This is a genomic window from Ruegeria sp. ABD4_443 (assembly GCF_056160865.1).
On sequence record NZ_JBSWYA010000007.1, the window covers coordinates 1 to 110,014 of the forward strand.

Sequence of the window (110,014 nt, forward strand, 5' to 3'; positions counted from 1 at the left end):
TCCCCGCAACCAAATCCCAAAAAAACCGTTCGATCTACAAACAGTACACTGAACTGTTTGCTTAACGATCAAACCTCAGCAGGCTCATAACACTATGGCCACTGCGCCAAAACATCCGGCAAAAAACATCGGCTCGGAACGCCCGCCGGACCCCCCAGAGTTTCGCAAGGAGATGAGGGCTGCCCCCTTTGGCCCAAGCGCCGAGGTCAGACATTCGTCAGGTGTCAGGCCGTGCGTCGTTGCACAGGCCGGTGCGGTGGCAACAGCCAAGCTGCAGTAAAGAACTCGCTGAACCTGAACAAAATACGCCCGCCAGTAAACTGCCGGGCGTATCAGTTGTTTCGCGTGGGTTATTTAGAATGTCGCGGTTACAAACAGGCTGATGTTACGGCCGGCGGCCGGGATTTGGTCATTGGCGCGATAGGACTTGTCCAGAATATTGTTCAGTTCCAGGTTCAACTTTGCATTCTCGGTCAGGTCCATGCTGCCGCGGAAGTTGAGCGTGGTCCAGCCCGATGTCGGGTTGAGGCCGGTCGAGGTGCCAGTATCCACCACATCGCCGGTCTCATCCACAAGGCGCGAGGAGCTTTCGCCGCGCAGGAACACATCCCATGTGCCGCCGTAATTGGCCGTTTGCCAGTCGGACCGCACACCCAGCGTTCCGGTCCATTCGGGTGTTCCGCTGTCTTTGGTTGAGAACCCGTTTGCGTAAGTAAGCTCGCGCGTGACATTCGAGAGGATCACATAGGGGCGCACGCCGCCCCAACCCGGATCAAACTCGGCCGCAATTTCAAAGCCCCAACTGTCTGCGTTGTCGACGTTGTCGTAGATCAGCTGCCCCGGGTTCGAAGGGTCTGCAACCGTGGTGATATAGTCCTTGGCCTCGGTATAGAAAATTGCCGCATCCAGAACGACGTTTCCACCGTCAAAGCGCCCACCGATCTCGTAGTTCGTGGCTGTTTCCGGCTTCAGGTCCGGATTGCCATTGACTGTCTGACCCCCGGCGGTCGTTGTCAGGAACAGCTCGGACAGCGACGGATAGGTATAGCCCTGCGAGATATTGGCGCGCAGGATGGCCTGTTCCGACAGGTTGTACACCAGACCTGCCGAGCCCAACCAGCGGCCGTCGCTGTTGGCCTGGGTCGGCTGGCTGACGCCGTCGACCGTAAATTCATCAAGGTCGCTGTCCACGCTGTAATAGCGCGCGCCCACCGTAGCCGTGAAATCACCAAGGCTTGCCTCGTGCTGGCCATAGACGCTGTAGGTCCTGATCGATGCGTCCACGTATCTCAGCGTTGTCTGCGCCGGCACAAATGGGCTGGCAAAAGACGTGATACTGGTCTTGTCAGTTTCAAGCCGGTCGTCCTCATACTCAAAACCCAGAACCGAGCGATGCCCCGGCGCGAATTCGAAATTCGCTGTTGCGAGAAACCCTTTGGTGGTTTGATCGTCATCCGACAGCGCCACGACGTTATTCGGCGCGAATGGTGACGGCGCCACGATGTCGAACGAGCTTTCGAACTCGCGATCCACCTTTTGCTGATAGGCGCTGAATTTCAGCATCGACATCCACGGGGTCAGATCTTCGCCCTCGTAAAACGCGCTGTATTTGCGCAGGTCGCGCTTGGGCAGGTTGATGCGCGCGCTTGGGTCGCCGGTATACACTTCGGTAGAGGCGTCATAATCCTGCACGCGGAAGCCCACGTAACTCTGGCCGAAATCATATCCCACAAACCCAAGCAGGCCACGGTCATCACTGCTTGAAGGCACAAGATCACCATCAGGGGTTTCACGATCCCCAAGATCGGATTCCGAATAAGACAACCGGTAGTCAAAATTTTCGTAAGTACCCGCCGCGCTGAGCGCCGCGCGATATCCGTTGTTGGCGCCGATGTACCCCACGGTTCCCGAAACTTCGAGCGGCTTGTCGGCACCGCGTTTCGTGATGATGTTCACCACCCCGCCAATGGCGCGGTTGCCCGAAACGACCGAAGACGGGCCACGCACGATTTCGATCCGTTCAATCTCGGTCGGTGAGATCAGCAATGGCGTGCCATAGCGGTTGTGATCCGACAGGCGCTGGCCATCCAGCAGGATAGCGACACGTTGCGAATCCTCACCCCGGATGCGGATACGGTTCAGGTCGTTCTCGGATACCTGGATGCCCGGGACATCCGACAGCAGATTGGCAACCGAGGTCGGGGGGATTTCGCTGATCTGTTCTGCATCAACCACAGTGACCGAGCCGGGGCTTTGGAACACCTCAGTTGGAATGCCGGTGCCGGTGACGATGACATCACCCAAATGGATAGCGTCGTCATCCGCCTCCTGTGCCAGCAAGGGCGTTGCGACGCAGAGCGCGCCGACTAAGGCGGTAGACCGCTTGAGCATTGATTTCATTGAAACCCCCAGAAGATTTTTGGATGCACCTAACGCTGCACCGCGCCCGATTTGAGCGTTGACTGTTTGCTACCTTGCTGTCTGCTGGGTTTGGTGTTGGCCGTTATACACTGAGTTATGACAACATGCCGATGCCTTCGGTCCTTATTGGACCTGACTCTCAAATACCACAGTATTTTTGTCGGAAAATGAATGCGTGCTCTTGATGCCACAGGCCCAAGCCTGTAGGCCCGGAGTACATGCAAATTTAGATTGTGCATAGCCAGGCCGGTTTCAGCCCCAGCAAGTTGCGCGCTTTGACAGCTGAGTTGGAGACGACCATGGCACACCCGACCCCTTCCGAAATCCGTGCGGCCCAGCAGGATAACCCAAAGATGCGTCCGCGCGATCTGGCTGACAAGCTGGGTATTTCCGAGGCGCAGTTGGTCGCGGCCAATGTCGGCGCGGATGTGGTGCGCATCACAGCCGTTATGGACGACTTGATGCCGCTGGTGACCCGCCTGGGCGAGGTGATGGCCCTGACCCGGAATGAAAGCTGCGTGATTGAAAAGGTTGGTATCTACGATGACTATCGTGGCGGCCCCCATGCCGCGCTTGTCGTCAATCATGAAATCGATCTTCGGATGTTCCCGAAACACTGGGTGCACGCTTTCGCGGTTGCCAAAAAGACTGAGGATGGCACCAAGCGCCTGTCGATCCAGGTATTCGACGCCGCAGGAGATGCCGTGCACAAGATTTTCTTGCGGGAGTCTTCGGTGATCGAAGAATGGGACCGTTTGGTCGAGACCCTGAAGCTGCCCGACCAGTCCGAAACTGTATCTGTCGAACCCCGGGCCGCAGTTGAACCGGCAAAGACCGACCCCGCCAAGTTGGACACCCTGCGTGCCGGTTGGGACGAGATCACCGACACGCACCAGTTCCTGCAGATGGTGCGCAAGCTGAAACTGAACCGGCTGGGGGCCTATCGCATGGCCGGTGCGCCTTATGTGCGGCCTCTGGCGGTGTCGGCGGTGGATACGATCCTTCACCGCGCAGCAGAATCCAGCCTGCCGATCATGGTGTTCGTGGGCAATCAGGGGTGTATCGAGATTCACACCGGCCCGGCCAAAAAGATCAAGCAGATGGGACCGTGGCTGAATGTTTTTGATCCCGGTTTCAATCTGCATCTGCGCTCTGATCACATTGCCGAGGTCTGGCAGGCCACCAAGGCCACCCGCCGGGGCGATGCAATTTCAGTCGAGGCCTTTGATGCGCAGGGGGCCCTGATCCTGCAAATCTTTGGTGTTCTGGCCGAGCCGGAAGCGGCGGCAAAATGGAATGACCTGGTTTGGTCGCTCGACGACCTGCCAGCCGAGGTTTCGGCATGAAACGACTGCTCGTGATATTCGGCCTTGCGGTGCTGGCTGGCGCATCATTGAGCGCGGAGCCAGCGCAACGGATCGTTTCGGTTGGTGGCTCGATTACCGAAATCGTCTATGCGCTGGGGCAGGAACACCGTCTGGTGGCACGCGACAGCACGTCGAACCATCCGGCCGCCGTCAACGAATTGCCCAACGTGGGATATGTGCGTCGCTTGTCCGCCGAGGGGCTTTTGTCGGTCAATCCCGATATGATTCTGGCCGAACAGGGGGCAGGCCCGCCGGAAACGCTTGAGGTTCTGGCCGAAACGCAGATTCCGCTGATCAACATCCCGATGGGTCATGACCGCGATGCGGTCGTCGCCAAGATCCGCGCCGTTGCAGCCGCGCTTGAAGTGCCGGAGCAGGGTGAGGAACTGGCCGCCCAGGTGGCTTCTGCCATCGACGCCGCCACGTCGCAAAGTGGTCTGGCCAACAGGCGCGTACTGTTTATCCTGTCGCTTCAGGGCGGGCGCGTTCTGGCGGGTGGCGCGAACACTGCGGCGCAGGGCATGATCGAAATGGCCGGGGCCACCAACGCGGTCGGGGGCTTTGAGGGATACAAACTGCTTGGCGACGAGGCGGTCATCACCGCAGCCCCCGATGTCATCCTGATGATGGAGGTCGGGCGCGCAGTCTCTGTGACGGATCAAGAGGTCCTGTCGCATCCCGCTATCGCCGCCACGCCCGCCGGGCAGAACCGGGACATTCTGCGCATGGACGGAATGCTGTTGCTGGGTTTCTCGGTGCGCACGGGACAGGCGATCACTGATCTGGCCGCCGGGTTGCGCGGTGCCAATGGGTGATCAGATTGCGGGCGTCGTCGTGGATGGTGACCGCAGCGTCACGGCCCGGCGGCTGACATGGGTTCTGCTGATCCTGCTTGGCGCATCGGCGATTGCCGGGCTGGCCATCGGGGCGGCCGGTACGTCCTTATGGCAAGCCCTTTCGGACCTGCTGAACGGCAAAGCGTTGAGCCTGCGCGACCGCGTTGTGCTGCTGGATATCCGCGCGCCGCGCGTGGTCATGGGATGTCTGGTGGGCGCGGCATTGGCGGTGTCCGGCGCAGTGCTGCAGGGCCTGTTTCGCAATCCGCTGGCCGATCCGGGTATTGTCGGGGTCAGCGCCGGGGCCAGTCTGGGTGCGGTCTGTGCGATTGTTCTGGGTGGTGCGCTGTCATTCGCCGCTGCGTTCGCCACATGGCTGGTTCCCGTTGCAGCGTTTGTTGGCGCATGGATCACGACGATCCTGCTTTACCGGGTTGCAACGCGGCGCGGACGAACCTCTGTCGCGACCATGCTGCTGGCCGGGATTGCATTGACGGCGCTGGCGATGGCGCTGACCGGCATTCTTGTCTACATGGCGGACGATGCACAGCTGCGCGATTTCACCTTCTGGTCGATGGGCTCTTTGGCTGGCAGCAGTTGGGGCAAGATCACCATCGCCGGACCCATCATTGTCGTCCCGTTGCTGATGTCCCCGCTGCTGGCCCTTGGCCTGAACGGGCTATCGCTGGGAGAGGCCGCAGCCGGGCATATCGGCATTCCGGTCCAGCGTCTCAAGGCCAGCGCCGTGCTGATTGTCGCCGCGGCAACCGGAGCTGCAGTGGCCGTCAGCGGCGGCATCGGCTTTGTCGGCATTGTCGTGCCGCATCTGTTGCGGCTGGCGTCCGGGCCGGACCATCGTTACCTACTGATCAATTCCGCGCTGCTGGGTGCCGCGCTTCTGGTGCTGGCCGATTTGATTGGCAGGGTGATCATCGCGCCGTCCGAGCTACCTATCGGGATCGTCACCGCCGTGATCGGTGCGCCATTTTTCCTGTGGATTTTGCTGCGCCAGCGCGGGATCGTGGATCTATAAGATGATGCTGGCCGCCAACCACCTCTCGGTCCGATTGGGGCGTCGCTCGATCCTGCGTGATCTGTCATTGCGGGCCATGGCCGGGCAGGTGACTGCCATTGTCGGACCGTCTGGCGCAGGCAAATCCACGCTGCTGGCGGCGCTGACTGGCGATATCGATTATTCAGGATCCGTAACGTTGGACAAACGCGATCTGGCACAGGCCAGCGTGGCCGAGCTTGCTGATCTGCGTGCCGTATTACCCCAGGCCACACCGATGAGTTTTCCCTTTACGGTTTTGGAAGTGGTCCGCATGGGGCGTCTGCGCCGGGCAAATGATGACCGGGTCGCGGCCCGAGCGTTGGAACGGGTCGGGCTGACCGGGTTTGAAGGCCGCTTTTACCAGGAACTGTCGGGCGGTGAGCAGCAACGCGTGCAACTGGCCCGCGTCCTTTTGCAGGTGTGGGAGCCGGTTGGACCACAAGGCCCGCGCTGGCTGTTTTTGGATGAACCTGTCTCGAGTCTCGATATCGGCCATCAGTTGCAGGTCATGCAGATCATCCGACAGTTTGCAGCCCAGGGTGGTGGCGTGGTGATGGTGATGCACGATCTGAACTTGACCTCAATGTGCGCCGACAACGTTATCCTGATGGCAGATGGCGGGCTGCTGCATCAGGGCGCGCCGCAAGAAACCCTGCGGGACGATCTGCTTAGCCGTGCCTATGGTTGCCGGATTGCGGTCAATCGTACCCCCGAGACCGGCGTCTACCTGCTGCCGCAGGTCGCAATGGCCGCGAATTGACCGCCCATACAGACGTGAAGTCTCAAAGTGACATTAGCAATCATGTTTCAAGATCAAAGACCCCTTGACTCCGCATGCAAATAGCCGACTAAAAGGATCGGAATAAAATTTCCGATTATTTCTATCGGATATCAGAGGAGTCCCCATGCCGAAGTCCAAGCTCAAACTCACCACAGCACTTGTTGTCGCGTCCTTTTTGGGGGGCGCAGCGGTTGCTGAGCAGGCCTATGGCCCATTCCCGGTGACCGTCAAAGGCTATGAAGGCGACAAAACCGATTCCGTTTCTTACTCGGGTCAGATCGCGCGTCACGTTCTGCATGACAGCCTGAAAAAGGCAGCAGGCAAAGGCGACGGGGGCAACAACGCCGCGGATGTCGAGGCGCTGATGCTGGCCTATTTCAACGGGTCCGAAGAAGACCTTGCCATCATCGCCCCGGTCTCGAAAGACGGCTTTCCGGTCAAGCAGTCGACTGTGAACGAAATTTCCAAGGGCAAGAATATATCGGGTAAGTTCTATAACGGCGCCATGCCTGCTTGGCCGGGCAACCAATCCGGTGTCGATGTTGCATTGCAGATGATCAAACTCGCTGCTGCATCTGAGCAGGGTTATGATCCCGTCAACGGTATGGACTGGGGTCAGCTGATCTCGAAATTCACGCTGGGCGCGATGGCGTATAACCAGGCGGTCGACAACTATCTCGACGAGAAACTGGAAGCCGACAACAAGCCCAATGACAAGCCCTATTCCGAGGGCGCGCATTACACAGGCAAAGAGCACAGCTGGGACGAGGCGTTCGGTTACTTTGGTGCCGCGGCACATTCGGCCAGCCTGTCGCCCGAGCAGAACTACGCTGTATCCAAGCAGAAGGATCTGGCTGCTGCGGATGCGAATGGTGACGGTGTGATCGACCTGAAGACCGAGTTTGTCTTTGGTCCGGCCTACTATGCCGCTGGTGCTGACAAAGGTGGCAACAAGAACACCCAGTACATGACCACCATCTTCAACGCCTTCCGCGACGGACGTGCGCTGATCGCGTCGGCCAATGGCGAGGCGCTGACCGACGCGCAGCGTGCCGAGCTGAAGAACTATGCCGACATCATTGAAACCAACTGGGAAAAGACGCTGGCCGAAGCCACGTTTAAATATGCCGGTTCGGTCTACAAGGATATCGACAAGGTCAAATCCGGCGAAGACACTGACAAGGCGCTGCGCAACTATGCAAAGCACTGGGGTGAGCTCAAGGGATTCTCGATGGCTCTGCAGTCGGGCAAGAACAACCTGGGTGCGACCGCAATCGACATGAACTGGCTTATCGGCTTTGGTCCGGCGATGCCCGATGGTCTGATGGTTTCGGATATCGACGCGGATGGCAACTTTGTCCGGGGTCGTGAGATGACGTTGGATGACTATCAGGTCAACATGTTGAAGGTTCAAAAGCTGCTGATCGACACGTTCGGCATCGAAAGCCGCGCGAATGATGCGACGGCAGATCTGGCGGCATTGGCTGACAAGCTGGGAACAAACGAATCCGCCGAAAGCGACTGATTTTGGTTCGTGCCTGGAACCCGGCGGTGCCCTATCGCGTCGCCGGGTTGTTCGAAAGCTGAGACTTGGAATTTCTGGACCAAATAAACGCAGTCTTTGCCGACTTTTCCAACCCGAAGAAGCGCATCTTCGTCGGGTACCTGTTCTTGACGGTCCTGATTGCGCTGGTTTGGGTGGTTGCGGTCCGCCGGTCTTCGATCCGGACCGCACTGCACGAGGTTTTTGACCGCAAGGTGTTGTTCTCGGCCTCCGCGAAAGCGGATTACAAGATTTTCGTGATCAACCGCGTGTTCACGATGTTCATCTCGCCGCTGCTGGTATCCCAACTGGTGATCGCGACGGCGCTGTACTATGCGCTTCACGATATCGAGTTTCTGCAGCGTGGCCTGCTTGCAGACATGCCACAGGGTGTGATCGTGGCGCTTTTCACGGTGTCGATCTTCATGGTGGATGATTTCACCAAATATCTGGTGCATCGCTGGATGCATCGCTGGCCGCTGCTTTGGGCCATCCACAAAGTCCACCATTCTGCCGAGACAATGACGCCGATCACCGTCTATCGCGTTCATCCACTCGAAGGTATTCTTTATGGTCTGCGAGCCGCCGTGGCTCAGGGCACGACGATGGCAGCATTCCTGTTTTTCTTCGGCAATGCGGTCGATCTCTATACGGTGATCGGCGTCAACATCCTGTCCTTTGTGTTCCATGTCACCGGATCGAACCTGCGCCACTCGCATATCTCGATCCGTTACTGGCCGTGGTTAGAGCATCTGCTGATCTCTCCGGCGCAACATCAGGTGCATCATTCGATCGCACATGAGCATCACGACAAGAACTTTGGTGTCGCCTTTGCCGTCTGGGACTGGCTTTTCGGCTCGCTGCACCTGTCCGAGGCCGACCGGGATCTGACCTTTGGCCTGCCCCCATCACAGGCACATCCGTCGCGATTGCTCGATATCTATTTTCGGCCGTTTGCAGATATGGGGCGTTACCTCCGACGCCGTGCGCACCGGCTGCGCGGCATGGTGCTGAATTCACCTCGCCAGCCAGATGCGGACGGCAAAGCTGGTTTTTCGAAGCAACGCTTGTGAGGGATAAGACCGTGACAGCCGTACTCAGCGATCATGAGCAGGTGCAGATTCTGACCCACCTTGCGGCGTTCTACCCGGCTGCGACAGGTATTCCGGCCTCATTCGGGGAAGAGATCAATCTGGTATTTTCCAACACATTGGCGGCGCTGAAAGAACGGGGATTGGTCGATTATGAAGCCAACGGCACGGCCGCGCTGCCCGTAGCCGTCGCCATCACCAGCACCGGCATGGCGTTTCTGAACCGAAATACCTCAGAGCCCGAACTTCGTCATCTCGACAACCCCGGCTAACTCGGCCATAGCCTGCATAGGAAACCAGCCGCAGACCCCGGTCGCGCCAGCGAGTTTGAAGACATGAGCAAGAAAGTCCCGTCGCCCTGTATTGATGTGTGCAAGTTCCGTCGCGAGGGGCACTGTATCGGCTGTTCGATGACCAAGAGCCAGAAGAAGCTGTTCAAATCCATCAAGCGACCGGACCACCAAGAGGCGTTTGTCACCATGCTGATGGGTCAGCAGTCGGCGATGGGCCGGTACACGCATTGGGCACCGGCCTATCTCAAAAAGCTCAAGAAAAAGAAGGCCAAGGTGAAATTCACCCTGCCGGGTTAACTCAGCCCAGGTGAGAGCGCAGGAACCAGGCGAATTTCTCGTGCGTCTGGCCGCGGCTGATGCACAGATCTTCGGTAAGTGTATCGCCATGGCTGGCGGCCAGTTCGCCAGCGCCTGCCAGCGTCGAGGCCAGCGTCTCTTGCGCATCCAGCATCATCTTGATCATTTCCTTGTCCGACGCGGTGCCGTCAAACTCATTGACCTTCGAACGCTTCAGCATCCCCGCCAGCGTTCCCTCGGCGTGGGCGTCCAGCGCCTTTACGCGTTCGGCCAGATCGTCTTGCGCAACAAAATGATCCTCATAGATTTTTTGGAACAGGTCATGCAGCGGCCCAAAGGCCATGCCGGTCACATTCCAATGAAAATTCTGTGCCAGCATTGTCGTTACTGCTGTTTCGGCAACGGATTGGTTCAGGGCGTCCGCGATTGCGGCGCGGGAATCGGTTGTCAGATCAATAGCTGTTTGGGTCATAGATTCACCTTGGTTAACAAGTTCTCGCCTGCGTCAAAACAGGGGCATGGTCCATATTTAGCGGATCAACCGCGCTTGCCAAGAGGTTTTTAGAATAATTCTAAACCCAATGAAATTCCTCGGAAATTGAACGGATTAGAAAGGTCAGATTCCGCTGGGTATAGCGCGGCACCCGCGACTGAATAAGAAAGCGAAAACTGTCATCGTCTTCGCGCTCGATCGCTTCGAAAAGACGGCCCAGCCATGCCTCGTCAAAGGACAACTCAACCGTGCCGGGGCGGAAAAACACGGGCCGTTTGTCGACCGCTTGTCTGAAGCCGCGCATCAAAGTCTCGACATGTCGCATCTGCGCATCTGCCGGGTCGGCCAGAAGCAGCGCGCAGGCCTGATCCAGATCCACCCGCGCCGCCGACCGACAGTGCAATGCCACCAGCCGCAGATGGTTGATGATCCAAATCGACCGTTCCGAAACCTGCGGAAGAATGGGCGCGACAGGGCGCTGGGAATGAAGTTTTCTGACTGCCTGCATAGGGGACCCGATCAATGCTCTTGGGCAACGACATAGGCACCCAGATTAAAGTTGACAATAGTAGTAAGGTAATTGTGAGGCAAGTCAGGAAAGCGTCGCTGCGACCGAGTGGCGCGCGGCGATTTTCGGTTTGATTTTGACGACCTTGCGCCTGATTGCGTGACACTGGCCTTGCGCGGTCAGGCGCGGATTTACGCGAATTTAATCTGCTCTTTCCTTTATCGCTTTTGAGGCTGGGGCCCTGTGATTACCCAAGTGCAGCAGAGTGTCCGCCTTTGCCGCGGTGATGTTCGTCGCGGACGCAGCACCGCATGATTGTGCCTCGTGCAAGGTTCGGGATGCCCGGTTTTTTCCCGCTGCGCGTGGATGTTGTATCAATAGCACCGCGCTTGTGGCAGTCTGTGTCACACTTGAGGGAATTTGAGAAATCGGAGGGGCACATGGAGATTCGAACCACGAGTGGGCGCGGTCGTCTGTACGACAGCGTCTTGGATACGGTCGGCGACACGCCGTGCATTCGTATCAATAACATCGCGCCAGCCGGGGTGACGGTTTACGTCAAGTTTGAAGCCTTCAATCCCGCTGGCTCAGTTAAGGATCGTCTTGCACTGAACATCATCGAAGCTGCCGAAAGAGATGGGCGGCTGAAGCCCGGGCAAACGGTTGTCGAGGCGACCTCGGGCAATACCGGGATTGGTCTGGCTATGGTCTGCGCGGCAAAGGGCTATCCTCTGGTGGTCACAATGGCCGACAGCTTCTCGGTCGAGCGCCGCCGATTGATGCGTTTCCTGGGGGCCAAGGTGGTACTCACCCCTCGTGCTCTCAAAGGTTTCGGGATGTACTCCAAGGCAAAGGAACTGGCCGAAGCAAATGGTTGGTTTCTGGCAAGCCAGTTCGAGACAAGCGCCAATGCCGACATCCACGAAGCCACCACGGCGCGGGAAATACTGAGCGATTTCGAAGGAGAGCGATTGGATTACTGGGTCACCGGTTATGGAACGGGCGGCACGGTTTCGGGCGTGTCGCGTGTGCTGAAACGGGATCGCCGTGACACCAAGATCATCCTGACCGAACCCGCAAACGCAGCGATTGTTGGGTCTGGTTACGTGAATACCCGCAATGAGGCCAATCAGCCCACTGAAAGCCACCCGACCTTCGAACCGCATCCCATTCAAGGCTGGACGCCGGACTTTATCCCTTATGTGCTCCAGGAAACTCTGGACAATGCGTATTATGACGAATTGCTTCCTGTTGCCGGTGCAGAAGGGATCGCGTGGTCCAAACGTCTTGCAGCAGAAGAGGGGATATTCACCGGGATTTCCGGGGGGTCCACCTTTGCGGTCGCCATGCAAGTTGCCGAAAGCGCCCCGGATGGATCGGTTATGCTCGTGATGCTACCTGATACAGGCGAGCGCTATCTTTCGACCCCGCTGTTCGAGGGCATTGCCGAGGATATGACAGACGAGGAACGCGCGATTTCCATGTCGACGCCAACCGCGCAAATGGCAGGCGAATGAGCCCGCTTTGATTGCATCACCGATGCATGTTTGCCAGCGCTTGAGTTGCGGCCAAGACGCGGCCCGGAACATGGTGTCAAGCAGGTGGTCAATAGTCTGTGGCCGGATTTCCTTGGGATCCGGTTGCAGCAATTGGTCCTTGAAACCCGCGGGCGCACGGGCTTCGAAAACTTCCCGCGGTGTGATCAGACGGGGTCTTTTGAACGCTGTCGTCATCATTCTGGCAATTGGTCTGGCGGCGTCCAAGGCCCGTTCGGACGAGGTGACGGCAAATGCGCAGGCACCGGCGACACAAGCAGTGATAAGCGGCTGGGCGGATGCAAAAGACATCTTGGATCGTCGCTGTGTCGTGTGCCACAGCTGTTATGACGCGCCTTGCCAATTAAAGTTGACGTCGCCCGCCGGCGTGCTGCGCGGGGCAAGCAAACAGGTGGTTTACCATACCCAGCGGTTGCACGATGCGCCCCCGACCAGGTTGGGCGTTGACGCCACGACCGTGCCGGAATGGCGTGGCTTGGGTTTCTTTTCCGTCTTGCGCGACCCGGCGCAATCTGAGGCCTCCCCCGGTTTGCTTGAAAGCTATCTGACATTGGGGCGCGGGACTGTCCTGCCAGAGGGTCAGCCTGTCCCGCGGAACCTGGCGCTTGGAACTGACCATGCGTTGGCCTGCCCGACACCGGCCGAGTTCGGCGGGGTTGGCAAAAGCAACCCAAAGGCGGGTATGCCTTATGCAACCGCGCCGCTGACCGATGGCGAATACGAGGTTCTGATGTCCTGGGCGAAAAAGGCCGGTGCCACGGTGCCAGCCGCCCCGGCGCTGCCAGCCGCCCCGGCGCTGCCAGCCACCGTGGCGGCACAGGTCGATGCCTGGGAGGCCTATCTGAACAGATCATCGTCGCGGCACCAGCTGGTCAGCCGGTATCTATATGAACATCTGTTCCTGGCCCGGTTTCATTTTGACGGCGATGATCCGCGCCGCTTTTTCCGGCTGGTCCGATCCAGGACCCCGCCGCGCCAGCCGGTCGAAATCATCGCCACCCGGCGGCCATTTGATGACCCTGGCGGGACCCCGTTCTATTATCGCCTGCAACCCGTTAACGAAACCATTGTTCACAAAGAGCACTTGGTCTACCCGCTGGGACCCGACCGTATGGCGCGGTTCAACGCGGTGTTTTTCGAACCCGGCTGGTCGGTTTCCGAACTTCCGCCATATGGAACGTCCGAAGGGGGCAACCCGTTCAGCACCTTTGCGGCGATACCCGCCAGAAGCCGCTATCAGTTCTTGCTGGATGACGCGTTGTTCTTTGTTCGAAGCTTTATCCGGGGGCCGGTCTGTCACGGGGAAACGGCGGTCGATGTGATCGAAGATCGGTTCTGGGTCAGCTTTCTGGACCCGGACGCCGATCTTTCGGTCACGAATCCGGATTTTCTTGCCCAAGCGGCCGTTTATCTGGACCTTCCGGTTTCGGTCAGCGATGCCGGGTTGAGCGGGGATCTTCAGACGTTTGCACACAAGAACCAGGCGCGGTACCTGGCGTTCCGCGACGAGATGTATCGCAACAGCCCTGCGCACCGCACCGGCTTGGGCTATGATGCCATTTGGGATGGCGGCGGAACCAACGACAATGCGCTGATCACGGTTTTCCGGCATTTCGACAACGCCTCGGCCATGACCGGATTTCACGGGGGTGTCCCTGAAACCGCATGGGTCATCGACTTTCCGGTGTTCGAGCGGATCTATTATGATCTGGTTGCGGGATATGACGTTTTCGGGCGTGTCGAGCATCAATTGTCGACGCGCCTCTATATGGACGAGTTGCGCATGGAGGCTGAGGATATCTTTTTGACCTTCATGCCGCAGGATATTCGTGGGCGGATGCATCAAGGCTGGTACCGGGGCGTTCTGGCCGAGTTGCATACCTATTGGCATCGCCGGAGGGTCGACGACACGTTTCCTGCGGGGATCGCGTTTGAAACGACCAACCCCAAACAGGAATTCCTGCTGGCGCTTTTGCAACGCGGCAAGGGGCTGTGGGCAACCGACGATCCGATCAACCGATGTGCCGCCGCAGCCTGTGCGCAGGATCGCGTCGGGTCTGCGGTGACCGCTTTGCGGGATATCGCCGACAAAAGCGGCGATTGGGTCAGGTTCCTGCCCGATCTCTCGCTTTTGTTGGTCGAGACGGACGATGGCCCTGACATCTTTACCCTTGTCCATGACAAGGCGCACAGCAATGTCGCGTTCCTGTTCGACGAAACAGCGCGTCGCGAACCCGAGGCGGATGTTCTGACAATTGTTCCGGGCCTGATCGGCAGTTACCCGAACTTTTTCTTTGTGGTCCAGAACGCACGCGTACACGCCTTTGTGCAGGCGGTAACGGATGTCGGGTCGCAGGATGACTTTGTTGCGTTGGTGGCCGAATTCGGGGTGCGACGCACCAGTGCGGATTTCTGGGCGACAAGCGACCGCGTTCGCGAAGCGTTCTTGCAGCAAGACCCGATTCAGGCCGGTGTTCTGGACCTTAACCGGTACAAGGATCCCAAGCCGGGCGACCGGCCTGAATGACGTGACGCGCCAGCGCCGGACGCAGCGATCGGCCCGTCAGGCTTGCCGCGTGCCCGGCGTGTGCCTAGATTTCAAGGATGTGGTCATTTGCACATATCCGCCCGGCCTACAGCCGGGCCGAACGGGTCAGCGACGGGGCCGTGCATGTCCTGGGCATCACAATGGCGCTGTTTGCGGTTCCCGCATTGATCGTGTCCACGGCGGTCTATCACCCTGGGTCCGGTGCCGTGCTGGGCGCGTCGGTCTATGGCGTGACCCTGGTGCTGATGCTGACGTTTTCAGCCCTCTACAACATGGTGGACAGCGACCGCTGGACGGCGCATCTGCGGCGGCTGGACCATTCCGGTATCTATGTAAAGATTGCCGGAACCTATACGCCTTTTCTGCTGGTTCCGGGCACGCAGGCGCCGGGGCTGCTGGTGGGGCTTTGGTCATCGGCAACCCTTGGCGTGGTGCTAAAGACAATCGACCCCGACCGGTTCCGGTGGCTGGGGCTGGTGCTGTACCTGATGATGGGGTGGGCCGTGGTTTGGGCGGGTCAGCCCATGCTGGCCGAGCTGTCCCGGACGGTCGTGATCCTGATGATCGCGGGTGGGGTCGTTTATACGGCAGGCGTCGCCTTTTACCTTCTTGAATGGCTACCCTTTCACAACACCATCTGGCATGTTTTCGTGCTGGCAGGGACAGTTTTGTTCTTTTTCGCAGTCTCGACACACATCATGGGGCTGCCGGCAGACCCCGCCTGAGCGCTGCCTGATAATCCCGGCCCGTGCTTGCCCGCGGGGTTACAGAACCTTGCGGATACGAGAGATCGCTTCCAGGATGTTCTCGGTCGAATTGGCATAGGAAAAGCGGACGTAACCTTCGCCGAAGGCGCCAAAGGACGTGCCCGCAACGGTGGCGACCCCGGCCTGGTCAAGGAACAGGTTCTGGACCTCCGCTGAGCTCATCCCGGTGCCGGAAATGTTTGGGAACGCATAGAATGCGCCCGCCGCATCGGTGCAGGTGACGCCGGGCAGGCTGTTCAGTTCGCGCACGATCACCTGACGGCGTGCGTCGAATTCCTGGACCATGTCGCGGACCGCGTCCTGCGGACCTTCGAGCGCCGCGATCCCCGCAAATTGCGTGGCGGCGTTGACGCAGGAATGGTCGTTGATGCACAGCCGGGTCACATGTTCCACCGCATCATCGGGCCACACGGCATAGCCCAGCCGCCAACCTGTCATCGCATAAGTCTTGGACCAGCCATCAAGCATGATCAAACGGTCCCGGATTTCAGGGTATTGCAACAACGAGACATGCTCGCGCCCGCCATACAGCATGTTCGAATAGATCTCGTCCGACATCAGCGCCACATGCGGGTGATCCTGCAACCCGGCCACCAGCTTGTCGATTTCGGCGCGGGGCGTGACGCCGCCGGTCGGGTTCGCGGGCGAGTTGATTATGATCAGGCGCGTGGCAGGCGTGATCTGCGCCAGTACCTCGTCGGCAGAAAAGGCAAAATCGTTTTCTTCTTTCAGCGAAATCGGGACCGGCGTTGCCCCCGAATAGCGGATAACGGATTCATAGATCGGAAAGCCGGGATTGGGGTACATGATCTCGACCCCCGGCTGTCCGAAAAGCAAAACGGCAAAGAACATCGTCGGCTTGCCGCCGGGCACAACCACCACGTTGTCTGGGTTGACCTCGACCCCGTGGCGCCGGTGCAGATCCGCTGCCACGGCCTCGCGCAGGGCAGGGATACCGTTGGCAGGCGTGTATCCGTGATGCCCATCGCGCAGTGCCCTGATCCCGGCTTCGACGATGTGTTCGGGGGTTTGGAAATCGGGCTGCCCGATGCCAAGGTTGATGATGTCCCGACCTTCGGCGGCCAGCGCCTGTGCGCGGGCCAGAATGGTAAATGCCGACTCGGTTCCCAGGCGTGAAAGGCTGTCGGCAAAAATCAATCCGGACATGTTCGTGATTTCCCTGATTTGGCAGTTTGAAACGGCGGGGTTTTTGGTATACCAAAACAGCAATAGTGAATCCGCGCGGAAATGCAAAGCCGTTTGCGCGTGTTTTGTCCCCAGCAGCTGGCCTTGACGCAGGCCAAAGGTCCGGGCGCGCGGTCCGGGAATACCAATTGCCAACGAGCGGAGTAACCAACATGAGCGCCACCTTGATGATCGGCACCTTCAGCGAAACGGACAGCGCAGCCCTGCAAGACACGTTTGACCCGGTTGCGGTTGCATCTCCGTCCGAGATTGCCGGTCTGGACGCCGCCATACGCGACGGCATCAGCGCTGTTGCCTTCAAGGGGCATTCGGCATTCGGGGCGGCGGAAATGGACATGCTGCCCGGTCTGGGCCTGATCGCGAATTACGGCGTGGGCTATGATGCAATCGACGTCGAGGCCGCGACGGCGCGCAATATCCGGGTGACGAACACGCCGGATGTCCTGAACGATGATGTGGCGGACCTTGCCGTGGCGATGTTGCTGGCAACCGGGCGCGAGATGGAGCATGCAAGCGCATGGGCGCGGACCGGCAAGTGGAAAGCGCAAGGCGAATACCCTCTGAACCGCAAGGTTTCGGGCGGCAAGGTCGGCATCGTCGGGCTGGGGCGGATCGGGCGTGAAATCGCGGACCGGCTGGCCGGTTTCAAGATGGATATCCATTATTTCGCGCGGTCCGAGAAAGAAACACCGGGCTGGAGCTATCATTCCGACCCGGTTTCGTTGGCGAGGGCCGTGGACTATCTTGTCGTGGCGCTTGTCGGCGGAAAAGAGACCGAGAATTTCATCTCGGGCGCGGTGATCAATGCGCTTGGCCCGCAGGGGATCGTGGTCAATATCTCGCGCGGGACGACCATTGATGAAGGCGCGTTGCTGGACGCTCTGGAAACCGGCGGTATTGCCGGTGCGGGGCTGGACGTTTTCCTGAACGAGCCCGACATAGATCCCCGCTTTTACGCGCTTGAAAATGTGGTGATCCAACCTCATCAGGGGTCGGGAACCCATGAAACCCGCGCTGCGATGGCGGCCCTGCAACGTGACAACATTGCCGCGTTCCGGCAGGGTGCCGCGCTGAAAACGCCGGTCAACTAGGGCAGGCCGCCTGACCGGCGCGTTGGGGGTTCAGCCCGCCGGTTTGTCATCCTCCAGGTAGTACCGGATGTTGTCTTCAAAGCTGTCATCGGCGGTCAACCCCAGCTTCAGCGCCTTTTCGGGGCGCAGGTCAAAACGCCAGCCCTTGACGATGCGTTGAATCTCGGGCTGCTCCTCCCAGCGGATCAGCTGCGTCGGGGCGGGTCCGGCCACGGCGGTCATCGCGTCGATCAACTGCCGGATGGTCCACATACGCCCCGGCATCATCATACAGCGGTTCTGACCCAGGTCCTGGGCGTCGATTTCCGCCCCTTTGACCAGGTTTTCCACGCATTTGCGCGGCGACAGGTAGTAATGTGGAAAGTCCTCGTCGACCGGACAGATGGCCTCTTGCCCGTTGAGCGGTTCGCGCAGGATCGACGACATGAAGCTTGACGCGGCCCTGTTCGGTTTGCCGGGCCGGACCGAAATGGTCGGCAGGCGGAACCCGCGCCCGTCAACATACCCTTTGCGGGAAAAATCATTCAACAACAGTTCGCCAATGGCCTTTTGCGCCCCATACGATGTTTGCGGATTCAGAAAGCTGTGATCGGTGATCGGGTCGGGGACCTCGCCTCCGTAGACGGCGATTGAAGACGAAAACACGATGACCGGCTTGGTGCCCAGCTGCCTTGCATGCTGAAACACGTTCAGGGTGCCCATCATGTTGATCGTCATGCCTGCATCGAAATCCTCTTCGGCGTGGGCTGAAACGATCGCGGCCAGCAGATAGACCACGTCGGTGTCTTTGGTCAGGCAAGCGGCGACCGAGGCCGGGTCAGTGATGTTGCAAGTCACACAATTCACAGGAACCCCGGCGTCCGGGATCGGGGCCGGGTTGACGATATCGGCCAGGATGATCCGACTGATCTGCTGCCCGCGCAAGGTGCCGCGCGCCGCCAGTGACCGGCCAAGTTTCTGACCGATGACGCCGCCGCCTCCGATGATCAGTATGTTCATACCTTCGCTCCGTTTGATGTGGTGGCTTCGAAAATGCCCCGAGCCAGGGCGCCGTGTTCCTGAATGACCTGCGCGGCCAGCGACATCGCCCCGGCGGCCGCTTCGTCCGGGCGTTTGCCCAGGGCAAGGCCCGACACGAACCCTGCGCCAAAGCTGTCTCCGGCCGCTGTTGTGTCGACCGGTTGCGCGACCCTTTCCGCTGGGACGGTCCGCGCCCCACCCTGGGCGTCCCAAAGCATCAGGTCCCCGCCCGAGTTCTTGACGGCCACCACCTTTGCGCCGCGGCCCCGGTACCGGTCGACGGTGTCTTCGGGTGTGGTGTCGCCGAACAATGTGACCTCTTCATCGAAGGATGGCAGAACGATATCGGCCGATGCGGCCCCAAGGCGCATACCCGCCTGCATTTGCGCCTGGCTTTCCCAAAGGCGCGGGCGCAGGTTGGTGTCAAAGGCGACGGTTGCGCCTTGCGACCGTGCTTCCTGCAGTAGGTCGCACAAAAGGCTACGGTGTTCCGGTGGCAGGATCGCCAGTGTTATGCCCGAGAAATAAAGCACACTGTCTTGGGGTTGATCCAGGATCGCGGCCCGCAGCCATTGCGCATCATCGGCCAGCTTCCGGGCCGCGGATGCGTCGCGCCAGTACGAGAAACTGCGTTCGCCGTCTTCTACCGAGATCATGTAAAGCCCAACGGTCCGATCCGGGACCGGTCTCAGGTATCGGGTGTCGATCCCCTCGGCGCTGATAAAGCTGGCCATTTCCTGCGATACTGAATCGGTGCCGATGGCGCTGAGATACCCGACCGTCCAGCCCTGCGGCAGCAGGCGGCGGGCATACCACGCCGTGTTGAACGTGTCGCCGGCAAAGCCTCGGCGGTACAGGTTATCTCCTGCCTGCGCGAGCTCGACCATGCATTCACCGATGGGAAGAAACCGTTTCATTGTGCCACTTTCAGTTCAGGCGCGGGGTTCTGGGGCAGAACCTTGCCGGGGTTGAGTATGTTGTTGGGGTCAAAACTGGCCTTGAGGATGCGCATATAGCTTAGCGCGGCCCCATGTTCAGCGGCCATGAATTTCTGCTTGCCCAGACCCACGCCATGTTCGCCGGACACGGTTCCGCCAAGACGCAGGGCCGTTTCGGCCAGGGCCGTGGTAAAGGCCTCGGCGCGGCGCATCTCGTCGGGGTCTTCGGGGTTCACGCTGACGCCTGCGTGGAAGTTTCCGTCGCCGACATGGCCGACGATTGTCGAGGTCAGGCCAAGCCGCCTGGCCTCGTTTTGGGCCTGAAGGACCGCCTCGGCCAGGCGCGAGATCGGAACGCAGACATCGGTCGGCCAGATATGCCCGCTTTGCCCAAGCGCGGCCGAGGCATAATGCGCCGAATGACGCATGAGCCACAGCGCATTGCGGTCTTCCTGCCGCTGGGCGGTCTGCCAGCCTAGGGCACCGAACCCGTCAGCGATATCGGCAAACGAGCGCGCCTGTTCGGCCACGCCGTCGGGGGTGCCGTGAAATTCCAGGAACAAATGCGGGACCGGGGGCAGGTCGGATTTGGAATAGATGTTGAACCCCCGGACCATCATCTCGTCCAGCAACTCGATCCGGGCCATGGGCAGGCCCGATTGTATGGTCAGGATCACGCAATTCACCGCGTCTTCGACGGTGGGAAACCGACAGGTGGCGGCCGTGATCGCCTCGGGGGTGCCATGCAGGCGCAAGGTCAGTTCGGTAATGATGCCCAGCGTCCCTTCGGACCCGATCAGCAGATGTGTCAAATCATATCCGGTTGCGGATTTGCGCGCCTGGCTGCCGGTGCGCATGACCGTGCCGTCGGCCATGACCGCCTCAAGCGCCAGAACATTCTCGCGCATTGTGCCATAGCGGACCGCGGTGGTGCCCGAGGCACGGGTGGCGGCCATTCCGCCAATGCTGGCATCGGCGCCGGGATCGACCGGGAAAAACAGCCCCGTGGCGCGCAAATCCTCGTTCAGGCGCTTGCGCGAAATGCCCGGCTGCACAACGGCGTTAAGGTCTTCGGAATTGACCGAAAGAACCCGGTTCATGTCGCGCAGGTCCAGGCTGATCCCGCCGCTGACGGCCAGGTGTTGCCCTTCAAGAGAGCTGGCCGCGCCATAGGCCGTGACCGGGCACAGCTCTTCGTTGCAGATGCGCAGGATCGCCGACACATCCTGGGTGCAATCCGGATAGGCAACCGCGTCGGGCGGCGTCACCGGAAAATATGTCTCGTTCTGTCCGTGCAGGTCGCGATCGGCCTGCGACAGCGACAGCTTGGGGCCCAGCAGCTGTGCAAGCCTGGAAATGGCGCGTTCGATGCTCATCCCCGCCCCCAGCGCAGCGCCAACGGGTCACGTGGCCGCAACAGCTCAGGCAGCATGGCCCGTGTGTCGGGGTGCAGCGGAGGGATAGGGTCGCGGCAGAAATCCGACGCGATGACGCCACCTTTGACCATCGCGGCCTGACGGCGACCGGCCAGGAAAACCCGGACAACCGGCCCGATCAGGTCCGGGATCATCGCCGATGTCATCGTTCCGGTTGCGCCCGCATCCAGGTCTGCCAGCAAGGTGATCGCTTCTTCGCCGTCAAAGGGGCCGTCGATATCCGCGCCGCCCTGATCGATCACGCAATCCAGAACGCGCTGCATTCCCGGGAAATCAACCGTGCCGTCCGGGTCGAACGGGGTGGGGGCAACCGGCCGGATGCCGGAATAGTGTGTCTGGGTCATTTCATGTCCTGGTACGTGGGTTCAATGGGTGCAGCAAGGGCACGCCGGGGCGGCCGCGGTCTGGGTCCGCGCCATTCATGGCGAGCCACGCGCCGCAGACCACAGGGCAAGTGCGACGACGCCAAGCATGGACAGGGCCATCAGGATGTTGATCCTGCGCTGCGTCCGGTCGGGCAGGTTCAGCCGGTGCAGGGACACGCCCGCCCAGAGCCACCCCAGATGTATCGGAATCCAGATCGCGTTCATGATCGCTGCCTTCGTGATCATTTCGAAGGCAAAATTGCTCGGGGCAAAGCTGAACCCCGTGATCAGCGATGTATTGACCGCATAGGCCTTGGGGTTGATGGCCTGCAACAGGATGCCGCCGGTGACGCCCGGCGGTGTCTTGGCTTCCATGAAGGCCACCTTTGCCCCGGCAAAGGCGATACGCATGGCAAGGTAAAGCAGATAGGCGACGGACCCGGCCATCAGCACGTTGCGCAGCCACGGAACCGACAGGATCACCGCGGCAAGCCCCGTGATCACGGCCAGCATCACAAGGTTCGTTCCGATGAACAGACCCAGGACATACCGAAGGGACGGACGAAACCCATACGCGGCGCCGAACCCTGCGGTTGTCATCACACCGGGGCCGGGGGTGATGATCAGAAAGCAAACGGCTGCGGCATAGGTGAGCATTGCCCAAACTCCAATTGCACCTTCATGGCGCGGCTGCGGTCCGATGCGACATCAAAAGCGCGTGCAAAGTGGGTCAGCGGAAAGCTGTGGGTGACAAGCTGGTCGACAACGATCAGCCCTTTGCGCATCAGGGATACCGCAACCGCAAATTCCTCGTGAAAACGGAACGATCCTGCCAGCGAGATTTCCTTTGCCGTGATCTGCATCATCGGCAGGGACATGTCACCGGACAGGCCCAGCTGGACAATTCTGGCCTTGGGGCGCAGGGCCGGGATTGCCGCGCGCAGGGCGGCCTCGGCCCCGGAACATTCGAACAGGATGTCCATACATCCCTTGTCATCGGTATAGGGCGCCAATGCCTCGGGGTTGGAGGCGGTATCCAGTGTGACATCCGCCCCGGCGATATGGGCAAATTTCAATACGTTCGGCGCAATGTCGGTAGCAACGATTTCGCCCGCCCCGGCCCGGCGCGCGGCCAGGATCGTCAGGATGCCGATCGGGCCGCACCCCGTGACCAGCACACGGCGCCCCAACATCTGGCCTGCCTGCCGCACCGCATGCAGGGCAACCGCAAGCGGTTCGGCCATCGCGGCCTGTGCCGGGTCAAGCCCCTGCGCCGAAACACATTGGCTGACACTGACCACCAGTTCCTCGCGAAAGGCGCCCTGGATATGCGGAAACGGCATGGCGGACCCATAAAACCGCATCTCAAGGCAGTGATTGGGCAGGCCGCGCAGGCATTCGGCGCAGGCACCACAGGGTCGCGACGGGGAAACCGCAACCAATTCGCCGGGGCTCAGCCCGGTGACACCGGGCCCTATGGCGGAAACATGGCCCGCGACCTCGTGGCCAAGGATCATGGGCTCGCGCAAGCGGACTGACCCGAACCCGCCATGCAGGTAATAATGCAGGTCCGATCCGCAGATGCCGCCGCGCGCCAGCGTTACGGACACCTCGCCGGGGCCGGGCGGTCGGGGGGCGTGCTCGCCCAGGCGCAAGTCCCGCGCCGCATGTGCAAATAGCGCCTTCAAGCTGGTTCCTCCTGCCGCGTCCGGGGTTTCCCTTGCATCCACCCTGAAATGGTATACCATTTTTATCAAGTCGCGTTTGGTCGGGAATGTCAACTCCCGCGGACCTTGCAAGTGGGAGGAGAGATGGAGCTCTTTGATTTGAGTGGCCGCCGGGCATTGGTGACCGGTTCGTCGATGGGAATTGGCTTTGCGCTGGCGCGTGGGCTGGCACGGGCGCAGGCCAGCGTTGTATTGAATGCCCGTAACGCCGAGCGGCTGGAAGCCGCAGCCGAGCAGCTGCGCGCCGAGGGGGCGCAGGTTGAAACCCTGGCCTTTGACGTGACCGACCCCGAAGCGGCGCGTGCGGCAATCGACAGTCTGGAAGACCGGGGCGTGGCCGTTGATATCCTTGTCAACAACGCCGGTATGCAGCACCGTGAGCCGCTTGAAGATTACCCCCCCGAGATCTTTGATCGCCTGATGCGGACCAATGTCAATTCGGCGTTTTACGTTGGCCAGGCCGCCGCGCGGCACATGATCGGGCGGGGCAAGGGAAAGATCATCAATATTGCAAGCGTCCAAAGCGCGCTGGCGCGGCCCGGCATCGCCCCCTACACCACGTCGAAAGGGGCAATTACCAACCTGACCAAGGGCATGGCCACGGATTGGGCCGGCAAGGGGCTGAACTGCAATGCGATTGCGCCGGGGTATTTTGATACACCCCTCAACGCCGCATTGGTCAGTGACCCCGAGTTTTCGGCCTGGCTGGAAAAGCGGACACCGCAAGGACGGTGGGGCCAGATTGATGAACTGGTCGGTGCATGCGTTTTCCTGGCGTCCGATGCCGCCAGTTTTGTCAACGGCCACACATTGTTCGTGGATGGCGGTATCACTGCAAGCCTGTGAAGCGGAGGAAAAGTCATGAGCAATAAACCCGTTGTCGGATTTATCGGTGTTGGCCTGATGGGGCATGGCATGGCCAAGAACATCCTCTTGGGTGGTTATGAGCTGTGGGTGAAAGGCAATGTCAACCGCACCCCGGTGGACAGCTTGCTGGCCAAAGGCGCAAACGAGGCTGCAACCCCTCGGGAAATGGCGGAAAAATGCGATGTCATTCACATCTGCCTGTCGAACAGCCCCCAGGTCGAAGCCGTGTTCAACGGACCGGACGGCATCCTGGCCGGTGCCCGCAACGGGTTGATCGTTGTGGACACGACCACCGCCGACCCGACCTCGACCCTTGCTTTGGCCCGGGCGCTTGCAGACCGGGGCGGCGCGCTGGTTGACGCCCCGCTTGGGCGCACGCCGAAAGAGGCTGAAGAGGGCGCGCTGGACGCCATGGTCGGTGCCGAGCCAGAGGTTCTGGAAAAGGTGCGCCCGGTGCTGGATTGCTGGGCCGGGACGGTTACGCATATGGGGCCGGTCGGAAACGGCCATAAAATGAAGCTGCTGATGAACTTCATCTCGATGAGCTATGGCGCCCTGTATTCCGAGGCCACCGTTCTGGCCGCCAAGATCGGGATTTCTCCGGCCCAATTGCGCGAGGTTATCGCGCCCAGTCGCATGGGATGCGGGTTCTTTGACACGTTTATGAACTATGTCGTCGATCGAAATCGTGACGCGCATAAATTCGCAATTGCGAACGCGGCGAAAGACCTCAGATACGTGAACGCCATGGCGACGGATGCCGGTGCCATGAATGTCATGGCCTCGGCTGCGCGGCACTATTATGCCCATGCCGAAGCCATTGGCGCGGGGCAGGATTATGTTCCGATGCTGTCGGATCACGTCGGGCGGCTGAACGGGCTGGACATGGACAAGGAAACCGGATCATGACCGCGCAAACGGTTTTGTGATTTCCGGGGCCCGACCTGCCGCGTGACCGAAACGAGTGTCGGGCCGCATGCGGAATGCACTTGCATTTGGTATACCAAATGGGAATGGTGTCGAAATAGCCAAAAAACCGGGACGCGTCCCGGCTGCCAATTGAGGGGGAGGAAAAAATGTCCGACACGCGCGCGCACAAGAGGTTCCGTTCGCAGGAATGGTTCGACAACCCCAACAATCCCGGAATGACCGCCCTTTATGTCGAGCGTTACCAGAACCAGGAATTCACGCGCGACGAATTGCAGGGGGGCAAGCCGATCATCGGCATCGCGCAGACGGGCAGCGACCTGGCGCCTTGCAACAAGATCCATGTTTTCCTGATGGACCGGATCAAGGCAGGGATACGTGAGGCAGGCGGAATTCCGATGGAGTTTCCGGTGCACCCGATCCAGGAAACCGGCAAACGGCCAACGGCCGCTCTGGACCGGAACCTTGCCTATCTCGGGCTGGTCGAAGTGCTGCATGGCTATCCGATTGACGGGGTGGTGCTGACGACCGGTTGCGACAAGACCACGCCGGCAATGCTTATGGGCGCGGCCACCGTGGACCTGCCCGCGATTGCCCTGAATGGCGGCCCGATGCTTGACGGGTGGTGGAAAGGCCAGCGGGCCGGGTCGGGCATGATCGTCTGGGAAAGCCGTCGTCTTCTGGCTGCGGGCGAGATCGACTATGATGAATTCATGAGCCGGGTGTGTTCCTCGGCGCCGTCGCTGGGTCATTGCAACACGATGGGCACCGCAAGCACGATGAACGCCATGGCCGAAGCGCTTGGGATGAGCCTGACGGGCAATTCGGCCATTCCAGCCCCGTTTCGCGAACGCATGGCGATGGCCTATGAGACTGGAAAGCGCATCGTGCAAATGGTGCATGACGATCTCAAACCGTCGGACATCCTGACGCGCGAAGCGTTCGAGAATGCGATTGTCGTGAATGCCGCAATCGGCGGGTCGACCAACGCTCCGCCGCATCTGCAGGCCGTGGCGCGCCATATCGGCGTTGAACTGAATGTTCGCGATTGGGAAGAAATCGGCTTTGATGTCCCTCTGATGGTCAATATGCAACCCGCAGGCGCATACCTGGGCGAAAGCTTCTTTCGCGCGGGGGGCGTGCCAGCCGTGATGGGTGAGCTCAGAAAGGCGGGCCGTCTGCACGATGGGGCGATGACCGCAACCGGCGACACCATGGGTGCGAACCTGGAGGGCTGGCAAAGCCAGGACCTGGATGTCATCACGACCTACGATGCGCCGCTGCGGGACAATGCCGGGTTCAAAGTGCTGTCTGGCAATCTGTTTGACAGCGCGCTGATGAAAACCAGCGTGATATCTGACGATTTCAGGGCCCGGTTCCTGTCTGAACCCGGAAACGAAGGTGTTTTCGAGGCCAAGGCCGTCGTGTTCGAAGGCCCCGAAGATTACCATGACCGGATCAACGATGCCGATCTGAATATCGACGAACGCACCATCCTTTTCATTCGCGGCGTGGGCTGTGTCGGGTATCCCGGCTCGGCCGAAGTGGTGAACATGCAGCCGCCAGATGCGATTATCCGTCAGGGTATCAACCATTTGCCAACGGTCGGGGACGGGCGGCAATCGGGCACATCCGAAAGCCCCTCTATTCTGAACGCGAGCCCGGAATCTGTGGTGGGCGGCGGACTGGCGCATCTGCGAAATGGCGATATGGTTCGGCTGGACCTGAACAATTCGACCATGAACGCAATGGTCGAGGCCAATGAATGGCAGGCCCGTATCGACGCGTGGACCCCGCCCGAGATTGTCAGCCAGACCCCCTGGCAGGAAATCTACCGCCAGCATGTCGGGCAACTGGCCGATGGCGGATGCCTAGAACTGGCGACAGCCTATCAGAAAACGCGCACCGCGTTGCCGCGCGACAACCACTGATTTTTGCGCGGCGGGCTTTGCCCGATTGGCGCGCAGGGAGGAAAGCAATGACCAAGAGCATTATTATTACCGGCGCCGGGCGCGGCGTTGGCAAGGCAACGGCCCTGGCGTTCCTGTCGGCGGGGTGGCGCGTTGGGTTGATCGGGCGCAACGCCGCGGCGCTGGAAGAGGTCGCCAATGGCAGGCCCGAGGCGCTGGCTTTGCCATGCGACGTCACCGATAGCGCCGCGGTCGAGGCTGTGTTTGACCACGCCATGGATGCTTGGGGGCGGCTGGACGCACTGTTCAACAATGCAGGTGTCACGCTGAAAGGCGCCCCAATCGACGAACTCGATGTCGCGGCGTGGCGCGAACTGATCGACATCAACGTGACAGGGTCGTTCATTTGTGCCCGCACGGCCTTTGCCCGGATGCGGGGCCAGGACCCTCAGGGCGGGCGGATCATCAACAACGGGTCGGTTTCGGCATACGTGCCGCGCTGGGGTTCGGCGGCCTATACGACCTCGAAACACGCGATTACCGGGCTGACACGGACGATCAGCCTGGATGGCCGTCCGTTCAACATCGCCTGTGGTCAGATCGACATTGGCAACGCGCTGACCGATATGGCGCAATCGATGACGACGGGCATGCCGCAGGCAGATGGATCAATCAAGGTCGAGCCGGTCATGGACGTGCAGCATGTGGCCGATTCCGTGCTGCATATGGCCTCTTTGCCGCTTGAGGCAAATGTTCAGTTCATGACCGTGATGGCCACGAATATGCCATATATCGGTCGGGGCTAGGCTGGCAGATCAGACCGGCCCGTACGCTGCCTGATCAGGGTTGTTTCCGTTTTGAATGTTAAGCGGGGCTAAAGAACTCTTTAAGTATTTTGACTTGTCGCGCGCGCGCCCTGATGGTGGTCTGGCATCAGGCAGAGCCCGGCCGGGCTCTGCGTCATGCCAGGGGGGGGGAACGGTTTGTCAGACGGGATCGAAAATACCGGCGCGAATGTCAGCCTGCAGCGGCGGGCCTGGGCGATCCGCCGCAATGCGCTGCGCATGGGCGAGGTCCAGGGCCAGGGATATATCGGTCAGGCGCTGGGCGTTGCAGATGTCCTGGCCGTCAGCTTTTTCCACGCTTTGCGATTTCGCCCGCAAGACCCGGAATGGGACGGGCGCGACCGGTTTTACCTGTCGATCGGGCATTATGCGATTGCCCTTTATGCGGCGCTGATCGAGGCGGGCGTGTTGCCCGAAGACGAGATTGAAACCTATGGGATGGATGACAGTCGCATGCCGATGTCGGGCATGGCGGCCTATACCCCCGGAATGGAAATCACCGGCGGCTCGCTTGGGCATGGTCTGGGCATCGCCGTCGGGGCCGCGCTGGGCCTGAAGCGCAAGGCGAACCCGGCCTTTGTCTATAACATGCTATCGGATGGGGAACTGGGCGAAGGATCGACCTGGGAGGCGGTGATGTCAGCGGTCCAGTGGAAACTGGACAACCTGATCGCTATCGTGGACTTCAACAACCAGCAGGCCGACGGCCCAACGCGGGCGGCGCTGGCCACCGAACCGGGCACCGAAGCGGCCAAATGGCAGGCCTTTGGCTGGTTCGCACAAGAGGTGGACGGCAACGATCTGCAGGCGCTGGTTCGGGCGTTTGATGCCGCGCGCGCGCATCCCGCACCGGCCCCCAGGGTGATCATATGCAACACGATGATGTGCAAGGGCGTGCCGTTTCTGGAAACCCGTGACAAGACGCATTTCATCCGGGTCGAGGCCGACGAATGGGCCAAGGCCCTGAACCATCTGGACGCAGAGGTGCCGCTATGACCCCGTCAATGTCGCGCCGCAAGGGCAAGTACACGCCGCGCAAGGCCCCGGACCAAAAACTGGCGACCAGCGCCATGATCGCCTCGCTGGATGCCGAAGGGCGCAGCACGATCGACGCACCATTCGGGCACGCGCTGACCGATCTTGCCAAAAGGCGCGAGGATATCGTTGGCCTGTCCGCGGATTTGTCGAAATACACCGACCTGCATGTTTTTGCGAATGCACATCCGGACCGGTTCTACCAGATGGGTATGGCCGAGGCCCTGCTGATGTCCGCAGCGGCCGGACTGGCCCGCGAAGGGTTCGTGCCCTTTGCCACCACTTACGCTGTATTTGCCTCGCGCAGGGCCTATGACTTTATCTGCATGGCGATTGCCGAGGAAAGCCTGCCGGTCAAGATATGCTGCGCCTTGCCCGGTCTGACGACGGGCTATGGGCCCAGCCACCAGGCGACCGAGGATCTTGCGATCATGCGCGGGATGCCGAACCTCACCGTCATCGACCCTTGTGACGCCACCGAGATTGCACAGGCCACGCATGCCATCGCCGATACGCCGGGTCCGGTCTATATGCGCCTGCTGCGGGGCAAGGTGCCTGATGTGTTGGGGGAATACGGGTACAGGTTCGAACTGGGCAAGGCTAAGACCATCATTGACGGATCGGATGTCCTTTTCATCTCGACGGGGTTCATGACCATGAGAACGCTCGATGCGGCTGCTGCGCTGGCGCGGGACAATGTCTCGTGCGGGGTTCTGCATGTGCCGACCATCAAGCCGCTGGATACCCAAACCGTTCTGGCCGAAGCGCAGAAAGGGGGCCGGTTGGTCGTCACCGCCGAAAACCACTCGGTCACCGGCGGGCTGGGCGAGGCCGTGGCGGCTGCGCTGATGCGATCCGGCGCTTTTGTGCCGTTTCGGCAGATCGGGTTGCCGGACGAGTTTTTGGACGCGGGCGCGTTGCCGACATTGCATGATCAGTACGGGTTGTCCGTCGACAGCATCGTTTCCCGCGTCAAGACCTGGTTGGAGGATTGAGGATGTCGCGCGCGGCGATAATCGGACTGGGTGCGATGGGGCAGGGCATGGCGCGCAACATTCTTGCAGCCGGGATTGCAATGAAGGGGTTCGACCTGTCCCAAACGGCCCGCGCCCGCTTTGGGCAAGCCGGGGGTGTCGCGGCGGAAACAGCGGCCCAAGCGGCGGCCGGGTGCGATCTGTTGCTGGTCATGGTTGCGACGGCCGAACAGGCCCACGAGGCCTTGTTTGGTTCGGGCGCAGCGGCTGCTGCGCTGGCCTCTGATGCGGTGGTTCTGTTGTGTTCAACCGTTGCCCCCGCAAGCGCCCGGAACATCGCGGCCCGCTTGCAGGATATGGGCCATCAAATGATCGACGCGCCGGTTTCGGGCGGGCAGGTCGGTGCGGATGCCGGGACGCTCACGGTGATGGCGTCCGGCCCAGAGGACGCGTTCCTGCGCGCCGACCCCTTGCTGGCGGCGGTGTCGGATACCGTCTACCGGCTTGGCTCCGAACCCGGTCTGGGCGCCACCTACAAGGTCGTTCATCAACTGGCGGCTGGCGTTCATCTGGTTGCCGCTGCCGAGTTGATGGCGCTTGGGGTCAAGGCAGGGTGCGAGGCGCAGACCTTGTATGAAATCGTCAGCGGCGCTGCGGGCAACAGTTGGATGTTCAGCGACCGCGCCCCGCGCATGATGCAGGCCGACCCCGAGGTTACATCGACCATCGACATATTCATCAAGGATGTCGGGCTGGTACTGGAGGCCGGACAGGACGCAGGCGCACCGTTGCCGATGGCAGAGGCCGCCTTCGCCGTTCTGCGCCAGGCGGGCGATATGGGGCTGGGGGCCTGTGACGACAGCGAGGTGGTCCGCGTCTATGAGGCCCAGACCGCCCGGCCCGTAAACGTAACGCCAAGTGACAAGGATACGCCAAATGGGACTTCTTGAGGGGCAAACAGCCGTCATTACCGGGGCGGCCAGCCCGCGCGGGCTGGGCCGCGCAACGGCAGAGCTGTTCGCCGAACACGGCTGCCGCGTGGCGATCCTGGATCTGGATGCACGCCAGGCCGAAGAAACCGCCGCCGAGATCGGCCCCGCGCATATTGGGCTGGCTTGTGACGTGACACGCAAACCCGATTGCGACAACGCGGTTGCTGCGGTGCTTGGTGCGTTTGGACAGGTCGATATCCTGGTCAACAACGCGGGCATCACGCAGCCGCTCAGGATCATGGACATTACGCATGAAAACTATGACGCGGTGCTGGATGTAAATCTGCTGGGGACGTTGAACATGAGCCAGGCGGTGATCCCCCATATGCGCGGCCGCAAAAGCGGCAAGCTGGTCAACATGTCCTCGGTTTCGGCGCAGCGCGGCGGCGGGATTTTTGGCGGGCCGCATTATTCGGCGGCCAAGGCGGGCATTCTGGGGCTGACCAAGGCAATGGCGCGCGAACTTGCACCTGATGGCATCCGGTCCAACGCCATCTGCCCCGGCTTCATCGCAACGGACATAACCGCAGGAAAACTGACGCCCGAAATGAAAGCGGGGATCGTCGAGGGCATTCCGATGGGGCGGGCCGGTCGGGCCTCGGATGTGGCAGGTTGCGCGTTGTTTCTGGCGTCGGACTTGTCGGCCTATGTCACCGGGTCCGAGGTTGACGTGAATGGCGGGTCGTTGATTCACTGAATTCGTGGTATGCGCATCTTAGGAATAACGCGCCTCTTTTTGATCTGTCCGGCAAGACGGCCCCGGTTGCCGGTCGTCACCGTAGAAGACGGCTGGATGGGGCGCTAGGTACCATCTCCAAAGGACCCTCACATGCCCAAGATCAAGGATATCCGTGTCCGCCTGTTCAACATTCCGCTGGACGAGGTGCTTAGTGACGCCAAGCATGGCGATCACACCTTTTTCCAGCTGGTGACCGCGACGGTGACGCTGGAGGACGGGTCTGAGGGGACCGGCTATACCTACACGGGCGGCAAGGGCGGGCACGCGATTGCGGCGATGATCGAACATGATCTCGTGCCATTCCTGATCGGCAAGGACGCGCGGGACGTCGAGGCGCTGTATGATGCAATGGGCTGGCATGTGCATTACGTGGCGCGCGGCGGCGTCGCGTCCTTTGCCATTTCGGCTGTCGATATCGCGCTGTGGGACCTGCGGTGCCGGGCGCTTGGGCAGCCGCTTTGGCAGGTGGCGGGCGGGGCGGGCGCGACCTGCAAGGCCTATGCGGGCGGGATCGACCTGAACTTTCCGCTGCCCAAATTGCTTGACTCCATCCGGGGCTACCTTGCGCGTGGTTTCAACGGCATCAAGATCAAGATCGGGCAACCGACGCTTGCGGAAGACGTCGAAAGAGTGCGGGCAGTGCGTGACCTAATCGGCCCCGATATCACCTTTATGGTGGATGCGAATTACGCGCTGAGCGTCGAACAGGCGATCCGGGCCGCGCAGGCCTTTGCGCCTTATGACATCTGTTGGTTCGAAGAGCCGACAATCCCCGACGATTACAGGGGCAATGGCCGAATTGCCCGACACAGCGACATCCCCCTGGCGATGGGCGAGAACCTGCATACCATCCACGAATTCGAGATGGCGTTGCGGGACTCGCAACTGGGGTTCATCCAGCCTGATGCCTCGAATTGCGGCGGTATCACCGGGTGGTTGCAGGTGGCCGCGCTGGCGCGCGAACATGGCGTTCCGGTTTGCAGCCACGGGATGCAGGAATTGCATGTCAGCCTGGTGGCCTCGCAACCGCATGGCGGGTGGCTGGAGGTGCATTCCTTTCCGATTGACCGCTATACCAAACGCCCCATTGTCGTGCGCGACCATCTGGCCGTTGCCCCCGATACACCGGGTGTCGGAGTGTCCTTTGACTGGGACGCGCTGCAGCGGGTGCATCTGGAAACACCCGGATAAAGACGCGTGCGGGTCAGGCGGGTTCGGGGGCAATATCCCTGGTAGACAGGCCATGCCGGGTCAAAAGCCGGGAAAGCGATTGGTCGTGGTCGGCTGCTTGTTCGTGCTGCCAGTCCAGAAACAGGCGCACCGCCCGGCGTTTCAGGTGCCGGGTCGGGCACAGCGCCCAATAGGCCGGAAACCGCAGAACCGGCAGGTCCGGCGTAACAGGGACCAGCCGCCCCGCCGTGACCTCGGGCAGGGCAAGCGCCAGCGTTTCCAGAACGATCCCAACGCCGTCCAATGCCAGTTGCAGCGCCATCGAAGACCGGTCCATCAGGATCGATTTGCGGTTGCTGCGCGTTGTTATGCCGGTCTCAAGCAACCATCTGTCCCATTGGCACAAGGCCCGCGCGCTGTCGATCAACCGCGCGGCGTCAAGCAATTCGGTCCCTGCCGCCTGGGCGGGCAGTCGCGACAAGTATTCGGGGCTGCACAGCGGCAGGACATGGTCGTGCAACACGGCCTGCGCATGAAACCCGCCCCAATGGTCCAGGCCCTGACCGCTGCCATAGCGAATATCAAGGTCCATGACTTCGCGGTCAAAATCGGTGGGGTCAGGGGCCGCATCTATCCTGAGGTCCCAATCCGGGTGCCGCGCTATGAAATCATGCAAACGCGGGCCAAGCCAGCGGACGCCGAAACTGGGCGAGACCCGCAGGTTGAGCCGCCGGGACTCGCGCGTTTGCCCAAGATTGCCCTGCGCATCCCGCAGCATCCCCAACGAGGCCGAGGATGCCTGAAACAGCTGTTCGCCTTCAAGCGTCAGGCTCAGCCTGCGCCCCTCGCGCCGGAAAAGACGCACGCCCAGCGTCTGCTCCAGCAATTTGATCTGCTGGCTGACCGCAGAGGGGGACACCGAAAGCTCTTCGGCCGCGCGTGTCACGGTGCCCCGCCGCGCCACGGTTTCGAAATGCAGGTAAGCATTGAGGTTCAGCGGGCGGGCCATCTGTACGATCTGTGATTCAGCTGGCCGCCACCGCAGTTTGTTTCTGCGACCCCAACCCCACGACCTCAAGCTCGATCTCGTCGCCAGGGTTCAGAAAGCGCTGCGGCGTCATGCCCAGGCCAACACCCGAGGGCGTGCCGGTGGCGATCACGTCACCGGGCATGAGTTTCATGAAGCGGCTCATGTAGGAAACGATCTGGGCAACCGAGAAGATCATGTCGTCAGTATTCGAATCCTGCACCACCTCGCCGTTGATCGAAAGCCACAGGCGCAGGTTCTGTGGGTCGGGAACCTCGTCCGTTGTCACGAGCCAGGGGCCTGTGGGGCCGAATGTGGGGGCCGATTTTCCCTTGATCCACTGGCCGCCCATCTCGGCCTGAAAGGCGCGTTCGGAAACATCGTTGATCGTGCAATATCCGGCGACACAGCCCAGGGCCTCGGCTTCTGAGACATAAAGTGTCTCTTTGCCTATGACCACGCCCAGTTCGACCTCCCAATCGGTCTTGGCCGAGTTGCGCGGGATCTCGACGGCGTCGAACGGGCCGCTCAGCGATGATGTGGCCTTGGAAAACAGGATTGGTTCCGCAGGCGGGGTCGCCCCTGTTTCGGCGGCATGTTTGGCGTAGTTCAGGCCAACGCAAAAGAAGTTCGGAACCGAGGCAAGGCAGGCACCGATGCGGCCCGGGTTTTCGACGACCGGCAGGCTGTCGATGTCGATTGCGCGCAATTGTTCGATGCGCTCCAGCGACACGCCCCGGCCTTCGAAATCCGAACCGGACAAGGCGCGGACGTTGCCGTCGGAATCAAGGATGCCGGGCTTTTCTGCGCCAGCGGGACCATATCTGAGTAGCTTCATGTCGATACCGTTTTGTTGTCATGGGGGTTTGCGGCCGCGTTTGTCTCGGCTTCGATCACCTCGCGGATGTCGTCCGCCAGGTGCCACAGGTGGTTTTCGATTGCGTCGCGCACCGCTTTGGGGTCACGCGCCCGCAGCCCGTCCACGATCCGGCTGTGTTCGGTGACAACGCGTTCGCGGTTGCGCCGCTGGCTGGCGGCGATATAGCGCGCGCGCCAGAGCTTTTGCAGGAAACTGCAATGGGTCTGCGCCAGGGCCGCGTTGCGGGATGCCTCGGCAATAGCGGTGTGAAAGGACATGTCGATTTCAAACATGTCCAGTGGATCGGTCGTATCGAATTCGCGCGCCATGACGTCGACGATACTGGCGATATGGTCAATTTCCGCGTCCGAGGCGTTTTGACAGGCCAGTTCCGCCGACAGTTTCTCCAGGGCGATGAGAACCTGCGCCTGATCCGAAACTTCCTTGTAGCTTGGCTGCGCGACGATCGGGCTGCGCGATGGGCGCAACTGCACCAGACCTTCCTTGGCCAGGATGCGAATGGCCTCGCGCATGGGGGTGCGGCTGACGCCCATTTCCGCCGCGTTGTCACGTTCCTTTATCGAAGTCCCCGGCGGCAGTTTGCCCCGCAAGATGTCCCGCCGGATCTGGTTGGCAATTTGTTCGGCCAGTATTTCTTCAGTCATGGGTGGGGGCTTTCCAGGGTGAGCAGGGATGTCCTTGGCGATAGACTGTTCGGTTTTTGGGCGCAACATGCAGTTATTCAACTTTGGTATACCAAAACTTGTTGCCAGTCACTGGGAATCTCGTTAGCGTTTTCGACGATGGTATACCATCTGAATGGCGCTCGGGAGGAATTGCGCCAGCAAACCGGTGACCCAAGCAGGTCGCCATGGGAGGAGAATAATATGAACCTGAAAACACTTTTCGTGACGGTTGGTGCAACCGCCATGCTGGCCGCTGCTGCGTCGGCTGATCCGGTTACCCTGCGTGTGCAGACGCATTATGCGACCGAACACCCGACCGGCAAACAGCTTGCCATCTGGGCCGATGATGTTCAGACCATGTCGGGCGGCGATATCACGATCGAGATGTTCTATTCGTCGTCGGTTGTTGCAACAACCGAAACCTTTGACGCGGCGATCAACGGTATCGTGGATTGCGACGCCACCGGTGGTGCATACCAAACCGGCAAGAACCCGGCGTTCCAGTTCGTTGGCGACATCATGGGCGGTTATGAGACCCCGTGGCAGCAATATTCGTGGCTGTATTACGGTGACGGCTACGGCGCCGCGCAAGAGCTGTACAATGCGCAGAACATGCAGCTTGTCGGCTGGGCCATCTATGGCCAGGAATCGCTGTCTTCCTCGGCGCCGATTGCCGGTCTTGAGGATCTGAAAGGCTGGAAGTTCCGGTCCCCTCCGGGCATGGAAACCGAGATCTTCGAAAAGCTGGGCGCATCGCCCATCGTGATGGATTTCACCGAGATCTTTACCGCGCTTGAAACCGGCATCATCGACGGCGCGGACGCATCGGGCCTTTATAACAACGTGGGCCTTGGTCTTTACGACATCGTCAAGCACGCGACATATCCTGGTTTCCATTCGATGCCGTCGGATCACCTGGCCTGTAACCTGGATGTCTGGAACGGCCTGACGGACCAACAGCGCCGGATCATCGACACCGCCTGGCAAAAGCTGGCCTTCCAGATCGCCCTGTCGAATGGCAAGAACAACACGGCTGCCGCGTCCGAGCTGGAAGCCGCAGGTGTGACCTTGCATGAATGGTCGCCCGAAGACCGCGCCGCCTTCCGCGCGGCCGCGCAGGCGACCTGGGACGACTGGGGCACCCGTTCCCCCGAGGCCGGTTCGATCCTTGCAAGCCACAAGAACTATATGAAGCAGCTTGGTCTGATCGACTGATTTGCACGCGTAACGCGCTTTGAAAACCTGATGAGCCCCGGCGGGGGGCTCATCACGCCGAAACGAGCAATAATCGCGGCAAAAACCCAAGATCGATCGGGAGGACGGGCATGGAACAGGACAGTGTCTGGCTAGGGGGCCTCAGGCAACCCGTACGGCTTTTGATGCTGGCATCAACGGGGGCGTTGGCGCTGCTATATGCGTGGCTGGTCATCAGCGCGATGATTTCGGAAGACGCGATTGGCATGCATGAAATGATCCGCCCGACCGGCCGACCGCTTGTCTGGGCGACACTGACGGCCCTTGGCGCTTCAATCCTGTTTTCGTCGCTTTACCTGTCGGATTTCCGCGGTTCCATCGAGATCGAGCCTCACGGTTTCTTCGACATCCTGTCTTTGATCACCTCGCGCATGGCGATGATCCTGACGGCGCTTATCGTGATCGTCATGTTCTACGAGGTGGTGTCGCGCTATGTCTTTTCGCGGCCCACGCTGTGGGCCAATGAACTCAGCCTGTGGATCGCGGCCTTTGTCTTTCTGTTTGCGGGTCAATACGCAATGCAGCAGCGCAGCCATATCCGCATCTATGTCATCTATGACATCATGCCCCGGTGGATGCAAAAGACCGCCGACGTCCTGTCGGTTCTGCTGATCGTAGGGTTTACCTTTGCGCTGGTCTGGGGGAACTTTGCCGATGCCCAACGCAGGTTCCTGCGTCTTGAAACCTTTGGCACCGCGTGGGACCCGCCAATCCCCGGCATCGTCAAGCCGGTGATATTGCTGATTATCATCCTGGTCACATTACAGGCCGTTTCCAACCTGATTGCTGATTGGAACAAGAAGCCTGAACATCACTCTCCGCTCGATGAGATCGACGAGACGGAAATCGAAAACATCAAAAAGACCCTTGGAGAGTGAGATGGAGTTCCTTGAACTGTTTTCCTGGATGAAGGTCGACGATATCGCGACCCTGTCCATCCTGCTGCTTCTTGGCATGTTCGCCCTTCTGGCCATCGGCATGCCGCTTGGCTTTGCCTCGGCCTTTCTCGCCGTGGCAGTCATTGTCATGAAATTCGGCCCCGAGATGGCCTTTGGCCGGTTCGGCAGCGGACCCCTGTCGGTGCTGGCGCAGGCGGTTTATCGGCAAATGACGAATTACGTGCTGATATCTGTGCCGTTGTTCATCTTCATGGCCTCGCTGCTGGAAAGATCGGGCATTGCGCGCGACATGTACAACTCGCTCAACCAATGGCTCAGCCGCACCCGTGGCGGGATTGCCATTGTCACCTCGATCATGGCGGTGATCATGGCGGCGATGTCCGGGATCATCGGCGGCGAGGTGGTGCTGTTGGGCCTGATTGCCTTGCCGCAGATGCTGCGCCTTGGGTATAATCAGAACCTGGCCATCGGTACCATTTGCGCCAGCGGGTCGCTTGGCACGATGATCCCGCCCTCGATCGTTCTGATCTTTTACGGGCTGGTGACCGAAACCTCGATCAAGGCGCTGTTCACCGCGTCCTTCCTGCCCGGCTTCATGCTGGCATCGTTCTTCATTCTCTATATCGTTATCCGCACCAACATGAACCCGTCGCTTGCGCCCTTGCCCGAAGAGGACCCGGACGCGCCGAAGGGCAAGGAAAAGTTCCTGATGTTCGTGGGCTTTCTGTCGCGCTTTGGCTTGTGGGCGCTGGGCGTTCTGATCCTGCGCAACCTGTTCTTCACCTTCACCGGGCAGAACACCGTGCAGGAAGGGGTCGACCCGATTGCCCTGGGTATGGTCTCGGACCTGCCCTGGCTGATCGGCGCGATGGCCCTGGCGGGTGTTCTTGTCTTCGTGATCGGAAAAGAACGGGTGAATACCGGCTGGGAAATGGGCAAGGGCCTGATCGCGCCCATCATCGTTATCGGCGTTGTATTGGGCTCGATCTACATGGGGATAACGGGCATCACCGAAGCCGCCGGAATGGGCGTCGTGGCGGTGTTTACCATCGGGTTGATCCGGCGCGAGATGACCTTTGAGATCGTGTGGGACAGCCTGATGCGGACGCTGAAATCCACCGGTACGATCATCTGGGTCACCATCGGCGCCGCGGCGCTTGCGGCGGCTTATACCCTGGCTGGCGGGCCGACCTATGTGGCCAACATGATCGTCGCGGCGGAACTGCCGACAATGGGCATCATTCTGGTGATGATGCTGATATTCCTGATCATGGGCATGTTCATGGACTGGGTCGGTATCGTGCTGTTGATCATGCCGGTCTTCCTTCCGATCGTGCTGAAGCTGCCGGTGCAGGAGATCGGCATATTCGGAGAGCTCAATCCGCGCCACGTCGCGATTTGGTTCGGCGTGGTGTTCTGTATGAACATGCAGGTCAGCTTCCTCAGCCCGCCATTCGGGCCGGCGGCGTTCTATCTCAAGTCGGTAGCCCCGCCTCATATCTCGCTGACCGCGATCTTCCGGGGGTTCCTGCCGTTCATCGTGTTGCAGTTGCTTGCGCTAAGCGTTCTGCTGATCTGGCCGCCGATTATTTCCATCTTCCTTTGACGGGAAGACAATGGTTGCATCCCGAAAGGGCGGGGGATCTCGCCCTTTCGTCAATACGGAAACGCTATGGTTCAGCTTCCCCAGGCCCACATGAACGCGCCCTGCCTACCTGATATGATTTTCTGCCCGACCGATATGGTGGCGCAATGAGGGCACAGGTGCCCATTGCGGTCATTGGGGGCGGCAGCATCGGGTTGCGCCACGCGACCCAGGCGATGGGCAACACGGCGGTGCACCTGACCGCAGTGGTCGAGCCTGATGCCAACCGCCGGGCTGAACTGCGGGCGCTTGGGGCTCCGGCGGTGGCCGGAATGGACGATGTGCCCGCGTCGACCCGGGCCGCCGTTGTGGCGACCCCGACCACAGCGCATTTTGCCTGCGCCCAAGCGGCAATCGACATGGGGTGGGCGGTGTTGGTCGAGAAACCCCTGACCCATTCGCTGACCGAGGCCGCGCTTTTGTGCGATGCGGCCGAACAAAACGACCTTCCGCTGTTCACCGGACACCACCGACGTTGCCACCCGACTATTATCGAGGCGCGCGCCATGCTTCCCCGGATCGGCGATCTTGTCGGCCTGAACGGGGTTTGGGCGCTGCGCAAGCATGATACCTATTTCGACACGGCGTGGCGACGGCAGCAGGGCGCCGGGCCGGTCATGACCAACCTAAGCCACGAGATCGACCTGTTGCGGTTCCTTGCTGGCGAGATCACCGCAGTGTCGGCTCTGACCTCAAACGCTCGCAGGGGGTTGCCGGTCGAGGATACTGCGGCGATTTCGTTTCGTTTTGCGTGCGGCGCTTTGGGGACGTTCCTGATTTCCGACGCGGGCGCCTCGCCCTGGGCGTTCGAGGCCACGACCGGTGAGAACCCGGCAATCGCGGCATCCGGTCAGGACGCGCTGCAGGTAATCGGCACGCGTGGGGCGATATCCTGCCCGTCGATGACCCTGTGGTCGGGGGATGGAACCGGAGCGGTCGACTGGCGCGCACCCCTGCGCCCAACACCGGGCCCACCGGCGCCTGTGGTCGATCCGATCAACGAACAACTGACGCGCTTTGCGCAGGCCGTCGCAGGCGAAAGTAAGCCATTGTTGGCAACGGGCCGGGATGGCATGGCGACGCTTGCGGTGACGCAGGCGGTTTTGACATCCGCCAGCAGCGGTCGTGTCGAACAGGTGCCGGTCGCATGATGCGCGCCGGCGACAGTCTGAAATGCGGCCTGATCGGGAAGAACCTTGGCCAAAGCCGGTTCGCCGACGGGTTGGACATGATGTGCCGGGCGCATGGGCTGGGTCTTGAGTTCCAGTTGATTGACGACGCGGTCAGCCGGGTCGACCTGGCCGAAACCCTTGAGCGGTGTCGCAACGCAGGCTGGGCCGGGGCAAGCGTGACGCACCCGTTCAAGCAACAGGCGGCAACGTGGCTGGGGCCGGGTCTAGACGCCCCAGTCAGGAAATTGGGGGCCTGCAACCTGGTGACTTTTTCGGGCAGCGGACCGGGCGGTGCCAACACCGACTATTCCGGGTTCCTGTCCGCCTGGCGCGACAAGATGGCGGATGCCGCGCCGGGCCGCGTGGCCATGGCGGGTGCGGGTGGTGTGGCCTGCGCAATCGGGCACGCCCTGTCCCGCCTTGGGGCCGCCGAGATCGTGATCTGGGATCGCGATCCGGCCTTGGCCCAGGCCTTGGCCGGATCAATCGGCGCGACGGCGCGCGCTGTTCGGATCGAAGCGGCAGAAGATGCCGTGGCCGCAGCCGACGGTTTGGTCAACGCGACTCCGCTTGGGATGCACGCCTATCCGGGCACGGCCATATCGGTGCCGCTGCAGACCAGACCGGTCTGGGCATTCGATGCGGTCTATACGCCCGTTGAGACACAGTTCGTTCAGGCTGCCCGCGGGGCTGGTGCGGCGGTCATTACCGGCTTTGACCTGTTTCGGCACATGGTGTTGCAAAGTTTTGAGACCTATACGGGGCTGGTTCCCGACACCCGCGCAGGTCTTGCCAGATTGAATGACTTGAAACCAGAAAAGGGGTGACGCGATGGACCGTCCCACAATTGGATTTATCGGTTTGGGCCTGATGGGCCGGGCCATGGTGGAATGCCTGCAAAAGGCGGAATACCCGGTGATCGTGCTGGGAAACCGCGACCGCACCGGCGTCGACGAGGCGGTGTCGCGTGGCGGGCACGAGGCCACAAACGCGCGGTCCCTGACCGAGGATTGCGACATTGTCATGCTGTGTGTCGGCACCTCTGATCAGGTCGAAAGCCGCGTCTACGGCGATGACGGGATACTGGCGGGGGTCCGCTCCGGGCAGGTCGTTATCGACTTTGGCACGTCGCTGCCGGCCTCGACCCTGAAAATCGGCGCCGATCTGGAGGGCAAGGGGGGCATCTATCTTGATGCGCCGCTGGGCCGGACGCCAGCACATGCCAAGGACGGGTTGCTCAACATCATGTGTGCCGGTGACGCGGAGGCTTATCAGAAAGTTAAGCCGGTGCTCGAAACGCTGGGCGAGAACGTGTTCCACCTGGGCAAGCTGGGCAACGGCCACACGATCAAGCTGATCAACAACTTTTTCGGCATGACAACCGTTTGCGCGATGTCCGAGGCGTTTGCCATTGCTGACGCGGCCGGTATCGAACGGGACGCGCTGTATGGCGTGATGGCGGCCGGGCCGAACTTTTCGCCCATGATCGAATTCGTTCGCAACTATGCGGTCGAGGGCAATATCGACCTGTTGTTCTCGGTCGCCAACGGTTCAAAGGATGTCGGCTATTACCAGCAGATGACGCGCGACCTGGGTCTGAACAGCCGCATGTCAGGGTCAGCCGACGCCACCCTGCGCGAAGCGCGCGATGCAGGTGACGGCGGGCTGATGGTGCCGCAGATGGTGGACTGGCTGTCCCGGCATCTGGACAAAAAACCGCAATGACGCCTTGTGGCCGGACCTTTGGCAGGACGCCAGCAGACCCCGCAGGGACCGTCTGCTGATGGCCGTTCGCCCGCGCGAGGAACGGACGGGCGCCGGTGTCGCCATGATGTTGCTGGCGGTGATCTTTTTCACCGGCATCGACACCAGCGCCAAATGGCTGAGCATTGCCGGTCTGCCGGTTCTGCAGATCGTGTTCGTGCGATATGCGGGCCATTTTGTCTTTGCCAATCTCGTCTACCTCCCGCAGGAGGGGGGTTCGGCTTATCGGTCCAACGCGCCGCTGAAACAGTTCTTTCGGTCGGTGTTTTTGTTTTGTGGCACGGTCCTTAACTTTTATGCCCTGAAATACCTGCCGATCACCGTCACGACGACAATTGCCTTTGCCGGTCCGATCGTGGTGACGTTGCTGGCGATCCCGATCCTGGGCGAAAAGGTCGGCATCCGCAGGGTCGTTGCGGTCTGTGTCGGATTTCTGGGCGTTGTCGTCGTGGTACAGCCATGGGGCGGCGAATTTCACCCGGCGATGCTGCTGTGCCTGGGGACACTTTTTCTGGCGTCTATGTATTTCATCATGACCCGGATGCTGGCCGGGGTCGAAACCATCGCCACACAGCAAATATGGCTGAGCGGCCTGGGTACGCTGGCCCTTGCGCCCTTTGGACTGTCGGCTTGGGTATGGCCTCAGGACGCGCTGACCTGGCTGGTTTTGCTTGGCATCGGTGTGTTCGGCCTGTTTGGCCACATCTGGGCCACCATCGCCCACCGGTGGGCCGATGCGTCGATCCTGGCCCCGCTGATCTATAGCCAGGTGTTCTGGGCCGCCCTTGTCGGCGTGGCGATTTTCGGCACCTGGCCGACACCCTGGACGCTGGCCGGTGGCGCGATCATCATCGCATCCGGGCTTTATATCTGGCGCCGGGAATTGGCAAAGGGCGCGCAGGCGCGGTAATTCCCGGTCTCAGACAGGCTGGGCCGGTGCTACTTGCTGGACACTGATCCCGGCCGAAACTACCGTATTGGCGATACAGACGAACCAGAGGTGCACAGATATGTCCAGGATGCTTTCAATCGCGGTGGCGTCAATCGCGTTGTCTTCCGCAGCCCATGCCCAGGGGGATTGCGCCGCAGGAAAAACCCTGACGGATGGCAAGTTTACCGTCGCCACGGGAAATCCTGCCTATTACCCTTGGGTTCTGGATGATGCCCCCGAAAAGGGTGAAGGGTTCGAAGCCGCGGTCGCCTTTGCCGTTGCCGCCGAAATGGGCTTTGACGCGTCGAATGTCGTCTGGGTCCGGTCCTCGTTCGACGAGGCGATTCAGCCGGGCGCCAAGGGCTTTGACGTCAATATCCAGCAATATTCGATCACGCCCGAGCGGGACCAGGTCGTCGATTTTTCTGCCCCCTATTACACCGCGCCGATGGCTGTTCTGGTTGGTGCAAACGCGACCGGAACCGAAGCGACGCTTGAGGCGTTGAAAGGCCTGCAATGGGGCGCGGTCGGTTCGACGACAGCGGTTCCAAAACTGGCAGGCGTGATCCAGCCCGAAGGCGATCCGCTGCTTTATGGCGACAATGCCGACGTCAATGCCGCGATCATCGCCAACCAGATCGACGCCGCGTTGTTCGACCTGCCGACGGCGCTGTACCTGAGCGCAGTCGTGATCGAAGGGTCCAAGGTTATCGGCCAGTTTCCGGCCGACCCCGACGATAACCCGGACCAGTTCGGGATGCTTCTGGAAGAGGGCAATCCGCTTAAATCCTGCATCGATGCGGCGCTGGCAAGCCTGACTGAAAGCGGCAAGCTTGCCGCGATCGAGGCGGAGTGGCTTCAGGACACCACCGGTGTTCCTTTGATCCGGTAACATGCCGGGTCCCTCGACGGCGGGGATGACCCGCCGCGAACGTTACGAAGCACAGCAAAAGCGCAGGTCGGCATTGATTGCGGCCACAAGCACGGTGACAGTTGTTGCCGCGCTGTATTTCCTGGTGCCGTTGGCACCGGGTTGGGCGAAAGTGCAACAAAGCTTTTTCAACGGTGAGGTTCTGACCAAGACCTTTCCCAAGCTGCTGGACGCCTTTCGGATCAACGTCATGATCTTTGCCTGGTCAGCCCCGGCCATTGCCGTTCTGGGGCTGCTTATCGCGCTGGCGCGGGATGCCAAATCTCCTGCGTTGTTTCCGCTGCGCATATTCGGCGCGGCCTTCACCGACGTCTTTCGGGGGGTGCCGGTGATCCTGACGGTCTACCTGATCGGGTTCGGGATACCGGGGCTTGGCCTGCCGCGACCTTGGAATTCGCCGTATATCTGGGGCTCATTGGCGCTGATCCTGACATATTCCGCCTATGTGGCCGAGATATTCCGGTCGGGCATCGACAGCGTGCATCACAGCCAACGCGCCGCCGCCCTGTCGTTGGGTCTGTCCGAACGGCAGGTGATGCGCGACGTCGTGCTGCCGCAGGCCATTCGCAACGTGGTGCCATCGCAGATGAACATGCTTATCGCTTTGCAAAAGGATGTATCGCTTCTCAGCTTTATCGGCCCGGTCGAGATTTTCAGGCAGGCCGGCGTGTTCAAATCTCTGCTGGCTAATTTCACGCCCTATGTCGGTGCCGCGATTATCTTCCTGGTCGTGACCATCCCGGCCACGCGCTATGCCGACCATCTGATGGCGCGACAAATGCGAGAGAGGCGCTGATGGCCAAACTGGACCTGCGCGGCGTTGTTAAGCAATTTGGCGACCACATGGTGTGCAACGGTATCGACCTGGTGGTCGAAGAGGGGCAAATGGTCTGTCTGATCGGCGCGTCTGGGGCCGGGAAATCAACACTTTTGCGCTGCATCAACCTGCTGGAACCTATCGAGGACGGGGCGATCTACCTGGACGGTCAGGATATTTCCGTGCCCGGCCTGAACCCGCAATCCGTCCGCGCCCGAATTGGCATCGTGTTCCAAAGCTTTAACCTGTTTCCGCACATGACCGCGCTGGAGAACGTCATGCTGGCCCCGCGCCGCGTCAGGGGGCAGTCGCGTGCGCAACTTCTGCCCGAGGTCAATGCCCTGTTCGAACGGTTTGGTCTGGCCGACCAGATGAACAAATATCCCGATCAGCTTTCAGGTGGGCAGCAACAGCGCGTAGCCATTGTGCGCGCCCTTGCGATGAAACCCGAAGTCATGCTGTTTGACGAGATCACCTCAGCCCTGGACCCTCAGTTGGTCGGTGAGGTGCTGGATGTTCTGCTGATGCTGAAAGGGCAGGGTATGACGATGGTGATGGCCACGCACGAGATGGGTTTTGCCCGGCAGGCCGCCGACAAGGTGTGTTTCCTCAAGGATGGGCGCATCGTGGAAGAAGGCCCGCCGCAAGCCATATTCGAGACCCCGACACAGGGCGCCACCCAAAGGTTTCTGGCGCGCGCCCTGAAATAGCGCCCCCGGCCTTGGGCTTTCAGTCCTGAACGGTCTCGATCAGCGCCTTGGACAAGGGCAGCGATGAATACCCAAGCCGCGAAGGCGTCAGCCCCATTCGCACGACCACCATGTTCTGTGACGGGAATATCCCGATGAACTGCCCGTCATGCCCCTGCAACCAGACCGCATCTTCGTAGGGGGGCAAATCACCGGGCGATTCCACCCAGAGATGGCCCCTTGCATAGGCTCCGCCCGAGGTCTCGGTGGGTTCGAACATCCAGTCGGTGAAACCCGCTGGCAGAATCCGGTTTCCGTCCCACACGCCCTTTTGCAGCAGCAACTGCCCGAAACGGGCCCAGTCCCGCGCGGTGGCATACATGTAGCTTGACCCGACAAAGGTGTCGCGTGCGTCGGTCTCAAGAATGGCCGAGGTCATACCCAATGGGCCGAACAGGGCCTCTTGCGGATAGGTCAGCGCCCCTTCTCCCGCCTTGTCCTGCCAGACACGCGACAGAATGGTCGAGGTGCCCGACGAATAGCTGAACCTGTCCCCCACGCTGGACCCCAGCGGGCGGGCCGAGGCAAAGCCCGCCATATCGTCCTGAAGGTAGAGCATCCGCGTCACGTCCGACACGTTTCCGTATTCTTCATTCCAGTCCAGACCGCTGGACATTGCCAGCATGTCGGCGACGGTGATGTCCTTTCGGCCATCTTTGGCCCAATCGGGAAAGCTGTCGGTCAGCGTATCCGTAACCGACATGCGCCCATCCTGAATCAAGGCCCCGATCAGCCCGGCGGTTACGGTTTTGGTCATGGACCAACCCAGAAGCGGCGTCGCGGCATCAAAGCCGTTGGCATAGGCCTCGCCTATGATCCGTCCGTCACGCACAACAACGACGGCGCGGTATCCTTCCCCCAGCAAGGTTTCGTCCGACAGGATCTGTTGCACCTGTGGCACCTGCGCGGGGGCCACGCGGTTGCCGGTTGGCCATGTCGCGTCCGACAAAGGGGCAAGGGGCGCAAGGGTTGCATCGCTCAGCGCCGCGTGCTGCAGGTTCGTGCAGCCCAGGCCATCGCGATATTGTGCCGTGGCGGGTGCAAAGAAGCGAAACATGTGTGCCTGCACCGTCTGGGTCTGTTCATCGACCGTGACCGATACCTGCCGGAGCAAAGGGTGCCCAGGTGCCTGAACATCCTCGGCCAGAACCTCGTCCGGGCTTCGTCCGGCGATAAAGACGTTCGAACAAACGATCTTGGCTGAATAATTCGTCCCGACCTTCAGCAGGTTCGGTGGTGCAATCCACAGAAAACCCAACCCGGCTACAATTGCCAAAACCAGCAACCCAGCCGCGACTTTAAGAGCTTTTCGCAACATGACACCTCCGTTTCGACCGATGCGGTCGAGTTTTGCGATCCCGTAGGGTCGGGGGTACCTGCAAAACGGCTGCTATTGCCACTGTTCCGTTGCGTTTGGTTCAGCGCGGCCGTTGCGGCGGCAAGGATGGCAAACAAGGAACCTTGTCGCGCCACGCAAACCGGACCAACCGACCGGAACGTCAGCGCATTGTTTGGCTTCTGAAAAGATTTGGTGGAGCCTAGGCGAAACGCCGCCGAACGCCTAGTTCACTGATAGTAAACACTATTGTGGTGTGGTGGTTTATAGTGTGTCTCACCTTAGTGTCACATTTAGGTGTGCACAACCTGATCTATTTAACTGCGTATATCGGAAGCTGATTTCTACAATCTACTGTACAACGCGCCTCGCAAGTTTTGGGCAATAGTCAAAAACATGATATAAGCATAACATTGCTAATTTCGTTTGAGTGCAGAGTATTATGAAAGCCACCCGAGCAAGTCTGCTGAGCAAAGTGCTAGAGGCGGTATTTCAGTCGGGACGTGCCCCATTAGACAGTTTCAAGAACTATGAGTTTTACTATGAGGAGAAGTTAACGCAGACGTTCTTCATACCTGCTGGTTTGACGTTTCTGATATTCTTGATCTGGGATTTAAACACAAAGCCGGACGACGCATTTCTGCTTTCTACTATCAGAATTTCTTTCTTACTCTTAGCTTTGCTACTGTTCACCTTGAACAAGCTATTAACGAACCGCAGGCTTTTGCGAACCAGCGTATTTGCATTTGGCGTCATAGCATGCGTACTGACCGAATGGATTTCAATCCTGTTAGGTCCCGCTGCCGTTCAAGGTGCAGCAGGGCAACTATTGATTTTGTTCTTCGCCTCGGGAATTTTCATAGTACCTATGATGTCACTGTTGGGTGTTGTGGCTGTGTCGTTTGCCTCTCGGTTAACAACGCTCTGGTTCGCGAACGCTGACTTTTTATACTACTTCTCCGACATCTATTACCTAACCGTCGGCGCGTTTCTGGCGGCAACCATTAGGTTAGTAATTTTTCTGTTCATGTTGCATGCTTTCGATCGAGCGGTTCAGCTAAGGTCTGAGCGTGAAAAGAACCACAAGCTACTGGTTCAATTGCTTCCAGAGCATATTTTAGGACGCCTTGGGCATGGAGATTTAAGCTATGCAGAAGGCAAGAAGGAAGTTTCAATTATCTTTTCTGATCTTGTTGGTTTCACTGCGCTTACTAAGTCAATTTCACCCGGCCACCTATTGGACGTCCTGTCCGACATCTTCAATGCGTTTGACAACATAGCAAAAAAGTACGGTATCTATCGCGTGAAGACTATGGGTGACTGCTACATGGCTGTTTCCGGCATGGAGGTTGAAGGGTCTTCCGAAGCAATGAATGCAATAAACTTTGCTCAAGATATCACCAATTGGATTGAAGATTATTCAAATGAAGGCGGCATTGACTTAAAGCTGCGGTCTGGGGTCGCAACTGGCTCCGTTGTCGCAGGTGTAATCGGGGCGAACCATCCTCAATTCGATGTGTGGGGCGATACAGTGAACTTGGCTAGCCGTCTTGAAACCACGTGTCCGGAAAACGCCATCCAAATATCAGAGGCGACGTATTGGCGCTTACAGAGCGAGCTTTCTCTTGCTGAACTCCAAGAAGTAATCGTCAGTGAATACGGAAAAATAAAAACCTATGTAATCGAACCAACTAGGGCCAATGACGCGATCCCACTTAGGCGTGAATTGAGCTGATCGCAAAAACCGGTTGAGATTTTGGGCATCATAGAGTGCGAAGTGGTCGCTTTTCACTGGATAAAACGTCTCCGCCATCACAGAATCAACCATAACGTGCAGTAGACTTTTTTGCATGTGTTTTGAGCCAAACCATTTACAAGGTCCGATCTTGTGGAAGTATTGATACTGCTTGTCGTTGCTGGGGTAGTTGTACTGTTCGTTGTGCATAGCAAGCGCCAACCAGACAGAAGCACTAAGCCGACCTATCAACAAAATTCGGACTTGAAGCCGAGGTTGAGCGCATCGAGCACCCAAGGGGGTCAGCGGCCCCCCGCGTTTTGACGCTGACAGTGCGATAGCTGAACCCATAAAAAAGGGTTTGGAAGGCTCAGCATATGTTGTGGACGGAGACACCATAGAAATATAGAAAACCCAAGTGCGCTTGTTTGGCGTAGACGCGCCCGAGATTAACCAGCCGTACGGCAAGACGGCCAAGTGGGCTTTGGTATCCCTATGCAAGGGGCAAAAGGTGACGGCAGTGGTCACTTCTGAGGATATCCACGGTCGTACAGTGGCAAAGTGCTACCTTGAGGATGGGCGCGACCTGTCTGCAGAAATGGTCAAGCTGGGGATGGCGATAGATTGGCCAAAGTTCTCAGATGGCAAGTACAGGAGCCTGGAGGTGCCTGACGTGCGTAAAAAGCTCTGGCTGGCTGACGCGCGGCAAAAGGTCCGTATTAAGGTCTGGGAACAATTCGAAGCCAAACAAGCACAGTGTTCAGCCCCACCTGAGTGGTCCAGTTTGATTGTTAGTGCATGATCGGCCTTTGGTCCATCTGGACGATGGTTTCCGGTGCCGGTGGGCGGTAGCCCAAAGCACTGTGCGGTCGTTTCGTGTTGTATTGTTAGGTTTTGGTGGAGCCTAGGGGAGTCGAACCCCTGACCTCTTGCATGCCATGCAAGCGCTCTCCCAACTGAGCTAAGGCCCCATCCGATACCGGCTTGGCGGTGGACGGACGTTTATGAAACAGCGCGCCCGAGCGCAAGTCCAAAAAGCGGAATCCTTGAAAAAGAATCTGGCCGCTGGCGGACCGGGGCGACCTGTCGCCGCCCCGGTGCCGAATTCAGGATTCCTCTTCGGATGCGACGTCGGTGATCTCGTCCAGCGAGACATTGTCTTCTTCGTCGTCTTCCAGCAGATCGTCATCCAGTTCAACGTCGACATTGTCGTCGTCGTCATCCAGAACCAGGTCATCCCCGGACGCGTTTTCGCGTGCTTTGACCGATGCGGCGTCTTCAGCGTCCGCAGCGATCATCCGGCTCTTGCCGGTTTCAAACTCCACGATCTCGCCGGTATAGGGGCTGATGATCGGGTCCTTGTTCAGGTCATAAAAACGTTTGCCGGTTGTCGGGCAAACGCGTTTAATACCCCATTCTTCCTTGGGCATGTCAAATCCCCTTGATATCAGGTGAGTCGTATCAACGATTCAGGTCAACTGCCACAAGCGGTGGGCACTGTCAAAGCCTTTGCGCAAGGAGAACGGGACATGGGGCGATACGCATTGCCGGGGCGGCCACCGGTGCCGTTGTTGTTGCGCAAGTCCGCGCGTGCGCGTCGGATCAGCCTGCGTGTGTCGCAATTGGATGGCCGTGTCACGGTGACCCTGCCCGCCGGGGTCCCCGAGGCCGAGGCGTTGAATTTTGCCCGATCCAAGGAAAGCTGGATCAGAAAGCACCTGGAAGACCAGCCGTCACAGGCGGTTGTCGGGTTGGGCGTGGTCCTGCCGGTCGAAGGCATCGCGCGGCGGGTCGTGGCGGCGCAGGGGCGCAAGGTCGCCCTGCGCCAGGACGAAATCGCGGTTCCGGCCGGGTCCGAAGCCCGCAGGCTGGCGCGGTTTCTCAAGGAACTGGCCCGCGAACGCCTGACCGAAGCCTGCGATGATTACGCGGCCATGCTGGGGCGGCCCTTTACCAGTCTGACCCTGCGCGACACGCGATCCCGTTGGGGGTCGTGCAGTTCTGCCGGGGGGCTCATGTTTTCCTGGCGGCTTATCCTCGCGCCTTCCGAGGTCTTGCACTATGTCGCCGCCCACGAGGTTGCGCATCTGGCCGAGATGAACCATTCGCCAGCTTTCTGGCACAAGGTGGAAACCCTGTTTGGGTCTTATGACGGGCCGCGGCGCTGGTTGCGGGAAAACGGGGCAGGGCTGCATCGTTACCGGTTCGACGACCCGGCCGGTTGACGTTGCCTGGATTTGTGATCACATGGTGAAATGTTGAACACGCGCACCACAGAGTCGCAAACCGCCACCCATGACCGGGTGTACCGTGCATTACGGTCCAGGATCATGCATGGCGAGATTGCTCCGGGTCAGGCCCTGACCCTGCGCGGGATCGGCAAGGAGTTCGGCGTTTCGATGACACCGGCCCGCGAAGCGGTGCGTCGGTTGGCGGCCGAAGGGGCGTTGTTCCTGTCGACATCTGGGCGCGTGTCGACGCCAGAGCTGACCAATGACCGCATCGAAGAGCTGGCGGCCTTGCGCGCGCTGCTAGAGGTCGAGCTGGCCAGCAGGGCCTTGCCACGGGCGCATATCGCCTTGATCGACCGTCTGCAGACGATCAACATGACGGTGGCCGAGATGGTCACCAAGCGTGATGCGGTAGGGTATATCCGGTCGAACCTTGATTTTCACCGGACCCTGTATCTGCGCGCGCAGGCCCCTGCGATGCTTGCCATCGCGGAAACCGTTTGGTTGCAGCTTGGGCCGACGATGCGTGCCCTTTACGGGCGGCTGCGCCGGACCGAGCCGCCCCATTACCACAAGCTGATTATCGCCGCGCTCAAAGCCGGGGACGAGCCGGGTCTACGGCTGGCCGTCCGGTCGGATGTCACGCAAGGGTTGCGCCTGCTTGTGACTTGAGCGGCTTTTTGCCGAAACGCCTGTTCATGTTCCGCGGGTCCGCGCGCGCCCGGCCAGTGTGCTGGCTTGGGTGTCCCGACTGGGTTAACCTGAGGAAAATCACAACAAGAGCAGTATTCAGACATGATGAATCGACGGACATTCTCATTGGCGCTTGGGGCCGCGTCGTTGTCGGCCTGTTCCGGCGCAAATGTACCAACGAACACGCCCGCGTCACGGATGCGGGCCGTACCGAACGCGGGTTGGGATGCCTGGGTTGCCGGGTTCAAGGGCCGGGCGGCGGCAAATGGCATATCGCAAGCCACGATCAATCGCGCCTTCCAGGGGGCAGGTTATCTGCCCGAGGTGATAGAACGGGACCGTAACCAGGTCGAATTCAAGCGCTCGCTTGAAGATTACCTGGCGATTGCCGCGTCGGACGAGCGTATCAGCACAGGCAAGCAGATGCTGCAGCGCCATGCGGCAACCCTGTCCAGCATCGAAGCGCAATATGGTGTCGACAAAGAGGTGGTCGTGGCCATTTGGGGGCTGGAAAGCCGGTATGGCGCGCGGCGCGGGGACGTTCCGGTTGTATCGGCGCTGTCGACGCTGGCCTATGATGGGCGGCGCGGCGCGTTTTTCGAAAGCCAGCTGACCGCGGCGATGAAAATCCTGCAGAACGGGGATACGACGCCCGCGAACATGACGGGCAGCTGGGCCGGTGCCATGGGGCACACGCAGTTCATTCCGACATCATACCTGGCATATGCGGTTGATTTCACAGGGGACGGCCGTCGCGATATCTGGTCGGATGACCCGGCGGATTCCCTGGCCTCGACCGCGGCCTATCTGGCGCGATCGGGCTGGGTCCGCGGACAGCCCTGGGGCGGCGAAGTGGGCTCGGCGGCGGCCAATTCGGGCACGCCGGTTGCCGTTCTTCAGCCACAGGTTCCGGGGCCTCAGATCGCGGTGTTCCGCAATTTCCAGGTGATCAAGCGCTATAACAACTCGGACAGCTATGCGATTGGCGTCGGCCACCTGTCCGACCGGATTGCAGGCGGGGCGCCGTTTCAGGCCTCATTCGGGCCGGACGCGACCGGGCTGACACTTGAGGATCGCAAGGAAATGCAACGCCGCCTGACATCCGCAGGGTTCGACACCCAGGGCGCGGATGGCGTGATCGGCAACAATACCAAGGCGGCAATCAGCGCGTATCAGCGCGCCAACGGGTTGACGGTGACGGGTGAACCATCGGTTGCCCTGCTGCGCAGCCTCGGCGGCTGACGGCTTAGGCCGTCAGCCCCTTTGATCCGATATCCAGGAACTTTTGGCGGCGGTCCTTGATCAGAGCCGCCGGTTCCATGTCGCCCAAATCCGCCAGCATCGCGGCAATTGCCGCGCGGACGGATTCGACCGTCGCCGGGCGGTCGCGATGGGCGCCCCCTTTGGGTTCGGTGATGATCCGGTCGCAAACGCCCAGCTTGTACAGGTCCTGCGCGGTCAGTCGCAGCGCCTCGGCGGCTTCGCGCATTTTCTCGGAATCCTTCCACAGGATCGAAGCGCACCCTTCGGGTGAGATCACCGAATAGACCGAGTGTTCAAGCATGGCGACACGATTGGCCGTGGCGAAAGCAACCGCGCCACCCGATCCGCCTTCGCCGATAATGACGGATACCAGCGGCACGCCGATTTTCAGGCACATCTCGGTTGATCGTGCGATGGCTTCGGATTGACCACGCTCTTCTGCGCCTTTGCCGGGATAGGCGCCTGCCGTGTCGATCAGGGTAATGACCGGAAGACCGAAACGGCCCGCCATTTCCATCAGGCGCACAGCCTTGCGATAGCCTTCGGGCCGGGCCATGCCGAAATTTCGTTCGATCCGCGATTTGGTGTCGGACCCTTTTTCGTGACCGATCACCATAACCGGCTGATCCTCGAACCGGGCAAGGCCGCCAATGACTGCAAGGTCGTCGGCAAAGTTCCGGTCGCCCGCCAAGGGCGTGAACTCGGTGAACAGCGCCTCGACGTAGTCTTTGCAATGGGGCCGTTGCGGATGCCGGGCCACCTGGCATTTCCGCCAGGGTGTCAGGTCGGCATAAAGCTCGTCCAGCAGCTTGGCCGCCTTGGCGTCCAGGGCCGCGGCCTCTTCGGCCACGTCCATCTCTTCGTTGGCGCGGCCAAGGGCGCGCAGCTCTTCGGCTTTGCCTTCAATCTCGGCCAGGGGTTTTTCGAAATCCAGATACTGGGTCATGACGCCTCTTAACGCAGAAGTTCCTTGCTATATGACCAAAGGACGCTCGGGATGCAACTCAGCAAGATTTGTGGATGCGGGTTGTGACAGGTTGAACCGGCGAGAAAGAAGGAAAGATTTCGATGGCCGCCAGCTATGAGGGCCGCGTTCTGCGCGTGTTGGCATATATCCATGATCACCCGGCAGGCGACTTGTCGCTGGACGCGCTGGCCGATGTGGCCGCCATGTCGCGATTCCACTGGCACCGGGTGTTTCGCGCCATCACAGGCGAGACATGCGCCCAATCGGTGCGTCGGATAAGGCTGCACCGCGCCGCGTGCTGGCTGGTGCAGACCGACAGGCCTGTGGCGCGTATCGCCGCCGATATCGGTTATCCCAATGTGAAATCCTTTGGCCGCGCTTTTTCCGAGGCTTATGGCAGCAGCCCGGTCGCCTTTCGCAACGCCGGGCAGTTTCTGCCTGCCAATCTGCAACTCAAAACCGGAGGTTACCCCATGCATCCCGTCAGCACCCGAACCGAACCCGCGCGCCGCGTTGTCGCTGTTCCGCATATCGGAGCTTATGCCGAAATCGGGCGCAGCTTTGAAGCATTCGGCGCGCTGTGCGAATCCCGACAGCTTTGGCCGCGGATCGGCCCCATGATCGGTTTGTACCTGGACAATCCCGAAGCCGTGCCCGAGCCGGACATGCGCAGCTTTGCCGGTGCCGAGTACCGTGGCGAAGACACGCCCGAAGGTATGAAGGAGGTGCAGATCCCCGGCGGCAAGACCGCGGTCCTGACTTACAAGGGGCCGTATTCCGGTATCCAGGCCGCCTATAGCAGCCTGTTCGGCAACTGGCTGCCCGAATCCGGAGAAGAGCCGGCAGACCAGCCCTGTTACGAGATTTATCTGAACAATCCACGCGAAACCGCGCCCGAGGACCTGCTGACCGAGATTTGCCTGCCGCTACGGTAGCTCAGGTCGGCCACAGCACCGGGTAAAGCGAAAGGACAAGCAGCCCGGCCATGGTCCAGTTGAAAATCAGCAACCGGCGTGGGTTGGTCAGGACCCGCGCCATTTGCTGCCCCAGAACCGTCCAGGTACTGACCGATGGCAGGTTGACCGCCCCGAATACCACGGCGACAATCAGGATGGCCTGCAGGGTCTGTTCCGGCGAATAGGCCGTCGTGGCGGTCAATGCCATGGCCCAGGCCTTGGGGTTGACCCATTGAAACGCGGCCGCTTGCAGAAAGGTCATCGGCACACCCTTGGCGGCCTGCCCTTTGACCGGGGCGGCGTGCGCAATTTTCCATGCCAGGTAAAGCAGGTACAGGACCGACGCACCCCTGAGCACTGTGTAGCTGACCGGAAAGCGGTCAAAGACCTGTACAAGCCCCGCGCCCACCAGCAGCACCATAAAGGTGAACCCAAGCCCAATTCCCAGCATATGCGGAATGGTCCGCCGAAACCCGAAATTGGCACCCGACGCCATAAGCATCAGGTTGTTCGGCCCCGGCGTGATCGAGGATACAAAGGCAAAAGTGATCAGGGCGAGAAGGATGTCATGCGTCATGTGATGAATTTTCCACCTCGCATGGCGAATGAAATTGCGTTTTCATGCGTTTGGGTGGTATTTCAGCAATATATGACGAAGATGGACGATATAAACGGCCAGATATTGCGCGAACTGTCGCGCGACGGGCGCATCAGCAACCTGGACCTGGCTGATCGGGTGGGGCTTTCGCCCTCGGCCTGTCTGCGCCGGGTGCAAGAGCTGGAACGGCTGGGCGTGATCACTGGGTACCGGGCCGTACTGAACCCGGCGGCGCTGGGCATCGGGTTCGTGGCCTATATCGGGGTCGGTCTGGGTGAGCATACGAAGGCCGCGCAGGAGGGATTCGAGCGGGCGTTGCAGCGGGCACCCGAAGTTGTCGAATGTCACAATATCACCGGCACGATTGAATATCTTTTGCGCGTCGAATGCGCCGACCTGCCATCCTACAAGACGTTTCATACCGAAGTGCTGGGCACCCTGCCGCATGTCACGTCGATCACCTCATATGTTGTCATGGGGTCGCCCAAGGATATGCGGGCCTGAGCCTGTAACGTGATCCTTAACCGTCTTGCAGGGTGAAACCTCACGTCCTAGTGTCGTCTTTAAGACCTTGATAAGGGGAACAACCCCATAGGGCCAAGCTCAGGGAGATGACCATGAAACTCATTCGGACAGGAATGGCTGCTGTGGTTCTGGCAGTTCTTGCCGGGACCTGCCTTGCCGCGCCGCTGAAGTTGCAGCCGGCAAATCCGCAACCCAGCCCCAAGGCGGGGCTGAACGTGAAATATGTGGGCCAGGGCACGCAAAGGAAAATCCGCGACCTGAGCCAGGCGAAACAGTTGCTGTCCAAGGCACAACCCGGTCAGCCGTTGCGCGGGCTGGATTACGCGGACACCAACAAGGGCGAAGATGTCCTGACATTCACCGACCCCTACAATGTGGCGGCCGAAGTCACCGGGTATATGCGTTTTGACGCGCCGGGCATCTACGAGTTGGAGACCTGGTCGAATGACGGGATCGAGGCTTGGGTCGGCGGTCAGCAAATCGGACGTGTCACCGGAATTCAGGGCTGCGAGGCGAACCAGAGAACCGAAGTCGAGGTCCCAAAGGCCGGATGGTATCCGCTGAAAATCTATTATTTCCAAAAGCTCGGCACGTCCTGCCTGATGATGAAATCGGGCAAGCAGGGCGAGCGGATTACCTGGACGCCGAACAACGTGTTTGGCCGGTAAGACACCGGGCGCCATGAAAAAAGGCACCCGCTTGGGTGCCTTTTTTTGTTTTCGCTCTGTGTCTGCCTCAGCTTCCTGCTGCGATCAGTTCAGCCTGCGCCACGATCACTTCGGCCTGTTTGATCGACGCGATGTCGACCAGGCGACCTTTGTAAACGGTGGCGCCTTCGCCATTGGCCTTGGCTTGTTCCATCGCGGCCAGGATTTCGCGCGCCTCGGAAACGGCTTCGTCCGATGGAGTGAAAACCTGGTTGGCCAGCGCAATCTGTTTCGGGTGGATGGCCCATTTGCCGACCATGCCCAGCGTGGCCGAGCGTTTGGCCTGCGCGATATAGCCTTCGTCATCCGAAAAATCGCCAAACGGCCCGTCAACCGGCAGCACGCCATGGGTGCGGCAGGCCGCCACGATGGCGGCCTGTGCCCAATGCCACGGGTCGGACCAGTGCTTTTCGCCCGCGCGCAGCATGTAATAGTTTTCCTGCGTGCCGCCGATGCCGGTGGTCTGCATGCCCATCGAGGCGGCGAAATCGGCCGCGCCCAGGCTCATCGCCTGCATCCGGGGGGAAGAGGCCGCGATTTCCTCGACATGGGCGATGCCGGCGGCGGATTCGATGATGACCTCGAAACTGATCGGCTTGCTGCGCCCCTTGGCGCGTTCGATGGCCGTGACCAGCGCGTCCACGGCATAGACATCTGCCGCGCAGCCGACCTTGGGGATCATGATCTGGTCCAGGCGGTCGCCGGCCTGCTCCAGGACATCGACAACGTCGCGGTACCAATAGGGCGTATCCAGCCCATTGATGCGCACTGACATGGTCTTGTTGCCCCAGTCGATGGTGTTCAGGGCCTCGATCACGTTGGCGCGGGCGGTGTCCTTGTCGGATGGCGCAACCGAATCCTCAAGGTCAAGGTTGATCACGTCCGCGGCAGATGCGGCCATTTTGGGAAACAGTTTCGTGTTCGAGCCGGGCCCGAAAAGCTGACAGCGATTGGGGCGGGCGGGCGCTGCGGGTTGGATGCGGAAACTCATCGGGGCCTCGTGTGGGTAATGAAGTTGCGATTTTTCTGCTCACCGGGGTATTAAATTGCGCGGCGTTTCGCAAGCGGGATTGTGCAGCTGCGGCAATGCTGCCGCAGAATTGCGCGTGTTTCGTGTCATGAGTTGGTGCCGAAAGTTTGTTCATTCTGAAAACTTGGAAAAATATCGCGTCGTTGCCGTATTTCGCGCAAGATTATCGCGAAACTGCATTGGTTGGCGGGAAAGAACGAGAAAAGCTCGTAACCCCGGTTCATTAGCGTGGGGCGGAATCAAAGGAGTCCACCGCGATGATCGAAACACCGTACCTGCTGTTCCTGGGCGATGCGCCTGACCAACTGGCCGCAAAGGTTGCACAGGGCATCAAGGACTGGCGTCCGGAAAATGCCGTGGGTCAGTTTCGCATGGATGGCTGCAAGGCAGATCTGGGCCTGCCCGATCTGGGGCTGACCGAGGCCCGTGCGGCCGGGGCAAAGACGCTGGTGATCGGTGTTGCCAACCGCGGCGGGGTCATCAGCCAGGAATGGAAAAAGGTGCTGGTCACCGCATTGGAAGAGGGGTTCGACCTGGCGTCGGGGCTGCATAATCTGCTGCGCGATGAACCTGACCTGGTTGCCGTGGCTGAGGCGACAGGCCGCAAGCTGCATGATGTGCGCGTGCCCGAAGTAGACTATCCGATTGCCAACGGGGTCAAGCGCAAGGGCAAACGGTGCCTGGCCGTTGGTACGGATTGTTCCGTTGGCAAGATGTATACCGCGCTGGCGATGGATGCCGAGATGCGCGCGCGGGGGATGAAAGCCACGTTTCGCGCAACCGGGCAGACGGGCATCCTGATCACCGGCGACGGTGTTCCTCTGGACGCGGTCGTCGCGGATTTCATGGCCGGATCGGTTGAATGGCTGACGCCCGACAATGACGCCGATCACTGGGACCTGATCGAGGGCCAGGGGTCGCTGTTCCACGTTTCATATTCTGGCGTCACCATGGCCCTGATCCATGGCGGTCAGCCTGATGCGTTGATCCTGTGTCATGAGCCGACCCGGCCGCATATGCGCGGGCTGCCGACCTATCAGTTGCCAACGCTGGAAGAGTTGCGGGCATTGGCCCTGCAACTGGCCAGAGTTGCCAATCCCGAATGCCAGGTGGTCGGGATTTCCGTCAATACGCAACATATGAGCGAGGAAGACGCCGCGGCCTATCTGGCCGGCCTCGAGACCGAGATGGGTTTGCCGGCAACCGATCCGTTCCGGTTTGGTTCGGGCAAGTTGGTCGACGCGCTGGCGGCGATGTGATTTGACGGTACGGGCCGGGGGACGCCTTCGGCGAGAGTATTTTGGAAAAGATGAAGGAGCGGGCCGTGCGGATCGAAGTTTTTCGGGATGTCTTTCAGCTGGCGCAGGTCTTTACGATCTCGCGCGGGTCGCGGTCAGAGGCGCAGGTCCTGAGCGTCAAGCTGTCGGACGGTAAGAATGTGGGGTGGGGCGAATGCGTGCCCTATGCCCGCTATGACGAGACGCTGGAGTCCGTCGAAGCCCAGATCGCAGGCTTGCCGGACGGGTTCGATCGTACCGAATTGCTGGGTTTGCTGCCAGCAGGCGCGGCGCGCAACGCGGTGGATTGTGCGCTGTGGGATTTGGAAGCCAAGCGGGCAGGGCGGCGTGTTTGGGACCTGGCCGGGTTGCCGGTGCCGGGGCCCGAGATCACGGCCTATACGCTTTCGCTTGATACGCCGGACGCGATGCGGGCGCAGGCCGAGGCAAATGCGCATCGCCCCCTGCTGAAGATCAAGTTGGGAACTGCCGATGACATGGCCCGGCTGGAGGCCGTGCGCGCCGGTGCGCCGGGCGCGAAAATTATCGTGGATGCCAATGAGGGGTGGTCTGCCGAAACCTATGCCGCGCTTGCGCCGCACCTGGTGCGCCTGGGGGTTGCATTGGTTGAGCAGCCGCTGCCGGCCGGGGATGATGACGCCCTAATCGGGATGGATCGGCCTGTTCCGGTTTGTGCCGACGAATCCTGCCACGACCTGTCCAGCCTGGCGGGTTTGCGGGGGAAATATGACGTGGTGAATATCAAGCTGGACAAGGCCGGTGGCCTGACCGAGGCGCTCAGGCTGCGCGATGCGGCGCTGGCGGAAGGATATGGTGTCATGGTTGGGTGCATGGTTGGCAGCTCCCTTGCCATGGCTCCGGCGACGTTGTTGGCGCAGGGTGCGGTGGTAACGGACCTTGACGGCCCGCTTCTTCTGGCCGAAGACCGCGAGACACCGCTGAAATTTGATGACGCCGGAGTACACCCGCCGGAAGCGGCGCTCTGGGGCTGAGGAGACCAAAATGACCCGCACCGTTTACGTGAATGGCGAATACCTGCCTGAAACCGAAGCCAAGGTTTCGATCTTTGACCGGGGCTTTCTTATGGCGGATGCCGTTTACGAAGTTACCAGTGTGCTGAATGGCAAACTGATCGATTTCGATGGCCATGCGGTCCGGTTGCAGCGGTCTTTGGGCGCGTTGGACATGGCCGAGCCTTGCAGCAAGGAAGAGTTGCTGGAGATCCATCGCAAGTTGGTTGCGCTGAACGATATCGAAGAAGGCATGATCTACCTTCAGGTCACGCGCGGCAGCGACGGCGACAGGGACTTTGTGTTCCCTTCGGATGAGACAAAGCCGACGCTTGTCTTGTTTACGCAGAACAAGCCGGGCCTGGCGGACAGCCCTGCGGCCAAAAAGGGAATTCGGGTCATTTCCATCGACGATGTGCGCTGGGGGCGCCGGGATATCAAGACGACGCAGTTGCTGTACCCGTCGCTGGGCAAAATGATGGCCAAAAAAGCCGGAGCGGATGACGCGTGGATGGTCGAGGATGGCCATGTGACCGAAGGCACCAGCAACAACGCCTATTTCGTAAAGGACGGCAAGATCGTAACGCGGCCCCTGTCCAACGACATTCTGCACGGCATCACCCGCAAGGCGGTTCTGCGCATGGCCGCCGAGGCTCAGATGACCGTCGAAGAACGCCTGTTCACCATTGAAGAGGCGCAGCAGGCGGACGAGGCCTTTGTGACATCGGCTTCGACATTCGTGATGCCGGTGGTCGAGATTGACGGGCAGAAACTGGGCGATGGCGCGCCGGGCCCCATTGCACGGCGCTTGCGCGAGATTTACCTGGAAGAAAGCCTGAAAGCCGCCGTCTGACGGGCGGCGTCAGCCGAACCGGAAACTGGACGCCGTAATGGCGCCAAAGAACTGTGTTTCATGGTAGACCCTGGTTGCGGGGTCTGCTTCGGCCGCGCCCAAAGCCACGAACAGCGGAACCAGGTGGTCTTCCTGGGCGTGGCACACGCGCGCGGACGGCGCGCTTTCCCAGTTGAGCATCGCGTTCGTCCGGTGCTTGGGGTCGGACATCAGGGCGTCGTTCAGCCATGCATCGAATTCGGCGGATGGTTTTTCGCCTTCGCGGCCCAGCAGGCGCAGGTTGTGATAGCTCAGGCCTGATCCCACAATCAGCACGCCCTGATCGCGCAGGGGGGCCAATGCGCGCCCAACGGCAAGATGTTCGGCCGGGTCATAGTGGCTGCGCAGGGAAATCTGGAATGTCGGGATGTTGGCCTCGGGGTACATGATGGCCATGGGGGCAAACGTTCCGTGGTCAAAGCCCTGCTGCGTGTCGGACCGGACCGGAAGGCCGGCGTTTCGGATAAGGTCCGCCGCCTGCTCTGCCAGTTCGGGGGCGCCGGGAGCGGGATAGGTGATTTCGTAGGTTTCCGGCGGAAACCCGTGATAATCATAGACCATCGGCGGGCGCGGTGACGCCATAACGGAATAGGTATCCTGGTCTTCCCAGTGACCCGAGATCATCAGGACAGCCGCCGGGGTTTGACCAATCTCGCCGGACATCGCGGCGAGCGACGTTTCCAGTGCCGAAAACTTGCGGCGCATTTCGGGCAGCCAGGGCCACGGCCCCCCGCCATGAGAGATGAAATATGTAGGAAGGGTTTGCGCCATGACTGCCTCGGCCAGGTTGGGAAATGTATGACCCAAGATAGCCGCAGTTGCGGACCGGGGTTAGGCCGTTGCCCAAACAGGACATGTGCGCAGATGCAGGCGCGGGTTCAGCCCTTTTTTGTCACGTTCTCGTCGAAAGCGACCTTGAAGGCGGCTTGTTTTTCGGGGCTGGCTTCGGTTTGGTACTGCGCCTTCCAGACGTCCATGGTCATGCCATAGAAGATCTGGCGGGCTTCGTCCTTGCCCATCTCGATGCCCTTTTCATTGGCCGCTTCCTGGTACCAGCGCGCCAGGCAGTTGCGGCAGAAACCGGCCAGATTCATCATGTCGATGTTTTGCACGTCGGTGCGGTCTTCCATCAGGTGCTTTTGCAACCTGCGGAACGCGGCGGCCTGAAGTTCGATTTCGGTTTGCTTGTCCATCGTCTTGGTCCTGAGAATTGCCTGTTACCTGACCTAGCAACCCCACGGCCGGGTTACAACAAACAGCAAAGGCCCTGTTGGCCCTTCGCCGAGATCAAAGCGGGTATTCAGGCCAGTTTCAATGCCACCCAGGGCATCAGGCAGAACACGATCGTCAGGATCTTGTAATTGGCCAGGTACCTGAAATAGGCCCGTTTCACTTCTGCCTGATCCATTTGGAACATCCGGCCGTGCACGCCTGAAATCCAGTCCTGAAGGGCCACGACCATAAGCGTCGTAAACGCCAGCAAGGCGAAATTCAAAATCGTCATCCAACCAAAGACGGTTGTCAGGAATTCCTGGGTCATTGTGGTCTCCTTTCCCTTAAAATATGGGGGTCAGAATGCGGGTTCACAATGCGGCAGCGGCCGAAAACGGGGCCGGGCGACCCAGTGTCACAGGCGGCTTTTGTCCAGCGCGTCCTGCAGGCAGGGCGCAAGCCGTTCGGCCCATTCCCGTTGTCCAGCGTGATCGGCGATCAGGTCATTGCGCAGCTCAATCAGGGCGTTTGGCCGCCCAAAGGCCGTGCAGTGCTTGTCGATGGCATCACCGGGAAGGACACCGCCATAGGGTTCGTTGACACCGACGCACAGGTCGCTTTCGGTGTTCAGCCGGTCGATCAGTGGGCGCGCAAACCTGTCGTCGGGCGTGTGCAGGATGCCGATATCCCAGGGGCGTGGGTCGCGCCCGCGCAATTGTCGCGTGAACGAATGCATCGAGACGATAACCGCATGGGGCAGGGCCGCCATCCGGGCCAGTTCCCGGTGATAGGGCCGATAGCACATGTCCAGGCGCCGGAGGGTTTCCGCCGCATCGGCGTTTCTGTTTCCGGGGATGATGGACCCATCGTAAAGCTTCATCAGCAAGGTCGGGTCGTCCTCGCCGCGATTTGGGTCGATCACGAGGCGCGAAAAGTTCGCGGCGATGACCGGCGCGTTCAGAATCTCGCCCAGATGCTTTGAAACCTCGTAGGCGCCCACGTCATAGGCGATGTGCCGCTCCATATCCTCGCGCGGCAATCCAAGGTCGCCGCCGTTGATATCTGGCGGTACCATGTTGGTTGCGTGGTCGCACGTGATCAGCCACCGGGACGGGCGATCCGCGCCGTGAACGAAGAACGGAGTATATGTCATGAGCCTGTCGTCTAGTTTGCCGCAGGTGTAGGACAGTTGCCTCGGAAAGGGAATTGCGCAATAAGCAGTTTCAGAATTGTTTGCGGTAACATCGACTGATCAAGGAGAGCTCTTTCATGCGGCGCCTCAGAAAAGTGAAAATCGTGGCGACGCTGGGACCGGCGTCCAATGACTATGACATGATCCGTGCCCTGCACGAGGAAGGCGCTGATGTCTTTCGCCTGAACATGAGCCACGGCAGCCATGACGAGATACGCGAACGCCACCGGATCATCCGCCAGGTCGAAAAAGACCTGGACAGTCCGATTGCCATCCTGGCCGATTTGCAGGGGCCCAAACTGCGCGTCGGGGTGTTTGCCAACGACGCCGAGGACCTGAGCGAAGGCGAAGCGTTCCGTCTGGACCTGGACGAGACGCCGGGAACGGCACAGCGTGTCTGCCTGCCGCACCCCGAGATTTTCCAGGCGCTCGAGCCCGGTTCGCGGCTGTTGGTCAATGACGGGAAAATCCGCCTGATCGTCGAATCCTGCGGCCCGGATTTTGCCGAATGCAAGGTGGAAACCGGCGGTACGATTTCAAACCGCAAGGGCGTCAATGTACCGGACGTGGTCCTGCCGCTGGCGGCCCTGTCGGAAAAAGACCGGTCGGACCTCGAATTCGTATGCCAACTGGGCGTTGACTGGCTGGCGCTGAGTTTTGTTCAGCGTGCCAAGGACGTTTTCGAGGCGCGCTCGCTTGCCGACGGTCGTGCGGCGATTCTGTCCAAGATCGAAAAGCCGGCGGCGGTCGAAGATTTCGATGCCATCCTTGATGCCTCGGACGGGATCATGGTGGCCCGCGGGGACCTGGGCGTGGAACTTCCGGTTTCGGCCGTTCCGCCGATTCAGAAACGGCTGGTTCGCAAGTGCCGGACGGCGGCAAAACCGGTCATCGTTGCAACCCAGATGCTGGAAAGCATGATCGAAAGCCCGATGCCCACGCGGGCCGAGGTTTCCGACGTGGCCACGGCCATCTACGAGGGAACCGACGCGATCATGCTGAGCGCGGAATCCGCCGCGGGCTCGTACCCGATCGAGGCTGTTCAGACCATGAACAAAGTCGCCATCGAGGTCGAGGCCGATCAGACATACCCCCAGATCATCGCCGCCTCGCGTACGGCCAAGGGGACAACGGTTGCCGATGGTATCGTCGCGGCGGCGCGCGAGATTGCCGAAAAGACCGAAATCAAGGCCATCTGCTGTTTTACCCAAAGCGGGACGACCGCGCTGTTGACCGCGCGTGAACGGCCCGGTGTTCCGATCATCGCCATGACCTCGTTGAAAGGGACGGCACGCCGTCTTTGCCTGACCTGGGGCTGCCATTGCGTGATGACGCCGGAGCTGGAGCGGTTCAAAAGCGCGGTGGTCAACGCGGCGCGCGCGGCGCGTTCAGCCGGGTTTGCTGCCGAGACCGACCAGATCGTCGTAACGGCGGGGGTTCCATTTAACGTGCCCGGTACAACCAACATCCTGCGTGTCGCGCCCTGCGACGAGCGGATGATCTACAGCACCGATCCCGAATAAACGGCACCGGCCTCAGGGCCGGGGCATAGTGATGCCAGCCGGTTCCTTCACCGTTTCCATGACGGTGAACGAACTGGTCTGGTGTACGCCGGGCAGTTTGTTGATCTTTTCGCCCAGCACCATCCGGAAATGTGCAATGTCGCGGGTGCGCACGGTCAGCAAATAGTCAAACGACCCTGCCACCATCAGGCAGTTTTCGATTTCGACAACGTCACGCACCGCATCGTTGAACTTGTCCAGCGACTGTTCGGCCGTTGCCGCCAGTGACACCTGCACGACCGTCAGGTGCCCGAATCCCAGCATATCTTTGTCTATGATTGCGCTGTAGCCGGTGATATAGCCGCCTTTTTCAAGCCGCTTTACGCGTTCCGAGCAGGGCGTGTTGGTCAGGTTTACGCGGGCCGCCAGTTCAACTATGGGCAGGCGTCCATTGGCTTCCAGCTCTTGCAGGATGCGCTGATCGATCTTGTCCAAATCTCTAATCATCAGGCAAAATACCTGTCTTTTTTATGGAAGACGACAAATTTTACTGAATATAGACTAAAAAAATCCCCAATCCCTAGTGATTTTTACTGATACTGACCCCAGGGCAGTCTTTGATACATGTTCCAAGTTCCGGCTGCCTCGCCGGGGACACGGGTTCCGGCCAAACGAACCAACAAATGGAGGAACGACATGACAACGAAGATTGTCATTGGACTGGACGGGACAGAAACCGGAGAACGCGCGATCGGTTTTGCCAAGGATTTGGCAGAGCTGATCGGAACCTGCGAGCTGCTGGTTGCCTATGTCATTGAATGGTCCCCTTACACATTCCAGACCCCTGAAGAAAACGCGCAGCGTCATAAGCGCAGGGAAGAAGAAATCGTGCTTGCCAACGAACGTATCGTGACCCCCGCGGTTGATGCGTTGAAGGCGGCGGGTTTCAACGTGACGGGCATTGTCCGGCACGGCGATGTTGCCGAAACGCTGAATGCGATCACCGTGGAAAACGGCGGTTCGCAGATCGTGGTTGGCCGGGCTTCGGCGGACGGGATCAAGAAACGCCTGTTCGGCAGTTCGACGCAGAACCTCGTGATGCACGCCGATGTGCCGGTCACCGTAGTGAAGTAAGTGAGGACATCATGAAAACGCTTGTAAAAACCGGTGTTTCCGGTGCAGCGGCGGCAGTGCTTGCCAGCCCTGCCATGGCCCAGGAGGCCGCCGGCCTCGATCAGAAAATCAACCAGACATTTGCCGATCTGACCGGGCCCTTTGTCAGCTTTATCTTTGCGCCTCTGCCGGGAACGTCTTTCCCGTGGATCGTGATGTGGCTGGTTATCGCAGCGTCGGTTTTCACGCTGTATTTCGCCTTTGTGCAGATGCGGTTCTTCAGCCATGCGATCAGCCTGGTCAAAGGTGACTATTCCGACCCCAACGACGCGGGTGAGGTCAGCCACTTTCAGGCGCTGGCGACGGCCCTTTCGGGCACCGTGGGTCTTGGCAACATTGCCGGGGTTGCGGTTGCGGTGGGCATTGGTGGCCCCGGCGCGACATTCTGGATGATCCTTGCGGGTCTTCTGGGCATGGCGTCGAAATTCACCGAATGTACGCTGGGCGTGAAATATCGGAACGAATACGAAGACGGCACAGTCTCGGGCGGCCCGATGTACTATATGTCCAAGGGCTTTAACGAGCTGGGTCTGCCGGGTGGCAAGATCCTGGCAGTTCTGTTCTCGATCTTTTGTATTCTGGGGGCCCTGGGTGGCGGGAACATGTTCCAGGCCAACCAGGCGCATCAGCAGATCGCGGGAATCGTTGGCGATTACCCCGGCTGGATCACCGGTGTGGTCTTTGCGGTTGTTGTGTTCATGGTGATTGTCGGCGGCCTGAAATCCATCGCGCGGGTGACCGAAAAGGTCGTGCCGTTCATGGGTGTCCTGTACGTTCTGACCGCGCTGGTCATCATCGTGATGAACGCCGACTTGATCGGTTGGGCCTTTGGCCAGATCTTCGCCGGTGCCTTTACGGGCCTGGGCGTGGCCGGTGGTATGGTTGGGGCGCTGATCCAGGGCTTCAAACGCGCCGCGTTCTCGAACGAGGCAGGCGTGGGTTCGGCAGCTATTGCGCACTCGGCCGTTCGGACCAAAGAGCCGATCACCGAAGGCTTTGTTTCGCTGCTGGAACCGTTCATCGATACCGTTGTGATCTGTACCATGACCGCATTGGTCATCATCATCACGCAACAGATGATCATCGACCCGGAAACCGGCAACTACATGCTGAACGAAGCGGGCACCGCGATTGCAACCGTTGACGGCAATTCGGGCGTCAGCCTGACCTCGGCCGCCTTCGGAAGCGCGTTCAGCTGGTTCCCCTATATCCTTGCGATTGCCGTGATCCTGTTCGCCTTTTCGACCATGATCAGCTGGTCCTATTACGGCCTCAAGGCCTGGACCTACCTGTTCGGTGAAGGCCACACCAAGGAACTGGTGTTCAAGGTCATCTTCTGCATCTTCGTTGTCATCGGCGCGGCGGCCAATCTTGGTCCGGTCATCGACTTCTCGGATGCGGCGATCTTTGCGATGGCGGTTGTGAACGTCTTTGCACTGTATTTCCTGATGAAAGTGGTGCGCCAGGAGCTGGCCTCCTATTCCGAGCGTCTGAAAAGCGGCGAGATCCGCAAATTCGGCCACTAAACCAATCCACCGGGGCGGCGCCTGTCGCCCCGGTGCCTGGACCACTGCGAAAAGCGCAGATTCTGGTCCAAACCCCCTTGCCAGTATGACCGAACTTGCGTAAACGGCGCATCTGATCGCGTGACCGGCCGAGATGGCATGCCGAGTCGCGTCTGGAACCGAACCCGAAAAAGGAGACGGAAATGCCTAAGATGAAGACCAAGTCGAGCGCCAAGAAGCGCTTTAAGGTGACTGCGACCGGTAAGGTCCTTGCTGGCCAGGCCGGCAAACGGCACGGCATGATCAAGCGGACCAAGAAGTTCATCCGCGACGCCCGTGGCAACACCACCCTGTCCGCCCCCGACGCAAAGATCGTCAAGGGCTACATGCCCTACGACCGCTAAGAGGAGATTAAGAGATGTCCCGCGTTAAAGGTGGAACCGTAACTCACGCCCGTCACAAGAAGGTTATCAAGGCCGCCAAAGGTTACTATGGCCGCCGCAAGAGCACCTTCAAGGTTGCCCGTCAGGCCGTCGACAAGGCCAACCAGTACGCAACCCGCGACCGCAAGAACCGCAAGCGCAACTTCCGCGCGCTGTGGATCCAGCGTATCAACGCTGCTGTCCGTAGCCATGACGAGGCACTGACATATTCCCGCTTCATCAACGGTCTGAACCTGGCCGGTATCGAAGTGGACCGCAAAGTTCTGGCCGACCTGGCCGTGCACGAACCGGAAGCGTTCGGCGCGATCGTCGCCAAAGCTCAGGCCGCTCTGACTGCCTGATCCTCTGATACAGAGACAGTGAACAAAGGGCCGTTCCCAAAAGGGGGCGGCCTTTTTGGTTTTCAGAGGGGCGGATGCCGGGCATGAACCCATCCCGGTGGATGTTTCACGGATCATACCTTTGGATTAAAAGAGGAAAGGCTGCATCAGCCTTTCGGGCAAATAAACAGGAGATTGGCGAAGCCGGGGGCGTAGAAAAGCCCGTGGACCGCCCCGCGCAAGGGGGCGGTCATTGCAACGTCATGTTCAGGCCCAGCAGAGGTTGCCCAGGGCAAGCCTATGGTCTGTTCCGGTTTGCCACGGCGTGCGAACAGGTCAGCCAAGCCCTCAACCGCCTTTCGTTTTCGCGTGCTGATTTGGTTTGGATGAACGTGATGCTTCGCCGCAGCGCAACCGGTTCGTTGATGCCGGGCGCATAAGCGTCACGACATAATCAAACCACCGTCGACATTGATCGTTTGACCTGTGATATAAGTGGCATCCTCGCTGGCGAGAAATGCCACCAGACCGGCCACATCGCGCCCATGCCCGGCGCGTTTCATCGGCACATTGTTCTGGACCCAGCTGTCCATCAATTCACCGGGTTTATAGTCACCAAGCATCTCGCCCCAGACCTTGTCATTATAGGCCCACATGTCGGTTTCGATAATTCCGGGGCAAATGGCATTGATTGTAATGTTGTCCAGGGCGACTTCTTTGGCGAGGCTTTGGGTCAATCCCATGACGCCGAATTTCGAGGCGGCGTAATGCGGAGTGTAGATGAAGCCGTCGCGGGCCTGTCCGGATGCGGTGTTGATCAGGCGCCCGCCCTTGCCTGAGGCACGCATGTGCCGAATGGCCTCCTGACAGCAGAGGAAAACACCCTTGGTGTTAACATCCATCGTGTCGTCCCATTCCTTTTCGGTCAAATCTTCGACTTTGGCGATGGTGATGATGCCCGCATTCTGAACCGAGATATCGACAGGCCCGAATTCCGATTTGGCCATGTCATACAATGCTGCGACCTCTGACTTGTCCGTTACGTTGCAGACAAATCCCTTGGCTGTTCCGCCAAGCTTTTCGGCGGCCTCATGCACCTGCTCTTCGATCGATGCGATGACGACATTGGCGCCTTCGGCGACGAACCGTTCGGCCATGGCAAAGCCGATCCCCCTGTTGCCGCCGGTGATGACAACGCATTTTCCCGAAAATCTGTCCATTGTGTTTTACTCCCCATCGTCGTGATCATAGGCATCCGAGGCAAGTCGCCCCGCAGTGAATTTGTCGGTTACAAGAAGGTCGATGACATTCGTCTTCAACGCGCCGTGGATGGCGCGCGTCTTGGACTGGCCTCCGGCCAGGGCAATGACACGGTCCGTCTTTGAAAGCTCGTCAAGCGTCATCCCAATGACCCGTTCGTCAAGCGGGGTCCTGACCGGATGTCCCTCGGCGTCAAAAAACCTCAGGCCGATATCGCCGACGCCGCCTGCATCCTTAACGGCGGCCAGTTCGCGGGCCGCAAAGACATTGCCGCTTCGCGCCAGCATGTCCGATGGTGCGATTGCGCCGATGCCAACAATCGAAAGCGTGACCTTTTCGAACAGTTCCATGGTTTCGCGCACATAGGTGTCCCCCAATAGGACAAGCTTGGCTTCGCGGGATTGGGCGACCCCCGGAGCGCTTAGCAGATGCGCTTCGGCCCCGGTCAGTTTGGCCAAACGCGTGGTCAACTGGGTGGCATGGATTTGAACGGTCGGGTCCCCCATGCCGCCCAACGTCTGGACAACGCTCTTGGCCTTGCCAGATTTCATGGGGTGGATGTTGTCCACCATCTTCAGGATGGTCTCTGACCAGCTCGAAACGCCAATGACCTCATCAGTTTGCAGCGTCGCTTCGATAAAGTGTGCGGCGGCCTCGCCGATCCGAGCCATAATCGCCCTGTCACGGTCCTCGGAGCATTCAACGACGATTGCTTCGGACAGACCGTATTTTCTGCGTAGGTCGGCTTCGAGATCGGCATAGGTGCCCGAAGGGGCAACAACTGTTGTGCGCACGATTTCTTCTTCTTGCGCGCGCTTCAGCATGCGCGACACCGTGGCTTGTGAAATCCGTAAGTGTTGCGCGATATAGGCCTGACGCTGATTGTCCACATGGTACATCTGTGCCACGCGCGCAATCATTCGAAGCTCATTCAGGCGGGACATGTCTGGTGCCTTCTAGTGGGTAAAGTGAGAATAAATATTCACTACAGTCGCCGTGTGCTGCGCGCAATGGCGTCCTGCCAAAGGGCGCGAAGTTCCTTTCTTTCGTTCTCGGGCATATTGGGGGTGAAACGGTTTCCGTGTGACACGAGGGTCTCCAACTCTTCCAAAGACCGCCAGAAACCCGTCGCCAGCCCCGCAAGATAGGCAGCTCCGATCGCCGATGTCTCGGCGTTTTTGCATGGTGTGACGGGGTGCGCCAGAAGGTCTGCCACCAATTGCATCAGGAACGGGTTTTCACTTGGTCCGCCGTCGACGGACAGCCGGCCTATGGTCTTTTCGGATCGTTCTATGACGTCAAAGATGTCGGCAACCTGTTGTGCCATGCTTTCTGCGGCAGCACGCGCGACATGCGCAGGCCCGCTTACGAACGACAGGCCCGAGATCAGACCGCTGGCATCGGGGGCCCAATGTGGCGCGCCAAGGCCAACATGGGCCGGGACAAGGCAAACCCCCTCGGCCGACCCGACCGTACTGGCCAGTTCCAGCAGGGCGCCCACATCGCCAAGCCCCAGCATCTTGGCCGTCCATGGGAAAACGGATGCGCTGACCAGGATGTTGCCCTCGTAGGCAAACGTCGACTGACCACCCAGAGACCACGCGATGGTCGTGGTCAAACCATCAGGCGGCGCAACAAAATCGGGAATCGTGGCCATAACCGACGACCCGGTCCCAAATGTGACCTTGCCATCGCCCGGGACAAACGCGCCGTGACCAAAGAGCGCCGCATGCGAATCGCCGATGGCCGAGGCAATGGGGATGCCGTCAGGCAGAGTTTCAACATTCCGGGTTTCGCCGAAAACATGCGCTGAATCCCGAACCTCTGGTAAACAGGACGGGTCAACACCGAAGAGGTCGCACAGCTTGCTGTCCCATTCTCCCTCGGCAAGGTTGAAAAGTTGGGTTCTTGCGGCATTTGAGCGGTCCGTGGCATGAACCGTGCCGCCGGTGAGTTGCCAGATTAACCAGCTATCTACGGTTCCGACGCAAATGTCGCCCGTTTCAGATCCTTGATGGGTCAACAGCCAGGCGATTTTGGTCGGTGGGAACAGCGCGTCGATAGGAAGGCCGGTGCGCGCGATCACATCCGCTTCGTGCCCCGCAGCTTTCAGCGCGTCGCACTGGGCGGCTGTCCTGCGACATTGCCACGTCAAGACCGGCCCAAGCGGCGTGCCGGTTTTCCGATCCCAGATCAGAACCGACTCGCGTTGATTGGAGAGCCCCAAAGCGGTGATCCTATGTTCAGGAGCCCCCGCAATACAGGTGGATATCGCCTTTTGCGTTGCCGACCAAATGGCCATGGCGTCTTGCTGCACCCATCCCGCTTTGGGATGCTCGATCGGCACCGGCGCCGATCCCGTGGCGATGATCTCACCGGCCTGCGTGACCAGCACAGCCTTAGAGTTGGTGGTGCCTTCGTCGATGGCCAGAATGACATCGAGCGCCACGGCCTACCTCTTTCGCTTTAGAAGATCTGCGGCGCTGTTTGCGATGCCACTCGGCGACATGCCAAATTCGTCCAGCAGGAAATCTGCCGACCCGGTGGGCGCGAACACGCCCGGCACGCCCAGACGCTTCATCGGGACAGGGCATTCATCGACGACGACTTCGGCCACTGCGCTGCCAAGGCCGCCGAACACTGTGTGTTCTTCGCATGTGACAATGGCGCCGGTTTCGGACGCGGCCGCGACAATCGCGTCAGAATCAATGGGGCGAACGGTTGCCATGTTCAATACACGAGCCGAAATTCCTTGCCCGTCCAACATATCGGCTGCAATCATCGCGCGGTAGGACAAAGTGCCATTGGCGATCAGGGTAACGTCTGACCCTTCGCGCAGAATATTGGCCTTTCCCAGTTCAAAGCGATGCCCTTCTGGCAGCAGGTCCGGCACGCCCACACGGCTGAGGCGCAAGAAACAACCGCCTTCGTATGCCGTGGCCCACTCGATGACGGCCGCAGTTTCGATCCGGTCAGCCGGAGCGATTACGGGCACATTCGGCAATGCGCGCACCCATGCGAAATCTTCAATCGAATGGTGGGTTGCCCCCAATTCGCCATAGGCGAGGCCGGAGCTGATTCCGACCAGCTTTACATTGGTTTCCGAATAGGCGACGTCAGCTTTGATCTGCTCCAGGGCGCGCCCCGTCAGAAAGGGCGAGGCAGCACAAACAAAGGGTATCTTGCCGCCATTTGCCAGCCCCGCGCCGACACCGACCATGTTTTGCTCGGCGATTCCGACATTGATCAGGCGGTCGGGAAATTTGTCGCGAAAACCGGACAGCTTGGACGACCCCACAGAGTCATTGCAGACAGCAACGATATTCGTGTTGGCCGTGCCCAACTGTTCAAGTGTCGACACAAAAGCGTCGCGGCAATCGTGAAGCTTGGCGGATTCGAATGGAGCATTCATGGCGCAGCCTCTTCCAGTTCGGCCATGGCCAGTTTGTATTGATCCTCATTCGGGACCTTGTGATGCCATGCAACATTGTCGGACATGAAAGAAATACCTTGCCCCTTGTTGGTGTGTGCAATGATGCATTTTGGTTTTCCCGGCACGATTTGATCTGCGTCCAGTACTTCGCAGATCTGGTCCATGTCGTGGCCGGCAATTTCCTGCACGTCCCAGCCAAAGGCTTCCAGCTTGGGGCGTAACGGTGCGAGGTTGTTTGTGTCAGCAAGTCTTGCACCCTGCTGCAAGCGGTTGTGATCAATGATCAGCGTCAGATTGTCGAGCTTGAATTGCGCCGCGCTCATGATCGCTTCCCAATTCGAGCCTTCCTGCATTTCTCCGTCACCGGTGATCACGAAAGTCCGCCAGGGCGCATTGTCCAGCTTTGCGGCCTTTGCCATGCCGACCCCAATGGGAAGACCATGACCCAAAGGGCCTGTGTTGGTTTCCACGCCTGGAACCTTTGTGCGGTTCGGGTGGCCGTTGAGCCGCGAATATGGTTTCAGAAAGGATGAAATCTCATCCTGTGGGATGAACCCTTTTTCAGCGAGGATCGTGTACAGGGCAAGCGCCGTGTGCCCTTTGCTCAGGACAAGGCGGTCGCGACCGGGTGCCAGAGGCTCGTTTGGATCGACCGACATGATCCGGAAATAAAGGGCGGTCAGCAGGTCAATTACCGACATCTCGCCGCCGATATGGCCTGCGCCAGCTTCGAAAACAGCCTTTAGGTCGCGTCGCCTGACCCGATTTGCAATGACGCGAAGATCCTGAGTGTCCATTGGCCACCTGTGTATAAAAATTCACCTAATAAAAAACATGCACAACACGGCAAGTCAAGGCGTTGCGTGGGACGGGTAGGTAGGCAATTCGCCAGCCCGCCGACGGAAGTGCACCATTGACAGGTAAAATTGGACGCGTTACGAAATAAATATCGCATCTGAATAATTATGCGGTACGGGAGGATAATATCGATGACGACGCTGAATGGGTCGGAAAGAAGGGCAAGTCTTTCTGACTTTTTCTCTTTGAGCGGGGCGACCGGGCCGCTGATTGGCCTGATCTTGCTATGCGCATTCCTGTCCTTTGCAACGGATTCGTTCCTATCGTTCCGGAACTTCCTTAACATTGCGGACCAGATCACGGTGCTTGGCATCATGGCCGTCGGCATGACATTCGTGATCCTGATCGGCGGGATCGATTTGTCTGTCGGCTCCATTCTCGCGTTGTCGATGATGGTGCTTGGCTATCTGAACGTCGAAGCGGGTTACCCGATGGGGGTCGCCATTGGTGGCGCTTTGGCTGCATCCGCCATAGCGGGTGCGGTTTCGGGGCTTTTGATAACAGAGTTCAAGGTGCCGGCTTTCATCGCGACGTTGGCGATGATGTCGATCGCGCGCGGGCTTGCCAACATGATCACAAACGGGTCCCAGATCATTGGGTTCCCGACCTGGTTCAATCTGGGCGCCATCATCCGCCACTTTGGGTTCTTAACGATAACCGTCGCCGTTATGGTTGCCGTTTTCGCCGTTGCGATCCTGTTCTTGCGGTTCCGCAAAGAGGGGCGCGCGCTGTTTGCCATTGGTGGCAACCCAGAGGTGGCGCGCCTTGCGGGCATCAATGTCCGATTGACGACTGTCATGGTCTATACCGTCTGCGCGCTGCTTTCCGGATTGGCGGGTATCCTGTTGGCGGCGCGACTGGACTCGGTGCAACCGAGTTCGGGCGTTGCATATGAACTGGACGCGATTGCGGCCGTGGTAATTGGGGGCACAAGCCTGTCCGGGGGCACGGGTGGGGTCGTTGGCACGATCATTGGCGTGCTCATCATTGGCGTGCTTCGCAACGGATTGAACCTGCTGAGTGTTTCTCCGTTCCTGCAAGCGGTCATTATCGGACTGGTGATCGTGCTTGCCGTGGCGGCCGAAACCTTCAAGCACCGCACCGCACGATGACACTATGGCGAAAGCCAAAAACCAAAGGCTCGGCCATTCGGGCTCTTAAAGGTCCCAAAATTCTAAGTGGGCCATCCAACCAAGGAGGAGAAACCATGAATTCCAGTATCAAGAGTGCGCTCGCTGCCGCGCTTATGGCATCTACGGCAGGCGTCGCCAGTGCCGAAGGTATCGGCATTGAAAAGATCGGGCTTGCGGTCCCCAACCTGCAGGCCGACTTCTTCAACCAGATCAAACTGGGTGTCGAGGGCTATGCCAGCAAACTGGGCATCGAGGTGATCGTTGTAGATGCCAAGAATGATACCGCGACCCAGGTTAGCCAGGTTCAGGACCTGATCACCCAGGGCATCGACGCATTCATCTACATCCCTGCGGGTGCCGCCGCGGCCGCTGTTCCGACACGGCTTGCGCGGCAGGAAGGCATTCCGGTCATCAACGTAGACCGCGAACCCGAGGGCGCCCCGGGTGACACCGTGATCTACGGTGAAAACGTGCTGTCGGCATATCAGGTCTGTGACCACATCATTGGTTTGGCGGGTGGTGAAGGCAAGATGGTCGTGATCCACGGCCAGAAGGGCACCACGCCAGAAGTTCAACGCTTTGAGGGCTGCAAGCAGGCGATTGACGAAAACCCCGGTGTAGAGCTTGTTGCCCAGCAGTGGAGCCAACAATGGTCGCCGGATGAAGGCTTTCAGATCGCGCAGAACATGTTGCAGGCCAATCCTGACATCAAGATTATTTTCGGTCAGGCTGATGGCCTTGCGATGGGCGCGGCCAAAGCCGTCGAAGTTGCCGGTCTTCAGGATCAGGTCATCGTCGGTGGGTACGATGGGGACGTTGCCGCGCTGGAATCGCTTGTTGCTTGCGACACGCCGTTCATCGTGACCGCAACCCAAAGCACGCAGGCAATGGGTGTTCTGGCCGTGAACTCGGCAATCGCCGTGGCCAATGATGCATCTGTGCCGGCGCGTCAGATCCCGAATGCGGTGCTGACCACCTGTGACGATGCGGCCGGCTTTGTCGAAAAGCACCCGTAACCAGACCTGACAGCAAGCATACTCAAGAGCGCGACTAGATGACGGATGAACAATCAGATCCAATCCTGACACTCAGGAACATTCGAAAGTCCTTTGGGCCGATCGAAGTCTTGCACGGGATTGACCTGGATATTCACCCCGGTGAAGTTGTTGCGCTCTTGGGCGAAAACGGTGCTGGAAAGTCTACCATTTCCAACATTATCTCGGGGACTATCCTTCCGGGTTCCGGAGAAATGTACTGGCAGGGCGCACCCTATGCGCCCGCCAACCCCCGAGAGGCGATCGACGCCGGTGTCGCCATGATCCATCAGGAGCTCTTGCTTTTGCCGCACCTTTCGATTGCGGAAAACGTGTTCGTCGGGCGCTACCCCAGCAAAGCGGGCATGGTTGATCGCAAAACTATGGAAGAACGCGCCCATGCAGGCCTTCAGCGTTTGGGTCTTGAGATTTCGCCGCGCCGAAAAGTCGAAGGTCTGTCAACCGCCAACCAGCAGTTGATCGAGATTGCGAAGGCGCTGACATTGAATGCCCAGTTGTTGATCCTTGATGAGCCAACGGCCGCCCTGGGCAGTGAAGAAACCCAAAAACTGTTCGAACAGATCGAGCGTCTGAAAGCGGGCGGTGTTGGGGTCATTTACATTTCGCACCGCCTGGAAGAGATCAAACAGATTGCGGATCGCATCGTCGTCATGCGCGACGGCGAGAAGGTCCAGGAATTCGAAAGCGCAGATGTTCCTGTCCGCACGATCGTCGAAGCCATGGTCGGGCGTAGTCTGGACCGCATGTTCCCGGCCATTCCGAGGCCACAGCCAGAAAAGGTTCTTGAGGTGCGCAACCTGACATCCGCGCTGGGCAGTTTTTCGGATGTCAGTTTCTCGGTTGCCAAGGGCGAAATCCTCGGCATTGCCGGGCTAGTCGGGGCGGGCAGGACCGAGCTTGTTCGCGCCATGGTCGGGATTGATCCGATATCGGGTGGCAATGTTCTTTTGGACGGCAAGGATATCTCGCCGCGCAGCCCAAAAGACGCAATCCGCCATGGCATCATTCTCGTGCCCGAAGACAGAAAGCAGCAGGGCTTGGTTCTTCCTCATTCCCTGAGCGAGAATTTCGCCTATTCGAACATGAACCAGGTCGCGCGCAATGGCTGGGTTACCAGGAAGCGCGCGCGTAGATTTTCCGATGCGGGTATCGCGAAATTCGGCGTGAAGGGTGAAAGCCAGCAAAGGGCCGACGAGCTTTCGGGTGGGAACCAGCAGAAGGTGGTCATTGCCAAGTGGCTGGCCCGAAATCCAAGGGTCGTGGTGCTGGATGAGCCGACGCGCGGTATCGACGTGGGGGCTCGGTCTTCGATCTATGACATCATAGTTGGTCTCGCCGAAGAGGGCGTGTCGGTCATCGTCGTCAGTTCGGATCTCGAAGAGGTTCTGGGGGTCTCCAACCGCGTATTGGTTATGGCGCAGGGCAAACAGGCGGGTATTCTGGAGCGCGGCGAAGCCAACGACGTATCAGTGATGGAATTGGCAACAACCTAGCACAGCACCTGCAAAAGGAAGTGAAATGCCGCAATCTGATTTGAATGCTCCAGCCCTGTTTGATCTGTCGGGCCGGGTCGCCCTGGTCACCGGTGCCGGCAGTGGGATCGGTCAGCGGATCGCACTTGGTCTGGCCCAATCCGGCGCGGATGTCGCTTTGGTCGATCTTCGAACTGATGGCGGGTTGCAGGACACGGCGGATGCCATTGCCGCCACGGGCCGCCGCGCAATTCAGGTCGGCGCCGATGTTACATCCGGCGAGGCGATGGCAGAGGCCGTGGCGCTTGCCGAGGCCGAGCTTGGCCCGCTGCGCTTGGCGCTCAATGCAGCAGGCATTGCAAATGCAGAGGCCTGTGAAGACATGAGCGAGGAGCAATATCAGACGCTTATGGACATCAATATGAAAGGCGTGTGGCTGTCTTGTCAGGCCGAAGCGCGCGCTATGCTGGCCCACGGTCAAGGCGGGTCGATAGTGAATATCGCGTCCATGTCGGGCGTGATTGTGAACAGAGGTCTGATGCAGGTCCATTACAACGCGTCCAAAGCGGGCGTGATCCATATGTCCAAATCCATGGCGATGGAATGGGTCGACCGTGGGATCAGGGTCAACTCAATCTCGCCGGGTTATACCGCGACACCGATGAACACCCGCCCCGAGATGGTCAACCAGACCAAGGAATTCGAATGCCAGACCCCCATGCAACGGATGGCCGATGTAAACGAAATGGTTGGCCCTGCAATCTTTCTTTTGTCCGACGCGGCCTCGTATTGCACAGGGGTGGACCTTCTGGTCGACGGTGGATTCTGCTGCTGGTAACGCGCCGCGTTGCTGGCTCTGTTTTTGCTTTTGCAGAAACTGTGTAGTGCCCGTCTGTCTGCAGGGTGAAAAAAGGAAACCGGAGTGCGCGGACGGGGCTCGTTCAGATGCTCTGGGCGCAAAAAGCAGGTGACGACAAGACCGCTGACCCGTGCGGGCGCTTTGGGAACTGTCAGATGCCACCAAGCCCCTGGTGCCGGACGCCCGTTCAAAACAAAACCGGCGCCGCGGGCGCCGGTTTCTTCGTCCAACCGATGGACAGCTTACCCGAACACACGCCCCAGCGCGCCGTCGACCGCATCGGTGATCTGGTCGATGTCATCTGCCGTCGCAATCAGCGCGGGCGAGAAACACAGCGTGTTGTTCTTGCCGGGGACTGACCGGTTGGTCACGCCGATGATGACGCCCTGCGCCATGCAGTCGGCGACGACGGCCTGGGCAAGTTTCTCGTCCGCGGGCTCTTTCGAGGCCCGGTCCGCGACCAGTTCGGCCCCCAGAAACAGGCCCTTGCCGCGCACGTCACCGATGACCTTGTGCTTGTCCATCAGCGCCTGCAGGTTGCCCATCATGCGATCACCCATGGCCGCGCAATTGCCCAGCAGGTTTTCATCTTCGATGATGCGCATGTTTTCAATCGCCGCCGCAGGCCCGGCGGTGCAGCCGCCAAAGGTCGAGATATCGCGGAAATAGTTCAGCGGGTCGTCGGCATTGTCCTTGAACATGTCGAACACCTCTTCGGTGGTCACCAAGCAGGCAATCGCCGCATAGCCTGACGCCACGCCCTTGGCCATGGTCACAAAGTCCGGCTTCACGCCATATTGCTGATATCCGAACCAGGTGCCTGTACGGCCCACGCCGCAGACGACCTCGTCGATATGCAGCAGGATGTCGTATTTCTTGCAGATCTCCTGCACGCGCTGCCAGTACCCTTCGGGCGCTTCGATCACGCCGCCACCGGCGGTTACCGGCTCAAGGCACAGGGCGCCCACGGTATCGGGGCCCTCGCGCAGGATGACCTCTTCGATCTGGTCGGCAGCCCATTCACCGAAATTTTCGACCGGTGCGCCGTCCAATTCGTGCTTGCGGTATTCCATGCAATGGGGCACGCGCACAAAGTCGGGTGCGAAGGGGCCATATTGCGCGTTGCGTTCGTCCTGACCGCCTGCCGACATCGCCGCCAGGGTCGATCCGTGATAGTCGCGGTCGCGATACAGGATCTTGGTTTTCTTGCCGCCGTATTTCTTGTGGGCGATCTGGCGGACCATCTTGAACGCCTTCTCGTTCGCCTCGCTTCCCGAGTTGGTGTAATATACGCGGCTCATGCCTGGCATCTTTTCGATCAGCTTTTCGGCAAAGATCGAACCGGGGATCGAGCCCGCGGATTGGGCGAAATAGCACAGCTTCATCAGCTGGTCATAAACCGCCTTGCAGATCGATTCGCGGCCATAGCCGACATTTACCGTCCAGACGCCGCCGGACACCGCATCCAGATGTTCTTTGCCTTTCTGGTCCCAGACGCGCATGCCTTTGCCTTCGACAATGATGCGCGGATCATTGGTTTCAAAGGGCTTGTGCTGGATCAGATGGTGCCAGATGTGGGCGCGGTCGGCCTCGACCACGCGGGTAAGATCGTTTTCGTTGAACGTGCCGTCCATGACATGTCCTTTCACTGAGATATGGCGCGCAGTATAGCGGAGAAATCGCCGCCTGGCGGCGGCTTTGATTGCCTCAGATCACCGCGAACCGCCCGGCTAAGATAGGGCCAGATGAAATTTTACCGTAGTGCCAGAGCTTCGGCGCCGCGTATTTTTACGGATTTCCACGGGTGCGGCTTTGTGGTCATCTGTGCCAACCGACGAATTGGGAGGATCGGCGAATGGCAGAGGACAACATCTACAAACGCCATTTGGACAAGGGGCGTGCGAATTTCACCCCCCTGACCCCGCTCAGCTTTATCGAACGGACCGCGCAGGTCTATCCCGACTATCCATCGGTGGTCTATGGCGACCGCAGGTATCAATGGGCTGAAACCTATGCCCGCTGCCGCCGTCTGGCCAGCGCGTTGGCGGCGCGCGGCATTGGCGCCGGGGACACCGTTTCGATCATTGCCGCGAACATCCCCGAGATGTACGAATCTCATTTCGGCGTTCCGATGGCGGGCGCGGTCCTGAACACGATCAATACGCGGCTTGATGCCCATGTCATCGCCTTTATCCTTGATCATGCCGAGGCCAGGGTCCTGCTGGTCGATCCCGAGTTCTCGGGGGTGGTCAAACAGGCCCTGGCCGAAGCTGACCGGTCTGATCTGTTGGTCGTCGATATTGTCGACCCCAGTTTTGACGGCGGTGAACGGCTGGGCACGCTGACCTATGACGCGCTGCTGGCCGAGGGTGACCCGGATTTCAACTGGTCGCTGCCCGAGGATGAATGGGATGCGATCTCGCTCAACTATACATCCGGCACGACGGGCAACCCCAAGGGCGTGGTTTATCACCACCGGGGCGCGGCGCTGAACGCACAGTCGGATATTCTGGATTGGAGCATGCCGAAACACTCGGTCTATCTTTGGACGCTGCCGATGTTTCACTGCAATGGCTGGTGTTTCCCCTGGGCCATGGCGGCCAATGCTGGGGTTTCGGTCTGCCTGCGGGCCGTGCGGGCCGAGCCGATCTATGCGGCCTTCAGGCAAGAGCGTGTAACCCATTTCTGTGGTGCGCCCATCGTGTTGAACATGCTGGCCAACGCGCCGGATGCGCTGAAGGATTTTGACCACGAGATCAAGGTAATGACGGCGGGCGCCCCGCCCCCTGCCGCCGTGATCGAAAAGATGGAGGCGATGGGCGTCGAGGTCACCCATGTCTATGGGCTGACCGAAACCTATGGGCCTTCGGTTGTGTGCGCATGGAAAGAGGAATGGAATGACAAGGGGGCCGAAGAACGCGCCGCTCTCAAGGTGCGGCAGGGCGTTCGGTATTCGGCCCTGTCCGGGTTGATGGTGGCCGACCCCGAAACACTGGAACCCGTGCCTGCCGATGGCCAGACCATGGGCGAGATTTTCATGCAGGGCAATGTGGTCATGAAAGGGTATCTGAAGAACGCCGATGCGACGGACAGCGCGTTCCGGGGCGGTTGGTTCGCATCGGGTGATCTGGGCGTGATGCATCCCGACGGCTATATCGCGCTGAAGGACCGGTCGAAGGACATCATCATTTCAGGGGGCGAGAACATCTCGTCTGTCGAGGTCGAGGATGTCCTGTACAAACACCCCGCCGTGATGGAGGCCGCCGTGGTGGCCCGCCCCGATGACAAATGGGGCGAAACGCCTTGTGCTTTTATTGAGCTGAAACCGGGCGGCGAGGTGACGGCCGAGGAACTGATTGCGTTCTGCCGCGAAAACATGGCCCATTTCAAGGCGCCCAAGACTGTCATTTTCGGGGCCTTGCCCAAGACGTCGACCGGCAAAATACAGAAATTCGTGCTGCGCGATCAGGCGCGGGCGCTGACCTGATTGCCAGGGCCGCGAGGCACCTTAAGGTTCGGGCGCCACAGCATCCGGGTGCGCGTCTGCAAAGGCCGGGTGCTGGGCGCAGGCTGCCTCGACCGACATTATGCGTGGCATGTCGGACAGCCCGACCTGCCATCTACGGGCATTGTAGACCTGTGGGATCAGGCAGAGATCGGCAAGGCCGGGTGCGGTGCCCGTGCAAAAAGGGGCCTGCTGGAACGCGCCCAGCATGGTCTCGAACGCAAGCAATCCCGGCCGGATAAAGTGCCGCATCCAATCGCCGGGCATGTCCGCGGCCTCGCCCGCCAAAGCGGTGGCGTGTTTTGCGACCGACAGATTACAAACCGGGTGGAGGTCCACGGCGATGGCATGGGCCAGTGCCTGTGCCTTGGCGCGCTCGACCGGGTCAGGCGGCAGGAGGTTCAGGTTTCGTGTCCTGTCCAAGTAATCAAGGATGGCCAGCGACTGCGTCAGTCGCACCCCGTCAATGTCAAGCACCGGAACAAAGCCTTGTGGATTGCGGGCAAGGTGTGCATCGGATCTTTGCGCGCCCGCGACCAGATCAACGGGGACCCGGTCATAGGCGATACCGGCCAGGTTCAGTGCGATGCGGACGCGATAGCTGGCAGAAGACCGCCAGTAATCGTAAAGAACCACGTCGCGCGCGGGGCCGCCTTGGGGATTTGGCATCATTCGCCGGTCAGCGCAGCGGCCTTGATCGCCTGGGCCAGAACGGCGTTGTCACCGATATGGTTGGCCAGCACCAGGACAAGGCGGGCGTTCAACGCGTCGCTGCCAGCCTTTTCCAACCCGTCATGGGCGGCCAGAAGGTCCGCATAGAAATCATCCGCGTTTTCAAGGTTCGGGGAAAGGATCAGGTCAGCCATTGCGCTTACTCCTTGCCAGTGGCCCGGCGGATCGCTTGCCGGAATGCATTGTCTTCATAACTGTCGCGGCGGGCGGCGACATGCTGATCGGGGCGGATCAGGTAGACCGCACTGGTCGCGTCGCCAAGATAGCGTCGCTTCAGTTCCTGCGTCGGGTCATCCTTGACCGAAAGCGCCAGGCGCGTGACCTCAATCCCGTCTTCCTCGATCCGGTCGGGACCGTCGGCATCTATGGTCAGCAAGGTGAACTTGTCTGCAAGCCCGGGCAATAGGAACCCATCGCCCAGTGGGGCGTCGGGGCAGGCCGAACCGGGCCGCGTTCCTGCAGGCCCGTTGAGCGCGTCGGCCGAGTTGAGCGGCGACCCGTCATAGGTGCATGGCACGCTCAGGCGGCCGGAATTCACCAGCGGGCGGGCGAAATCGTAATGTTCGCTCAGGTCCAGAACCGCATCGCGCAGGATGCGGGACATCGGGGATTTCGGCGTAATGAATTCAGTGGACCGGGTCGAGTTCAGGATATTTTCATCCGCGCCCTGGATGCGTTCGCTGTTGTAGCTGTCCAGCAGGCCGTCGGGTGCCTGACCATCAATGACAAGTTTGAGTTTCCAGCACAGGTTGTCGGTGTCCTGTATGCCCGAATTGGCCCCGCGGGCCCCAAACGGGCTGACCTGATGGGCGCTGTCGCCGGCAAACAGAACCCGTCCGTGGCGGAAATTTTCCATGCGGCGGCACTGGAACGTATAGATGCTGACCCATTCGAGGTCGAACTGCACATCTTCGCCCAGCATCGCCTTGAGGCGGGGGATCACGTTTTCAGGGCGCTGTTCGCGTTCCTTGTCGATGTCCCAGCCCAGTTGCAGGTCGATGCGCCAGACATTGTCGGGTTGCTTGTGCAGCAGCGCGGATTGACCGCGATTGAAGGGCGGGTCGAACCAGAACCAGCGCTCGGACGGGAAATCCGCGTCCATGATGACGTCGGCGATCAGGAAATTATCCTCGAACACACGCCCCACGAAATCCAGCCCCAGCATGCGGCGCGTGGGGGAATTTGCACCGTCGCAGGCAATCAGCCAGTCCGCCTCGATCGTATAGGACCCTTCGGGGGTTTCCACCTCGATCTTTACGTGGTCGTCATGGGTTCCGATCGCCTCGACCTTGTTGCGCCCGCGTATTTCCAGGGGCGCGCCCTGGGCTTGCAGGGCGCGGGCACGGTCCACGAGAAACTGTTCCAGATAGTACTGTTGCAGGTTGATGAACGCGGGGTTGGCATGGCCCGCGTCGGGTTGCAGATCAAAGCTGTAGACTTCGCGATTGTCGAAAAAGACCTTGCCGACATTCCATTGCACGCCCTTGTCCACCATGGGACGCCCGCCGCCAAGACGGTCGGCAATATCAAGCGTGCGCTGGGCAAAACAGATGGCCCGGCTGCCAAAGCTGACCTTGTCGTTGTCGTCCAGCACAACGACGTCCACCCCTTTTTGCGCAAGGTCGATTGCGGCGGCCAGACCGATGGGACCCGCACCAATGACGATTACCTTGTGGCGCACAGGGGAAGGCGCGTCCTGATCCGGGCTGCGGTCATAGCCGTAAAGCGGCGTTTCAAAGATCTTGTTCATGGGTTTCCTCCCCAACAGTCCGATGCGCGAAAAGCGCATCCATCAAACCCGGCGGCCTGCCGCCGCCGAAGAGCTTGCCCCCATGGTCTCATTGATCAGGGCGGGGCAAAACGATCTGGATCAAACGCGCCGGCATTTCCTTACCCTTGAAGCGCATCCCACATTTCAAGGTCCCGCTGGGCGGTCCAGATGCGGGGGGTATCGATGCCGCGGGCCTCGTCATAGGCGCGCGCGACGTTGAAGGGCAGGCAATGTTCATAGATCGCGTAATCGGCGAATTTGGGGTCGCATTCTGCGCGCACGGCGTCCCATGCCTGTTTCAGGGATCCGCCCCGCGCCGCGACCCTGGCGGCGGGATGATAGGTGCTGGCGACGAAATCGCGGGTGTTTTCGATGGCGGTGTTGACCATGTCCTTGCCGACCAGGGCCTCGCCGCGCCCAGGAGCGATGGCATCCACGTCGAACCGTTTGATTGCATCCAGCGTTCCGCCCCAGTCACCGAAATGACCGTCGCCGCAATAGCAGGCCGAGTGGTATTCGACGATGTCCCCGGTGAACATCACGTTCTGGTCCGGGACATGGATCACGATGTCACCGGCGGTATGGGCCCGCCCCAGATGCATCAGGTCGATGCGGCGGTTGCCCAGATAGACGGACATGCTGTCGTTGAAGGTCGTGGTGGGCCAGGTCAGGCCGGGGATGCTTTCGTGCCCTTCGAAAAGACGTGGAAAGCGCTGGAGTTCGCTGTCCCAGTCCTCTTGTCCGCGTTCGACGACCATGGCGCGCGCGGTGTCCGACATCAGGATCTGCTGCGCGCCATAGGCGCTGGCGCCCAGAACGCGGACGGCGTGATAATGGGTCAGGGCCACATGGGTGATCGGCTTGTCAGTGACCGAGCGGACGCATTCGATAACCTTGTTGGCCAGGCGCGGGGTGGCCTGTGCTTCGACGATCATGACACTGTCGTCGCCGATAATGACACCTGAATTGGGGTCGCCTTCGGCGGTGAAGGCATAAAGCCCGTCGCCAACCTGGGTGAAGGAGATTTTTTTCTCGGCGGTGTCGCCCTTGGACGCGAATGCCTTGGCCATGTGGAACAGTCCTTTTTCCGGTTGCGCCAGTGGCAGATGCGGGATGCCTCCGGCGGGAGTATTTGGGAAAAGACGAAGCCTGCGGGCTTATCTTTCGTACGGGTCCTTGAGCGCGGGCAGGACGGTGCCGGTGCAATCGCCGAACCCGATCGTGTACCCGTTGCCGCGTGCCGCGCCCGTCAGGGTCAGCGTGTCGCCGTCTTCGATAAAGTTGCGGGTTTCGCCTGTGTCCAGGGTCAGCGGTTCCTTGCCGCCCCAACTGAGTTCAAGCAGCGAGCCACGTTCGGGTTTGGTCGGGCCCGAAATGGTGCCCGACCCCAACAGGTCGCCGGTATTCATGGGGCATCCCGACGTCGAGTGATGCGCCAGTTGTTGCGCGGCGGAGTAGTACATTTCCCTGTAATTGGTGCGCGCCACGGTGGTTGGCTTTTGTCCCGCGGGCGCCATCGTGATGGCAAGGTCGATATCGTAGAGCATCGGGCCGCAATCCTTGAGGTGATCGAGAAGGGCGACCTGGCGGGTGGGGGTGTCGCAGCGGAACGGCTCCAGCGCGGCCTTGGTTACGATCCAGGGGCTGATCGACGTGGCCGTTGCCTTGGCCTGAAACGGGCCGAGCGGCTGGTATTCCCAGGCCTGGATGTCACGCGCGGACCAGTCGTTCAGCAGGACATAGCCAAAGATGTGGTCGTCGGCCTCTTGCACGGAAATCGGGCCGTCTGACGGAGTTCCGACAATCGCGCCCATTTCCAGTTCGATATCGAACCGGCGGCTGGGCAGGAAGGTGGGCAGGTCATGGTCGGGGGATTTCAGCTGACCCCAGGGGCGGCGAATATCGGTGCCCGAGACAACCACCGAGGACGCGCGGCCATTATAGCCGATAGGAATGTGCAGCCAGTTTGGCGGCAGGGCGTTTTCCGGGCCGCGAAACATGGAGCCCACGTTATAGGCGTGGTTCTGGCCCGCATAGAAATCCGTGTATTCGCTGACTGCGAACGGCATATGCAGTTCGGCATCCGTTTGCTGTATCAGCAGCGGTTGGACCTTGTCTTGTTCGGTGGTGTCTTCGGCCAGCAGGGCGGTCAGGCGGTTGCGCAGCGCAGTCCAGACGGCGGGGCCCTGTTCCATCAGCGGGTTCCAGAAGGGTAGATCGAACAGCGGTTCGTCGGTTAGCGAGATGAGACCCTGTGCCTCGGCCGCGGTGACGTCGAGGATCATGTCGCCGATGGCCACACCGCAATGCGGTTCGGACCCTTGGGTCGAAAAGACGCCGTAGGGCAGGTTATTGAGCGGAAACGGGTGGTCGGCAGAGTTGGCCGAGGTTACCCAGGATTTCGAAAGGGTCATTTGCATTCCTTGTCGTCTTTTTTTGTACCGCGAAGGCGGCGCCGGGACAGGGCGCGCCTGCAAGGGCCCGTTTTCATCTTTCAGTCGCTGCCGGTGTCGGCCCCGTCGGAAGCCCCTTCTTGACGGTGGCCGGGCAATGGATTGTGCTTGTAGGGGCCGCGCTTGCCGTTCCAGCGCCCCCGCCATGCCCATATCGGCAGGCAGACGAGCGCCAGAAACACGGCAATGACAATGTAACCGGCATCCATCACTTTTTGCCCTGAGTGCCGTCGAATTTCTTTTCCAGATCGGTCCAGCAGTCGATGTAATCGTCCTGCAGCGGGGCCTCGGCCGCGGCAAATGCGGTCAGGTGTTGCGGGAACCGTGTTTCGAACATGAAGGACATGGTGTTGTCCAGCTTGTCCGGCCCGAGATTGGCGTTCGACGCCTTTTCAAACGCTTCCTTGTCTGGCCCGTGGGGTATCATCATGTTGTGGAGGCTCATGCCGCCGGGGACAAAGCCCTGAGGTTTGGCGTCATACTGACCGTAGATATTGCCCATCAGTTCGGACATGATGTTCTTGTGATACCAGGGCGGGCGGAACGTGTCCTCGGCCACCATCCAGCGTTCGCGGAACAGGACAAAGTCGATATTTGCCGTGCCGGGCTGTCCCGAAGGGGCGGTCAGCACGGTAAAGATTGACGGATCCGGGTGATCGAACAGGATCGCGCCAACCGGGCAATAGGTACGCAGGTCGTATTTGTAGGGCGCGTAGTTGCCGTGCCAGGCCACCACGTCCAGCGGGCTGTGGCCGATTTTGGTGGTGTGGAACTGGCCGCACCATTTGATGGTCACGGTTGACGGGGTCTCGCGGTCTTCGAACGCGGCAACAGGGGCCTTGAAGTCGCGCGGATTGGCCATGCAGTTGGCCCCGATCGGACCGCGGCCCGGCAGTTCGAATTTCTGGCCGTAATTTTCGCAGACAAAACCCCGCGCCGGTCCTTCGAGAACCTCGACGCGGTACAGAAGCCCCCGTGGCAGAATGGCGATTTCCTTGGGCTCCAGGTCGATGACGCCCAGTTCAGTGGCAAAACGCAGGCGGCCTTCCTGTGGCACCACCAGCAGTTCGGAATCGGCCGAGAAGAAATAGTCGTCGACCATCGATTCGGTGACCAGATAGATATGGCTCGCCATCCCCACCTGGGTGTTCACATCGCCCGCGGTGGTCATGGTCCGCATGCCGGTCAACCATGTCAGCGGCGCATCGGAATGAGGCACCGCGTCCCATCGGTACTGGCCCAGGCTGATTACATCAGGATCGACACAAGGCGCCGATTTCCAATAGGGCAGGGCAATTTTTTCGTAGCGATGAGAATGCTTGACCGACGGGCGGATGCGGTAACACCACGTGCGTTCGGGCGGGTTTGCGGTGAAGGCCGTGCCGCTGAGCTGTTCGCCATAAAGGCCATAGTTACATTTCTGCGGGCTGTTCATGCCTTGCGGCAACGCATCGGGCAGGGCTTCGGTTTCAAAGTCGTTGCCAAAGCCGGGCATATACCCCGCATGGGTGCCGACGGGCGTGCTGGCTTGGGTCATTGCGATCGGATCAGTCGGACGATTCATGGCGTGTTCCTCCGTTTCTGCTTGTCGCATAATAGTTGATTTTGTAACTAACAAGAATGACCCCGCCAGAAAATCCCGAAAATGATGCGTTCGACCTGCAGAACTTCCTGCCATTTTTGTTGAACCAGGCGGCCGAGGGAAGCTCGCTTGAGTTTCAGCGCGTCTACAAGGATCGTTATGGCATGCTGCGCACCGAATGGCGGGTTCTGTTCCACCTGGGCAGCTATGGTGAGATGACGGCCCGTGACATCGGTCAGCGGGCAAAGATACATAAAACCAAGATCAGCCGGGCCGTGCACAAGCTGGAGCAGCGCCGATACCTGAAGCGAAGCCGCGATGAAAAGGACCGCCGCGTCGAGAGGTTGGCCCTGACCCCGGCAGGCCAAACCGTGTATAACGAGCTGCGCGGAATTGCCCGCGACTATGACGCCCGTCTGGCCGGGAAATTCACGTCGGGTGAAACCGCGTTGCTGCGGATGATGCTGCGGCGCCTGGCAGGTTTGGATTAAGCACTGGTAATTTTGGCGCTTTGGCCCCAGATGGAAGTCACACAAATCCGGGAATGATCATGACACGCCTCGATGTGGATGCCGCAAAAACAAGAGACCTGATTGACTGGCTGGTGGCGCGCGGGTTGGAAGGTGCCGGCAAGGAAGAGTTGCTGGATGGCTATTGCAACATGCTTGTTGATCTCGGGGTGCCCTTGATGCGGTTTCACGCGGCGCAATCCGCGCTGCATCCGGTTTATGGCGGAACCGGTTACAGCTGGTACCAGGGGCAGGGGGGCGATTATCAAACCTTTGAATATTCCGATGAACCAAGCGAGGTCTGGCAGCGTAGCCCTCTGTTCGCAATTCTGAACGAAGATATCTGCGATTTGCGCGAACGGTTGGTCGAACAGAATGAACCAAGCCGGTTCCCACTGCTGAACGAGCTGCGTGAAAACGGGGCAACGGACTATTTTGCGACCGGCGTCACGTTCGACAATCCGACCCATAACAGCCCCAGGGATGCCAAGAAACCCGTCGAGGGGGTGCTGATGTCGTGGACCAGCAACGCGCCCGAAGGATTTGGCGACCGCGACCTTGGTATGATTAACGCGGCGCTTCCGCATTTGGGCCTGGCGTTGAAATCCGCCTCCAGCACGCGGGTCGCACAGGATCTGATGCGCGTCTATCTGGGGCGCGATGCTGGGCAACGGGTTCTGTCCGGTGAAATCCGGCGCGGATCGTTACAGCAGATCGACGCGGTGATCTGGAATTTCGATCTTGAGAATTTTACCAGCCTGTCCGAAGACCTGCCCGGCACAGACATCATCGAAATGCTGAATGACTATTTGGCGGTTGCCGTCGATGTGGTGCATTCATGCGGCGGCAGTATCCTGAAATTCATGGGCGATGGGCTGATGGCCATGTTCGATGTCGGCGATATCGACGCGGATGCGCGTGCGGCGCTGGGGGCCGTGACCCTGTTGCAAAAGAACATGGCAGAGCTGAACGCGCAGCGCGTGGCCGCCGACCTGCCGGTATCGAACTATACGCTGGCCCTGCATGCGGGTGAAATCCTGTATGGGAATATCGGTGCCGAAAGCCGGTTGGATTTCACGGTCATCGGCCCGGCGGTGAACCAGACGGCGCGGATTGCGGGCATGCATCGCTCGCTTGGGCAACGTATTCTGATCTCGGACGACGTGGCCCGTGCGGCGCAGCCTTGCGCGGATGAGTTGATCTCGGTCGGGCGCTACATGTTGCGTGGTGTAGCCGAGCCGAAAGAGCTGTTCACGGTGTATCAGCCGGGTTAATGACTTGGGCTTGGCTGTGCAAAGCCAAGCTCAATTCGACCGGTGCCGTGGCTTACACTTGCGGTCATATCCGGCTGCTGGCCAAAAACGCGAGCAAATCAAACCCGGTTTTGCCAAGGGTTTGTGACCGCAAGGTTCAATTGCTGGATTGATCGAGGGCCATTTTCGCGCCCGCGGCCTATTCACACCCATTGTGGCGGCGCCACATGTTCGGATCATGTCCTTCCGGAACATTTGCGCATGGGTCGTCCGCATATCCACGCAAGACACCGTATCTTTGGATTTGAACATCACTGAGAAGCCCGGGCGTGGCCAGATGCCGTGAGAGGTGGATGAATCGCAGCGCGGCGCGTGCTTCGGCTGCATCTGCAAGCAGGTCGCGCAGCGTCTGTTCGGAAAGGTCAGAACCGGCGAAGGCATTGCTCAAAGCTGTCTCGGCTGCGATGAAACGCTCGCCCGCAGCGATGGCGGCGGTGCGCATTTCTTCGTATACTGCTGAGATTGCCTCCACTTGATCCGCGGAAAGGTCCAGCTCTTCCTGCAGCTCAAGAAGATGTGCCGGGCCGGGCAGGCCATTCAACTCGGCCGGCAAGGCAAGGCCCCAGCCGCCGCCGCGTTGTATCTCTTGGATATCCTGTTCCGAAAGGCTTTTGACCTCGCGTGTTTCAAAGCCTGCATACGGGCCGTTGCTTTCGCCATGCCCGTGGTCCTGCCCGAATACAGCAAGCGGTAGAAATGCAAGGATCACGGCTAGGGGTTTCGCGGGGCGTACAGCCATTGCTTCCCTCTGCGTTGATGGTTCGGATTGCAGCGCAGAAACCTAAGCATGCGCGCAATAGCAAAGCAACTGACAACCGATTTCGGCCTTCGTCGGCCCAACCGTCAAAAGTCGATCTCGACCCCCGGCAGGTTCAGTTCCTTCATCATGTCGCGCAGTTCCTGCCGCGCGGCGATGTTTGAGATATTGAGCTGCTTTACCCCGATATCCTTGAGGTCCAGCAAGGTCAGGCCGCGTGGGAACAGTTCGCGGAAAATGACCCGCTCGGAAAAGCCCGAGGCCACGCGAAAACCGATGCGCTGTGACAGCATCTCGATGGCGCGTTGCATCTTTTCCTTGTTGACCATGCGCTGGGTGCCGACGCGGTTGCGCACGACGACCCAGTCGATCGGTTTCAGCCCGGCCTGCGCCCGCAACTGACGCGCGTTCCAGACCATTTCGGAATAGACCGAGGGGCCCAGGATCTTTTCGCCTTTGGCATCGACCCGCGCCAGCAGGTCAAAGTCAATGAAGCTGTCGTTGAGAGGGGTTACCAGCGTGTCGGCCAGGGAATGCGCCACCTGGCTGAGGCGGGTATGCGAACCGGGACAGTCAATCAGGATAAAATCGCTGTCGCTTTCAAGTTCGGCGACCGCGGCCGACAACCGGTGGTCATAGATGTTTTCGCCCGGTTTCAGGGTGCTGGCGTCAATCTCTGGCAGATCATGGTGTCTGGGGCTTGGCAGCGACAGGTCCGAACCGTTCAGAAAATGCCCCCGGTTTTCGAAATAACGCCCCAGGCTGCGTTGGCGCAGGTCCAGGTCCAGCGTGCTGACCTTGTGACCCAGACGCGCCAGAGCGGTTGCGACATGCATCGAAACCGTCGATTTGCCCGCGCCGCCTTTTTCGTTTCCGACCACAATGATATGTGCCATGCCTGCGTTCCCAAACCTTGCCGTGTTTGCATACACGTTGTTGCAGGCCACTATATGTTGTGTTGGTTGTGAAGGGAAGAACCCCCCGCATCGCAATTTCCCAATATCTGCGCCAATTGCCGGAAAACCGGGGCGACGGGCCGAAGCGGGCGGCTGAGCTTTCCGAAAGAGTGGTACTTGCCGGCCCTGACGCGCGCCGGACGTTCTTGGCCATAGCATCTGCAAAGCCGACCGACAGAGCATGTTTGCAACCTCTGGGCGTCACCATTGTCGCGCAGGTTCCCGCCTGAAACCGGGGCGTCCGGGAAAGGGTTGTTCTAAAAAGCATCAGTTTATGATATATTATGTCTGCTTTTTATTGCCTTAAGCCCGACTTCTTCGGGCGCATTTTTGCGAAGTAATTACAGCGGTTTTTCGAAGACTGAGCCAGCTCAAGAGGTGTAGCTATGTCCAATTCAATTAATTTGTCCCCATTTCACGGTACCGCCGGTCGCCATCCGACACGCGCCTTCCTGGATTCACTCAGCGGGCATGATGACCCCGGAAATTTCGGGCGGATGTTCCCCGGGTTGCCGCCATTGCATGTCGATGACGCAAAGCTGGACGAGCTTGCCGATGCCATGATGGACGCAAGCGGACAGACCCATGACAATGGGGATATCCCGGCCGGGTTTACATACCTTGGCCAATTCGTGGATCACGACATCACGCTGGATCTTACATCGCTGGGTGAAAAGATGCGCGACCCGACGGCGGTCGAGAATTTCCGCTCTCCCAGTCTTGATCTCGACAGCATCTATGGGCGCGGGCCCGATGGCAGCCCGCATCTTTATGCCCGCGATCCCAATACGTTCGGGACAACGGCCAAGCTGCTGATCGGCAGCAATGTCACCGTCGGGTTTGGCGGGGTCACGGGCGATTTCCGCAATGACCTGCCCAGAAGCCCCGAAGGCCGCGCCCTGATCGGTGACCACCGGAATGACGAAAACCTGATCGTTGCACAGACACATCTGGCGTTTCTCAAATTCCACAACAAGGTGGTCGACCACCTGTCTGCCCAGGGGCAAAGCGACGACACGCTGTTCCATGCAGCACGCCAGACGACGACATGGCACTATCAGTGGCTGGTGTTGCATGACTTCCTTGGACGGCTGACCATGCCGGGCACCGTCGACAAGATCCTGCATGACGGGCGGAAATTCTACCGCTTCAAGAAATTCCCCTATATGCCGGTCGAATTCTCTGGCGCGGTCTATCGTCTGGGCCATTCGATGGTGCGTCAATCCTATGACTATAACAGGATTTTTGACGCGGCTGATTTCTCGCTTTTGTTTGGGTTCACCGGCTTGTCCGGCAGCATCGTCGGCGATCTGGCCCCGCAGCCGCCGGTAGGGCCGCTGCCCATCGAGCGGTTGCCAAGCAACTGGATAATCGACTGGCGCCGGTTCTACGACATCGACAGCAGTGGCCTGACGCAATCATCGCGTAAGATCGACGGGCTTCTTGCGGCCGAGTTGCATCAGCTGCCCGGCGGTGGCGGAAACCTTGCCGCCCGGAACCTCAAGCGCGGTGTTCAGCTTGGTCTGCCTTCTGGCCAGATGATTGCCGACGCGATGCATCTGTCGCCGGGCGACAAGATGACCGCGTCCGAGATCGCAACCGGCCCGGACGGTGCGGTGGCCCAGAGCCATGGCATGCACGAACAAACCCCGCTTTGGTATTACATCCTGAAAGAGGCCGAGGTGAAGGGCGGCGGGCAACGTCTTGGCCCCGTCGGGTCGATCATCGTGTCCGAGGTCCTGGTCGGGCTGGTTCACGGGGATCGGCAGTCTTACCTGTGGCAAAACGGAACAAGCTGGCGGCCGACGCTTCCGTCGCAAACCCAGGGCGACTTTACCATGGCCGACCTCTTGCGGTTCGTGGATGAGATCAATCCGATTGGCGATAACTAAGGCCACGCGGGCCAGCCGGTTCTGCCCGGCTTCATAAAACAAAAAAGGCCGCCCGAACCGGCGGCCTTTCTCGTGTAAATCGGGTCGGGATCAGAAACCCAGACCTTCGTATTTCTTTTTGAACTTCGACACGCGGCCGCCAGCGTCCATCAGGCGCGACGAGCCACCGGTCCACGCCGGATGCGAGGAGGGGTCGATTTCCAGGGCCAGCTGGTCGCCTTCGGCGCCCCAGGTGGATTTCATCTGAACCACGGTGCCATCGGTCATTTTGACGTTGATGACGTGATAATCGGGATGGATGTCTTTTTTCATCTTTCCGCTCCTTACGCCTCGGCGCCAGCCTTGGGCTTGTAGTTGGTGACCTCTGCGATACGTGCGGATTTACCGCGACGGGTGCGCAGATAGTACAGTTTGGCGCGACGGACGCGGCCACGGCGGACAACGGTGATGCTGTCGATGTTGGTCGAATGCAGGGGGAACACACGCTCCACGCCTTCGCCAAACGAGATTTTGCGGACGGTGAACGAACCGGCGATGCCTTCGCCGCCTTTGCGCGCGATGCAGACGCCTTCGTAGTTCTGCACACGGGTGCGCGACCCTTCGGTCACTTTAAAGCCGACACGAACGGTGTCACCGGCTTTGAAATCGGGGATGTCTTTCCCCAGGGCGGCAATCTGTTCCGCCTCAAGCTGTGCGATCAGGTCCATCGCAGTTTCTCCTATCTGCTCGTGGTTGGTCCACGAAGTTTGGGCACGGCCTGAGAGCTCTTGGTCTTCACCGGGTCCTGCGCACAGCCCGCCAGAGATCAGATCGAATGTTCCTTTGGTCTGGTCTGTTGCGCCGCGTCCCGCCGAAGAAAGCCAGGCATGACGACATCAACAACCAAAAACACCGGAGTCGCGTTTCACGACACCGGATTGCGGTCGTTTAGGGAATTCGACGCCTGTGATCAAGCCCTAAACGCAGGATTTGTACCGTGGTTGGCCGGAATCCAGTGGGAATCCGCCGTCAGGGAAAACACGCATTGCCTTGGTGCCGGGAAACGGCATTCTGAACCCAATTGTCCGAGCAGAAATTTGAAACGGAATATCATGATACGCACAGTGCTTTTGATGGCAGCCCTGGCGGCGACACTTGCGGCTTGTGGGCGGCGCGCCCCGTCGCCGCAGGTCATTGCGCCGCCGCAGGGTCCGGCGGCCGGAACCTTTGTGTCTCCGGCGGTAATCTACCCGCAATTCGGCGACGCGGACCCGCATGAATGGGAACGGCGCCATCCGGGTCTGTACCCGGTTCACGGGTTGGACGTGTCGCGATGGCAGGGCGATATCGACTGGCCAACGGCCAAGGCGTCGGGCGTCAGTTTCGTGTTCATCAAGGCCACCGAGGGTGGCGATTTCAAGGACCCGCTGTTCGACGACCATCGGCGCGGAGCCCAGGCTGCGGGCGTGCCGTGGGGTGCTTATCACTATTACTATTTCTGCCGCCCGGCGGCCGAACAGGCGCGTTGGTTCATCGACAACGTTCCGCAAGGCGCGGGGCTGCCCCATGTTCTGGACATGGAATGGACGCCGCATTCAAAGACATGCACGCTGCGCCCCGACGGGAAAACCGTTCGTGAAGAAGCCGAGAAGTTTCTGAACATCCTGGAAAGGCACTATGGCCGCCGTCCCATCGTATACACGACGGTCGATTTCTACCGCGATACCAACATAGGAAGGTTGCCCAAAACCGAGTTCTGGCTGCGCTCTGTTGCAGGGCACCCGCGGCAGGTCTATCCCAAGGCCATTTGGCGGTTCTGGCAATATACCGGAACGGGTCTTGTTCCCGGTGTCGAGGGCAAGGTTGATATCAATGTCTTTAACGGACCGCCCGAGCAATGGGCGGCCTGGCAGGCCGGTCTGTACTAACCGGATCGCTGCCCCGCCACTGTTACTCGGTTTCGTCGGACCCCTGGTGTTTCTGCCATAGGTCCGGCCGGCGCTTGCGCGTCAGATCAAGGGCGGTGGCATGGCGCCATTCGGCGATGCGCCCATGGTGGCCGGACATCAGGACATCGGGAATGGTCCGTCCCTTCCACTCGGCCGGGCGGGTATATTGCGGGTGTTCCAGCAGCCCCGAAGAAAAGCTTTCGTCTTCGGTCGATGCCTGGTTTCCCAGCACGCCGGGGATCAGCCGCACCGTGGCGTCGATCAACGCCTGTGCCGCGATCTCGCCGCCGGTCATGACAAAATCGCCCAGGCTGACCTCTTGTATGCCGTAATGTTCCAGAACGCGTTCATCCACGCCTTCGAACCGGCCGCACAACAGGGTCATGCCGTCGCAGCGGGCCAGGTTCTGCATCATCTGCTGGTCCATCGGCCGCCCCCGCGGGCTGAGATAGATCAGCGGCCAGTTGCCCCGAACACCTTCCATCGTGTGTTCGATCGCGTCGCCCAGCACATCCGCCCGCAGGACCATACCGGCACCACCGCCCGCAGGAGTGTCATCGACATTGCGATGCTTGCCAATGCCGAATTGCCGCAGATCGACGGTTTCAAGCTGCCACAATCCGTCCTGCAGGGCCTTGCCCGTCAGGCTTTCACCCAGAACGCCGGGAAAGGCCGATGGGAACAGGGTGATGACCTTGGCCTTCCACACGCCATGCAGGTCAGGTGTGGGGGTCAGCAACTCGCGGGGTTTCAAAGTCGGGCGAATGGCCTTGCGACCGTGGGATTTTCCGGGTGTCTGAGTCATCATGTACCGACCTGATCGCCATGGGCGTTTTGAACGATTGCTGCCTTTTGTCTGACAAGCGCCGCTTCGTCCAGCCTTGACCGGTTCAGCAACAGCAGCTCTTGCAGCGCCTCGGCGGGCAGTTGGGTGTTGGTCTGTGTCGGCCCGACCAATTGCGCGGCCTTGGGCCGGGGCAGGTTCAGGAACGCCGCAAACGGGTCGCCGGGCCCGAAAGTCAGATTCTGCATATCCTCCAACCATTCGGTTTGCACCCGGACCGCCGGTATCCGGTCCTGAATGGCACGGGCGGTGGATTGGGGTGACGGCAACGGGTCAAGCTTGGCGCGATACGCGTCGTAATCCAGAACCAGGCGGGTGCGTTGCAGGTCATGCGCCCACAGGCTGCGCAACCATCCGCCGCGCTGGCGCAGCGACAGGTAGACAGTCAGGTCGACATCCTGTCCGGCAAAGGTATCCCGCACCCGGTCGACCAGGCAGGCCGCAAGGTCCGGTGCCGCACCATAGCCCACTTCTGTGTTCCGGCTTGGGCGCAGACCCGCGAAATTCTCTTCGCTCAGGATCAGGCCGCGCTTGTCGCCGAAATCCAAAGTGGACAGGAACTGCCCGATTTGGGTGCTGAAATCCCCAAGCGTCCCGGACGTGCCATAGACGGAATACCGCGTGGCGGCATCGGCCAACCCGGATTTCCGGGTCTTGTACGGAAGAACCAGCGCGAAATGCGGCCAAATCAGTTCTCGGTTTTCGAACAGAAAGGACTGGGCCGCCGTGGTTCCTGTTTTGTGAAGCCCAAGATGCAGCAGCACCCGCCGCATTACAGCAATCCGTCTGGCGGATCGGCAATGATCCGGCCCTGTTCCAGATCAACGGTCGGCACGGCCTCTAGTGTGAACGGCAGCAAAACCGTGGATTTCAGGCCCGGTCCGTGCAGCTCCAGCAGGTCCGCCGCGCCGTGGTTCTGAACCGATTTCACCCGGCCCAGAAGGGTGCCGCCGGTGTCATAGACCTCAAGCCCGATCAGGTCGGTGTGATAGAACTCGTCATCCGGCAGCGAGGGCAACTGATCGCGCCGCGCAAACAGGCGCAGACCGTTCAACGCATCCGCCTGCTCCTTGGTCTCAACCCCGCCCAGCCGGGCGGCAAAGCCGTTTTTGATCGGGCGGGTCAGGACCACGGGGTAACGCTCTTTCCCGGTCTCGTCGGTCAGGGGCGAATAGCCCTCGATATCCTCGGGCACGGCGCAAAAGCTTTTCAGCCGCACCTCGCCGCGCACCCCGTACGAGCCCGCAATGCTGCCGACACAGATCAGATCACTCATTTCGACCTTCCGTCACACATAGCCCGCCCCGCCATTGCCCGACCCCCTCGCAGGCCTCGCGCTGGTTCGAGCGTTCGAAAAACACGCCCACAATAAAGGCGATTGCCAGCAGGATGGGAAGCCGTAACAATCCAAACATGCCTAGCGCACCTCGATGGGCAAAGAAGCATCGCGGCATTCCCAGCCGACCTGCTCCAATTCCGGTGTATCCGAGGGGGCCTCGGGCCAGCCCACGCAGAAATACCCGATCAACCGCCAGTCTTCTGGCACATCCAGATCGCGCGCCATCTGGTCAGGATCAAGGATCGACACCCAGCCCAGGCCCAAACCTTCTGCCCTTAAGGCCAGCCAGAACAGGGTGATGGCCGAGACCACGGAATAACGCCGCATCTCGGGCATGGTGTCTGCGCCCAGACCTTGCCCCTTGTCAGTGGCATCGTCGCAGAACACGGCCAGCTGAACCGGGGATTCCTTCATCCCCGACAGTTTCAACCGGCTGTACAGCTGCGCCTTTTCGCCGGAATACCCGTTCAGCGCCTGTTCGTTTGCGGCTTGGAAATTCTTCAATGCCGCGTCGCGCGCGGCCTCACTTTCGACGCGGATCACGCGCCAGGGTTCGCTGAGCCCTACCGAAGGGGCCAGCAGAAATGCGTCGAGGCAGCGCGTCAGCACTGCCTCGTCCACAGGGTCGGCGCGGAACCGGCGCACATCGCGCCGGAGCCGCATCAACAGATCAAACTGCGTGCGAAAATCGTCGGTGAAAGCCTGATTCTGCACGCGCCCGCCTGCTTATTCTTCTGCAGCCGCTTCTTCAGCCGGTGCAGCAGCTGCTTCGGCAGCTTCAGCAGCCTTTGCAGCTTTCTCTTCTGCGCGCTCTTGGGCTTTCTTGCCCGGGGTACCCTTGTTGGGGTTGTTGCGCTCGGCCTTGTCACGGGTGCCGGCCGCTTCGAGCATACGTGCGATACGGTCGGTGGGCTGTGCGCCCTGATCCAGCCAGTACTGGATCCGCTCCATGTTCATTTTCACGCGCTCTTCGCTGTCTTTCGGCAGCAGCGGGTTGTAGGTGCCCAGTTTCTCGATGAAACGGCCATCACGGGGCATGCGGCTGTCAGCAGCTACGATGCGATAGAAGGGACGTTTTTTCGAGCCGCCGCGGGCGAGACGAATTTTCATTGCCATGGTGGTATCTCCTTTAGATGGCGTTTGCCGGGATCATTTCCGGCTATTCTTGGTAGTCGTTGAACCGGAACGTCACTCTTGATGTTTCCGGTGGTGTCGGATGACTTCCTGAATGATGAAGTTCAGGAAAGCCTTGGCGAAATCGGGGTCCAGATCGGCCTCTTTCGCCAGGTCTTCTAGCCGTGCGATCTGCGCAGCTTCGCGCGAGGGATCGGACGGGGGAAGGTCGTGTGTCGCTTTCAGCTTGCCAACGGCCTGCGTGTGTTTGAACCGCTCACCCAGCGTATAGACAAGGATCGCGTCCAGCCGGTCGATGCTTTCGCGGTGTTCTTTCAGCAGTGCGGCCGCGCGCGTCACGGGGTTGGTCATTGGCCGGTCCTTTCGGTGGTCAGGTCAATCTGAGGGTGCCGCCAGATCTGCGCGTGCTTGCCCAAAAGCTCTGCGTTCTCAATCTCCAGCGTTGCACCAAGGCGCATGGCCAACGCGCGCGAGCGGTCATTGGCGTGGGCGATATAGCTGATAACGCCGTTCAACCCCTGATGACGCGCCGCATAGTCGCGCGCCGCGGCGGCGGCTTCAAAGCCCAGGCCTTTGCCTTCGGCCTCTGCCATCAGTGTCCAACCCAGCTCGGGCTCGGCCCAGCCGGGGACGTCGATAATACCGGCCCAGCCGACGAATGAACCGCTGGCCTTTTCGGTCAGGTGCCACAGGCCATAGCCCCGCAGCGCCCAATGCCCCAGACGACTGGTCAACGTGCTCCAGCTTCCCAGTTCGTCCTTGGGGCCGCCCACCATATGGCTGCGCTGGGTGGCGTAGAACGCGGTCATTGCCGGCAGGTCATCCAGCTGCGGCGCGCGCAGCACCAGACGTTCGGTTTCGACGGTGGGGATGGTGAAAGAGGTCATGCGTAGGCCTCTATACCGCCATTCACCAGATCGGCAGGCGCGGGATGCCGCCAGATCTCGGACTGGCCGAACTTGGGGTGATCATAGTGATATTCGAACTGCGCACCCAGCCGCTGGGCCACGGCTTTGCTTGCGTGATTGTCGAGATCAATCAGCGAAATCGCTGTTTCCCAGCCCAGAACGTCGTAGGCATAGGACCGCGCAGCCAGCGCCGCCTCGGTCGCATAGCCCTTGCCGGTTGCATGCGCCATCAGTGTCCAGCCGATCTCGGGTTCGGGCCAGCCTTCGGGGAACCAAAGCCCGATCCGCCCCACATAGGTGCCGGAATCTTTTTCGTCGACGCTCCAGAACCCGTAACCGCGCAGCGCCCAATGCCCCAGCAGCGAGGCGACCACCCGCCACACTTCGTCCCGGCGCAACGGGCCACCAACGAACTTCGCAGCTTCGCTGGCGAAGAACGCGGTGTCCGCGTCCAGATCGGCCTCGGACGGCGCGCGCAGGATCAGGCGCTCGGTCTCAAGGGTGGGGATATGTTGGGCGATCAGGTTCACTTTTTCTTGCCAAACCCGCTGAGGCCCGGAGGCAGGCCCATGCCGCCGCCCAGTCCGGGCATGCCGCCGGGCATCTTGCCACCCATGGCCTTGGCCGCCTGTTCCAGCGCCTTGGGGTCCATGCCTGCGGCCATATCCTCAGGCGAAGGGCCGCCTTTGCCGAACATGCCCTTCATGGCCTGTTTCAGCATCTTGCCTTTGCCCATCTTGCCCATCTTTTTCATCATGTCCGACATCTGCCGGTGCATCTTGATCAACTTGTTGAGGTCGCTGACCTCCATCCCCGAACCGGCTGCGATCCGTTTCTTGCGGCTGGCCTGCAGCAGTTGCGGATTGGCGCGTTCGCGTTTGGTCATCGACTGGATCATGGCGATCTGCTGGCGCAGGATCTTGTCGTCCAGACCGGCCTGATCCATCTGCTTGGCCATCTTGCCCATGCCCGGCATCATGCCCATCATGCCCTGCATGCCGCCCATCTGGATCATCTGTTCCAGCTGCATTTTCAGGTCGTTCATGTTGAACTGACCTTTGACCATGCGCTTCATCATGCGCTCGGTCTGTTCCATCTCCATCGTTTCCTGGGCCTTTTCGACCAGGGCAACGATGTCGCCCATGCCCAGAATACGTCCGGCGATCCGGTCCGGCTCGAAGGTTTCGAGCGCGTCCATCTTCTCGCCCAGACCGACAAAGCGGATCGGCTTGCCGGTAACCGCGCGCATCGACAGTGCCGCACCGCCGCGCCCGTCACCATCCATCCGGGTCAGAACCACGCCCGAGATGCCGACCTTGGCGTCGAACTCTTCGGCCACCTCAACGGCGACCTGACCGGTCAGGCCGTCAACCACCAGCAGGGTCTCGCGCGGGTCCACCACGTTGCGCACCTGCTCGACCTCGTCCATCAGGACCTCGTCGATGTGCAGACGGCCCGCAGTGTCCAGCATGTAGACGTCATAGCCGCCCAGTGTCGCCTGCTGCTTGGCGCGTTTGGCGATGTCGACGGGCGACTGACCCGGAACAATCGGCAGCGTATCGACGCCGACCTGCGTGCCCAGAACGGCCAGCTGATCCATCGCCGCCGGGCGATAGACGTCGAGCGAGGCCATCAGGACCTTTTTGCCCTCTTTCTCTTTCAGGCGCTTGGCGAGCTTGCCGGTCGTGGTCGTCTTACCCGAGCCCTGCAGACCGACCATCAGGATCGGAGCGGGCGGGTTGTCGATCTTAAGCTTGCCGGGGTCTTCTTCGCCGCGCAGGGTGTCGACCAGCGCGTCATGCACGATCTTGACGACCTGCTGGCCGGGGGTGATCGATTTGGTCACCGCCTGGCCGGTCGCCTGTTCCTGCACCTTCTTGACGAACGCGCGCGCCACCGGCAGCGAGACGTCGGCCTCAAGCAATGCAACGCGCACCTCGCGCAGGGCGGTTTTGACGTCTTCTTCGGACAGCGCGCCTTGTTTCGTCAGCCGGTCAAAGACACCGGAAAGGCGTTCGGATAGATTTTCAAACATGCCTTCGGCCTCCTATGCCGGTTATCTAATGGCGTGCCCTACATAGGTTGCGCCGGTTAAATGCACAAACGCCCCCTCCCACTGAAATGAACGTGGGGGTAATGCCAAATGGCATTGCCCCCACGGGCGAAACTCGCTGGTGGGGGGCGATCCCTGAACGACTCAAGGGACCGGAAGGTCAGACGCTTCCGGATGTTTGCACGGGCTTTAGGCCGATTGACTGCCCGAGTCAACCTTGTGCGCGGCTAGCCAGTCATTGACGGCATCGACCAGCCGGTGCGAACCGCGACCACTGACATAGGCCGTCACGATCGGGTGCCTGCCGACGCTCATGCCCCTGTCCAGCACCAGAACGGGCCGATGTAATTCAGACGAGCCTCTGTCGCTGTTGGATGTCGTTGTTTCGACCACCGCATGGGACAGGTTTGAAAGCACATGCTCGACCGTATCATAGCCAAAGACGGATTGGCGGCGGATAAGAATACGGTCGTTGGGACGGTCCAGAATGACCTGCACGCGGCGGACAAAGACGCAAAAGGCCGCCAGGCCCATGCCACCGCCGAAAAGGGCAAAGAAAATGCCAAACAAAACGCCTTCGCCGCCTTCGCTGGCCATGAAGAGGCCCGCTCCGACAAAGCAGAGGGTAAAGACAACCAGCATGACACCAATCAGCCAAGGCGTGTTGGACAGGATCAATTGGTCCGGGGTGTTGCGTGTGATTTTCATGGCGGAACGCTAGCACCGAAGTCAGGCGCTGTCGTGGCTTGAATTTACCTGTCGGTTGCGCAATGAGCGCGTCAAACAGGAGGCTCTTATGGACGCATCATCCGCCTATCAGGACACGCTACCGCTCAGCTCTGACGCGCTGCTGGCGCAGTTGGATAATTGGGGGCTGGCTTGCCGGTTGCACAGCCATATCCCGCTGCGCACGGTCGAGGACGCCAAGGCGGTCGAGGACCAGTTCTTGGTGCCGGGCGAAAACACCCTGCGGCTTAAGAACCTGTATCTGCGCGACCGGAAAAAGCGGAACTACCTGCTGTCATTGGAACAAAGCCGCGAGATCGACCTCAAGGCGCTGGGGGCAGAGCTTGGCGTCGGCAGCTTGTCCTTTGGTTCGGCGGATCGTTTGTATCAAAACCTCGGTATCCGCCCCGGGGCCGTCAGCCCCTTGGCGATGATCAACGGGGTTCGGAACGACGTGCGGTTTTTCATGGATGCCGCCGGACAGCAGGCAGATGTGATCAACATGCACCCGCTGGTCAATGACCGGACCATCGCGATGCCGCGCGCCGATCTGATGGCCTTCTTTGACCAAATCGGATGCCAGGTGACCTGGTTGTCCTGACCTGCGCAGCTGAGCCTGAGACAGCGGGACGGGCGGGTAGACAAACAGCGGGGTATCCAACCCCGCCCCGGTTCCTTGTTGTTTTCCCGTGAATCGCCCCACCTTTCGCCGACCGGCCCGGACGAGGCGTTTCAACAGGAACCCGTTGGGCGTTCAGGCCGCGAGTTCTGCGACAGCTTTCTGCGCATTCGACAATGTCGCTTCGGCGTCCCGGGCCATCTGATCTGCGGCGATAACGTCGACATGGTCGATGCCGATGAACCCAAGGACGTGCTTGGCGTAATTGGTGGCAAAGTCGATTTCGGAGCCGACCCGAGTGCCGCCCGAGGCGATGGCCAGGATCGCCCGCTTGCCCGTCAACAGGCCTTGTGGCCCGTTTTCCGTATAGGAAAACGTCAGGCCTGCGCGGGCCACGAGGTCGATCCAGGCCTTGAATGCCGCCGGAACCGAAAAGTTATAGATCGGCAGCCCGATGACGATTGTATCGGCCCGAGCCAGCTCGTCGACCAGTTCATCGGACAGGGCCAGCCGATCCCGTTGTGTGGCGTCACGCTGGTCGGCGGGGGTGAAGTTGGCCGCGATCCAGTCTTCGGTCAGCAGGGGCAGGGGGGTTGCCAGGTCGCGGCGGATGATGCGCCCGGCGCCCAGGTGGTTGACGATGCGCTGCGACAGGTCACGCGTGGCCGAACCGTTCCGGCGGGCCGAGGCATCAATGTGAAGAATGGTCTTGGTCATGTCATAGGGTCCTTGTGTTACAGGGAACTTGCGTCTGCCCTTAACTTGAGCATTGCATCCGCGAACAAAAGTCGACTATACAAACATCGAGTGTTTGAAATTGCACAATGGAAATGTCGCCATGGATAACTGGGATGAGGTCCGAACGGCTTACCAGGTGGCCCGTATGGGGACCGTCAGCGGCGCGGCCGAGGTGCTGGGCGTACACCACGCCACGGTGATCCGTCACATCGACGCAATCGAGGCACGGCTGGCGGTCAAGCTGTTTCAGCGCCACGCCCGTGGATACACACCGACCGAGGCCGGTCAGGACCTGCTGCGCGTTGCGCAGGCCACCGAGGACCAGTTCAATCAACTGGTAGGCCGGATGAAGGGCCGGGGCGATGACGTTTCGGGCGAACTTGTGGTGACGTCGCTGGCATCGCTTGCGCCCCTGGTGGTGCCGACGCTGACCGAATTCCAGCAATCACATCCCGAACTGATCGTGCGTTACCTGACGGGCGACAGGCTTTTCCGGCTGGAATATGGCGAGGCGCATGTGGCCATCCGTGCCGGCGCGGCCCCGGATCAGCCTGACAACGTGGTGCAGCCTTTCGTGACCCAGCAGGTCGGGCTTTATGCCCACAAGGACTATATCTCGCGGCACGGGGCCCCGTCCGGGGTCGAAGATTTTGGCAATCACAGATTCGTTTGCGTCGACGACGAAAACAGCCGGGCGCCCTTTTCCCGCTGGCTGCGGGCGAATGCGCCAGCCCAGGCGATCACCTTCCGCTGCTCGGACAACTTCTCGGTGGCCGAGGCGGTAATGGCCGGGGCCGGGGTCGGGTTCATGGCCCGCTGGGAGGCCGCCAGGAACCCGCACCTGGTAGAGGTGATGGACCCCCTGCAGGAATGGTGGGGAAAGCTGTGGCTGGTTACCCATGTCGATCTGCACCGAACGACCAAGGTGCAGGCGTTTCTGGCGCATCTGAAAGAGCAGGCCAAAGGCTGGATGGCATGAGCCCGCAGGCGCGCGGCCATTTGGCAATGCTGGTCTTTTCAGCGCTGGTTGCGGGCAGCTTTTCGCTGGGGTCGATGATTGCGAACGAGATCGCACCCGCGGCGCTGAACGCGGCGCGTTTTGCGATTGCCGCAATCGTGATCGGCATTGCCGCGCTGGCGACGACCGGCATTCCCAAAAGCGCGGCCAGCGCGCCGTGGCGCTATCTTGTGCTGGGCGGCCTGTTCTCGACCTATTTTGTTTTGATGCTCTACGGACTCAAAACGGCGGCCCCGGTCAGTGCGGCCGCCGTGTTCACGCTGACGCCGATCCTGTCGGCGCTGGCCGGTTGGGTTCTGCTGCGCCAGGTGACGACGCCGCATATGGCGCTGGCGCTTGCGGTCGGCGCAACCGGCGCCTTGTGGGTTGTTTTCCGGGCCGACTGGCTGGCGTTTCGCGCCTTTGAGATCGGGCAGGGCGAGGTTATCTATTTCTGGGGATGCGCGGCACATGCGCTGTATACCCCCATGGTACGGAAACTGAACCGCGGCGAGTCGCCGATTGTGTTTACCTTTGGCACATTGGTCGCAGGGTGCATTCTGCTGGTGGCCTTTGGCTGGTCGGACATTCGGGCAACCGACTGGGTGAACCTGCCGCCAATTGTCTGGATCGGCCTGTTCTATGTGGCTATCTGTGCCAGCGCGACGACCTTTGTGCTGTTGCAATACGCCACCCTGTTGCTGCCCTCGGCCAAGGTGATGGCCTATACCTACCTGACCCCGACCTGGGTGATCATCTGGCAAATTGCGCTGGGACAGCCCGCACCGGGGGCGCTGATCCTGGTGGGTGTGGTGTTGACAGCCATTGCGCTGGTTCTGCTGCTCAGGGGCGATCCGCTGAGGTCGCAGGATCGGCTTCAAACCTCGGACTGAAGTTGGACGCATTTGGCGGATCGTTCCGCCCTGGCAAGGAAAAGGGCCGAAAAGGGCCGGAAAGGAAGGCATGCGATGATCAGGGCACGTTGCGCCATTTTGGCGGTACTTCTTCCCGTGGCCTGCGCCCCGGCCGGATCGGGCGGCAGGCAGGACAACTCTGACCTTCAGGCCAGTTGCGAGGCGCTCGTCGCGGCACGGACGGGCACCCGACCGCAAGACCTGCAAGCCTTGTCCACCACGTCAGAGCCTACTGGCTCGACAACCAAGGTGGCGGTGACAGGCGCAGACGCCCCGTGGCTGTGCCGGGCGGATGCCAGCGGTGTCGTGATCGATGTGGAATACAGCCAGGAAGGATAAGCGCCGCCGTTCGCCGTGTCCCGTCCAGGGGGCCGGTCCCCAGCAGCTGGCGCGCGCTTCACCGCTCGTCTGGCGGCGCCAGTTCGGTTTCCAGGAACCGTTCGAATGCATCCAGGTTCACCGGCTCGAACTGTCCGAAACCCTGCATCCAGACCGACGCCGCCCGCATCGCATCGGGTTCCAGCTTGCACCATTTGACCCGGCCGCGCTTCTCCTGGGAAATCAGGCCGGCCTTGGTCAGAATGACAAGGTGCTTGGATATCGCCGCCAGCGACATGTCGAACGGTTCGGCGACGTCGGTGACGGCCATGTCATCCTCAAGCAGCATCGCAAGGATGCTGCGCCGCGTCGGGTCCGCAATGGCGGCAAAAACGGTGTCGAGATCGTTAGACATGGCCCCGCTGAACCACAGCGCCGCAGGTTGGTCAACCATTTGGTTGAATATGCGGATTCAGCCCAAATGGCGTATCCGGGCGGTCGTCAGGATGTGGGGCAGGTCACGATTTTCAAAATTATCGTTCAAAAACAATGTGATGGATTGCGGCAATCTGGGCTGTCTAGGCCGTTGACTCTGTGCGCGACGCGCCTTAGCACGCTACCCAAGACTGTGCGAGGGAAACGCCCGTGACCGATGATGACCAAAAGCAGCGTATGGCGCAGCTTGAGGCCAAGATCACGGCGGCGAAAAAGGCCAAAAAGCCCGAGACCCGCGCGGACGCTGACATATCCGGCGGCGAGCTTGCCTGGAGGATGGTCATCGAAATGGTATCCGGTCTGGGGATCGGATTTGGCATCGGATACGGGCTGGATAGCCTGCTCGGGACGATCCCGATCTTTCTGGTGCTGTTCACATTGCTGGGCCTTGTCGCGGGCGTGAAGGTAATGCTCCGCAGCGCGAAAGAGGTTCAAGAGAAACAAGCGGCCCATATGCAGGCCGAGAAGGACGAGAGGGACTGAACGTGGCAAGCGAGACCACCGCAGCACACGGCGCCGAAGGCGCAGACCACGCAGCAGAAGGCAGCAGCCTGGTGTTTCACCCGATGGACCAGTTCATCGTCAAGCCGCTGTTTGGCGACGGTGCGATTGCCTGGTACACGCCGACCAACGTGACGCTGTGGCTGTTCCTGGCCATCGTGGCCATCATCGGCCTTCTGGTTCTCAGCACCTCGAAGCGCGCCATCGTTCCGACCCGCATGCAGTCGATCGCGGAACTGGCCTATGGCTTTATCTACAAGATGCTGGAAGACATCTGCGGCAAGGAAGGCGTCAAGTTCTTTCCTTATGTCATGACCCTGTTCATGTTCATCGTGACCGCGAACTTCCTGGGCCTGATCCCGACATCGTTCACCACCACATCGCATTTCGCCGTGACCATCCCGCTGGCGCTGGCCGTCTTCCTGACCGTGACCATCCTGGGCTTTGTCAAGAACGGCGCCGGGTTCCTGGGCCTGTTCTGGGTGTCCAGCGCGCCGCTGGCGCTGCGCCCGATCCTGGCGATCATCGAGCTGATCTCGTACTTCGTGCGCCCGGTCAGCCACTCCATTCGTCTTGCCGGTAACGTCATGGCAGGCCACGCGGTTATCAAGGTTTTCGCAGGCTTTGCCGCGATTGCCGCGATCTCGCCCGTGTCGGTTCTGGCGATCACCGCAATGTATGGTCTTGAGGTCCTGGTGGCCTTTATCCAGGCCTACGTATTCACCATTCTGACCTGTGTATACCTGAAGGATGCGCTGCATCCGTCGCACTAAGGTCCGAACACCAAACATCGAAACTTCCAATTCGTAAGGAGAAACATCATGGAAGGCGATCTCGCACACATCGGCGCAGGCCTGGCAGCAATCGGTTCCGGCGCAGCCGCAATCGGGGTGGGCAACGTTGCAGGCAACTTCCTGGCCGGCGCCCTGCGCAACCCTTCGGCGGCTGCTTCGCAGACCGCAACCCTGTTCATCGGTATCGCATTCGCAGAAGCGCTGGGCATCTTTGCATTCCTGGTCTCGCTGCTGCTGATGTTCGCCGTCTAATCTGCGGAACCTGATCCTTACGCGCAGGTGGGCCCAAGCCATAGCGGCCCACCTGTTGTAAAGACAACGTTCCGACGGAGGACATCATGGCGACAGAACCCGTATACGAAGAGGTGGCTGGCACCTGCGTTGACTCTCATGGGTCGGCGATCGGGATGCCTCAGCTTTGCTTCGATTGGTTCCCCAACCAGATTTTCTGGCTGGTCATTACGCTGGTCGTCATCTTTCTGGTCCTGTCCCGCGTGGCTCTGCCCCGCATCGCGGCAATCCTGGCTGAACGTCAGGGGACCATTACAAATGACCTGGCTGCGGCCGAAGATCTGAAGGCCAAGGCGGTCGAGGCCGAAGAGGCCTATAACAAGGCGCTGGCCGATGCCCGGTCTGAGGCACAGCGTATCGCAGCGGAAGCCCGCGCCGAAATCCAGTCTGGTCTGGATGACGCGATTGCCAAGGCGGACGCGGAAATCGCTGCAAAGGCGGCTGAATCGGAAAAGGCAATTGCCGAAATCCGTGCCGGTGCGCTGGAAAGCATTCAAGTGGTTGCCAAGGATACGGCGGCTGAACTGGTAACCGCACTGGGCGGCGAGGCAGATGCCAAAGCCATCGACGGTGCAGTTGACGCGCAGACGAAAGGATAAGTGACATGCGGAACACTCTTGCCCTTATCCTGACGCTTGGCGCTGCCAGCCCCGCGCTGGCTGCAAGCGGCCCGTTCTTCTCGCTTGGCAATACCGACTTTGTGGTCCTGCTGGGCTTCATCGTCTTTATCGCGGTCCTGTTCTATTTCAAGGTCCCCGGCATGATCGGTGGCGCATTGGACAACCGCGCCGCTGGCATCAAGTCCGAACTGGACGAAGCCCGCGCCCTGCACGAAGAAGCGCGCAGCCTGCTGGCCTCGTACGAGCGTAAGCAGCGCGAAGTTCAGGGTCAGGCAGATGCCATCGTTGCAGCCGCCAAGGAAGACGCGGCACTGGCTGCGGAACAGGCCAAGGTCGATCTCGAAAAGTCCATCGCACGCCGTCTGGCGGCGGCACAGGATCAGATCGCCTCTGCCGAAGCATCCGCGGTCAAAGAAGTCCGCGACCAGGCGGTGTCGGTTGCCGTATCGGCGGCCAGCACGGTTCTGGCCAAACAGATGACTGCGGCGCAGGCCAACAAGCTGATCGATTCTGCGATTGCAGATGTTGGTGAAAAGCTGCACTGACGCCTGTCACATGACATGAGTTCAAGACCCGAGAGCCCCCGGTTCTCGGGTCTTTCTTTGTCTGCGCCAAAAGACAATCGCGGCAAGCATGGTAACCGCGATCTCAACCAAAAAAGTCCAGTGGTTCAGAAAGGACAGGATCCAGTGTGAATGCGTCGCCTGGATCGTCACCAGGGGATAAGCGGCATCGCTGAATGGCCAGGCCCAGGACACGCGGCCCACGATCGAATCCAGCGCCATGTGAACCAGGCCTCCGGCACCGAACCCGGCGATGACGCCGCCCGCCCGGTCGAACCTATTGCGAAGGATCAAGCCCAGGATCAGAAAGCCCAACCAAATGATTGGCCGATGGGTCAGGTATTCGTGATGATGATGACCGCGATCATCGACCAGGTAAAACCACAGCATGTCGATATCCGGTGCCACCGCACCGATCATGGCCGCCGCAAAGACAGCGGGGCTGAGTTTTGGTGTTGCGGTGCGAAAGAACAGATAAGCCCCGGGCAGGTGGCCGATAAACATCAGGTTTGCCCGGTTTCATGCGCAAGCCGCTGTTGCGCCACCTCTTCATTTCTGCTGGCGCGTTGTTGG

At 60.1% G+C, this 110,014-nt stretch carries 120 protein-coding genes and 1 tRNA gene (1 of these 121 cut by a window edge); 65 read left to right on the top strand and 56 right to left on the bottom strand.

All coding sequences use genetic code 11. The annotated features are described in order from the left end of the window. Positions 1-354 precede the first annotated feature (354 nt). Positions 355-2,400, bottom strand: a complete 2,046-nt coding sequence (locus tag ACXAG8_RS13880; RefSeq protein ID WP_475226732.1) for a TonB-dependent receptor — start codon at positions 2,398-2,400, stop codon at positions 355-357. A gap of 320 nt (positions 2,401-2,720) precedes the next feature. Between ACXAG8_RS13880 and ACXAG8_RS13885 the strand changes: the two genes are divergently transcribed. The 8 genes from ACXAG8_RS13885 (at position 2,721) to ACXAG8_RS13920 (ending at position 9,683) form a co-directional block, all read left to right on the top strand. Next, complete coding sequence (locus ACXAG8_RS13885) at positions 2,721-3,767, top strand: hemin-degrading factor (protein ID WP_475226738.1); 1,047 nt, start codon at positions 2,721-2,723, stop codon at positions 3,765-3,767. Further along, complete coding sequence (locus ACXAG8_RS13890) at positions 3,764-4,603, top strand: heme/hemin ABC transporter substrate-binding protein (RefSeq protein WP_475226744.1); 840 nt, start codon at positions 3,764-3,766, stop codon at positions 4,601-4,603. Before ACXAG8_RS13885 ends, ACXAG8_RS13890 begins: the two co-directional genes overlap by 4 nt. Further along, on the top strand, positions 4,596-5,657 hold the full coding sequence (locus tag ACXAG8_RS13895) for a FecCD family ABC transporter permease (protein WP_475226750.1): 1,062 nt from the start codon (positions 4,596-4,598) through the stop codon (positions 5,655-5,657). Before ACXAG8_RS13890 ends, ACXAG8_RS13895 begins: the two co-directional genes overlap by 8 nt. A gap of 1 nt (position 5,658) precedes the next feature. Next, positions 5,659-6,438 carry a heme ABC transporter ATP-binding protein gene (locus tag ACXAG8_RS13900; RefSeq protein ID WP_475226757.1) on the top strand — a complete coding sequence of 260 codons (780 nt, stop codon included), beginning with the start codon at positions 5,659-5,661 and terminating at the stop codon, positions 6,436-6,438. A gap of 145 nt (positions 6,439-6,583) precedes the next feature. Then, entirely contained in the window at positions 6,584-7,984 is a 1,401-nt protein-coding gene (locus ACXAG8_RS13905; protein ID WP_475226763.1) for a DUF4856 domain-containing protein, read from the top strand. A gap of 65 nt (positions 7,985-8,049) precedes the next feature. Further along, positions 8,050-9,075: a sterol desaturase family protein gene (locus tag ACXAG8_RS13910; protein WP_475226772.1), complete on the top strand. Its 1,026-nt coding sequence runs from the start codon at positions 8,050-8,052 to the stop codon at positions 9,073-9,075. 11 nt (positions 9,076-9,086) lie between these two features. Further along, positions 9,087-9,365, top strand: coding sequence for a hypothetical protein (locus ACXAG8_RS13915; protein WP_475226779.1), 279 nt, complete (start codon positions 9,087-9,089; stop codon positions 9,363-9,365). Between the two features lie 63 nt (positions 9,366-9,428). Then, on the top strand, positions 9,429-9,683 hold the full coding sequence (locus tag ACXAG8_RS13920) for a DUF1289 domain-containing protein (protein ID WP_475226785.1): 255 nt from the start codon (positions 9,429-9,431) through the stop codon (positions 9,681-9,683). Between the two features lies 1 nt (position 9,684). Here ACXAG8_RS13920 and ACXAG8_RS13925 read toward each other — a convergent pair whose 3' ends face one another. Both ACXAG8_RS13925 and ACXAG8_RS13930 read right to left on the bottom strand, forming a co-directional pair. After that, positions 9,685-10,155 (bottom strand): Dps family protein, encoded by a 471-nt coding sequence (locus tag ACXAG8_RS13925; protein ID WP_475226790.1) that lies wholly within the window; start codon positions 10,153-10,155, stop codon positions 9,685-9,687. Between the two features lie 100 nt (positions 10,156-10,255). Then, positions 10,256-10,684 carry a hypothetical protein gene (locus tag ACXAG8_RS13930; protein ID WP_475226794.1) on the bottom strand — a complete coding sequence of 143 codons (429 nt, stop codon included), beginning with the start codon at positions 10,682-10,684 and terminating at the stop codon, positions 10,256-10,258. Positions 10,685-11,124: 440 nt separating this feature from the next. Here ACXAG8_RS13930 and ACXAG8_RS13935 point away from each other — a divergent pair, with 440 nt between their 5' ends. From ACXAG8_RS13935 to trhA, 3 genes are all read left to right on the top strand, one after another. Beyond that, the gene (locus tag ACXAG8_RS13935) at positions 11,125-12,201 is read left to right on the top strand and encodes a PLP-dependent cysteine synthase family protein (protein WP_475226797.1); all 1,077 of its coding nucleotides are present in this window, start codon (positions 11,125-11,127) and stop codon (positions 12,199-12,201) included. Between the two features lie 181 nt (positions 12,202-12,382). Next, positions 12,383-14,767, top strand: a complete 2,385-nt coding sequence (locus ACXAG8_RS13940; RefSeq protein ID WP_475226800.1) for a fatty acid cis/trans isomerase — start codon at positions 12,383-12,385, stop codon at positions 14,765-14,767. A 77-nt stretch (positions 14,768-14,844) separates the two neighbouring features. After that, complete coding sequence (trhA, locus tag ACXAG8_RS13945; RefSeq protein WP_475226803.1) at positions 14,845-15,513, top strand: PAQR family membrane homeostasis protein TrhA; 669 nt, start codon at positions 14,845-14,847, stop codon at positions 15,511-15,513. A 39-nt stretch (positions 15,514-15,552) separates the two neighbouring features. Here trhA and ACXAG8_RS13950 read toward each other — a convergent pair whose 3' ends face one another. Next, positions 15,553-16,722, bottom strand: coding sequence for a pyridoxal phosphate-dependent aminotransferase (locus tag ACXAG8_RS13950; protein ID WP_475226806.1), 1,170 nt, complete (start codon positions 16,720-16,722; stop codon positions 15,553-15,555). A gap of 191 nt (positions 16,723-16,913) precedes the next feature. Here ACXAG8_RS13950 and ACXAG8_RS13955 point away from each other — a divergent pair, with 191 nt between their 5' ends. Continuing rightward, the gene (locus ACXAG8_RS13955) at positions 16,914-17,852 is read left to right on the top strand and encodes a 2-hydroxyacid dehydrogenase (RefSeq protein WP_475226809.1); all 939 of its coding nucleotides are present in this window, start codon (positions 16,914-16,916) and stop codon (positions 17,850-17,852) included. 30 nt (positions 17,853-17,882) lie between these two features. On the opposite strand, the gene denD is transcribed toward ACXAG8_RS13955, so the two are convergent. From denD to ACXAG8_RS13985, 6 genes are all read right to left on the bottom strand, one after another. Then, complete coding sequence (gene denD / locus ACXAG8_RS13960; RefSeq protein WP_475226812.1) at positions 17,883-18,851, bottom strand: D-erythronate dehydrogenase; 969 nt, start codon at positions 18,849-18,851, stop codon at positions 17,883-17,885. Next, a complete protein-coding gene (locus tag ACXAG8_RS13965; protein ID WP_475226815.1) occupies positions 18,848-19,789 on the bottom strand; it encodes a sugar kinase in 942 nt (313 codons plus the stop codon). Before ACXAG8_RS13965 ends, denD begins: the two co-directional genes overlap by 4 nt. Continuing rightward, positions 19,786-21,186 (bottom strand): FAD-binding oxidoreductase, encoded by a 1,401-nt coding sequence (locus ACXAG8_RS13970; protein ID WP_475226819.1) that lies wholly within the window; start codon positions 21,184-21,186, stop codon positions 19,786-19,788. Before ACXAG8_RS13970 ends, ACXAG8_RS13965 begins: the two co-directional genes overlap by 4 nt. Beyond that, positions 21,183-21,590: a hypothetical protein gene (locus tag ACXAG8_RS13975; RefSeq protein ID WP_475226822.1), complete on the bottom strand. Its 408-nt coding sequence runs from the start codon at positions 21,588-21,590 to the stop codon at positions 21,183-21,185. Before ACXAG8_RS13975 ends, ACXAG8_RS13970 begins: the two co-directional genes overlap by 4 nt. A gap of 75 nt (positions 21,591-21,665) precedes the next feature. Beyond that, complete coding sequence (locus ACXAG8_RS13980) at positions 21,666-22,268, bottom strand: LysE family translocator (RefSeq protein WP_475226826.1); 603 nt, start codon at positions 22,266-22,268, stop codon at positions 21,666-21,668. After that, entirely contained in the window at positions 22,235-23,299 is a 1,065-nt protein-coding gene (locus ACXAG8_RS13985; RefSeq protein WP_475226829.1) for an L-idonate 5-dehydrogenase, read from the bottom strand. The genes ACXAG8_RS13980 and ACXAG8_RS13985 overlap by 34 nt, the downstream gene beginning before the upstream one ends. A gap of 123 nt (positions 23,300-23,422) precedes the next feature. On the opposite strand from ACXAG8_RS13985, the gene ACXAG8_RS13990 reads away from it, so the two are divergent. From ACXAG8_RS13990 to ACXAG8_RS14030, 9 genes are all read left to right on the top strand, one after another. Then, positions 23,423-24,184, top strand: coding sequence for an SDR family oxidoreductase (locus tag ACXAG8_RS13990; protein ID WP_475226832.1), 762 nt, complete (start codon positions 23,423-23,425; stop codon positions 24,182-24,184). Between the two features lie 15 nt (positions 24,185-24,199). Beyond that, the gene (locus ACXAG8_RS13995) at positions 24,200-25,114 is read left to right on the top strand and encodes an NAD(P)-dependent oxidoreductase (protein WP_475226835.1); all 915 of its coding nucleotides are present in this window, start codon (positions 24,200-24,202) and stop codon (positions 25,112-25,114) included. Positions 25,115-25,281: 167 nt separating this feature from the next. Continuing rightward, positions 25,282-27,063, top strand: coding sequence for an IlvD/Edd family dehydratase (locus tag ACXAG8_RS14000; protein WP_475226838.1), 1,782 nt, complete (start codon positions 25,282-25,284; stop codon positions 27,061-27,063). Positions 27,064-27,110: 47 nt separating this feature from the next. After that, positions 27,111-27,848: an SDR family oxidoreductase gene (locus ACXAG8_RS14005; RefSeq protein ID WP_475226842.1), complete on the top strand. Its 738-nt coding sequence runs from the start codon at positions 27,111-27,113 to the stop codon at positions 27,846-27,848. Positions 27,849-28,025: 177 nt separating this feature from the next. Beyond that, the gene (locus tag ACXAG8_RS14010; protein ID WP_475226845.1) at positions 28,026-28,883 is read left to right on the top strand and encodes a transketolase; all 858 of its coding nucleotides are present in this window, start codon (positions 28,026-28,028) and stop codon (positions 28,881-28,883) included. Beyond that, the gene (locus ACXAG8_RS14015) at positions 28,880-29,917 is read left to right on the top strand and encodes a transketolase family protein (RefSeq protein ID WP_475226848.1); all 1,038 of its coding nucleotides are present in this window, start codon (positions 28,880-28,882) and stop codon (positions 29,915-29,917) included. Before ACXAG8_RS14010 ends, ACXAG8_RS14015 begins: the two co-directional genes overlap by 4 nt. 2 nt (positions 29,918-29,919) lie before the next feature. Next, positions 29,920-30,846: an NAD(P)-dependent oxidoreductase gene (locus ACXAG8_RS14020; RefSeq protein WP_475226851.1), complete on the top strand. Its 927-nt coding sequence runs from the start codon at positions 29,920-29,922 to the stop codon at positions 30,844-30,846. Next, a complete protein-coding gene (locus ACXAG8_RS14025) occupies positions 30,833-31,585 on the top strand; it encodes an SDR family NAD(P)-dependent oxidoreductase (protein ID WP_475226855.1) in 753 nt (250 codons plus the stop codon). Before ACXAG8_RS14020 ends, ACXAG8_RS14025 begins: the two co-directional genes overlap by 14 nt. A gap of 132 nt (positions 31,586-31,717) precedes the next feature. Beyond that, entirely contained in the window at positions 31,718-32,818 is a 1,101-nt protein-coding gene (locus ACXAG8_RS14030; protein ID WP_475226859.1) for a mandelate racemase/muconate lactonizing enzyme family protein, read from the top strand. Positions 32,819-32,831: 13 nt separating this feature from the next. Here ACXAG8_RS14030 and ACXAG8_RS14035 read toward each other — a convergent pair whose 3' ends face one another. Genes ACXAG8_RS14035 through ACXAG8_RS14045 form a run of 3 tightly spaced genes read right to left on the bottom strand, consistent with a single transcriptional unit; the run spans position 32,832 to position 35,348 of the window. Then, entirely contained in the window at positions 32,832-33,806 is a 975-nt protein-coding gene (locus tag ACXAG8_RS14035) for a LysR substrate-binding domain-containing protein (protein WP_475226862.1), read from the bottom strand. A 16-nt stretch (positions 33,807-33,822) separates the two neighbouring features. Continuing rightward, on the bottom strand, positions 33,823-34,662 hold the full coding sequence (locus ACXAG8_RS14040) for a fumarylacetoacetate hydrolase family protein (RefSeq protein WP_475226866.1): 840 nt from the start codon (positions 34,660-34,662) through the stop codon (positions 33,823-33,825). Then, entirely contained in the window at positions 34,659-35,348 is a 690-nt protein-coding gene (locus ACXAG8_RS14045) for a GntR family transcriptional regulator (protein WP_475226869.1), read from the bottom strand. The genes ACXAG8_RS14040 and ACXAG8_RS14045 overlap by 4 nt, the downstream gene beginning before the upstream one ends. 222 nt (positions 35,349-35,570) lie before the next feature. Here ACXAG8_RS14045 and ACXAG8_RS14050 point away from each other — a divergent pair, with 222 nt between their 5' ends. From ACXAG8_RS14050 to ACXAG8_RS14095, 10 genes are all read left to right on the top strand, one after another. Further along, positions 35,571-36,584, top strand: coding sequence for a TRAP transporter substrate-binding protein (locus ACXAG8_RS14050; protein ID WP_475226873.1), 1,014 nt, complete (start codon positions 35,571-35,573; stop codon positions 36,582-36,584). 110 nt (positions 36,585-36,694) lie between these two features. Continuing rightward, positions 36,695-37,501: a TRAP transporter small permease subunit gene (locus tag ACXAG8_RS14055; protein WP_475226876.1), complete on the top strand. Its 807-nt coding sequence runs from the start codon at positions 36,695-36,697 to the stop codon at positions 37,499-37,501. A gap of 1 nt (position 37,502) precedes the next feature. Beyond that, the gene (locus ACXAG8_RS14060; RefSeq protein WP_475226879.1) at positions 37,503-39,128 is read left to right on the top strand and encodes a TRAP transporter large permease; all 1,626 of its coding nucleotides are present in this window, start codon (positions 37,503-37,505) and stop codon (positions 39,126-39,128) included. A 146-nt stretch (positions 39,129-39,274) separates the two neighbouring features. Then, positions 39,275-40,318 (top strand): Gfo/Idh/MocA family protein, encoded by a 1,044-nt coding sequence (locus ACXAG8_RS14065; RefSeq protein WP_475226884.1) that lies wholly within the window; start codon positions 39,275-39,277, stop codon positions 40,316-40,318. Next, positions 40,315-41,166: a shikimate dehydrogenase family protein gene (locus ACXAG8_RS14070; protein ID WP_475226891.1), complete on the top strand. Its 852-nt coding sequence runs from the start codon at positions 40,315-40,317 to the stop codon at positions 41,164-41,166. Before ACXAG8_RS14065 ends, ACXAG8_RS14070 begins: the two co-directional genes overlap by 4 nt. A gap of 4 nt (positions 41,167-41,170) precedes the next feature. Beyond that, on the top strand, positions 41,171-42,064 hold the full coding sequence (locus ACXAG8_RS14075) for an NAD(P)-dependent oxidoreductase (RefSeq protein ID WP_475226894.1): 894 nt from the start codon (positions 41,171-41,173) through the stop codon (positions 42,062-42,064). A 58-nt stretch (positions 42,065-42,122) separates the two neighbouring features. Beyond that, entirely contained in the window at positions 42,123-43,013 is an 891-nt protein-coding gene (locus ACXAG8_RS14080; protein WP_475226897.1) for a DMT family transporter, read from the top strand. A 100-nt stretch (positions 43,014-43,113) separates the two neighbouring features. After that, positions 43,114-43,926: an ABC transporter substrate-binding protein gene (locus ACXAG8_RS14085; RefSeq protein ID WP_475226900.1), complete on the top strand. Its 813-nt coding sequence runs from the start codon at positions 43,114-43,116 to the stop codon at positions 43,924-43,926. 25 nt (positions 43,927-43,951) lie between these two features. Next, positions 43,952-44,761, top strand: a complete 810-nt coding sequence (locus tag ACXAG8_RS14090) for an amino acid ABC transporter permease (RefSeq protein ID WP_475226903.1) — start codon at positions 43,952-43,954, stop codon at positions 44,759-44,761. Further along, positions 44,761-45,492 (top strand): amino acid ABC transporter ATP-binding protein, encoded by a 732-nt coding sequence (locus tag ACXAG8_RS14095; protein ID WP_475226906.1) that lies wholly within the window; start codon positions 44,761-44,763, stop codon positions 45,490-45,492. Before ACXAG8_RS14090 ends, ACXAG8_RS14095 begins: the two co-directional genes overlap by 1 nt. Positions 45,493-45,511: 19 nt before the next feature. On the opposite strand, the gene ACXAG8_RS14100 is transcribed toward ACXAG8_RS14095, so the two are convergent. Then, on the bottom strand, positions 45,512-46,849 hold the full coding sequence (locus tag ACXAG8_RS14100; protein ID WP_475226911.1) for a serine hydrolase domain-containing protein: 1,338 nt from the start codon (positions 46,847-46,849) through the stop codon (positions 45,512-45,514). A gap of 460 nt (positions 46,850-47,309) precedes the next feature. Here ACXAG8_RS14100 and ACXAG8_RS14105 point away from each other — a divergent pair, with 460 nt between their 5' ends. Continuing rightward, the gene (locus tag ACXAG8_RS14105) at positions 47,310-48,602 is read left to right on the top strand and encodes an adenylate/guanylate cyclase domain-containing protein (protein WP_475226916.1); all 1,293 of its coding nucleotides are present in this window, start codon (positions 47,310-47,312) and stop codon (positions 48,600-48,602) included. 424 nt (positions 48,603-49,026) lie between these two features. Then, positions 49,027-49,404, top strand: coding sequence for a thermonuclease family protein (locus tag ACXAG8_RS14110; RefSeq protein WP_475226919.1), 378 nt, complete (start codon positions 49,027-49,029; stop codon positions 49,402-49,404). A gap of 93 nt (positions 49,405-49,497) precedes the next feature. Here the strand turns inward: ACXAG8_RS14110 and ACXAG8_RS14115 are convergent. Both ACXAG8_RS14115 and ACXAG8_RS14120 read right to left on the bottom strand, forming a co-directional pair. Continuing rightward, positions 49,498-49,573 (bottom strand) — tRNA-Ala (locus ACXAG8_RS14115). A 135-nt stretch (positions 49,574-49,708) separates the two neighbouring features. Next, on the bottom strand, positions 49,709-50,032 hold the full coding sequence (locus ACXAG8_RS14120; protein ID WP_475226922.1) for a TIGR02300 family protein: 324 nt from the start codon (positions 50,030-50,032) through the stop codon (positions 49,709-49,711). Positions 50,033-50,131: 99 nt separating this feature from the next. Between ACXAG8_RS14120 and ACXAG8_RS14125 the strand changes: the two genes are divergently transcribed. The 3 genes from ACXAG8_RS14125 to ACXAG8_RS14135 all read left to right on the top strand — a co-directional run bounded on the left by ACXAG8_RS14125 (position 50,132) and on the right by ACXAG8_RS14135 (position 52,768). Further along, positions 50,132-50,827, top strand: a complete 696-nt coding sequence (locus tag ACXAG8_RS14125) for a M48 family metallopeptidase (RefSeq protein ID WP_475226927.1) — start codon at positions 50,132-50,134, stop codon at positions 50,825-50,827. Positions 50,828-50,857: 30 nt separating this feature from the next. Continuing rightward, positions 50,858-51,505 (top strand): GntR family transcriptional regulator, encoded by a 648-nt coding sequence (locus tag ACXAG8_RS14130; protein ID WP_475226930.1) that lies wholly within the window; start codon positions 50,858-50,860, stop codon positions 51,503-51,505. Between the two features lie 123 nt (positions 51,506-51,628). Beyond that, positions 51,629-52,768: a lytic murein transglycosylase gene (locus ACXAG8_RS14135; protein WP_475226933.1), complete on the top strand. Its 1,140-nt coding sequence runs from the start codon at positions 51,629-51,631 to the stop codon at positions 52,766-52,768. A gap of 4 nt (positions 52,769-52,772) precedes the next feature. On the opposite strand, the gene ACXAG8_RS14140 is transcribed toward ACXAG8_RS14135, so the two are convergent. Further along, a complete protein-coding gene (locus ACXAG8_RS14140) occupies positions 52,773-53,735 on the bottom strand; it encodes an acetyl-CoA carboxylase carboxyltransferase subunit alpha (protein WP_475226936.1) in 963 nt (320 codons plus the stop codon). Between the two features lie 122 nt (positions 53,736-53,857). On the opposite strand from ACXAG8_RS14140, the gene ACXAG8_RS14145 reads away from it, so the two are divergent. Next, positions 53,858-54,691, top strand: a complete 834-nt coding sequence (locus ACXAG8_RS14145) for an AraC family transcriptional regulator (RefSeq protein ID WP_475226941.1) — start codon at positions 53,858-53,860, stop codon at positions 54,689-54,691. 1 nt (position 54,692) lies between these two features. Here ACXAG8_RS14145 and ACXAG8_RS14150 read toward each other — a convergent pair whose 3' ends face one another. Then, positions 54,693-55,289 carry a LysE family translocator gene (locus ACXAG8_RS14150; protein WP_475226944.1) on the bottom strand — a complete coding sequence of 199 codons (597 nt, stop codon included), beginning with the start codon at positions 55,287-55,289 and terminating at the stop codon, positions 54,693-54,695. Between the two features lie 72 nt (positions 55,290-55,361). Here ACXAG8_RS14150 and ACXAG8_RS14155 point away from each other — a divergent pair, with 72 nt between their 5' ends. Together ACXAG8_RS14155 and ACXAG8_RS14160 are read left to right on the top strand one after the other, a co-directional pair. Next, a complete protein-coding gene (locus tag ACXAG8_RS14155; RefSeq protein WP_475226947.1) occupies positions 55,362-55,814 on the top strand; it encodes an Lrp/AsnC family transcriptional regulator in 453 nt (150 codons plus the stop codon). A 113-nt stretch (positions 55,815-55,927) separates the two neighbouring features. After that, positions 55,928-56,503, top strand: coding sequence for a PA14 domain-containing protein (locus tag ACXAG8_RS14160; protein WP_475226950.1), 576 nt, complete (start codon positions 55,928-55,930; stop codon positions 56,501-56,503). Between the two features lie 67 nt (positions 56,504-56,570). On the opposite strand, the gene ACXAG8_RS14165 is transcribed toward ACXAG8_RS14160, so the two are convergent. Next, the gene (locus ACXAG8_RS14165; protein WP_475226954.1) at positions 56,571-57,533 is read right to left on the bottom strand and encodes an L-malyl-CoA/beta-methylmalyl-CoA lyase; all 963 of its coding nucleotides are present in this window, start codon (positions 57,531-57,533) and stop codon (positions 56,571-56,573) included. 296 nt (positions 57,534-57,829) lie between these two features. Here ACXAG8_RS14165 and dgcN point away from each other — a divergent pair, with 296 nt between their 5' ends. The 3 genes from dgcN to ACXAG8_RS14180 all read left to right on the top strand — a co-directional run bounded on the left by dgcN (position 57,830) and on the right by ACXAG8_RS14180 (position 60,733). Continuing rightward, positions 57,830-58,831 carry an N-acetyltransferase DgcN gene (dgcN, locus tag ACXAG8_RS14170; RefSeq protein WP_475226958.1) on the top strand — a complete coding sequence of 334 codons (1,002 nt, stop codon included), beginning with the start codon at positions 57,830-57,832 and terminating at the stop codon, positions 58,829-58,831. Positions 58,832-58,896: 65 nt separating this feature from the next. Beyond that, a complete protein-coding gene (gene dgcA, locus ACXAG8_RS14175) occupies positions 58,897-59,862 on the top strand; it encodes an N-acetyl-D-Glu racemase DgcA (protein ID WP_475226963.1) in 966 nt (321 codons plus the stop codon). Positions 59,863-59,872: 10 nt separating this feature from the next. Then, positions 59,873-60,733, top strand: a complete 861-nt coding sequence (locus ACXAG8_RS14180) for a D-amino-acid transaminase (RefSeq protein ID WP_475226966.1) — start codon at positions 59,873-59,875, stop codon at positions 60,731-60,733. 9 nt (positions 60,734-60,742) lie between these two features. On the opposite strand, the gene ACXAG8_RS14185 is transcribed toward ACXAG8_RS14180, so the two are convergent. The 4 genes from ACXAG8_RS14185 to ACXAG8_RS14200 all read right to left on the bottom strand — a co-directional run bounded on the left by ACXAG8_RS14185 (position 60,743) and on the right by ACXAG8_RS14200 (position 63,137). Next, complete coding sequence (locus tag ACXAG8_RS14185; RefSeq protein WP_475226969.1) at positions 60,743-61,543, bottom strand: DODA-type extradiol aromatic ring-opening family dioxygenase; 801 nt, start codon at positions 61,541-61,543, stop codon at positions 60,743-60,745. Positions 61,544-61,650: 107 nt separating this feature from the next. After that, positions 61,651-61,965 (bottom strand): DUF1244 domain-containing protein, encoded by a 315-nt coding sequence (locus tag ACXAG8_RS14190; protein WP_475226977.1) that lies wholly within the window; start codon positions 61,963-61,965, stop codon positions 61,651-61,653. A gap of 107 nt (positions 61,966-62,072) precedes the next feature. Further along, complete coding sequence (locus ACXAG8_RS14195) at positions 62,073-62,312, bottom strand: DUF6868 family protein (RefSeq protein ID WP_475226980.1); 240 nt, start codon at positions 62,310-62,312, stop codon at positions 62,073-62,075. 87 nt (positions 62,313-62,399) lie between these two features. Further along, complete coding sequence (locus ACXAG8_RS14200; RefSeq protein WP_475226983.1) at positions 62,400-63,137, bottom strand: N-formylglutamate amidohydrolase; 738 nt, start codon at positions 63,135-63,137, stop codon at positions 62,400-62,402. Positions 63,138-63,253: 116 nt separating this feature from the next. Between ACXAG8_RS14200 and pyk the strand changes: the two genes are divergently transcribed. Then, entirely contained in the window at positions 63,254-64,699 is a 1,446-nt protein-coding gene (pyk, locus tag ACXAG8_RS14205; protein ID WP_475226987.1) for a pyruvate kinase, read from the top strand. A 12-nt stretch (positions 64,700-64,711) separates the two neighbouring features. Here pyk and ACXAG8_RS14210 read toward each other — a convergent pair whose 3' ends face one another. After that, entirely contained in the window at positions 64,712-65,185 is a 474-nt protein-coding gene (locus tag ACXAG8_RS14210; protein WP_475226994.1) for an Lrp/AsnC ligand binding domain-containing protein, read from the bottom strand. A gap of 189 nt (positions 65,186-65,374) precedes the next feature. Here ACXAG8_RS14210 and ACXAG8_RS14215 point away from each other — a divergent pair, with 189 nt between their 5' ends. The 4 genes from ACXAG8_RS14215 to rplT all read left to right on the top strand — a co-directional run bounded on the left by ACXAG8_RS14215 (position 65,375) and on the right by rplT (position 68,140). Continuing rightward, complete coding sequence (locus tag ACXAG8_RS14215; protein ID WP_475226998.1) at positions 65,375-65,812, top strand: universal stress protein; 438 nt, start codon at positions 65,375-65,377, stop codon at positions 65,810-65,812. A gap of 11 nt (positions 65,813-65,823) precedes the next feature. Further along, positions 65,824-67,377 carry an alanine/glycine:cation symporter family protein gene (locus ACXAG8_RS14220; protein WP_475227006.1) on the top strand — a complete coding sequence of 518 codons (1,554 nt, stop codon included), beginning with the start codon at positions 65,824-65,826 and terminating at the stop codon, positions 67,375-67,377. Positions 67,378-67,559: 182 nt separating this feature from the next. Continuing rightward, positions 67,560-67,760, top strand: a complete 201-nt coding sequence (gene rpmI / locus ACXAG8_RS14225; protein ID WP_010443552.1) for a 50S ribosomal protein L35 — start codon at positions 67,560-67,562, stop codon at positions 67,758-67,760. Positions 67,761-67,774: 14 nt separating this feature from the next. Beyond that, positions 67,775-68,140 carry a 50S ribosomal protein L20 gene (gene rplT / locus ACXAG8_RS14230; RefSeq protein WP_152457001.1) on the top strand — a complete coding sequence of 122 codons (366 nt, stop codon included), beginning with the start codon at positions 67,775-67,777 and terminating at the stop codon, positions 68,138-68,140. A 422-nt stretch (positions 68,141-68,562) separates the two neighbouring features. On the opposite strand, the gene ACXAG8_RS14235 is transcribed toward rplT, so the two are convergent. The 5 genes from ACXAG8_RS14235 to ACXAG8_RS14255 are packed head-to-tail and all read right to left on the bottom strand — an operon-like array spanning position 68,563 to position 73,609. Further along, on the bottom strand, positions 68,563-69,339 hold the full coding sequence (locus tag ACXAG8_RS14235; protein WP_475227010.1) for an SDR family NAD(P)-dependent oxidoreductase: 777 nt from the start codon (positions 69,337-69,339) through the stop codon (positions 68,563-68,565). 6 nt (positions 69,340-69,345) lie between these two features. Further along, positions 69,346-70,323: a sugar-binding transcriptional regulator gene (locus tag ACXAG8_RS14240; protein ID WP_475227016.1), complete on the bottom strand. Its 978-nt coding sequence runs from the start codon at positions 70,321-70,323 to the stop codon at positions 69,346-69,348. A gap of 41 nt (positions 70,324-70,364) precedes the next feature. Next, the gene (locus ACXAG8_RS14245; RefSeq protein ID WP_475227019.1) at positions 70,365-71,828 is read right to left on the bottom strand and encodes an FGGY family carbohydrate kinase; all 1,464 of its coding nucleotides are present in this window, start codon (positions 71,826-71,828) and stop codon (positions 70,365-70,367) included. 3 nt (positions 71,829-71,831) lie between these two features. Continuing rightward, positions 71,832-72,791, bottom strand: a complete 960-nt coding sequence (locus tag ACXAG8_RS14250; RefSeq protein WP_475227022.1) for a transketolase family protein — start codon at positions 72,789-72,791, stop codon at positions 71,832-71,834. Beyond that, positions 72,788-73,609 (bottom strand): transketolase, encoded by an 822-nt coding sequence (locus ACXAG8_RS14255; RefSeq protein WP_475227028.1) that lies wholly within the window; start codon positions 73,607-73,609, stop codon positions 72,788-72,790. The genes ACXAG8_RS14250 and ACXAG8_RS14255 overlap by 4 nt, the downstream gene beginning before the upstream one ends. A gap of 246 nt (positions 73,610-73,855) precedes the next feature. On the opposite strand from ACXAG8_RS14255, the gene ACXAG8_RS14260 reads away from it, so the two are divergent. The 4 genes from ACXAG8_RS14260 (at position 73,856) to ACXAG8_RS14275 (ending at position 78,168) form a co-directional block, all read left to right on the top strand. After that, positions 73,856-74,782, top strand: coding sequence for an ABC transporter permease (locus ACXAG8_RS14260; protein ID WP_475227036.1), 927 nt, complete (start codon positions 73,856-73,858; stop codon positions 74,780-74,782). Between the two features lie 95 nt (positions 74,783-74,877). Then, positions 74,878-75,819 carry a substrate-binding domain-containing protein gene (locus tag ACXAG8_RS14265; protein WP_475227041.1) on the top strand — a complete coding sequence of 314 codons (942 nt, stop codon included), beginning with the start codon at positions 74,878-74,880 and terminating at the stop codon, positions 75,817-75,819. Positions 75,820-75,857: 38 nt separating this feature from the next. Next, positions 75,858-77,351, top strand: a complete 1,494-nt coding sequence (locus ACXAG8_RS14270) for a sugar ABC transporter ATP-binding protein (protein WP_475227046.1) — start codon at positions 75,858-75,860, stop codon at positions 77,349-77,351. A gap of 25 nt (positions 77,352-77,376) precedes the next feature. After that, positions 77,377-78,168, top strand: a complete 792-nt coding sequence (locus tag ACXAG8_RS14275) for an SDR family oxidoreductase (RefSeq protein ID WP_475227053.1) — start codon at positions 77,377-77,379, stop codon at positions 78,166-78,168. Positions 78,169-78,431: 263 nt separating this feature from the next. Here ACXAG8_RS14275 and ACXAG8_RS14280 read toward each other — a convergent pair whose 3' ends face one another. After that, the gene (locus ACXAG8_RS14280; protein WP_475227058.1) at positions 78,432-79,823 is read right to left on the bottom strand and encodes an aminotransferase family protein; all 1,392 of its coding nucleotides are present in this window, start codon (positions 79,821-79,823) and stop codon (positions 78,432-78,434) included. Between the two features lie 221 nt (positions 79,824-80,044). Here ACXAG8_RS14280 and ACXAG8_RS14285 point away from each other — a divergent pair, with 221 nt between their 5' ends. Beyond that, positions 80,045-81,676 carry an acyl-CoA synthetase gene (locus ACXAG8_RS14285; RefSeq protein ID WP_475227062.1) on the top strand — a complete coding sequence of 544 codons (1,632 nt, stop codon included), beginning with the start codon at positions 80,045-80,047 and terminating at the stop codon, positions 81,674-81,676. A 21-nt stretch (positions 81,677-81,697) separates the two neighbouring features. Here the strand turns inward: ACXAG8_RS14285 and maiA are convergent, their stop codons facing one another. From maiA to hmgA, 7 genes are all read right to left on the bottom strand, one after another. Further along, positions 81,698-82,366 (bottom strand): maleylacetoacetate isomerase, encoded by a 669-nt coding sequence (maiA, locus tag ACXAG8_RS14290; protein ID WP_475227065.1) that lies wholly within the window; start codon positions 82,364-82,366, stop codon positions 81,698-81,700. Further along, positions 82,363-82,560, bottom strand: coding sequence for a DUF2783 domain-containing protein (locus ACXAG8_RS14295; RefSeq protein WP_475227068.1), 198 nt, complete (start codon positions 82,558-82,560; stop codon positions 82,363-82,365). Before ACXAG8_RS14295 ends, maiA begins: the two co-directional genes overlap by 4 nt. A 5-nt stretch (positions 82,561-82,565) precedes the next feature. After that, the gene (locus tag ACXAG8_RS14300) at positions 82,566-84,176 is read right to left on the bottom strand and encodes an FAD-dependent oxidoreductase (RefSeq protein ID WP_475227071.1); all 1,611 of its coding nucleotides are present in this window, start codon (positions 84,174-84,176) and stop codon (positions 82,566-82,568) included. Between the two features lie 140 nt (positions 84,177-84,316). Next, positions 84,317-85,267, bottom strand: coding sequence for an MBL fold metallo-hydrolase (locus tag ACXAG8_RS14305; protein WP_475227074.1), 951 nt, complete (start codon positions 85,265-85,267; stop codon positions 84,317-84,319). Positions 85,268-85,354: 87 nt separating this feature from the next. Then, positions 85,355-86,611 carry a fumarylacetoacetase gene (gene fahA, locus ACXAG8_RS14310; RefSeq protein ID WP_475227078.1) on the bottom strand — a complete coding sequence of 419 codons (1,257 nt, stop codon included), beginning with the start codon at positions 86,609-86,611 and terminating at the stop codon, positions 85,355-85,357. Positions 86,612-86,691: 80 nt separating this feature from the next. Then, complete coding sequence (locus tag ACXAG8_RS14315; RefSeq protein WP_475227083.1) at positions 86,692-86,859, bottom strand: hypothetical protein; 168 nt, start codon at positions 86,857-86,859, stop codon at positions 86,692-86,694. Continuing rightward, positions 86,859-88,214: a homogentisate 1,2-dioxygenase gene (gene hmgA, locus ACXAG8_RS14320; RefSeq protein ID WP_475227086.1), complete on the bottom strand. Its 1,356-nt coding sequence runs from the start codon at positions 88,212-88,214 to the stop codon at positions 86,859-86,861. The genes ACXAG8_RS14315 and hmgA overlap by 1 nt, the downstream gene beginning before the upstream one ends. Before the next feature lie 56 nt (positions 88,215-88,270). On the opposite strand from hmgA, the gene ACXAG8_RS14325 reads away from it, so the two are divergent. Then, complete coding sequence (locus ACXAG8_RS14325) at positions 88,271-88,723, top strand: MarR family winged helix-turn-helix transcriptional regulator (protein ID WP_475227089.1); 453 nt, start codon at positions 88,271-88,273, stop codon at positions 88,721-88,723. 59 nt (positions 88,724-88,782) lie between these two features. Next, a complete protein-coding gene (locus tag ACXAG8_RS14330) occupies positions 88,783-90,015 on the top strand; it encodes an adenylate/guanylate cyclase domain-containing protein (protein WP_475227098.1) in 1,233 nt (410 codons plus the stop codon). Between the two features lie 178 nt (positions 90,016-90,193). On the opposite strand, the gene ACXAG8_RS14335 is transcribed toward ACXAG8_RS14330, so the two are convergent. Together ACXAG8_RS14335 and ACXAG8_RS14340 are read right to left on the bottom strand one after the other, a co-directional pair. Further along, complete coding sequence (locus tag ACXAG8_RS14335; RefSeq protein WP_475227102.1) at positions 90,194-90,793, bottom strand: Spy/CpxP family protein refolding chaperone; 600 nt, start codon at positions 90,791-90,793, stop codon at positions 90,194-90,196. Between the two features lie 104 nt (positions 90,794-90,897). Continuing rightward, on the bottom strand, positions 90,898-91,707 hold the full coding sequence (locus ACXAG8_RS14340) for a division plane positioning ATPase MipZ (RefSeq protein ID WP_475227106.1): 810 nt from the start codon (positions 91,705-91,707) through the stop codon (positions 90,898-90,900). 446 nt (positions 91,708-92,153) lie between these two features. On the opposite strand from ACXAG8_RS14340, the gene ACXAG8_RS14345 reads away from it, so the two are divergent. After that, a complete protein-coding gene (locus ACXAG8_RS14345) occupies positions 92,154-93,659 on the top strand; it encodes a peroxidase family protein (protein WP_475227109.1) in 1,506 nt (501 codons plus the stop codon). A gap of 90 nt (positions 93,660-93,749) precedes the next feature. Here ACXAG8_RS14345 and rpmE read toward each other — a convergent pair whose 3' ends face one another. After that, the gene (rpmE, locus tag ACXAG8_RS14350) at positions 93,750-93,971 is read right to left on the bottom strand and encodes a 50S ribosomal protein L31 (protein ID WP_170428949.1); all 222 of its coding nucleotides are present in this window, start codon (positions 93,969-93,971) and stop codon (positions 93,750-93,752) included. An 11-nt stretch (positions 93,972-93,982) separates the two neighbouring features. Beyond that, positions 93,983-94,366 (bottom strand): 50S ribosomal protein L19, encoded by a 384-nt coding sequence (rplS, locus tag ACXAG8_RS14355; RefSeq protein ID WP_475227112.1) that lies wholly within the window; start codon positions 94,364-94,366, stop codon positions 93,983-93,985. Positions 94,367-94,753: 387 nt separating this feature from the next. Here rplS and ACXAG8_RS14360 point away from each other — a divergent pair, with 387 nt between their 5' ends. Next, a complete protein-coding gene (locus ACXAG8_RS14360; RefSeq protein WP_475227454.1) occupies positions 94,754-95,566 on the top strand; it encodes a glycoside hydrolase family 25 protein in 813 nt (270 codons plus the stop codon). 22 nt (positions 95,567-95,588) lie between these two features. Here the strand turns inward: ACXAG8_RS14360 and trmD are convergent, their stop codons facing one another. From trmD to ACXAG8_RS14415, 11 genes are all read right to left on the bottom strand, one after another. Further along, entirely contained in the window at positions 95,589-96,392 is an 804-nt protein-coding gene (gene trmD / locus ACXAG8_RS14365; protein WP_475227457.1) for a tRNA (guanosine(37)-N1)-methyltransferase TrmD, read from the bottom strand. Further along, complete coding sequence (locus tag ACXAG8_RS14370; RefSeq protein ID WP_475227115.1) at positions 96,392-97,204, bottom strand: hypothetical protein; 813 nt, start codon at positions 97,202-97,204, stop codon at positions 96,392-96,394. Before ACXAG8_RS14370 ends, trmD begins: the two co-directional genes overlap by 1 nt. Beyond that, on the bottom strand, positions 97,204-97,707 hold the full coding sequence (gene rimM / locus ACXAG8_RS14375; RefSeq protein WP_475227122.1) for a ribosome maturation factor RimM: 504 nt from the start codon (positions 97,705-97,707) through the stop codon (positions 97,204-97,206). Before rimM ends, ACXAG8_RS14370 begins: the two co-directional genes overlap by 1 nt. Further along, positions 97,700-97,846 (bottom strand): hypothetical protein, encoded by a 147-nt coding sequence (locus ACXAG8_RS14380; RefSeq protein ID WP_475227125.1) that lies wholly within the window; start codon positions 97,844-97,846, stop codon positions 97,700-97,702. Before ACXAG8_RS14380 ends, rimM begins: the two co-directional genes overlap by 8 nt. A gap of 2 nt (positions 97,847-97,848) precedes the next feature. Continuing rightward, complete coding sequence (gene bluB, locus ACXAG8_RS14385; RefSeq protein WP_475227129.1) at positions 97,849-98,484, bottom strand: 5,6-dimethylbenzimidazole synthase; 636 nt, start codon at positions 98,482-98,484, stop codon at positions 97,849-97,851. A 12-nt stretch (positions 98,485-98,496) separates the two neighbouring features. Further along, a complete protein-coding gene (gene rpsP / locus ACXAG8_RS14390) occupies positions 98,497-98,886 on the bottom strand; it encodes a 30S ribosomal protein S16 (protein WP_170350323.1) in 390 nt (129 codons plus the stop codon). Positions 98,887-98,958: 72 nt separating this feature from the next. Continuing rightward, positions 98,959-99,255 (bottom strand): chorismate mutase, encoded by a 297-nt coding sequence (locus ACXAG8_RS14395; protein ID WP_475227134.1) that lies wholly within the window; start codon positions 99,253-99,255, stop codon positions 98,959-98,961. After that, on the bottom strand, positions 99,252-99,791 hold the full coding sequence (locus ACXAG8_RS14400; protein WP_475227137.1) for a GNAT family N-acetyltransferase: 540 nt from the start codon (positions 99,789-99,791) through the stop codon (positions 99,252-99,254). The genes ACXAG8_RS14395 and ACXAG8_RS14400 overlap by 4 nt, the downstream gene beginning before the upstream one ends. Continuing rightward, a complete protein-coding gene (locus ACXAG8_RS14405; protein ID WP_475227140.1) occupies positions 99,788-100,342 on the bottom strand; it encodes a GNAT family N-acetyltransferase in 555 nt (184 codons plus the stop codon). Before ACXAG8_RS14405 ends, ACXAG8_RS14400 begins: the two co-directional genes overlap by 4 nt. Further along, a complete protein-coding gene (gene ffh / locus ACXAG8_RS14410) occupies positions 100,339-101,847 on the bottom strand; it encodes a signal recognition particle protein (protein ID WP_475227143.1) in 1,509 nt (502 codons plus the stop codon). Before ffh ends, ACXAG8_RS14405 begins: the two co-directional genes overlap by 4 nt. Before the next feature lie 207 nt (positions 101,848-102,054). Further along, positions 102,055-102,573, bottom strand: coding sequence for a hypothetical protein (locus tag ACXAG8_RS14415; protein WP_475227146.1), 519 nt, complete (start codon positions 102,571-102,573; stop codon positions 102,055-102,057). 88 nt (positions 102,574-102,661) lie between these two features. Here ACXAG8_RS14415 and ACXAG8_RS14420 point away from each other — a divergent pair, with 88 nt between their 5' ends. Further along, positions 102,662-103,192 (top strand): prolyl-tRNA synthetase associated domain-containing protein, encoded by a 531-nt coding sequence (locus tag ACXAG8_RS14420; RefSeq protein WP_475227149.1) that lies wholly within the window; start codon positions 102,662-102,664, stop codon positions 103,190-103,192. A gap of 153 nt (positions 103,193-103,345) precedes the next feature. Here ACXAG8_RS14420 and ACXAG8_RS14425 read toward each other — a convergent pair whose 3' ends face one another. Beyond that, a complete protein-coding gene (locus ACXAG8_RS14425) occupies positions 103,346-103,927 on the bottom strand; it encodes an FMN-dependent NADH-azoreductase (protein WP_475227152.1) in 582 nt (193 codons plus the stop codon). A 121-nt stretch (positions 103,928-104,048) separates the two neighbouring features. Here ACXAG8_RS14425 and ACXAG8_RS14430 point away from each other — a divergent pair, with 121 nt between their 5' ends. The 3 genes from ACXAG8_RS14430 (at position 104,049) to ACXAG8_RS14440 (ending at position 106,198) form a co-directional block, all read left to right on the top strand. After that, the gene (locus tag ACXAG8_RS14430; RefSeq protein ID WP_475227156.1) at positions 104,049-104,927 is read left to right on the top strand and encodes a LysR family transcriptional regulator; all 879 of its coding nucleotides are present in this window, start codon (positions 104,049-104,051) and stop codon (positions 104,925-104,927) included. Beyond that, positions 104,924-105,838, top strand: a complete 915-nt coding sequence (locus ACXAG8_RS14435; protein WP_475227162.1) for a DMT family transporter — start codon at positions 104,924-104,926, stop codon at positions 105,836-105,838. The genes ACXAG8_RS14430 and ACXAG8_RS14435 overlap by 4 nt, the downstream gene beginning before the upstream one ends. A gap of 75 nt (positions 105,839-105,913) precedes the next feature. After that, a complete protein-coding gene (locus ACXAG8_RS14440) occupies positions 105,914-106,198 on the top strand; it encodes a hypothetical protein (protein WP_475227165.1) in 285 nt (94 codons plus the stop codon). Between the two features lie 58 nt (positions 106,199-106,256). On the opposite strand, the gene ACXAG8_RS14445 is transcribed toward ACXAG8_RS14440, so the two are convergent. Beyond that, entirely contained in the window at positions 106,257-106,592 is a 336-nt protein-coding gene (locus tag ACXAG8_RS14445) for an ArsR/SmtB family transcription factor (protein WP_475227168.1), read from the bottom strand. A 230-nt stretch (positions 106,593-106,822) separates the two neighbouring features. Between ACXAG8_RS14445 and ACXAG8_RS14450 the strand changes: the two genes are divergently transcribed. From ACXAG8_RS14450 to ACXAG8_RS14470, 5 genes are all read left to right on the top strand, one after another. Next, complete coding sequence (locus ACXAG8_RS14450; protein ID WP_475227172.1) at positions 106,823-107,155, top strand: AtpZ/AtpI family protein; 333 nt, start codon at positions 106,823-106,825, stop codon at positions 107,153-107,155. Positions 107,156-107,157: 2 nt separating this feature from the next. Continuing rightward, on the top strand, positions 107,158-107,946 hold the full coding sequence (locus ACXAG8_RS14455) for a F0F1 ATP synthase subunit A (RefSeq protein WP_475227178.1): 789 nt from the start codon (positions 107,158-107,160) through the stop codon (positions 107,944-107,946). 48 nt (positions 107,947-107,994) lie between these two features. Then, positions 107,995-108,219 carry a F0F1 ATP synthase subunit C gene (locus ACXAG8_RS14460; protein WP_005981269.1) on the top strand — a complete coding sequence of 75 codons (225 nt, stop codon included), beginning with the start codon at positions 107,995-107,997 and terminating at the stop codon, positions 108,217-108,219. A gap of 86 nt (positions 108,220-108,305) precedes the next feature. Beyond that, the gene (locus ACXAG8_RS14465) at positions 108,306-108,857 is read left to right on the top strand and encodes a F0F1 ATP synthase subunit B' (protein ID WP_475227181.1); all 552 of its coding nucleotides are present in this window, start codon (positions 108,306-108,308) and stop codon (positions 108,855-108,857) included. 5 nt (positions 108,858-108,862) lie between these two features. Then, the gene (locus tag ACXAG8_RS14470) at positions 108,863-109,423 is read left to right on the top strand and encodes a F0F1 ATP synthase subunit B (RefSeq protein ID WP_475227184.1); all 561 of its coding nucleotides are present in this window, start codon (positions 108,863-108,865) and stop codon (positions 109,421-109,423) included. 21 nt (positions 109,424-109,444) lie between these two features. Here the strand turns inward: ACXAG8_RS14470 and ACXAG8_RS14475 are convergent, their stop codons facing one another. Both ACXAG8_RS14475 and ACXAG8_RS14480 read right to left on the bottom strand, forming a co-directional pair. Beyond that, on the bottom strand, positions 109,445-109,945 hold the full coding sequence (locus ACXAG8_RS14475; protein WP_475227187.1) for a metal-dependent hydrolase: 501 nt from the start codon (positions 109,943-109,945) through the stop codon (positions 109,445-109,447). Next, positions 109,945-110,014 carry the 3' portion of a FadR/GntR family transcriptional regulator gene (locus tag ACXAG8_RS14480; protein WP_475227192.1) on the bottom strand. 701 nt of this gene lie beyond the right edge of the window, so the window shows 70 of its 771 coding nt (coding positions 702-771); the start codon falls outside the window, past its right edge — the gene reads right to left on this strand; the stop codon is at positions 109,945-109,947. Before ACXAG8_RS14480 ends, ACXAG8_RS14475 begins: the two co-directional genes overlap by 1 nt.

Bases quoted from the DNA above. Each gene is read 5' to 3' on its own strand.
- ACXAG8_RS13880 (WP_475226732.1), bottom strand. From the start codon at position 2,400: ATGAAATCAATGCTCAAGCGGTCTACCGCCTTAGTCGGCGCGCTCTGC.
- ACXAG8_RS13885 (WP_475226738.1), top strand. From the start codon at position 2,721: ATGGCACACCCGACCCCTTCCGAAATCCGTGCGGCCCAGCAGGATAAC.
- ACXAG8_RS13890 (WP_475226744.1), top strand. From the start codon at position 3,764: ATGAAACGACTGCTCGTGATATTCGGCCTTGCGGTGCTGGCTGGCGCA.
- ACXAG8_RS13895 (WP_475226750.1), top strand. From the start codon at position 4,596: ATGGGTGATCAGATTGCGGGCGTCGTCGTGGATGGTGACCGCAGCGTC.
- ACXAG8_RS13900 (WP_475226757.1), top strand. From the start codon at position 5,659: ATGATGCTGGCCGCCAACCACCTCTCGGTCCGATTGGGGCGTCGCTCG.
- ACXAG8_RS13905 (WP_475226763.1), top strand. From the start codon at position 6,584: ATGCCGAAGTCCAAGCTCAAACTCACCACAGCACTTGTTGTCGCGTCC.
- ACXAG8_RS13920 (WP_475226785.1), top strand. From the start codon at position 9,429: ATGAGCAAGAAAGTCCCGTCGCCCTGTATTGATGTGTGCAAGTTCCGT.
- ACXAG8_RS13925 (WP_475226790.1), bottom strand. From the start codon at position 10,155: ATGACCCAAACAGCTATTGATCTGACAACCGATTCCCGCGCCGCAATC.
- ACXAG8_RS13930 (WP_475226794.1), bottom strand. From the start codon at position 10,684: ATGCAGGCAGTCAGAAAACTTCATTCCCAGCGCCCTGTCGCGCCCATT.
- ACXAG8_RS13935 (WP_475226797.1), top strand. From the start codon at position 11,125: ATGGAGATTCGAACCACGAGTGGGCGCGGTCGTCTGTACGACAGCGTC.
- trhA (WP_475226803.1), top strand. From the start codon at position 14,845: ATGTGGTCATTTGCACATATCCGCCCGGCCTACAGCCGGGCCGAACGG.
- ACXAG8_RS13950 (WP_475226806.1), bottom strand. From the start codon at position 16,722: ATGTCCGGATTGATTTTTGCCGACAGCCTTTCACGCCTGGGAACCGAG.
- ACXAG8_RS13955 (WP_475226809.1), top strand. From the start codon at position 16,914: ATGAGCGCCACCTTGATGATCGGCACCTTCAGCGAAACGGACAGCGCA.
- denD (WP_475226812.1), bottom strand. From the start codon at position 18,851: ATGAACATACTGATCATCGGAGGCGGCGGCGTCATCGGTCAGAAACTT.
- ACXAG8_RS13965 (WP_475226815.1), bottom strand. From the start codon at position 19,789: ATGAAACGGTTTCTTCCCATCGGTGAATGCATGGTCGAGCTCGCGCAG.
- ACXAG8_RS13970 (WP_475226819.1), bottom strand. From the start codon at position 21,186: ATGAGCATCGAACGCGCCATTTCCAGGCTTGCACAGCTGCTGGGCCCC.
- ACXAG8_RS13975 (WP_475226822.1), bottom strand. From the start codon at position 21,590: ATGACCCAGACACACTATTCCGGCATCCGGCCGGTTGCCCCCACCCCG.
- ACXAG8_RS13980 (WP_475226826.1), bottom strand. From the start codon at position 22,268: ATGCTCACCTATGCCGCAGCCGTTTGCTTTCTGATCATCACCCCCGGC.
- ACXAG8_RS13990 (WP_475226832.1), top strand. From the start codon at position 23,423: ATGGAGCTCTTTGATTTGAGTGGCCGCCGGGCATTGGTGACCGGTTCG.
- ACXAG8_RS13995 (WP_475226835.1), top strand. From the start codon at position 24,200: ATGAGCAATAAACCCGTTGTCGGATTTATCGGTGTTGGCCTGATGGGG.
- ACXAG8_RS14000 (WP_475226838.1), top strand. From the start codon at position 25,282: ATGTCCGACACGCGCGCGCACAAGAGGTTCCGTTCGCAGGAATGGTTC.
- ACXAG8_RS14005 (WP_475226842.1), top strand. From the start codon at position 27,111: ATGACCAAGAGCATTATTATTACCGGCGCCGGGCGCGGCGTTGGCAAG.
- ACXAG8_RS14015 (WP_475226848.1), top strand. From the start codon at position 28,880: ATGACCCCGTCAATGTCGCGCCGCAAGGGCAAGTACACGCCGCGCAAG.
- ACXAG8_RS14020 (WP_475226851.1), top strand. From the start codon at position 29,920: ATGTCGCGCGCGGCGATAATCGGACTGGGTGCGATGGGGCAGGGCATG.
- ACXAG8_RS14025 (WP_475226855.1), top strand. From the start codon at position 30,833: ATGGGACTTCTTGAGGGGCAAACAGCCGTCATTACCGGGGCGGCCAGC.
- ACXAG8_RS14030 (WP_475226859.1), top strand. From the start codon at position 31,718: ATGCCCAAGATCAAGGATATCCGTGTCCGCCTGTTCAACATTCCGCTG.
- ACXAG8_RS14035 (WP_475226862.1), bottom strand. From the start codon at position 33,806: ATGGCCCGCCCGCTGAACCTCAATGCTTACCTGCATTTCGAAACCGTG.
- ACXAG8_RS14040 (WP_475226866.1), bottom strand. From the start codon at position 34,662: ATGAAGCTACTCAGATATGGTCCCGCTGGCGCAGAAAAGCCCGGCATC.
- ACXAG8_RS14045 (WP_475226869.1), bottom strand. From the start codon at position 35,348: ATGACTGAAGAAATACTGGCCGAACAAATTGCCAACCAGATCCGGCGG.
- ACXAG8_RS14050 (WP_475226873.1), top strand. From the start codon at position 35,571: ATGAACCTGAAAACACTTTTCGTGACGGTTGGTGCAACCGCCATGCTG.
- ACXAG8_RS14055 (WP_475226876.1), top strand. From the start codon at position 36,695: ATGGAACAGGACAGTGTCTGGCTAGGGGGCCTCAGGCAACCCGTACGG.
- ACXAG8_RS14060 (WP_475226879.1), top strand. From the start codon at position 37,503: ATGGAGTTCCTTGAACTGTTTTCCTGGATGAAGGTCGACGATATCGCG.
- ACXAG8_RS14065 (WP_475226884.1), top strand. From the start codon at position 39,275: ATGAGGGCACAGGTGCCCATTGCGGTCATTGGGGGCGGCAGCATCGGG.
- ACXAG8_RS14070 (WP_475226891.1), top strand. From the start codon at position 40,315: ATGATGCGCGCCGGCGACAGTCTGAAATGCGGCCTGATCGGGAAGAAC.
- ACXAG8_RS14075 (WP_475226894.1), top strand. From the start codon at position 41,171: ATGGACCGTCCCACAATTGGATTTATCGGTTTGGGCCTGATGGGCCGG.
- ACXAG8_RS14080 (WP_475226897.1), top strand. From the start codon at position 42,123: ATGGCCGTTCGCCCGCGCGAGGAACGGACGGGCGCCGGTGTCGCCATG.
- ACXAG8_RS14085 (WP_475226900.1), top strand. From the start codon at position 43,114: ATGTCCAGGATGCTTTCAATCGCGGTGGCGTCAATCGCGTTGTCTTCC.
- ACXAG8_RS14090 (WP_475226903.1), top strand. From the start codon at position 43,952: ATGACCCGCCGCGAACGTTACGAAGCACAGCAAAAGCGCAGGTCGGCA.
- ACXAG8_RS14095 (WP_475226906.1), top strand. From the start codon at position 44,761: ATGGCCAAACTGGACCTGCGCGGCGTTGTTAAGCAATTTGGCGACCAC.
- ACXAG8_RS14100 (WP_475226911.1), bottom strand. From the start codon at position 46,849: ATGTTGCGAAAAGCTCTTAAAGTCGCGGCTGGGTTGCTGGTTTTGGCA.
- ACXAG8_RS14105 (WP_475226916.1), top strand. From the start codon at position 47,310: ATGAAAGCCACCCGAGCAAGTCTGCTGAGCAAAGTGCTAGAGGCGGTA.
- ACXAG8_RS14120 (WP_475226922.1), bottom strand. From the start codon at position 50,032: ATGCCCAAGGAAGAATGGGGTATTAAACGCGTTTGCCCGACAACCGGC.
- ACXAG8_RS14125 (WP_475226927.1), top strand. From the start codon at position 50,132: ATGGGGCGATACGCATTGCCGGGGCGGCCACCGGTGCCGTTGTTGTTG.
- ACXAG8_RS14130 (WP_475226930.1), top strand. From the start codon at position 50,858: ATGTTGAACACGCGCACCACAGAGTCGCAAACCGCCACCCATGACCGG.
- ACXAG8_RS14135 (WP_475226933.1), top strand. From the start codon at position 51,629: ATGATGAATCGACGGACATTCTCATTGGCGCTTGGGGCCGCGTCGTTG.
- ACXAG8_RS14140 (WP_475226936.1), bottom strand. From the start codon at position 53,735: ATGACCCAGTATCTGGATTTCGAAAAACCCCTGGCCGAGATTGAAGGC.
- ACXAG8_RS14145 (WP_475226941.1), top strand. From the start codon at position 53,858: ATGGCCGCCAGCTATGAGGGCCGCGTTCTGCGCGTGTTGGCATATATC.
- ACXAG8_RS14150 (WP_475226944.1), bottom strand. From the start codon at position 55,289: ATGACGCATGACATCCTTCTCGCCCTGATCACTTTTGCCTTTGTATCC.
- ACXAG8_RS14155 (WP_475226947.1), top strand. From the start codon at position 55,362: ATGACGAAGATGGACGATATAAACGGCCAGATATTGCGCGAACTGTCG.
- ACXAG8_RS14160 (WP_475226950.1), top strand. From the start codon at position 55,928: ATGAAACTCATTCGGACAGGAATGGCTGCTGTGGTTCTGGCAGTTCTT.
- ACXAG8_RS14165 (WP_475226954.1), bottom strand. From the start codon at position 57,533: ATGAGTTTCCGCATCCAACCCGCAGCGCCCGCCCGCCCCAATCGCTGT.
- dgcN (WP_475226958.1), top strand. From the start codon at position 57,830: ATGATCGAAACACCGTACCTGCTGTTCCTGGGCGATGCGCCTGACCAA.
- ACXAG8_RS14180 (WP_475226966.1), top strand. From the start codon at position 59,873: ATGACCCGCACCGTTTACGTGAATGGCGAATACCTGCCTGAAACCGAA.
- ACXAG8_RS14185 (WP_475226969.1), bottom strand. From the start codon at position 61,543: ATGGCGCAAACCCTTCCTACATATTTCATCTCTCATGGCGGGGGGCCG.
- ACXAG8_RS14190 (WP_475226977.1), bottom strand. From the start codon at position 61,965: ATGGACAAGCAAACCGAAATCGAACTTCAGGCCGCCGCGTTCCGCAGG.
- ACXAG8_RS14195 (WP_475226980.1), bottom strand. From the start codon at position 62,312: ATGACCCAGGAATTCCTGACAACCGTCTTTGGTTGGATGACGATTTTG.
- ACXAG8_RS14200 (WP_475226983.1), bottom strand. From the start codon at position 63,137: ATGACATATACTCCGTTCTTCGTTCACGGCGCGGATCGCCCGTCCCGG.
- pyk (WP_475226987.1), top strand. From the start codon at position 63,254: ATGCGGCGCCTCAGAAAAGTGAAAATCGTGGCGACGCTGGGACCGGCG.
- ACXAG8_RS14210 (WP_475226994.1), bottom strand. From the start codon at position 65,185: ATGATTAGAGATTTGGACAAGATCGATCAGCGCATCCTGCAAGAGCTG.
- ACXAG8_RS14215 (WP_475226998.1), top strand. From the start codon at position 65,375: ATGACAACGAAGATTGTCATTGGACTGGACGGGACAGAAACCGGAGAA.
- ACXAG8_RS14220 (WP_475227006.1), top strand. From the start codon at position 65,824: ATGAAAACGCTTGTAAAAACCGGTGTTTCCGGTGCAGCGGCGGCAGTG.
- rpmI (WP_010443552.1), top strand. From the start codon at position 67,560: ATGCCTAAGATGAAGACCAAGTCGAGCGCCAAGAAGCGCTTTAAGGTG.
- rplT (WP_152457001.1), top strand. From the start codon at position 67,775: ATGTCCCGCGTTAAAGGTGGAACCGTAACTCACGCCCGTCACAAGAAG.
- ACXAG8_RS14235 (WP_475227010.1), bottom strand. From the start codon at position 69,339: ATGGACAGATTTTCGGGAAAATGCGTTGTCATCACCGGCGGCAACAGG.
- ACXAG8_RS14240 (WP_475227016.1), bottom strand. From the start codon at position 70,323: ATGTCCCGCCTGAATGAGCTTCGAATGATTGCGCGCGTGGCACAGATG.
- ACXAG8_RS14250 (WP_475227022.1), bottom strand. From the start codon at position 72,791: ATGAATGCTCCATTCGAATCCGCCAAGCTTCACGATTGCCGCGACGCT.
- ACXAG8_RS14255 (WP_475227028.1), bottom strand. From the start codon at position 73,609: ATGGACACTCAGGATCTTCGCGTCATTGCAAATCGGGTCAGGCGACGC.
- ACXAG8_RS14265 (WP_475227041.1), top strand. From the start codon at position 74,878: ATGAATTCCAGTATCAAGAGTGCGCTCGCTGCCGCGCTTATGGCATCT.
- ACXAG8_RS14270 (WP_475227046.1), top strand. From the start codon at position 75,858: ATGACGGATGAACAATCAGATCCAATCCTGACACTCAGGAACATTCGA.
- ACXAG8_RS14275 (WP_475227053.1), top strand. From the start codon at position 77,377: ATGCCGCAATCTGATTTGAATGCTCCAGCCCTGTTTGATCTGTCGGGC.
- ACXAG8_RS14280 (WP_475227058.1), bottom strand. From the start codon at position 79,823: ATGGACGGCACGTTCAACGAAAACGATCTTACCCGCGTGGTCGAGGCC.
- ACXAG8_RS14285 (WP_475227062.1), top strand. From the start codon at position 80,045: ATGGCAGAGGACAACATCTACAAACGCCATTTGGACAAGGGGCGTGCG.
- maiA (WP_475227065.1), bottom strand. From the start codon at position 82,366: ATGATGCCAAATCCCCAAGGCGGCCCCGCGCGCGACGTGGTTCTTTAC.
- ACXAG8_RS14295 (WP_475227068.1), bottom strand. From the start codon at position 82,560: ATGGCTGACCTGATCCTTTCCCCGAACCTTGAAAACGCGGATGATTTC.
- ACXAG8_RS14300 (WP_475227071.1), bottom strand. From the start codon at position 84,176: ATGAACAAGATCTTTGAAACGCCGCTTTACGGCTATGACCGCAGCCCG.
- ACXAG8_RS14305 (WP_475227074.1), bottom strand. From the start codon at position 85,267: ATGGCCAAGGCATTCGCGTCCAAGGGCGACACCGCCGAGAAAAAAATC.
- fahA (WP_475227078.1), bottom strand. From the start codon at position 86,611: ATGACCCTTTCGAAATCCTGGGTAACCTCGGCCAACTCTGCCGACCAC.
- ACXAG8_RS14315 (WP_475227083.1), bottom strand. From the start codon at position 86,859: ATGGATGCCGGTTACATTGTCATTGCCGTGTTTCTGGCGCTCGTCTGC.
- hmgA (WP_475227086.1), bottom strand. From the start codon at position 88,214: ATGAATCGTCCGACTGATCCGATCGCAATGACCCAAGCCAGCACGCCC.
- ACXAG8_RS14325 (WP_475227089.1), top strand. From the start codon at position 88,271: ATGACCCCGCCAGAAAATCCCGAAAATGATGCGTTCGACCTGCAGAAC.
- ACXAG8_RS14330 (WP_475227098.1), top strand. From the start codon at position 88,783: ATGACACGCCTCGATGTGGATGCCGCAAAAACAAGAGACCTGATTGAC.
- ACXAG8_RS14335 (WP_475227102.1), bottom strand. From the start codon at position 90,793: ATGGCTGTACGCCCCGCGAAACCCCTAGCCGTGATCCTTGCATTTCTA.
- ACXAG8_RS14340 (WP_475227106.1), bottom strand. From the start codon at position 91,707: ATGGCACATATCATTGTGGTCGGAAACGAAAAAGGCGGCGCGGGCAAA.
- ACXAG8_RS14345 (WP_475227109.1), top strand. From the start codon at position 92,154: ATGTCCAATTCAATTAATTTGTCCCCATTTCACGGTACCGCCGGTCGC.
- rpmE (WP_170428949.1), bottom strand. From the start codon at position 93,971: ATGAAAAAAGACATCCATCCCGATTATCACGTCATCAACGTCAAAATG.
- rplS (WP_475227112.1), bottom strand. From the start codon at position 94,366: ATGGACCTGATCGCACAGCTTGAGGCGGAACAGATTGCCGCCCTGGGG.
- trmD (WP_475227457.1), bottom strand. From the start codon at position 96,392: ATGACTCAGACACCCGGAAAATCCCACGGTCGCAAGGCCATTCGCCCG.
- ACXAG8_RS14370 (WP_475227115.1), bottom strand. From the start codon at position 97,204: ATGCGGCGGGTGCTGCTGCATCTTGGGCTTCACAAAACAGGAACCACG.
- rimM (WP_475227122.1), bottom strand. From the start codon at position 97,707: ATGAGTGATCTGATCTGTGTCGGCAGCATTGCGGGCTCGTACGGGGTG.
- ACXAG8_RS14380 (WP_475227125.1), bottom strand. From the start codon at position 97,846: ATGTTTGGATTGTTACGGCTTCCCATCCTGCTGGCAATCGCCTTTATT.
- rpsP (WP_170350323.1), bottom strand. From the start codon at position 98,886: ATGGCAATGAAAATTCGTCTCGCCCGCGGCGGCTCGAAAAAACGTCCC.
- ACXAG8_RS14395 (WP_475227134.1), bottom strand. From the start codon at position 99,255: ATGACCAACCCCGTGACGCGCGCGGCCGCACTGCTGAAAGAACACCGC.
- ACXAG8_RS14400 (WP_475227137.1), bottom strand. From the start codon at position 99,791: ATGACCTCTTTCACCATCCCCACCGTCGAAACCGAACGTCTGGTGCTG.
- ffh (WP_475227143.1), bottom strand. From the start codon at position 101,847: ATGTTTGAAAATCTATCCGAACGCCTTTCCGGTGTCTTTGACCGGCTG.
- ACXAG8_RS14415 (WP_475227146.1), bottom strand. From the start codon at position 102,573: ATGAAAATCACACGCAACACCCCGGACCAATTGATCCTGTCCAACACG.
- ACXAG8_RS14420 (WP_475227149.1), top strand. From the start codon at position 102,662: ATGGACGCATCATCCGCCTATCAGGACACGCTACCGCTCAGCTCTGAC.
- ACXAG8_RS14425 (WP_475227152.1), bottom strand. From the start codon at position 103,927: ATGACCAAGACCATTCTTCACATTGATGCCTCGGCCCGCCGGAACGGT.
- ACXAG8_RS14430 (WP_475227156.1), top strand. From the start codon at position 104,049: ATGGATAACTGGGATGAGGTCCGAACGGCTTACCAGGTGGCCCGTATG.
- ACXAG8_RS14435 (WP_475227162.1), top strand. From the start codon at position 104,924: ATGAGCCCGCAGGCGCGCGGCCATTTGGCAATGCTGGTCTTTTCAGCG.
- ACXAG8_RS14440 (WP_475227165.1), top strand. From the start codon at position 105,914: ATGATCAGGGCACGTTGCGCCATTTTGGCGGTACTTCTTCCCGTGGCC.
- ACXAG8_RS14445 (WP_475227168.1), bottom strand. From the start codon at position 106,592: ATGTCTAACGATCTCGACACCGTTTTTGCCGCCATTGCGGACCCGACG.
- ACXAG8_RS14460 (WP_005981269.1), top strand. From the start codon at position 107,995: ATGGAAGGCGATCTCGCACACATCGGCGCAGGCCTGGCAGCAATCGGT.
- ACXAG8_RS14465 (WP_475227181.1), top strand. From the start codon at position 108,306: ATGGCGACAGAACCCGTATACGAAGAGGTGGCTGGCACCTGCGTTGAC.
- ACXAG8_RS14470 (WP_475227184.1), top strand. From the start codon at position 108,863: ATGCGGAACACTCTTGCCCTTATCCTGACGCTTGGCGCTGCCAGCCCC.
- ACXAG8_RS14475 (WP_475227187.1), bottom strand. From the start codon at position 109,945: ATGTTTATCGGCCACCTGCCCGGGGCTTATCTGTTCTTTCGCACCGCA.